Below are 86843 nucleotides of genomic sequence, written 5' to 3'. Positions count from 1 at the left end.
GGATGGAGCGCGCACATCATCGAGCAACGCATCGACAACAAGATCATCCGGCCGAGCGCGAATTACACCGGTCCGGAGAATTTGAAGTTCGTCCCGATAAATAAGCGAAAATAGCGGACTGCGCGATCGGATTTCACGATGAGGAAATCCACCCCGCGCGGCAAACGCCATCCAACCCCAATGTTTTTGAAAGGTTTTTTTCGATGAACAAACTTCTGATCGCTGCAATCGCCGGCACGCTGGCTACGACGAGCGTCTTCGTCAGCGCCGACGCCTTCGCTGCGACCGCGACCGATGCAAGCAAGGCCAAAACCACGGCCAAGCGTCCCGCTCCGGCGCGCCGCCTGATCAAGCGCAGTCCCAAGGCCGAAGCGGCCGCGGCGGCCAAGGTTGATCCGATTCCCGAAGGTGCAGTGAAGTGGTCGTGCAAGGACGGCAACGCTTTCTACCTGAAAGGCGACATGAAGCGTGACGCAATCGTCACCGTGAACTGGGCCAAGAAGGATTACAAGCTGCCGCGTCAGGACACGACGACCGGTGCGGATCGTTTCCACGATTCGGCATCGGGCATGGATCTCGTCGTGATCCCGACCAAAGCAATGCTGTTCTCGGACAAGGACTCGTCGCGCCTCGCCGACGAGTGCATGACGCCCGAAATGGCAGCGGGCGGCGCAGCGCCGACCCAATCGAACGCGCTGATCAAGAACGCGGAGTAAGTTAGCTCGGCACTTAAATCAGGAATCCCTCGATGTCCGCACCGATTTCCAATGTCCGGCCCGAGCCGGACAAGGTACTCGTCGAAATAGTCGACTACGTGCTCGACTACAGTGTCGACAGCACGCTTGCGCTCGAAACGGCGCGCAACTGCCTGATCGACACGCTCGGCTGCGGACTCGAAGCCCTTTCGTACCCCGCCTGCACCAAGCTGCTGGGACCGATCGTGCCGGGCACGATCGTCCCCAACGGTGCGAAGGTGCCAGGCACCCGGTTTCAACTCGACCCGGTTCAGGCCGCCTTCAACATCGGCGCAATGATCCGCTGGCTCGATTTCAACGATACGTGGCTCGCCGCCGAATGGGGTCATCCGTCGGATAACCTCGGCGGCATCCTCGCCACGGCGGACTGGCTTTCGCGCAACGCGATCGCGTCAGGCAAGAAGCCGCTCGTCATGAAAGACGTTTTGATCGCGATGGTCAAGGCGCACGAAATTCAAGGCTGCATCGCGCTCGAGAATTCGTTCAACAAGGTCGGTCTCGATCACGTTTTGCTCGTCAAGGCGGCCTCCACCGCGGTCGTCGGGCAGATGATCGGCCTCACGCGCGACGAACTCGTCAACGCGGTGTCGCTCGCCTTCGTCGATGGTCACGCGTTGCGCACGTATCGCCACGCGCCGAACACGGGCTCGCGCAAGTCGTGGGCAGCGGGCGATGCAACCTCGCGCGCCGTGCGCCTCGCGCTGATCGCGAAGACCGGCGAGATGGGTTATCCGTCGGTTTTGACCGCTGAAACATGGGGCTTTTACGACGTGCTCTTCAAGGGCAACGCGTTCGCGTTCCAGCGTCCGTACGGCTCGTATGTGATGGAGAACGTGCTGTTCAAAATTTCGTTTCCCGCGGAATTCCATGCGCAAACGGCCGTCGAAGCGGCAATGACGCTGCACGGCGAACTCGAGCAAGCCGGCAAATCCGTCGATGACATCCGCAAGATCACGATTCGCACGCACGAAGCCGCGCTGCGCATCATCGACAAGAAGGGGCCGCTCGACAACCCCGCGGACCGCGATCACTGCATTCAGTACATGGTCGCGGTGCCGCTGATTCACGGCCGCCTCACCGCGGCCGATTACGAAGATTCCGTCGCGCAGGACCCGCGCATCGACGTGCTGCGCGCGAAGATGGAATGCGTGGAAGACCCGCAGTTCACGAAGGACTATTTCGATCCGGACAAGCGCTCGATCCCGAATGCATTGACCGTCGAATTCAACGACGGATCGAAGCTCGCCGAAGTCGAAGTGGACTATCCGATCGGTCACAAGCGTCGTCGCGCGGACGGCATACCGCTGCTCGTCGAGAAGTTCAGGACGAATCTGGCGCGCCGTTTCCCGCAGAAGCAGCAGCAAGCGATCCTCGCGGTATCGCTCGATCAGGCAACGCTCGAAGCGATGCCGGTCAATGAATATGTCGATCTGTACGTGATTTAAGCAGCGCAATTTCCTCGTCTTAGTCCAAGGAAAATAACCATGGCCCACAATCTCCACAACACGCTCAAGGAATTCGACAGCGGTTCCGGCAAAGGCAAGTTCTACTCGCTGCCGCAACTCGGCGACGCGCTGAAGGTCAAGATTCAGCGTCTGCCGGTTTCGATTCGTCTGGTGCTCGAATCGGTGCTGCGCAACTACGACGGCAAGAAGATTTCCGAAGAACACATCGAACAGCTTGCGAACTGGAAGCCGAATGCCGCTCGCGTCGATGAAATTCCGTTCGTCGTCGCGCGTGTCGTGCTGCAGGACTTCACCGGCGTGCCGCTGCTCGCCGACATCGCCGCGATGCGCGGCGTCGCGAAGCGCGCGGGCAAGGATCCGAAAGCGATCGAGCCGCTCGTACCGGTGGATCTCGTCGTCGATCACTCGGTGCAGATCGATCACTTCCGCGAGCCGAACGCGCTCGATCTGAACATGAAGCTGGAATTTCAGCGCAACAACGAGCGCTACCAGTTCATGAAGTGGGGCATGCAGGCGTTCGACACGTTCAAGGTCGTGCCGCCCGGCATCGGTATCGTGCACCAGGTGAACCTCGAATACCTCGCGCGCGGCGTGCATCAGAAGGACGGCGTCTACTATCCGGACACGCTCGTCGGCACCGACTCGCACACGACGATGATCAACGGCATCGGCGTGGTCGGCTGGGGCGTGGGCGGCATCGAAGCGGAAGCGGGCATGCTCGGCCAGCCGGTGTATTTCCTGACGCCGGACGTCGTCGGCGTGGAGCTGAAGGGCAAGCTGCGCGAAGGCTGCACGGCGACCGACCTCGTGCTGACCATCACCGAAATGCTGCGCAAGGAGAAGGTCGTCGGCAAGTTCGTCGAGTTCTTCGGCGAAGGCACGGCGTCGATCGGCGTGCCGGATCGCGCGACCATCGGCAACATGGCGCCCGAGTACGGCGCGACCATGGGCTTCTTCCCCGTCGATGAAAAGACCATCGACTACTTCAAGGGCACGGGCCGCACCGACGCCGAAATCGCCGCGTTCGAGCAGTATTTCAAGGCGCAGAAGCTGTGGGGCGTGCCGAAGGCCGGCGAAATCGACTACACCAAGACGCTCACGCTCGATCTGGGCACGGTCGCGCCGTCGCTGGCTGGTCCGAAGCGTCCGCAAGACCGCATCGAAATCGGCAATGTGAAGAGCACGTTCATCGACCTGTTCTCGAAGCCGGTGGGCGAAAACGGCTTCAACAAGAAGGCCGCCGAGCTCGAAGCGAACTACACGACGGCCGACGGCGTGAATCTCAAGAACGGCGACGTGCTGATCGCCGCGATCACGTCGTGCACGAACACGTCGAACCCGAGCGTGCTGCTCGCCGCCGGCTTGCTGGCGAAGAAGGCCGTCGAAGCGGGTCTGACGGTCGCGCCGCACATCAAGACGTCGCTCGCGCCGGGATCCCGCATCGTCACCGAATATCTGACGAAGACGGGCCTCCTGCCCTATCTCGACAAGCTCGGCTTCACGCTCGCCGCGTACGGTTGCACGACGTGTATCGGCAATGCGGGCGATCTGACGCCCGAACTGAACGATGCCATCACGAAGAACGACGTCGTCGCCGCAGCCGTGCTGTCGGGCAACCGCAACTTCGAGGCGCGCATTCACCCGAACATCCGCGCGAACTTCCTGGCCTCGCCGCCGCTGGTCGTCGCCTACGCGATCGCTGGCAACATCACGCGCGATCTGATGACCGAGCCGGTCGGCAAGGGCACGGACGGCCGCGACATCTATCTCGGCGACATCTGGCCGACGAGCGACGAAGTTCATGCGCTGCTCAAGTTCGCGCTCGACGCGAAGGCGTTCCGCGAGAACTACTCTCAGCTCACGAAGGAAGGCGACCTGTGGAGCAAGATCGCGGGCGAAAGCGGCCAGGTCTATGACTGGCCGAAGTCGACGTACATCGCCGAGCCGCCGTTCTTCGGCAGCGAATTCTCGATGAAGCCAGCCGATTCGATTCCCGCGGTCAAGGGCGCGCGCGCGCTCGGCATCTTCGGCGATTCCGTGACGACCGACCACATCAGCCCGGCGGGTTCGATCAAGGAAACCTCGCCGGCGGGCGTGTGGCTGAAGGCGAACGGCGTGCAGAAGGCCGACTTCAACAGCTACGGCTCGCGTCGCGGCAATCACGACGTGATGATGCGCGGCACCTTCGCGAACGTCCGCATCAAGAATTTGATGATCCCGGCGAAGGCCGACGGCACGCGCGTCGAGGGCGGCCTGACGATTCATCAGCCGAGCGGCGAGCAACTGTCCATCTACGACGCAGCGATGAAGTACATCGCCGCCAATACGCCGACCATCGTGTTCGCGGGCGAAGAGTACGGCACGGGTTCGTCGCGCGACTGGGCGGCGAAAGGCACGCAACTGCTCGGCGTAAAGGCCGTGGTCGCGCGCAGCTTCGAGCGTATCCATCGCTCGAACCTCGTCGGCATGGGCGTGCTGCCGCTGCAGTTCAAGGGCTCGGACAGCGTGCAGTCGCTGAACATCACCGGCGAAGAGACGTACGACATCGAAGGTCTCGGCGACGACTTCAAGCCGCAACAGGAAGTCACGCTCGTGATCCATCGCAAGGACGGCAAGGACGATCGCGTGCAGGTGCTGCTGCGTATCGATACGCCGATCGAAGTCGACTACTACAAGCACGGCGGAATTCTGCCGTTCGTGCTGCGCTCGCTGCTCGCGGCGTAAAAGGCTCAAGCAGTTTTGCAGGTGACCGCGCTCGAAAGAGCGCGGGAACATTGGACCCGGCCACGGCCGGGTTTTTTTTCGCCCTTCTTTGGCTCCCTACGCTTTGGAGATCGCGATGCGCGGCCACGTCGTCCGGCGGGCGAACAACGCGCGCACCATCTCCCTCAGGCGACGCGCGCCCGCCCGCGTCGAATCGGACGACATCGAGAACCAGCTGGCGTCCGTCGTCCCGCTGACCCAGATCGTCGTGTAAGGCTTCAGTTCGACGGACGCGCCCGCGTCCAGCCAGTAATCGTCGGCGCCGCCTTCGATGGTCAGCCAGATTTGCCCGCGCGTCACGCGCAGCGTTTGTGGCCGATCGATCACCCAGCGCGTAGGCGCATCGCGCCCGTCGAGTTCGAAAGTCCGGATTTCACGCATGATGCCGCTCCTTCAGATCGCGTAACTGAAAGGCCGCCCGACAGAGATGCAAGAGCAGCCGTTGATCCTATTATTCGACCGATTGCGAACAGCTTGAATGAACACTTGTGAACAGTTTGACCGAAACTGTTAAGCCGAATTGCCCGAACAGTTCGCATCGATCTGACACTTTAAAAACACTCTAGCTAGCCATTCGGCCAGTCTTGACGCGGGTTTTCGGATGCGTTCGAATGGCAAGACGACACTGGCGAACAGCGAACTCGAACTGTTCACAGCAAATCACTGAACAGTTTCAGACATCATGAATGCACTTCCGCTTCACATCGACAGCGGCACCGGCGTGCCGCTGACCGAACAGATCGTCAGTCAGATCGAAGCGATGATCCGCTCGCGCCGCGTGCTCGCGGGCGCGAAGCTGCCGTCGATTCGTCAGCTTGCCGCCGAGCAGCGCATCAGCCGCTTTCCGGTGATCGAGGCTTACGACCGTCTCGCGTCGCGCGGGCTCGTTCAGCCGAAGCACGGCTCCGGGTTCTATGTGGCGAATCACGTCGATGAACGCGACAGCAACGCGGGCAATTGCGATCCGCGTCTGGCCGAAGAGGAATCGAACCAGATCCTCCAGCAGTTCAACTATCCCGGCGAGACGCTGAAGTTGTCGAGCGGCTTCATTCCCGAGGCATGGCGCGATGTGGACGGCCTGACGCAGGCGATCCGTCAGGCGTCGCGCACCGACGTATCGAGCGTGATCGATTACGCGATTCCCCACGGCGACACCGATTTGCGTCAGCAAGTCACGATGCGGATCAACGCGCTCGGCATCGACGCCGATCTTCCCAACGTGATGATCACGAACGGCGCGAGCCAGGCGCTCGATCTCGTCGTGCGCTACATGCTGAAGCCGGGCGATACGGTCTTCGTCGAGGATCCCGGTTACTACAATCTCTTCGGGCTCCTGAAGCTGCAGGGCGTGCGGCTCGTCGGCGTGCCGCGGCTCGCGAACGGACCCGATATCGACGTCGCGGAAGAACTGCTGAAGCAGCATCAGCCGAAGCTCTTCTTCATCAACACCGTGTTCCAGAATCCGACTGCGACGAACGTCGCGCCGCAAGTCGCGTTCAAGCTGCTGCAACTCGCGACCCAGCACGGCTTTTCCATCGTCGAGGACGATATCTACGCCGACTTCCAGGCCGTGCCGACGCAACGGCTGGCATCGCTCGATCAGCTCGATCGCGTGATCTATGTGGGCGGCTTGTCGAAGACCTTGTCGTCGTCGCTGCGCATCGGCTATCTCGCGGCGAATCGCGAGCTCGTGAAGAATCTCGTCGACGTAAAGGTGCTGACGAGTCTCGGCGGCACGCGCTTCGCCGAAAGCGTCGCGGCGGGCCTGCTGGAGCGCGGCACGTATCGCAAGTATCTGGAGCGCTTGCGCAAGCGCGTGCGCGATTCGCTGTCGAGCGCGGTGCAAACGCTCGAAGGCTATGGATGGGACGTGTTCGACGAGCCGAGCGGCGGCAACTTCGTATGGGCGAAAGTGCCCGGCATCGACGATTCATCCGTGCTCGTCGACGAAGCCGTGAAGTTCGGCGTCACGCTCGCGCCGGGCAGCTATTACCGCCCGAACGGCGAGGCGTGTGCGTGGGTGCGCATCAATTCGGCCTATGCGGGCGACCGGCGCGCGGCGCGCTTCTTCGAGTACATGACGGAAACCGCGGCCGCGCGCGCTTAACGACGTTCGCTGAAGAAACGTTCGAGCGCGTCCGTCGCGTCCTTGTCTTTCGCAAGCCGCGCGTAAAGTCCGGCCGCGCCTTCGTAGATGCGATGCTCCGCGAACTCGTCGCCGACGAACTCCGCGATCTCTTCCATCTCCGCGACCCAGCGATAGGCCTTCGGCGGCATGCGCGGCACATTGCCCGCGAGCCACGCGGCAAGCGCGGGCTGGCTCGCCGCGAGTTCGCTGAGAAGCGCATCGCCCGCGCCGTTGCGCATCGCGGCGAGCGCCATCGCCGAGCCGAGCGCCGTCAGCCCTTTCGTGATGCCCGCATACGACATCTTGAGCGCGGATGCGGCGCCGTTCGGGCCGTCGAGCACGCGCACGACGAGACCGTGATCGGCGAGTAGCTGAGTGCGCTTTGCATGCGGTCCCGACATGTAGAACTTCGGCGCCGATGGCTGACCGATGATCGATGCATCGACGAACGGCGTGCGCGTCGGTTCGAGCGCGCGCTCGATCTGGCCGACGGTAGCGGGATTGATCGCATTGCAGTCGATGTAGACGGGCTGCGCGCTCGCGCGTTCGAACAGAGGAGCGAGGCGCTGCGCGGTATCGACAGCGACCGAGGGCGGCACGATCGACAGAATGAAGTCGCACGCCACGAGATCGTCGAGGCTTGCATCTTCCATGCTGGCTTCGCGCGCACGCGCTGCGCTCGCCGCGCTGCGTCCTTCGAGCGATGTCAGCACGCGCGCACCGCCTTGCGTCAAGGTACGGCCAATGGCCGATCCCATGCTGCCTGCGCCGAGAATTGCGATCGTGGGTTGTTTCGATTGCGTCACTTGCTGGCTCCTGTAGCTTTGTTCGATGACGATTCATACCGCGCTCATTCGTCATCCGAACTATCGGATCATCAAGGAAAGCGGCCCGTCGAAGGGCCGCCGTCCAACTAACCTACCGACTCGCGAATCAACGATGCTCCGTCACGAACTTCGTGACGAGATACGCTTCCATCGCTTCACTGCCGCCTTCCGAGCCGTAGCCCGAATCCTTGACCCCGCCGAACGGCGTCTCCGGCAATGCGAGGCCGTGGTGATTGATCGAGAGCATGCCGCTTTCGATATCGTCCGACACCGCCGCTGACGTCGCCGCAGAGCTCGTGTAAGCGTAAGCGGCAAGCCCATAAGGCAGGCGATTGGCCTCGGCGATCACTTCGTCATACGACTTGAACGATGCGATCGGCGCGATCGGGCCAAACGGCTCTTCGGTCATGATGCGCGCGGAGAGCGGCACATCGGTCAGCACGGTCGGCGCGAAGAAGTAGCCTTCGCGGCCGATGCGCTCGCCGCCCGTCAACACCTTCGCGCCGTGCTCGCGCGCATCGGCGACGAGGCGTTCCATCGCTTCGAGGCGGCGGCCGTTCGCGAGCGGACCCATCTGAACGCCATCGTCGAGACCGTTGCCCACTTTCACCGCGCTCGCGGTGGCGACGAAGTGCTGCACGAACTCGTCATACGCGGATTCTTCGACGAGAAAGCGCGTCGGCGAGATGCAGACCTGACCCGCGTTGCGGAATTTCGCCGATGCGAGCATCTTCGCGGCGCGGGGGATGTCGGCGTCTTTGAACACGATGGCCGGCGCGTGGCCACCTAGTTCCATCGTCACGCGCTTCATGTGCTCGCCCGCGAGCGACGCAAGCAGCTTGCCGACCGGCGTCGAACCGGTGAACGAAATCTTGCGGATCGCGGGATGCGCGATCAGATACTTCGAGACATCGGCGGGCACGCCGAAGACGAGATTCAGCACGCCGGCGGGCAGGCCCGCATCGGCATATGCCTGCACGAGCGCCGCGCAGCTTGCGGGCGTTTCCTCGGGGCCTTTGAGCACGACCGAGCAACCCGACGCGAGCGCGGCCGATACCTTGCGCACCGCCTGATTGATAGGGAAATTCCACGGCGTGAACGCGGCGACCGGACCGACCGGCTCACGCGTCACGATCTGGCGCACGGTATCCGTTCGCGACGGAATCACGCGGCCATACGTGCGGCGCCCTTCTTCCGCGAACCATTCGATGATGTCCGCTGCCGACAGCGTTTCGATGCGCGCCTCGCCGAACGGCTTGCCCTGCTCCATCGTCATGATGGCGGCGATCTGTTCCGCACGCTCGCGAATGTTCTGCGCCGCGCGACGCATCAGCTTGCTGCGCTCGTAGGGCGAAACCTTGCGCCATTCCTTGAAACCGCGCGCGGCGGCGTCGGCGGCGAGCGAAAGCTCGGCTTCGCCCGCGAGCGCGAGACGGCCGATCTCCGCTTCGTTCGCCGGATTGATGACGGCCGTGTCGCGCGAACCGTCGCGCCACGCGCCGTCGATATAAAGCCGGGTATTTGGATAAGCCGGAAGGTCGGAACGAGTGTTGCTCATGCATGTCTCCTTGAGAGTGGCGTGGCCAATGTTGCTTGCGCCGGACCATATGACGCAGACGGCCATGGTATCGCGGCCACGTAAAATCTGCTGACGCGCGCTACGTTCAATCGATAGTTGCAGATCGAATTACATGACACGACGGTGACCCGTATGTTCGACCAATGCCTTTATTTCAACACCACCGCACTCGCGCGCGCACTCGAACGCGAATGGGCCAAAGCGTTCAAGCCGTTCGGACTCACGCCGTCGCAGGCGTTCATGTTGCGCGCGGTTGTCGAGCATCCCGGGCAGCTTCAAGGCACGCTTGCCGATGCACTCGCGATCACGCGCCCCACTGCCACGCGCACGCTCGACGGACTGGCGAAACTGGGGCTCGTCGAGCGCTGGTCCACTGAACGCGATGGCCGCGAATCCGCCATTCATCCGACCGATTCCGCGGTCGCGATGATGAAGCGCATCGGCGCGGTCAGCGCGGAGGTCACGCGGCGCATGAAGCGCAAGCTCGGCAACGCGCGTTTCGACGACACGGTGTCGAGCGTGAGGCATATACGCACGACGCTCGAATGACAAACGCCCGCGATCGATGATCGGCGGGCGCGTGCAGGGACTTTGTCGAAGGTGACGCTTACATCGGCGGCGCGACGCCATCCTTCTCCACGACGATGCGTTGCGCCGCGAAGTCCGGACCAGCCGGAGTCGCGACGACGAACACTTTCTTTCCGGGCTTCAGGTCATCGTGCGTCGCGGGGGCGAACGTCACAACGGGCACGTTCTCCGGTACGGTCACCGAGTTCGCGCCGCCCTTGTACGAGAGCTTCAGATCGCGGCCGCTCGTGCCTTGCACGACCTGATCGACGTTCGCGTTGGTCATCGAGCTCTTCGGTCCGAGATCCCATTCATAGTGGCCTTCGCCTGTGCCGCGCGCGGCTTCCGGGAACACGAGTACTTCGGTCGCGGTGAGCTTGCCGTCGGTGCCGGTGGTCGCAGCCGTGCCGACGAACGAGCCCGGCTTGATGTCCTGCAGCTTGATGTTCTTCAGCGCGGTGACGGGCGTATCTGCCTTGACGGCGATCTTCACGGTGTCGCCGCTGCGTCGATGAACGGTCAGCGTATCGCCCGACAGCGACACGATATCGCCGCGAATGCGCGCGGGTTTCGCGGCGGGCGTCTGAGCAAGAGCCGCGGATGCGAGTGCGAGCGTCACGATGCTGACGCCAAGTTTGAGTCGAATCGACATGCAATCTCCTTCTGGTGATGAAAGCAAAGGCTTCAGGAACCGCCGAACCAGTTGTAGCCCTGGTTCTCCCAATAGCCGCCGGGATAATCGTTCGTCACAGTGATCGCGACGATGTGCTTCGGATTCTTGTAACCGAGCTTGGTCGGCATGCGCAGCTTCATCGGGAAGCCGTACTTCGCCGGCAAAATCTGGCCGTCGTAGGTGAGCGTGAGCAGCGTCTGCGCGTGCAGCGCGGTCGGCATGTCGATGCTCGTCGAGTAGTTGTCGGCGCAATGAAAGGCCACGTATTTCGCGCTCGTATCGGCGCCTGCACGCGCGAGGATTTGCGCGAATCGCACGCCGCCCCACTTGCCGATCGCACTCCAGCCTTCGATACAGATATGCCGTGTCACCTGGCTTCCCTGCGGCATCGCGTGCAGTTCGTCGAGCGTCCACACACGCTTGCCCTTGACGAGGCCGCCTATCTCCAGCTTGTATGTCGATGGATCGACTTCGGGCACTTCATCGATGTCATAGAACGCGTTGAACGGAAACGGCCGCGTGATCATCGAGTCGGGATAAGTCGGCGCGAGCTGGTTCGGGTCGAATAGCAACGCCTGCATGTCGTCGTTGAAGGATGAAATGCGGCGCAGCATCGCGTTGACCGATTTGTCGTCGGTGATGTTGCAGCCCGACAGCATCGCGAGGCCGCCCAGCGAAAGAATGCGCTTGCCGAACAAACGGCGCGCCGGCGCCTTCAGTTCCTTCGCGGCATCCTTGATGATGAGTTCAGCGTCGGGTCTCGATTTGAATAGCTTGAGCGACATGTGTTAGCGACCTCGGATCATCAGCACGAGCGAGCGCGGCACGAGCGCGACCATCGCGACGTGCACGACGAAGAACGCCACGAGAAAACTCATGCCGAAGAAATGCACGATGCGAGCGTTGTCGTAACCGCCCATCAACGTGCGAAGCAAGGGAAACTGCACCGATTTCCACACCGCGAGTCCCGACAGGATCACGATCGCGATGTCCACGATCACCGCGAGATACGCGAACTTCTGCACCGCGTTGTAATGCGTGAGATCGTCGTGACCGAGCTTGCCGCGTAGCGCGGCGAAGGCGTCGGTGAAAATGCTCTTGATGGAGAGCGGAAACATGCGGCGGCGCAGGCGTCCGGTGAAGAGATTCATCGCGACGTACACGATGAAATTCGCGACCAGCAGCCACATCGCCGCGAAATGCCATTGCAGCGCGCCGCCGAGCCAGCCGCCGAGCGTGATCGCGGACGAGAAGGTCAGCGATTTGAAAATCGGCGATGCGTTGTAGATCTGCCAGCCGCTCGTCACCATGATCAACACGGCGAACGCGTTGAGCCAGTGCGTGATGCGCAGCCATAACGGTTGGATTTGCACGTCGTCGAGCCTCGCGAGTCGTTGAGATTTCGAGGGCATGGTAGCGACGCGCCGCTGATCGATCGATGACCTCTCGATGACTTTTTTGTCATCTTTGCGAGCGTCGCGCGCGCTCTGGCTAGAATGTCGGCAATCCATCGAATGCAGTGCGAGCATGACCATCCTCGTTATCGAAGACGACCGCAAGACAGGCGACTACCTGAAGAAAGGGCTCATCGAGTCCGGCTATCAGGTCGAGCTCGTTCGCAACGGCACGGACGGTCTGCACCAGGCGCTCGCGAATTCCTACGAACTGATCGTGCTCGACGTGATGCTGCCGGGCATCGACGGCTGGCAGGTGATGTCGGCCTTGCGCGCGAAACGTGACTTGCCTGTCATTTTTCTCACCGCACGCGATCACGTGACGGACCGCATTCACGGACTCGAACTCGGCGCGGACGATTATCTCGTCAAGCCCTTCTCTTTCACCGAACTCGTCTTGCGCATTCGCACGCTGCTCAGACGCGGCGTGATGCGCGAATCCGATACGTTCCAGATCGCGGATCTTCATGTGGATGTGCTGCGTCGCAAGGTGACGCGCAAGGGCATCGACATCGTGCTCACGAACAAGGAATTCGCGCTGCTGCATCTCTTTTGCAAGCATCAGGGCGAGGCGCTGTCGCGCACCCTGATCGCATCGGAAGTGTGGGACATGAACTTCGACAGCGACACCAATGTCGTCGACGTCGCGGTGAAGCGGCTGCGCGCGAAGATCGACAATCCATTCGATCTGAAGCTCATTCATACGGTGCGCAGCATCGGCTATTCGTTCGGGGAGAATCCTTGAACCGGCCATCGCGCTCGCTTGCGGTACGTATCGCGTTGTCGTTTGCGGTGATCGTGTGCATCGTCGTCGGCATGATCGGCGCATCGCTCTATCACGCGACGAATCGCGCGCTGTCCACGCGCGCGGATTACCAGCTGATCGCGCGCGTCGAGCATTTCCGCTCGCTTCTGCACGATCTCTACACGATCAAGGAAATCGAAGCGCGACCTCGGCTCTTCGAAACGATGCTAGGCGATCGTCAGGACGTCATCCTCTTCCGACGCGCGGGCTCGGGGCCTTTCATCTACGTCAATCCGGAGAAGATGCCGTTGCCGCCGCTCGATGTCGTGCCTGTGACGCGCGCCATCGGACTCGATGACCTGTACGAAGGCTCGCGCGCGGACGGCGTGCGGATGCGCTGGGTCGGCGCGCAGGCGCGCATCGGCGAGAACGGCGAGGTCGTCGAGATCATCGCCGCGCATGTGATGACGCAGGAAGCGATCGTGTTGTCGGCGTATCTGAAGCGCGTATGGATCAACGTGATCGGCGCGGTGCTCGTGACGTTGCTGCTCGCTTACTGGGTCACGAGCCGCGGACTCATGCCGCTCAAACTGATGGCCGATAAAGCCGCCGAAATCACGCCGAACCGATTGTCCGCGCGGCTCGACGTCGCCCATGCGCCCGCCGAATTGCAAAGCCTCGCGGCGTCGTTCAATGCGATGCTCGACCGGCTCGAACACGGCTACGAGCGTCTGGTGCAGTTCTCCGCCGATCTCGCGCATGAACTGCGCACGCCGATCGGCGTGTTGGTCGGTCAAACGCAGGTCACGCTCGCGCACGAGCGCAGCGTCGCGGAGTATCGCAGCGTGCTCGAATCGAATCTGGAAGAACTGGAGCGCCTCGCGCGCATCGCGCAGAACATTCTCTTTCTCGCGCAGGCGGATCATGAGCAGCAACAGATCGAACGGGAGCGGCTCGATATCCGCGAAGAGCTCGAGACGATCGGCGCTTACTTCGAAGGCATCGCCGATGAACGCCGCATCACGTTCGATATCCAGGCCGAAGGCGAAATGCTTGCGAATGCAATCATGTGCCGCAGGGCGATCGGCAATGTCGTCGTGAATGCGGTGCGTTATGCGACGGCGGGCACCGTGGTCCGGCTGCGCGGTTACGCGGATGAACAAGGCGCGAGCATCGTCGTGGGCAATCGCGGCGCGCACATCGAAAAGGAAGAGCTCGCGAAGCTGTTCGACCGCTTTTATCGCGGCGACGCGGCGCGCAGCGAGTTCACGGAATCGAGTGGACTCGGCTTGTCGATCGTTCAGGCGATCATGCGGCTGCATGGCGGCGTCGCATCCGCCGAATCCACGCCGGACGGGTGGATCGAATTCACCTTGCGCTTCCCTGCTGCGGAGCATCGCCGCACAACCACGCCCTGAATTCCGGTCGCATCAGATAGTCGACGCACCATGCCCGCACCTTGCCGACGCCATCCGAACGATGCGCGAGGAAGAGCCGCGTCGCGTGCTTCTGCTCCTGAATCGACTTACTGACGAGCCCGGCGTCGCCGAATGCCGCGCGGATATGCGTGGGCACATAGCCGATCGCGACATTGCGCGCGATGATTCTCACGGCCATCGAAAAGTCGGGAACGAAGATCGGCTTCTGCCCTTCCAGAAGCCACGCATGCATCGGATCGAAATCGATCGACGTGTCCTTGATGCAGACCGCCGGATACTTCCGCAACTCCGCGCTTTGCAGAATATGCGGCGCATCCGCGAGCGGATGATCGGCGCCCACGAGAAAGTCCCACGCGAGATGGCCGAGCGCGACGCTCGTGATGCCGTCGGTCTTCGGCACGAAATGCGGCGCGCCGACGACGATATCCGCCTTGCTTGCATAGAGCGCGTCCCAGCAGCCGTTGTACACCTCCTGCTGGATCGTGACGCGCGTCGTCGGATACGCATCTTCCAGATCGCACAAGAACTGGATGATCGCGTCGCGCGGCACGATGTTGTTGACGGCCACGGTGAGCTCGGGCTCGATGCCCCCCTGAACGATGGCGAGATTGCATTTGAGCGCCTGCAGATCGTCGAGAATCGCCTTGCTGTGCGCGATGAAGTATTCGCCCGCCTCGGTGAGCCGGATATAGCAACCGCGGCGCTCGAACAGCTTCGCGCCGAACGATTCCTCGAGCTTCCTGACGGTGTAACTGATCGCCGACGGAACCTTGTTCAGCCGTTCCGCGGCCGCCGTGATGCTTTGATACTGCGCAACCAACCGGACTATCCGAATGCTTTCGTCCGAAGTGAACATCGAGCCTGCTTCCACATGAGTATTTGTCCTGCCACATGAGCGAAGCGCGCGATGAACACCGTGCGCTTCGCTCACATCGTTGCGTCAGTGCCCGCTGGGCTTGACAGTGCCGCTCGCCTGCGCGAACCGGCTCAGGATCATGTAGCCGATGCACGCAACGAGAATCGAATCGAGTGAGGGAATCGACGTGACCGTGAACATGCCGTTCACCGTCGCGAAACCCGTGAGCGATCCGAGAATCCACGCGACGAAGGTCATGATCTTGATCTGCGGTTCGCGCGCTGGGGCGGCAGCATCATACCCGTTGCGCCGATACATCACGAAGTCCGCGATATAGATGCCCGCGACGGGCGGCGTCGCGATGCCGAGGAACAGCAGGAACGGAATGAACCACGACATGATGTTCATGCTGCCGACGATCGCCGCCAGCACGCCGAGCGCAACGGTGATCTGCCACTTCGGAAAGCGCGTGATGAGCGTCGATGTGACGAGCGTGCCCTGGAACATGTTGCCCGCGTTGCCCGTGACCGTCGCGAAGATCAGCAGCAAGGCGGCCGGCAAGGTCGCGCCGAACACGGCCATCGCGGTGAGCAGCGAGCTCTTGCCCGTGAGCACGCTCGGCGTCGCGCCCGCCCAGTACAGCAGCGGATAGGCGATCAGGAACGTGAGCAGCGCGCCGCCGACCGCGTGTTTGCGGTTATGCGTGAAGCTGCCGAAGTCGGGCAAGGTCGCGACCAGCACGATGATCGTGCCGACGACCGTCGATACCGCGACGCCCATCGGCATGCCGGCGATCGCATCGACGGCAGGCGCCTGGCCATTGAGCGCGACGCGCACGATATAGCACATCATCAACGCGATGACCGGCACGGCGAACTGCGCCACCTTGCCGAGCACTTCGAAGCCGAACGCGGTGGACGCGACGAAGATCACGCAGCCGATCGCGACGAGCAGCGGCGCGGGCACGTTCACGCCATGTTGCGCGAGCAGGTCGGCGACCGAGTGGCCGAACATGTTGGCCGTCACCGCGATCCATCCGAACAGGCTGACCGCGAGCAGCACGTTGATGGCGATCGCGCCTTTCTCGCCGAACGGATACTTCACGATGCCGTAGGTCGGCAGCCGTGCTTTCTCGCCGACCGAGATCGTGATCGACGCGAGAATCGCGAGGATCAGGCTGCCGATCCCGACGACCTTGATCAGATCGCCGTTCGACATCTGATTGCCGAGACTCGACGACGACAGCAACACCGGCGTGACGGCGATGCCGAGCAGGATCATCGCGATGCGATAGCCCGGCGCAGTGCCGGGCGAAGCGCTGACCCGGCTTTCTTTCGATTGACTCATGACAGTTCCTTTGCTGATGCCGATTTCATTCAGGGCGTGTAGTGGTGGCCGGTGTATTCGCGCCATCCGCCGGATGCCGTGATCTCCTTCTGTCCTTCGACGAGCCACGGTTCGGCGAGGACGCCGAGCACTTCGCTGCCGTCCGCGAGCACGACCTTGCCGATCGAAAGACCCGCCGGTTCGCTGAGCAAGAGCGCGCCGAGATTGGCCATCGGCAATTCCCAGACTTCCAGCGATACGGCCACGCCGCCGCTCTTCACGCGCAACATGCCGGGATGACGATCGTTGATGGTCCAGATGCGATAGCACGCGTCCGTGCGATCCTCGCGCACGAATTCGCCCTTCGCCGCCAGCATGTTGTGGTTCAGCCCGAGGCCGCGCATCAGCGTCCCGTTCACGGCGAGCAGTATCTTGTCGTTCATGTGTGTCCTTCTCCTTGTTGATGTCGGGGGCGTATGCGCGTTACGGCGTGATCCACGTACCCGTGCGCCGTTCGAGCGCGGGCCTGATCGCCGCCGGACTCGTGATGAGCCCTTCGCCCGCGTGGCCGTCCGGTTCGATGTGCGACACGAAGCGCAGAATCGCCTCCACTTTCGGCAGCATGCTGCCCGCGCCGAACTGACCCTGCGCGATCAGCTCGCGCGCTTCGCTCACGCTCATCGTGTCGAGCCAGCGCTGCTCGGGCGTGCCGAAGTTCACCGCGACCTGTTCGACGCCGGTCGGAATCAGCAGCAGATCCGCTTTCAGTTGCTGCGCGAGCAGCGCCGATGCGAGGTCCTTGTCGATGACCGCCTCGACGCCGGACAGCTTGCCGTTCTTGCGCACCACCGGAATGCCGCCGCCGCCGCACGCGATCACCACGCAGCCTTGCGCGAGCAGGCTCGCGATGACATCGCGCTCGATGATTTCAAGCGGCTCCGGCGACGGCACCGTGCGCCGCCAGCCGCGTCCCGCGTCTTCCATCAAGGTCCAGCCGAGCTCTTCCTGGCGCTTCTTCGCGGTCGCTTCGTCGAAGAATGCGCCGACCGGCTTGGCCGGCTTCTCGAACGCGGGATCGTCGGCGCTGACGCGCGTCTGCGTCACGAGCGCAACGACGCGCCGTTCGATGCCGCGACGGTGCAGCTCGTTGGTCAGCGCCTTCTGGAACATGTAGCCGATCGCGCCTTGCGTATCGCCCACCGCGTAGTCGAGCGGCACGGGCGCGACTTCCTGAGACGCGAGCTCGGAACGCCGCAAGATGAAGCGGACTTGCGGCCCGTTGCCGTGCGTGAGCACGACGTTCCATCCCGCCGCGATCATGTCGGCGATATGTGTCGCGCTCTCCGTCACCGCTTCGTATTGATCGGGAATGCTCAGATGACGATCGTCGCGAATCAGCGCGTTGCCGCCCACGGCGACGACTGCCAGAGGTTTTCGAACTGTCATGATGCTTGTCCGCTGTGTTGTTTGACGGTCTGGGCGAGCGCGCGAATGGCTTCGACGAAGCACTCCATCGGCGCGGTCGTGATGCCTGCGCCGATCTGCCCGACGCCTGCTTGCTTGTGAGCGATGCCCGTATTGATGACGGGCAGGATGCCGCGGTCGGCCACCTTGCGCGCATCGATGCCCGCGGCGGTCGGCGCGAAGTTGAGCGCGGGCAGCGTGAACGCCGGATTGCCGCCGAGCGTGATGGCCTGCATGCGGCGGCTGTTCGCGGTTGCATCGGCGGGCGTGCCGCCGACGAACTTCACGATCGCGGGCGACGACGCCATCGCGAAACCGCCCACGCCGGCCGTTTCGGTGATCGCGCTGTCGCCGAGATCGGCGGCTGCGTCATCGACGCCATAGCCCGGAAAGAACAGACCTTCGACCGGATTCGCCTTCGCCTGGAACCAGCGGTCGCCGGTGCCCGACAGACGGATGCCGAAGTTCACGCCGTTGCGCGCCATCACCGAGACCATCGAGCTGAAGGGCACGTTGGCGCACGCGTCCATCATGGCCTTGCACGCGGCCATCGAGATGTTGAGGAAGAAGTGATCGTTGGCGATGATCGCCGCGCTCGCTTCGCGAATCTGCGCGAGCGGCAGTTGCGTGCCGAGCAGCGCGGGCACGATGCGCTTGATGAAGAGGCCCGTCGCCGCGCTGTTGCGGTTGTGGACTTCATCGCCCATATGCAGCGCCTGCGCCATCAGCGGCTTCAGCTCGATCTCGCCGGACACCGCGAGCGCGGCGTTCAGCGCGGGCGCGAGCGTCGCTTTCATCCAGCGCAGACGGTCGAGCACTTCCGTGCTGTTCGCGCCGAAGCGCAGCACCTTGCCGAGACCTTCGTTCAGATTGCTGTACGTGCGATGCCCGTTCGCCTTGTTCTCGACGACGAAAAGCGGCATCGACGGACTGATGATGCCCGCCATCGGACCGACGGCCTGATGGTGGTGACACGGCTCGAGATCGACCTTGCCGTCGAGAATCAGGCGTTCGGCGGCGGCGTGATCGGCGGCCCAGCCTTCGAGCATCACCGCGCCGATGATCGCGCCCTTCACCGGCCCGCACATGTTCTCCCACGCGATCGGCGGACCGGAGTGGAGAATCAGCTTGCGCGCGCCCATAGCGCTGATTGCTTCGGATGCCGTAGCGATGTCTTTCAACACCGGCTGCGCTTCGAGATAACGCGCGAATGCAATGTCGTTCGCCTGCTCGACGAGCGGATGACGCATCAGCCACGCGAGATCGAGGCCCGCGGCGACATCGCCGAGAGCGGGCGGCTGCCAGTTGACGTGACTGACTTCGCCGCCCGCGAGACGCAGGTTGTCGGCGAAGCTCGTGAGCCCGCAGTTCACCACTTTCAGTGGCTGACCAAACAATCGGTTCATTCTTTTGCTCCTTTTTACGCGTGGCGTCGCGCCTGCAGACGCGCGACGCGGCTCGCCCACAGCGCGGCCTCGGCGTTGCATCCGGCGACGAGAACGCCTGCCTCGCGCAATGCGTCGATCTGACGGCTTCTGACTTGCGGATCGGATTCCGTGCCGCACACATGCGCGATCAACAGCGGCGCGTTTTCGCGCGGCAATTGCGCCAGCAATGCGATGAGCCCTTGCGCCGGTTCGTCCGCCGCGCCGTAACCGAGCACGAGATCGAACAGCACGACGGCAGTTGCGGGATCGAGCATCTCGGCGCGCACGCGTTCGTCGCGCAGGGTCGGGTCGATCATCGGATGCGGACGGCCGCGCGTGAAATCGTCGTCGCCCATGTCGACGATCGTGTGGCCCTCGCTCTTCCAGATATCCGCGAGCTTCGCGTTGCCTTTCACCGGCGTGTTCGAGCTCGCCATGAAACCTTCCGCCTTGCAGAGCAGTTGGCTCTCGTAGCAGAACGTGCCGCCCGCGAACACGCCGCGAATGAACTTGCGGCCCGCGCCGAGCGTTTCGCTCCGCTTGACGAGCGTCGCTTCGTCGTTGGCTTCCACGCGCGCGACGCTCGCCGGCAGCGGCGCGCCGTTCAGCAACGCGACGGCGAACTGCGCGGCATCGGCGAGCGTGTGCGCGGGCGTGAGGCCCGGTGCGCGCATCTCGTCTTCGGAAGCGCCGAGAAAATTCACGACGACGGGCTTGCCCGCCTTGCGCGCGCTCTCCAGAATGCGCTCCGCGACCGCGCGTGCGGGCGGCTTGGAGATCAGCACGATCACGCGCGTGTCGGGATCTTCGGCGAGCGCGTCGAGGCCGAATTGCATCGAAATGCCGCCGATGTCCTCATGCAGATCGTGTCCGCCCGTGCCGAGCGCCTGCGAAATGCCCGCGCCGAGCTGGTCGATACGGCAGGTGACTTCCTGCAGCCCCGTGCCCGATGCGCCCACGACGCCGATGCCGCCGCGCCGCACCACGTTGGCGAAGCCGAGCGGCATGCCGTTGACGATGGCCGTGCCGCAGTCGGGGCCCATGACGATGAGGCGCTTTTCGCGCGCGAGCGTCTTGATGGCCTTTTCGTGCGCCATGCTGACGTTGTCGCTGAAGAGCATGACGTTCATGCCGAGCTGCAGCGCCTTGATGGCTTCGGCGGCCGCGTAATCGCCCGGCACCGAGATGAGCGCGAGGTTCGACGCGGGTTCGTCGTCGCAGACCATCGCGAGACTGGTGGCCTTGAGCGCTTCGCGCGTCTGCGTGTCGGATGTCGACGCGCGCGCGCTCAGGCGTTCGCGAGCGAGACCGAGCGCTTCTTCGCAAGCGGCTTCGTCGCCGCGCACCGCGATGACGAGATCGTTCGGGCTTGCTTTCACGTCGTCGCCGAGTCCGGCGTCGGCGAGCTGCACGAGATTGGCCGGCGTACCCATGACGACGGACGCCTGCTCGACGCCCGGCAGCTTGCCGATATGCGCCGAAATCTGCATCAGGGAAACCGAATCCTGATACAGATTTTTGAATATTTCGATTTTGATGGCCATTGCACCTCTCCGTTCTTTAAATGCGATTCGCGGTTTCTTGAAAACAGAATCGCAAATGCTTCAAGCCGATTCCGGGAATAATGATTTCGCTTCGCGCATTCGAATCGTTTCTCGCCATGCGCGCATGCCGTGCAAAATGCCGCCGAGACAATCCACGCCGGACGACGCGCCCCAGCGCATCACGGCATCGGCGGCATGTTCGATATCCGCGCTTTCGTCCGCCGCCGATGCAATCGCGATAAATCGATCGACCGGTTCGTTGAAATGTCCGTCGAGCGCGAGTTGCAGGTAATGGCGGCTGATATCGTTCGTGCGATGCAGATTCGCGCGCAGCTCGGTCGACAAGACATGCCGGTGCGCGTCGATTTGCGGATCGCCGCGCGCGGCCCAAATCGCCGCGAGATAGCCGAGCAGATAATCGTCGCCGTCGGGCGTGAGACCGCCGCCGAGGCCGACGAGCGCGTGAACCGTGGCAGCGAGCGTGGCGGGGTCATCGTGTGGACTCAGCCTGACGGCGCGCGCGTGCGCTGGCCAGCCCGGCAGCCACTGCAGCGCGCCTGCCACGGCGTGCCGCGCGCAGTGCGCCGCAAGCCGCGCCGCGACGCGCTCATGCCGCGCCGACAACGCATCCGGCGACATCCGCACGCCGGTTCCGCTTTGCAGCGCGGGCTGCCAGCACGCCGCGGCGGTCAGATCGGCCTGCCACGTCGCGCCGGTCAGACGGCCATTGGAAAACGGGACGCGCTCGCCAGGCCGCGCATGGTCGCGCCAGTCCCAATCGGGCGGCGCGCTCACGCGCGCGCCGCGCGACAGGTTCTCGCACGCGGCATCGACGAGCGTGAACCAGTCGCCCGTCTGCGCGACGAGATTGAGCGCGTGCCTGAAACTGCTGTGCACCGCGAAATCCCCGGTGCGCGACAAGCCCGGCCGCGCCAGATAGCCGATGCTCAGGCCGCGTAGCGTGATCGGGCTCATGCGCAGGCTCAGCGCGCCTTAGCCGCGCAGCGCTTCGATGACCGCGCCGGCGTCGCTGACCCAGCCGAAGATCGCGCCTTGCGCCTTGATCATCTCGAGCGCGTACTTCTGGAACTCGGGGAAGTACGAACCGACGCAATCCTGCGGCACGATGCATTCGAAGCCGCGATCGTTGGCCTCGCGCACGGTCGTCGTCACGCACACTTCGGTCGTCACGCCGCACACGATCAGCGTGCGGATATCGTGATTCTTCAGGATGAGATGCAGGTCGGTTTCATAGAACGCGCCCTTGCCCGGCTTGTCGATGACCGGCTCGCCCGCGACCGGATACAGTTCCGGAATCAGGTCGTGGCCCTTCTCGCCACGCACGAGGATGCGGCCCATCGGACCGTCGGAGCCGATGAAAGTCTTGCCGCCGCGCGTGAGTTTGGCCGGCGGGCAATCCGTCAGGTCGGCGCGATGGCCTTCCCGCGTATGAATGACGAGCATGCCGGCGTCGCGCGCCGCGGCCAGCACGCGCTTGCACGGTTCGATCGCGGTGCGCACGAACGACACGTCGTTGCCCAGCGCTTCGCCGAATCCGCCGGGTTCGACGAAATCGCGTTGCATGTCGATCATGACGAGCGCCGTGTGTTTCGGCTCGAAAGCCAGATCGAAAGGTTCGGCGCGGAAATGTTTTTGCGTCACGGCATACTCCTCTTCTTCGTTGAATTAAATGGATCGGTTCGATTGGTTTAAGCACACGAACTCATAAGGAATTCGAAATAATTGAATTCTCCGTTCGCGCGATTATTCGATTCTTAATGCCACTGAAAATCAGTGCGGTTCAAATTCGACAGAACTTCGAACTGATTATAGGCAGCGCGAATTGGAACACGATGAAATGATTGAACGCCGAGGATCAAATTTCTCGAAGCTCAATAATGAGCGCCCAGAGCGTCAATACTGGCGCGGCTTTAGACAGTCTTTTGCAACTGAGTCGGAATGTCGCGTGAGTCGCGTGATATTCGAAAATAAAAACGGCCACTGTCGAGTGGCCGTTTTTATCGTCCGGAGCGTGATGCGCGTTTTACGCCACGGGCACGCTCAAAGCTTCGCGCTTCGCGAGCAAGCCGTGAATCTGCGCGACGACCGCAGCGCCTTCGCCGACCGCCGCCGCGACGCGTTTCGTCGAACTCGAGCGCACGTCGCCGATAGCGAACACGCCCGGCACGCTGGTTTCCAGCGCCATGACGCCTTCGGTGCGCCCTTCGTGGGCCTCCGGTCCAGTCAGCACGAAGCCTTTCCCGTCGACGTTCACGTTGCAGTTGCGCAACCAGTCGGTATTCGGGTCCGCGCCGGTGAAGAGGAACAGATGCCGCGACTCGATCGTGAGCGGCCCATCCGGCGACTTGCAATTGACCGCGGTGAGCGCGCGGCCGTCGCCGTCGAGCGAGGTGATCTGCGTATGCGTTCGCACCGTGACGTTCGGCAGCGAGCCGATGCGCTCGACCAGATAGTGCGACATGCTCGACGACAGCCCCGCGCCGCGAATCAGCACATGGACGTGCTTCGCATGCGTCGCGAGATAGACGACGGCCTGTCCCGCCGAATTGCCGCCGCCGACGAGCACGACTTCCGCGTTCTTGCAGAGCTTCGCCTCGACCGGCGACGCCCAGTAATACGTGCCGTGCCCTTCATACCGATCCAGCCCCGCGATGTCCGGCCGCCGATACGCCGCACCCGAAGCGATCACGACCGTCTGCGTCGTCACGCGCGTGCCGTTCTGTAGTTCGATCTGGATCGGATTGCAGTCGCAATGCAGCGCCTTGATCTTCGTCGGAATCGCGATATGCGCGCCGAACTTCTGCGCCTGCACGAACGCGCGCCCGGCGAGCGCCTGACCCGAGATGCCGGTCGGAAAGCCGAGATAGTTCTCGATGCGCGAGCTCGCGCCCGCCTGCCCGCCCGGCGCGCGGCAATCGAACACCGCGACCGACAGACCTTCCGACGCCGCGTACACCGCCGTCGCGAGACCGGCCGGACCCGCGCCGACGACGGCGACATCGTAGACATGCGCGGGATCGAACTCCGGCAGCCAGCCGAGCTGCGTCGCGACCTGATTTTCATCGGGCGCGCGCAACACGGTGCCGTCCGGGCAGATGACGAGCGGGAAATCGGCCGTCGATGCCGAAATGCGTTCGAGCAGCGAGATCGCATCGGGGTCGGTGCAGGCGTCGATCACCGTGTGCGGATAACCATTCCGGCGCAGGAAGCCTTGCAGCGACACGAGACGGCCGTCGTCGGACGGGCCGAGCAGCACCGGTCCGCTGCCCTTTTCGATGAGGCCGACGCGCCGCAGGATCAGCGCGCGCATGATGCGCTCGCCCAGTTCCGCTTCGGCGACGAGCAGCGCCCGCAGACGCTCCGGCGGAATCACGATGCCATCCACTTCGCCGACCGCCATGCCGTCGACGAGACACGGCTTGCCCGAGAGTTGCGCCACTTCCGCGAGAAAATGCCCCTCGCCGTGCTCGCGCACGATGTGCTCGATGCCGAGCGCATCGCGCCGCGTCACGCGCACCGCGCCCTTCAGGACGATCACCATGCCGCGCCCGGTTTCGCCGACGCGGAAAATCCACTCGCCCGCGCGATAGTGCGCCGGCGTGCCGAAGCGGCTCATGCGCTCGATCTCGTTATCGGTCAGGCGCGGGAACATCTGGTGCACGCGGCTTTCGAGCGGCGAGAAGGGCGCGTTGTCGTCGCTCGTCGAGGATGCGGCGGCGGGCGTCGGCACCACGTTCGGATTCGGACTCTCCATCGGCTCGCGCGCGCTCCATGCGACGACATTCGGCATGTCCTGAGAGGACTCGTTGAACGGCGTGGTACTCATGCGCGATCTCCGTGTGGAAAACCAGCTTCATGCAGGGATGCGGTGCCCGCGGGCGATGCCGACGCCGATCCCGATACCGACGACTTGACGGGCCACGGGCACATCGCCGCCATTTCCGCGACTTCCTCGGGCGACGACGCCGCGAGCTCGCCGAACTCGGTCAGCGTCGCGACGTGAAAACCGGCGAGCCGCCACGCGTCGAGCCCGCCCGTGAGCGGCACGACGTCGCGAAAACCCGCGTTACGCATGGTCTTCGCCATCCACGCAGCCGACACTTCGTTCGGACACGAGCAATAGATGACGACCTTGCGCGACTTGTCGTAGCTCTCGATGATCTTCGCGAGATCGCGTTCGTCGGCGAACATCGAGCCGGGAATCGCTTCGGGATCGAGCATGCGTTTTTCGGGCGAACGGATGTCGAAGATTACGGGCAGCGGCTCGTCGTTCATGAGCGCATACAGCTCGTCCACGCTGATGCGCGCTTTTTCCAGCGTCGCCATGAGCGCGCGGCGGCGCCACCAGCGGTACGTGACGTAGATCGCGAGCAGCACCGCGACGACCGCCACCGCCTGCCGCCCGAGCTGCGAGATCATCGCGAAGACCATCTCCAACTGCGCCGCGAAGATGACGCCGACCGTCAGCCCGACCGCGCCCCACAGCGCGATGCCCGCGCCGTCGTGCGCGATGAAGCTGCGCAGCTTCACGCCCATCGCGCCCGCGAGCGGCACGGAGACGAGCGAAAGACCGGGGATGAACTTCGCGACGAGCAGGATGCGTACGCCCCAGCGCCCGAAGAAGCGTTCGGTCTTCTTCACGCAGGTATCGCGCGAAAGCGAGAGCTTGCAGATGGTCTTGAGCGTTTTGTCGCCATACTTGCGCCCGCCCTGGAACCAGACGAGATCGCCGAGCACGCCGCCCGCCACCGCGACGCACAGCACGCCCACGAGCGGCGGCCAGAATGCGCCGCCGTCGACCGCCATCAGCGCGATGGATGCGCCGACGACGATCATCGTCGGCATGGCGGGCACGGGCAGCCCGAGCGCCGAGCCCATCACGTTGACGAACACGATCGCCGGGCCGAATCGATCGACTAGCTGATGCAACAACATGGGAATCTCCCGCGCGGGAATGGTCTGTTCACGGGACGACGGGACGCGCGCCGCGAACGGCGCTGCGAAGGCGCACGGAGCACGTTAGGCACGCAAGGCACGAAAGCGAGAGAGATACGAGCGCTTGCGGCCGCTCGTGGTTCAACGCGATACGCGCGGCGCCGGGCCGACGTTCGTCACATTTAAGAGATAAGTGTAGCCCGGAAACGCGATCGTAAGCATGACAGGCGCGCGGGACGCGGGCATCGCGCGCGCGATGCCCGGAGAGTGGGATTCAGGCGAGGTCGTCGGCGATATAGGCGCGGATCACGTCGGCGAAATTTTTATCGCCCGACAGGCCGAGTTGCTCCGCGCGCGCCGTATTCCACGCGCCCGGCCAGCTGCACACGATCTTCTCGATGCGTTCGTCGCGCTGCCAGTCGATGCGCTGCACTACTTCGTCGCCCGCCACTTCGCGCAGCGCCGCGACCATCTCGTTCACGCTGACCGACAGCCCCGGCAGATTGATGACTGGCCGCAAGCCGAGCTTTTCGCGCTCGATTTCGCAGCCGGCGATCAGCGCCTCGACCGCGCTTTTCGGCGACAGCAGCCACAGACGCGTTTCGCCATCGACGGGACACGTCGAACGCTCGCCGTTCAGCGGCTCGCGGATGATGCCGCTCGCGAACGACGACGCCGCCGCGTTGGGCTTGCCGGGGCGCACGCTGATCGTCGGCAGGCGCAGCACGCGGCCATCGACGAAACCGCGCCGCGCGTAATCGGAGAGCAGCAGCTCGGCGATCGCCTTTTGCGTTCCGTACGACGATTGCGGATTCAGCGCGGTGTCGTCCTGCACGACGTCGGGCAGCGCGCCGCCGTACACAGCGACCGAACTCGTGAACACGACGCGCGGCTTGTGGCCCGCCGCGCGGCACACTTCGAGCAGCGCGCGCGACGCGTCGAGGTTGATCTTCATGCCGAGATCGAAATCCGCTTCGGCCTGGCCGCTCACGATCGCAGCGAGATGGAAGATGGCTTCCGTCCCCGTGTCGACGTGGCGTTGCAGCACCGCCGGGTCGGAGATGTCGCCAGTTTCGGCGCGCACGCGTTTGTCGTTCAGCAGGCTGTCGTCTTGCGGACGCGCTACGTCGAGCAGCACCAGTTCCGTGATCGGCTTGCCATTGAGCTCGTTGCGCGCGAGCAGCCGCTTTGCGAGTCGCTGACCGATGAAGCCCGCGCCGCCCGTGATGAGTATCTTCATGTGGTCGCTTCCGTTTTTACAGATAAGGTTTGAGCCAGCCGAGACCTTCCGACGTGCCGGCCTTCGGTTTGTATTCGCAGCCGATGAAGCCCTCGTAGCCAAGCGAATCGATCAGTTCGAAGAGATACGGATAGTTCAATTCGCCGATGCCCGGTTCGTGGCGCTCCGGCACGCCCGCAATCTGGATATGGCCGATGCCCGCATTCGGGCGCTTCATGTCGCGCTTAAGCTTCATCGCGATGTCGCCTTCCACGATCTGGCAGTGATAGATGTCGAATTGCACCTTTAAATTCGGCGCATTGATCTCATCGCAGATTTGCTGTGCTTCGTCTTGGCGGTTCAGGAAGAAACCGGGTATGTCGCGGGTGTTGATCGGCTCGATCACGATCGTTATGCCCGCTTTCTGCGCTTCTTTTGCCGCGTATTCGAGGTTCTTCAGATACACCGCGCGATGTTGCTCTCTGTTCTGATCTTTCGCGATCAGGCCGGCCATGACGTGCAGTTTCTCGTTGCCCAGCACGGCGGTGTATTCGAGTCCCTTTGCGACGCTCTGCTTGAACTCTTCCTCGCGGCCCGGTAACGAGGCGATGCCGCGTTCGCCCTTCGCCCAGTCGCCCGGCGGGGCGTTGAACAACGCCTGCGTCAAGCCATTGTCCGTTAAGCGCTGCTTGATCTCGTTCGCTTCGAAGTCGTAAGGGAACAGGAATTCCACCGCCTTGAAACCATCCTTCGCCGCTGCGGCGAAGCGGTCCAGGAAAGCGTGCTCGGGGTACATCATCGTCAGGTTTGCTGCGAATCTTGGCATTTGCTTGTGCTCCGTCTGTTCCGGTTTCGAATGCGCTTGCTTCTATGGAATCCTGTGTTCGAGTCGGTCTATTGGCGTTGCCCCTGTGCGGGGCGGCACTTACTTTCTTTGCTGCTGCAAAGAAAGTAAGCAAAGAAAGCAGCTTTTCAGGCCCGCGGTCACACGCAATTTGGGTAGTACTCTCGTCCACCGTGGCACTCGCCTAAAGAGTGCCCCTCATAGGCCCCATCGGGCCTGGCTCGCGCACGGTCCGACCAGCTAGTCCGTTTCGCGCGCTGGTTCAGCACGAAATGGCTCCAGCCCGCTTCGCGGCCGATCGGTCAGTCGGCTCTGTGTTACCAGCGCGCGCCGAACGTCTTCTTCAATTCCTCTATCGCTTCTTCCGCCAACGGCTCCGGACGCGGCATCGTCGATAGATACAGCCGCGCCGTCTCCTCCAACTCCTCCAACGCATAGCTCGCGTGCGACACGGACTTCTCCCACACCACCGGCCCCAACCGCTCCAGCAACACCGCCCTCACCCGCGACGCCAACGCCGCCACTTCCTCCGCCACCGACTCGTCGCCCGGTCGGCGGTACGCTATCAGCGGAACATGGCCCACCTTCATCACGTAGTACGGCGTGATCGGCGGCAATACATCGTCGTTCTTCCACACGCCCGCCAACGTCAGCGCCACCAGATGCGTCGAATGCGTATGCACCACGCCGCGCGCGTTCGCATCGTTTTCGTAAATCCGGCGATGCAGCGCCAACGTCTTCGACGGACGTCCGCCCGATACGTGATTGCCTCGCGCATCCACCTTCGCAATGTCGTTCGGATCGAGGCGGCCCAGGCACGCATCCGTCGGCGTGATCAGCCAGCCATCGTCGAGCCGCGCGCTGATGTTGCCCGCGCTGCCCACCGTATATCGGCGCTCGTACAGACTTCCGCCCGTCACGCAGATCTCTTCGCGAATAGCGTTCTCGTTCGATGCCATCACAGTGCCTTCAACGCCTTTTCAAAGAAATCGGTCGTGCCGAAATTGCCGGACTTGAGCGCCAGGCCCAGCGCCCCGCTTCCATCCGCGCCGATCGATTGCGTCGCCGGCACGCCCGGATCGATCTGCGGCCCGATGCGCAACGAACGCACGTCTAGCGCCTGCACCACCGCGCCCGACGTTTCGCCGCCCGCCACGACGAATTTGGCGCAGCCGTCATCGCGCAATGTCCGCGCTATCGACGCAAGCGCGTCTTCCACCAGATGCCCCGCCTTCTCGACGCCCAGTTCCTTCTGCACCGCCTTCACTTCTTCCGGCGATGACGTCGCGTAAATCAGCACCGGCTCGTCATGCTGGCGCGCGAATTCGACCGCGCTCTGCACGACCGGCTCGCCGCGCGACAACGCCATCGGATCGACGCGAAACGCCGGCTTCGATTCGCGCCAGTGCGCAACCTGCGCGTTCGTCGCCTTCGATGCACTCCCCGCCAGCACCACCGCTTTGCCCTCGATCGTCGGCAAATCGGCGGCGTGCTCCGCGTGCGCCAGCAGATTCGCCGCGCGGAAATTCTGCGGCAATCCAAGCGCGATGCCCGAGCCGCCCGTAATCAGCTTCAGATCGCGGCATGCGTCGCCGAGCACGTACAAGTCCGCGTCCGAAACGGCATCCGCGATCGCGAGGCGCACGCCGTCCTTCTTCAATTCATCCATGCGCGCGCGGATCGCGTCCGCCCCCTTCGCAATCGTGTCGTAACGAATGAGCCCGACCTTCGATTTCGTCTGACGCTGCAAGACGCGCACGAGGTTCGGATCGGTCATCGGCGTGAGCGGATGATTCTCCATGCCCGATTCGTTCAGCAACACATCGCCGACGAACAGGTTGCCGCGAAAAATCGTGCGGCCATTCTCGGGAAACGCCGGGCACGCAATCGTGAAATCGTCCTTCAGCGCGTCGAGCAACGCGTCCGCGACCGGGCCGATGTTGCCCTTGTCGGTCGAATCGAACGTCGAGCAATACTTGAAGAAGAACTGGCGGCAGCCCTGCGCACGCAGCCATTCGAGCGCATCGAGCGACTGGCGCATGGCGTCGTCGGCGGGAATCGTGCGCGACTTCAGCGCGACGACGATCGCGTCCGCCTCGATCCGCGCGCTCGCTTCCGGCACGCCGATGGTCTGCACCGTGCGCATGCCGCCGCGCACGAGCATGTTGGCGAGATCGGTCGCGCCGGTGAAATCGTCGGCGATACAGCCGAGCAGTGCCTGCGCCGCTTGCGTCATTGCTTCGCTCCCTTCGGAATGTCGATGCCCGGAAAAATCTTGATGACCGCGGAATCGTCCTCGCCGCCGTGTCCGGCCGTGGACGCCATCATGAACATCTGATGCGCCGCCGCCGACAGCGGCAACGGAAATTTCGACGTGCGCGCCGTGTCGAGCACGAGGCCCAAGTCCTTCACGAAAATATCGACGGCGGAAAGCGGTGTGTAATCGCCCGAAAGAATGTGCGGCACGCGATTCTCGAACATCCACGAATTGCCCGCGCTGTGGGTGATGACGTCGTAAAGCGCATCCGGATCGACGCCTTCGCGCAGGCCGAGCGCCATCGCTTCGGCCGCCGCCGCGATATGCACGCCCGCCAGCAACTGATTGATGATCTTCACCTTCGAGCCCGCGCCGTGGGCGTCGCCGAGCCGATAGACCTTGCCCGCGATCGCGTCGAGTACGTCCTCGCAGGCGGCGTAGGCGTCGGCGGGGCCGGAGGTCATCATCGTCATTTCGCCGGAGCTGGCTTTCGCCGCGCCGCCGGACAAGGGCGCGTCGAGCATGTGCACGCCCTTCTCGCCGATGCGCTTGCCGAGATCGGCGGCGAATTGCGGCGATACCGTCGCGCACGCGAGCACGACGCCGCCGGGTTTCATCGCTTCGACCGCGCCGGTTTCGCCGAACAGCACGGCTTCGGTCTGCGCCGCATTGACGACGACCGTCAGCACGACCGCGCACTTGCCGCCCAACTCGGCCGGCGACGCGCACGCGATGCCGCCTTCGGCCGCGAACGCATCGAGCACCGGCTGGCGCACGTCGCACGCATGCACGGCGAAGCCCGCCCGCAGCAACGAGCGCGCGACGCCCATGCCCATTGCGCCCAAACCGATCACTCCGACGTTTCGTGTCATCGCAAATTCCTTAACAGATGCCCGCTTCCGCCAGTCGGCGCGCGGCGTTGATGAGATGCGTCTGCGCGGCGTGGCGCGCGGCGTCGGGCTCGCGCGCGCGGATCGCCTCGACGATCGCCGCGTGCTCCTCGCGCACCTGACGCATGAAGTCCTCGCGCAGCGCCTCGTTGCCGCGCGTAACGAGCGTGCCCGCTTCCAGGTACTGGTTCAGAAACGTGAGGGTTTTCAGGAAGTACGGATTGCCGGTCGCGTTGGCGATTTCCCGATGGAACGCGACGTCCTCGGCGACGCCGTCGCGGCCATCGCGCACGGCTTCATCGATGGATGCGAGCGCGTCATCGATGGCGGCGAGTTGTTCGTCGGTACGCCGCTGCGCGGCTTCGGATGCCACTTCGGCCTCGATCGCCCGGCGCAGCGCGAGAATCTGCACGACCGCGCCGGGCTCGACCGCCTGCGCATAATCGATGCGCAACGGCCGAATCCCCGCGCGCTCGACGATGAATACGCCGCTGCCCTGACGCGGCTCGACCATGCCTTCGTTCTTCAGCCGCGAGATGGCTTCGCGAATGACCGTGCGGCTCACGCCGAATTCCTGCGCGAGCACCGCTTCGGTCGGCAGCTTGCCGGTCGCGGCGAAACTGCCCTTCTCGATCAGCTTTTGCAATTGTTGCGCGACGGTGTCGCTCAACGCGCGCGGCGGAATTTTCTCGAACATGCGACTCGATGCGCCTCGTCAGGTCATCGGGTCATCATACAAATTTTTACGATGGAAGTGGACCGAGGAATAACCCTCGGTCGTGGCTTACTGCGCGAGCGGCTCGTCGATGAGCGCGAGCGCGTCACGAATTTCGGAGACGTCGCCGGGGCGCACGAGGCGCGCGACTTCCTTGCCGCCGAGCATGAAGACGAGCGTCGGCCAGAGCTTTACGCGAAACGAACGTCCGAGCGGGCGGCCGCTGCCATCCTCGATCTTGATGTGCTGCACCGCGCGATGATCCTGAAATGCCTGCGCGATCAACGGTTGCGCGGCACGGCAGAAACCGCACCAGTCGGTGCCGAACTCGACGACCGTCGGGCCGGTGAGCGCGTCGATTTCCGTGCGATCCGGTGCGGTCTTCGCGTATTCGATGTTCATGCTCATGGCGTGCTTCCTTGTCTTTTGTTGTCGATGAAGCCAGCAGAAAACTTGCCCGATCTTACTGGCCGAAACCCGTCAGCCCGATGAGCGCGCCGCCCGCGAGCAGCCACAGCGGATGCAGCTTCGTCCGGTACGAGACGAGCGCGACGAGCGCCGTGATGGCCGCGAGCGTCCAGGTTCCATCGGATGCCTCGGCGATCAGCAACGCGCTCGCCGCGACGAGCCCGGCCGTGATCGGCACGAGCCCGAGCTGGATGAAGCGCCGCCACGGGCGATCCTTGAAGCGCTCCCACGCGTGCATCGCGGCGATCGTCACGAGCGACGACGGCCCGAACTTCGCGATCGACGTCACCAGCACGCCGGGCCAGCCGGCGACATGCCAGCCGATCAGCGTGACGACCATCATGTTCGGGCCCGGCGCGGCCTGCGCGAGCGCGAAGAGCGCGGAGAAATCGGCCTTCGACATCCATTCGTGAACCTGCACGACCTGACGCTGCATTTCCGGCAGGATCGAATTGCCGCCGCCGAACGCGAGCAGCGAGAGCTGACTGAAGATCGCCGCGAGCGAAAGCAGATCGTTTTTCATCGGCGGACTTTCCACGCGATCAGCACCGAAATCGGCGTGAAGACGAGCATCGTCGGCAGGAGCGGCGTGCGCAGGATCGCTATCGACGCGAACATCAGAAGCGCGACGATCGCCGCTTCCGGCTTCCGGCGCAACGGCCACATGATCTTCGCCGCCATCGCGATGAGCAGGCCCGCCGCGGCCGCCGCGAGCCCCGCGAACAGATGCGCGATGCGCGGGTCCTGATGCGTGCGCTGATAGATCACGCCGAGCCCGATCACGATGAGCGACGGTCCGACAAGCAGGCCCAGCAAGCCCGCGAGCGCGCCCGGCACGCCGCGAAAGCGCATGCCGATTGCCACCGACAGATTGATCACGTTGCCGCCCGGCAGGAACTGACAGAGGCCGAGGAGATCGGTGAACGCGTCGGCGTCGAGCCATTTGCGGCGCTCGACGATCTCGCGCCGCGCGAGCGGCAGCGCGCCGCCGAACGCCGTCAGCCCGAGCGTCAGAAAGCCGATGAAGATTTCGGCGACCGTCGGCCGTGGCGCGTGGCCGTCGCGGGACATGACGCTCACGCGCGTGCCCGGCGCGCTTCGTAGGCTTTCAGATGCGCGTACGCGACCGCCAGCGCCGACAGCCCGGCGATTTGCGTGCGCCGCCGCGACAGCAGATCGCCGACGATGTGATCCGCCTCGATCGGCGCGCCGTTCTCGAGATCGCGCAGCATCGATGCGGTCATCGGCGAGCCGCGCTCCGAGAAAAACGCCCGCGCGCGCGTGACGACCGCCTCGCCCGGTGCGTGCGCGTTGTCGCCGGCGATGCCGCAGCATTCGTCGAAGAGCTGGAACAGCAGCGCCTCGCCGCCCGGCGCCGCGAGAATATCGCCGATGGGCGCGCGCATCAGGCAGGTGCCGGTCGCGAGCGTGGCGAGGAACACCCACTTGTCCCACATCGACTGAAGGATGTCTTCGCTCACGTTTAAATCGAAGCCTGCGCCGTCGAGTTGCGCGGCGATTGCGTCGATGCGCGCCGAGCGGCCGCCCGTGCGCTCGCCGATAGTCATCGAATGCATGTTGTTCAGATGCACGATCTCGCCTTCGGCGTCGAGCGTCGCGGCGATCACGCATTGGCCGCCGAGCACGTTCGCGGGATCGAAGCGCGCGTCGAGCGCGTCGAGATGGCCCATGCCGTTCAGGAGCGGCAGGATCGCGGTATCGGGACCGACGGCGGGCGCGAAGGAATCGATCGCGCCTTGCAGGTCGTAGGCCTTGCAGCTCAGGAGCACGAGATCGTAAGGGCCGTCGATGTCTTTCGCGAGCACCATCGGCGGACAGGCGAACGCGAGATCGCCTTCCGGGCTCTTCACTTTCAGGCCGCACTGACGCAGCCGCTCGGCGCGGCGCTCGCGCACGAGAAAGGTCACGTCGCGGCCCGCTTCGAGCAGCCGTGCACCGAAATATCCGCCGATGGCCCCCGCGCCCACTACCAGAATCCGCATGTCTCGCTCCTTTTCGCTGTATGAATCGTTCACGCCTGCCAGACGCCATAGCCCGCTTCGCGCAAGCCGATCGCCAGTTCCACTTCCATGTCGCGCGCGCCGTCGTAGGGCATCGGGTTGTACATCTCATACAGTTGCGGCAGGAGCCGCAGTCCGTATTCGCGGACATAGCGATTCGACTGGATGCCGGCCTTGTGCTTGTCGAAGCGCACGTCGGGATCGATGCCCGTCATGCCCACGTAGACGAACGGCATGCCGATCACGTAATCCGGATTCGCGCGACGGAAACGCGCTTCGTTCCAGACCGTTCCGGACAGTTCGACGACGTAGACGGAGTAATGATGGCTGCGCGCGCGCCGGGCGGGCGGCATGTTTCGGATGGCCTTCGCGGCGTGCTCGTTGCGGGCGTCCATTCTATGACGGCGATGCTTTTGGCGCTCGATCGGACGGCGCGGCCCCTGCCGGATGCGTCTCAAAGTGGTAAATTCGGGCGGTCTGCGCTCGCGCAAAACGATCGGACATCGGCGCGGCCCATCGCGCCGCCGGTCGGAACCGGAGACGATCTCTCTCGCGCGGGCGCCGCCCCATCGACACGTTTTCATCCCGAAGCCGCGCGCCACGAGCCGCGCGACGCTTCGGTCATTCGGAGATCAAGCAATGAGCAAGCAAGCTATCGGCGTGGTAGGCCTCGCCGTCATGGGCCGCAACCTGGCCTTGAACATCGAGAGCCGCGGCCACGCCGTTTCGGTATTCAACCGCAGCCGCGCCAAAACCGACGAACTGATTGCCGAACATCCCGACAAGAAGCTCGTGCCGACCTACACGCTCGAAGAGTTCGTCGAGTCGCTCGAAAAGCCGCGCCGCATTCTGATGATGGTGAAGGCCGGCGCCGGCACCGACGAGACCATCGCTTCGCTGCGTCCGCTGCTGGAAAAGGGCGACATTCTCATCGACGGCGGCAACACGCATTTCACCGACACGATCCGCCGCAATCAGGATCTCGCGAAGTCGGGGCTGCATTTCATCGGCACGGGCGTGTCGGGCGGCGAGGAAGGCGCGCTCAAAGGCCCGTCGATCATGCCGGGCGGACAGAAGGAAGCGTACGAACTCGTCGCGCCGATCCTCACGGAAATCGCCGCGAAGGCGCCGGACGGCGAGCCGTGCGTCGCGTACATGGGCCCGGACGGCGCGGGCCATTTCGTGAAGATGGTGCACAACGGCATCGAATACGGCGACATGCAGTTGATCGCCGAGAGCTATGACGTGCTCAAGCGCGTCGCCGGTCTGTCGAACGAAGAGCTGGGCAAGGTGTATGTGGAGTGGAATCAGGGCGAACTGGATAGTTACCTGATCGAAATCACGTCGAAGATTTTCTCGAAGAAGGACGAGGAAACCGGCAAGGATCTCGTCGATGTGATTCTCGACCGCGCCGCGCAAAAGGGCACGGGCAAGTGGACGAGCCAGAACGCGCTGGACCTCGGCGCGCCGCTGCCTTTGATTACGGAAGCGGTGTTTGCGCGCGTGCTGTCGTCGCTGAAGACGCAGCGTGTGGCGGCGAGCAAGGTGCTGGCAGGCCCGACGCCGAAGTTCGACGGCGATCGCGCGGCGTTCGTCGAGTCGGTGCGGCGTGCGTTGTATCTGTCGAAGATCGTCTCGTATGCGCAAGGTTTTGCGCAGTTGCGCGCGGCGTCGGAAGAGTACAAGTGGGATCTGCATTACGGCGAGATCGCGAAGATTTTCCGGGCGGGCTGCATCATCCGCGCGCGCTTTTTGCAGAAGATCACCGATGCTTATGCTGCGAAGCCCGACCTCGCGAATCTGTTGCTCGATCCGTATTTCAGCGATATCGCGGCGAAGTATCAGGAAGCGCTGCGCGATGTCGTCGTGGCGGCCGTGAAGGCGGGGATTCCGGTGCCGGCGTTCTCGTCGGCGATTGCTTACTTCGATGCGTATCGGTCGGAGAGGTTGCCCGCGAACCTGGTGCAGGCGCAGCGCGATTTCTTCGGCGCGCATACGTTCGAACGCACGGATAAGGAAGGGAGTTTTCACGCGAATTGGGCGTGAGGATCTGACTGAACAGATCGAGAGCATGAGACGCGGCTTCCTTTGGAAGCCGCGTTTTTTCTTGCAGCCAAGCTGCGAAACCTTCGATTCGCAATCGAGCGTTTGGCGCGCATTTCGGCTGAAGGCGAAGAAAGTGGGTATTCGACTAATTCTTCAGCCCCACCCACTCCCCATTCCGCCCCCCACTCCTCAAAACCGCCTCCACGAACCGCAACCCGGCGACCCCATCCTCGACGGTCGTCAGCCAGTCATCCCCCTGCGTCGTCCCGCTCGCGATACACGCCGCCGCATCCGTATAAACCTGCGCGAACGCTTCCAGATACCCTTCCGGATGTCCCGCCGGCACGCGCGTCGCGTGCAGCGCTTCAGGACTTTGCACGCGCCCGCGCGTGATGCGCTCGGACGCGCCGCCTATCGGCGTGAACCACAATTCGTTCGGCTTCTGCTGATCGAACGCAATGCCCGCCTTCGTCCCATACACGCGCAATCGCAACGCGTTCTCCTCGCCGGCCGCGACCTGACTCGCCCACAACATGCCACGCGCGCCGTTCTCGTAGCGCAACATCGCCTGCACATGATCGTCGACACGACGATTCGGCACGAACGTCGTCACATCGGCGGCAAGCTCGGATGGCCGCATCCCCGTCACGTATTCCGCAAGCTGATACGCGTGCGTGCCGATATCGCCGAGACATCCCGCCGGTCCAGCGAGCGCGGGATCGGTGCGCCATACGGCCTGCCGGTTCGCCTGCGTCTCGACAGGAAGAGACAGCCAGTCCTGCGCATACTCGACCTGCACCACGCGAATGTCGCCGAGCAAGCCGCGCTGCACCATTCCGCGCGCATGCCGCACGAGCGGATAACCCGTGTAGGTATAAGTCACCGCGAACACGCGATCCTTCTCGCGCGCGAGCTTCGCCAGCGCCTCGCCTTCATCGAGCGAAACGGCGAGCGGCTTGTCGCAAATCACATGAATGCCCGCTTCGAGAAAAGCGGTCGCGATCGGCGCATGCAGATGATTCGGCGTGACGATCGCGACCGCCTCGATGCCGTCCGAGCGTCCAGCCTCGATGCGCGCCATCTCGCGAAAATCGTCGTAGCTGCGCGCGAGCCCGATCGCCGCGGCGCTCGATGCCGCGCGCCGCGCATCCGACGACAACGCGCCCGCGACGAGTTCATAGCGATCGTCGAGCCGCGCCGCAATGCGATGCACCGCGCCGATGAACGCGCCCTCGCCGCCGCCGACCATCCCCAACCGCACGCGATTCATCGCTTGTCTCCGGAATCGATGCCGAGCACGCCGCGCATCTGCTCGCGGCTCGCGCCGCTGCCCGCGAAGTCATCGAAGGCGCGCTCGGCCACGCGGATGATGTGATCGCGGATGAACACCGCGCCTTCGCGCGCGCCGTCTTCCGGATGCTTCAGCGCGCATTCCCATTCGAGCACGGCCCAGCCGCCGAAATCGTATTGCGCCATCTTCGAGAAGATCGCCTTGAAGTCGATCTGGCCATCGCCCAGCGAACGGAAGCGTCCGGCGCGATCGACCCATCCGGAATAGCCGCCGTACACGCCCTGTTTCCCGTTCGGCCGGAACTCGGCGTCCTTTACGTGAAACGCCTTGATGCGCGCGTGATAGATGTCGATGAACGCAAGGTAGTCGAGCTGCTGCAACATGAAGTGGCTCGGATCGAACAGGATGTTCGCGCGCGGATGATCGTCCACCGCCGCGAGAAAACGCTCGAACGTCACGCCGTCATGCAGGTCTTCGCCAGGATGAAGCTCGTAACACACGTCGATGCCCGCGCGATCGAACTCGTCGAGAATCGGACGCCAGCGGTTCGCAAGCTCTTCGAACGCGGCTTCGACGAGACCCGCCGGACGCTGCGGCCACGGATACACATACGGCCACGCGAGCGCGCCCGAAAACGTCACGTGCGCGTTCAAGCCGAGACGCTTCGACGCCGCCGCCGCGAGCTTCATTTGCGCGATCGCCCATTCGGTCCGCGCGGCCGGATCGCCCCGCACATGCGGCGCGGCGAAGCCATCGAACAGCGTGTCGTATGCGGGATGCACGGCGACCAGTTGTCCTTGCAGATGCGTCGACAACTCGGTGATCGCGACGCCCGCATCGTCGACGGTGCGGCGAATCTCATCGCAATACGCATCGCTCGATGCGGCCTTCTCCAGATCGATCAGACGCGGATCGGCAGGCACCTGTATGCCCTTGTAACCGAGCGACGCCGCCCACGACGCGAGATTCGCGAGCGTATCGAACGGCGCCTGATCGCCCATGAACTGTGCGAGAAATATCGCCGGGCCTTTGATGGTTTTCATCTTTCGCCTCCACAAAAAGAAGGCCGGATGAACGGCCTTCGCGCGTCAGAACGGCGAGTTCGGGAAATAGAACTGCTTGGCGTTGTCCTTCGTGATGAGCACCGACGGGATGATCGTCGTCGGCGGCAGCTTGTCGCCCTTCAGGCGCGCGTCGGCGGTCAGCTTGATCGCGTCGTAGATGAACTTCGGCGAATACGAGACATCGGCCGGCACGCGCGCATCGCCGTCCATGATGCGCTTCACCGCTTCCTTCGATCCCGCGCCGCCGAACACGATCTTGATGTCCGTGCGCTTCGCCTGATCGATCGCCTTCAGCACGCCGACCATCATGTCGTCATCCGCGGCCCACACGGCGTCGATATGCTTGAAGCGCGTGAGATAGTCCTGCATTACCTTGAACGCATCGTCGCGATTCCAGTTGGCGTATTTCGCATCGAGAATCTTGATGTCGGGATATTGCTTCAGCACGCCTTCGAAGGCGTTCCAGCGCTCGTTGTCGAGTGTCGTCGGAATGCCGCGCAGCGCGACGATATCGCCCTTGCCGTTCAACTGCTTCGCGAGAAACTCGGCGGGAATCTTGCCGAAAGCGGTGTTGTCGCCGGCGACGTACGCGTCCTGCGCGCTCGTGTCGGTCAGGCCGCGATCGACCACCGTCACATACACGCCTTTCTTCTTGACCTGCGCGACCGGTTGCGTGAGCGACGCCGATTCCTGCGGGAAGATCACGAGCGCATTGATCTTGTTGACCGTGACCAAATCCTGCAACTGGTTCGCCTGCTCGGGCGCGGTGCTCGCCGTCTTCACGATCACCTTCAGGTCGGGATGCGCCTTTTCCAGTTCCTTCTTCGCTTCGTTGGCCCACCACACGATGCCGCCCGTGAAGCCGTGATCGGCGGTCGGAATGGCGACGCCCAGCACGACCTTGTCGGCGGCGAATGCGGACGACGATGCAGCGGCGAACGCGCTCGCCGTCAACGTGAGCGCGCCGAGCGCGCGAAGCATTTTCTTCATGACGATGTCTCCTGTTTTATGACTATCAACGACGACCGCGCTGCAGGAATGCTACGAGGATGATGACGGCGCCCTGCACCGCCGCATTCAGATACACGCTGATGATGCTCGTGAGATTCAAAATGTTGTTGATGACCGAAAGCAGAATCGCGCCGATGACCGTGCCGATCACGCGCCCTTCGCCGCCCTTCAGCGCCGTGCCGCCGACCACGACGGACGCGATCGCTTCGAGTTCCCACAGGAGGCCCGTCGTCGGCGTGGCGGAGCCTAAGCGCGGCACATACAGAATCGTCGCGACGGCCACGCATAAGCCGAGCAGCACATACGTGACGATCTTCACACGATCCACGCGAATCGCCGCATAACGCGCGACCTGTTCGTTCGATCCGATTGCCTGCACATGACGCCCGTACACCGTGCGATTGAGCACGAGCGCACCGCCCGCCGCCACGATCGCGAACACCCAGATCGGCACCGGAACATGCAGCAGACTCGCGTAATAAACCGGCCCGTAAAGATCGACGAGCGAGTTGTCGAGCGTGAGCGCGCCGCCATCCGCGAGCCATGTGAGCAGCGCGCGAAATATGCCGAGCGTGCCGAGCGTGACGATGAACGGCTCGATGCGCCCTTTCGTCACGAGCACGCCATGCGCGAAGCCGAACAGCGCGCCGAGCACGAGCGCGAGCACGATGCCGAGCGCGATGATCAGAAGCGGCGGCACCGCGTGGCCGTGAAAGCCCTGCATCAGCGCGTTCATCATGTAGATCATGCTGCCCGCGATGAGCGCGGCCATCGAACCGACCGACAGATCGATTCCGCCCGAGATGATGACGAAGGTCATCCCCACCGCGATGATGCCAATGAACGACGTGCGCGTGAGCACGTTCATCGCGTTGTCGACGGTGGCGAAATCGCCGTTGAGCAAGGTGCCGCCGATACACAGCGCGATCAGCCCGATGAGCGGCCCGACGCCGAACATGAAGCGCGCGACGGTGGAGAGACGGCTCTCGCTTTCGGTGTCTTCAGTGTGTGCCGGTCGCATGCGCGATCAACCTCTCTTCGGTCAAAAGATCCATGCCGAGTGTCGCGACGAGTTCGCCCGCGCGCATCACCGCGACGCGATGACACAAGCCGATCAGCTCGATCAGTTCGGACGAGATCACGATCACCGCGCGGCCTTCCGCGGCCAGCCGATGAATCAGGAAATAGATATCGCGTTTCGCGCCGACATCGACGCCGCGCGTGGGTTCGTCGAGCACGATCACGCGCGGATCGGGATTCAGGAACTTCGCGAGCGCGAGCTTCTGCTGATTGCCGCCCGACAGCATGCGCGCGCGTATCGACGCGTTGCCGGTGCGTATGCCGAAGTCCTTCACCGCCGCGTTCAGGGCTTCGCGTTCCGCGCGCGTATCGATGAGCGGATGCGCGTAGCGCTCCAGCGTCATCATCGTGAGATTGTCTTTCAGCGCCATGTCGACGTGAAGGCCGCGCCCCTTTCTGTCTTCGCTCAGATAAGTGAGGCCTTGCTGCATCGCTTCGCGCGGGCCTTTGAGCTTGACCGTTTTTCCGTCGATGACGACGCGCCCCGCACAGAGCGGACGCAGGCCGACGAGCGCTTCGAACAGCTCCGTGCGCCCCGCGCCGACGAGTCCCGCGAAGCCGAACACTTCGCCCTTGCGCACCGAAAAGCCGATGCCGTCGGCCCAGCCCGGCACCGATGCGCCTTCGACTTCGAACGCGACCGGCGCGTCGTCGGACAACGGCGGCTTGTCGGGGAACATGTCGGAGACTTCGCGGCCGACCATCAGATTGGCCATCTGCTGACGCGTCAGCTCGTCGGTCGGCGCGCGCGCGACGAAGCGGCCATCGCGCATCACGATCACTTCGTCGGTCACGCGTTCCACTTCGTCGAGCTTGTGCGAGATATAGACGATGGTCGTGCCCGCTTCCTTCAGACGCGCCATCAGGCCGAAGAGACGCTGCGTCTCCGATGGCGTCAACGTCGCGGTCGGTTCGTCCATGATGAGCAGGCGCGCGCTGCGCAACATCGCCTTCGCGATCTCGACGAGCTGCTTCTCCGCGACGATCAGATCGCGCACCTTCGTATCGGGATTCTTGTGCAGGCCGACGTCGTTCAACGCGGCGCGGGCATCGTCGCGCATCGCGGCTTCATCGAGGAAGAAGCCTTTCTTCAGCTCGTGCCCGAGGAACATGTTCTGCGTGATGCTCAAATGATCCGCGAGATTCAATTCCTGATGGATCAGCACGATGCCGGCATGTTCGGCATCGCGCGAACTCGTGAAGTCGCGCGCGCGTTCATCGACGAAAAGCTCGCCCGCGTTCGCACGCTCGTAGCCCGCGAGAATCTTCATCAGCGTGGACTTGCCCGCGCCGTTCTCGCCGAGCAATCCGTAGATGCGGCCCGGCGCGAGATCGAAGCTGACGCCGTGCAGCACGCGCACCGGCCCGAACTGCTTTTCGATGCCCTGAAAGCGCACGGCGAGGCTCATCGTCACGCGCTCCTTCTTTGAATCAGCCGATGCGGCAGCAGCACGCCCGGCACATCCGCGCGCGGGTCGCGCAGGCGCTTGAGCAGCAGGTCGGCTGCGGTTTCGCCGAGCAGTTGCATCGGCTGCGAAACGGTCGTGAGCGGCGGATCGACATGCGCGGCAACGGCGATATCGTCGAAGCCGACGACAGCGACATCGTCGGGCACTGAAAAGCCCGCGCCGCGAAAGCCGTTCATCACGCCGATGGCGAGCGTGTCCGACACGGCGAAGGCGGCCGTCGGACGCGAATCGCCCAACGATGCGAGTTGCGCGGCCGCGCGCTCGCCCGCGTCGTAATCGAGGCTGTCGAGTTCGATCAGCCACTCCGCGCGCGGCTCGATGCCGGCTTCGATCAACGCATCGCGATAGCCCGCGAGCCGCTGTCGTCCATACAGATAACCCTGACCCGAGTTGATGAGCGCAATGCGCCGATGCCCCTTCGCCGTCAGATAACGCACGACATCGCCCGCGGCGAGATGATTGTCGATGCCGACGTACGGCACGCCCGCCGCCGGATCGAACTCGCAGCACGCGACCCACGGCAGCGTCGACGCTTCTTCGGCGAGCGCTTTTTGCACGGCGGCGGGATCGAGACAGATGGCGCCATCGGCGCGGCGGCCGCGCAGCAGATCGAAATAGCTTCGCTCGCGCAACGGGTCCGCGCCGGTATCGCACAGCAGCATGAAGTAGCCGTTCTGACGCGCGACGCTGTCGATGCCGCGCACGATCGCCGCATAGAACGGATTGCCGAAGTCGGGGACCATCGTGAGGAGCAGGCGGCTTTCGGCCGTGCGCAGATTGCGCGCCAGCTCGTTGATGCGATAGCCGCTCGTCGCGACCGCTTCGAGCACTTTTTCGCGCGTCGTCTCGCGAACGTTCGTGTGTCCGTTGAGCACGCGCGATACGGTCGCGACCGACACGCCCGCGCGTTCAGCGACGTCGGCAATCGATACTTCTTCGCGGGGTCGAACCGTATCTGACATCGCTTTGCCGCGCGTCGCGATCGAGATGTAATGGATTACATTATTTGATCTTACGGGTCGCGAAGGCAACAGCAATCGACTAGGGAAAAACGCTTAAGGGCGGGCATGTCGATCTCGTGTCATGTTGCTCGTCGTTAGGTGTGAGCGTACCGAAGACGCTCGATAAATACACCAACTTCAAGGAGCGATCCACATGCGATTCATGATGCTGATGATTCCGCGCGGCTACGAAAGCGCCGAACCGGGCACGATGCCGAGCGCCGAAGCCGTCGCCGCGATGATGAAATACAACGAGGAATTGCAGAAGGCCGGCGTGCTGCTCGCGCTCGACGGACTGCATCCGCCGTCGATGGGCGCGCGCGTCACGTTCGAAGGCGGCAAGCCGCGCGTCATCGACGGACCGTTCGCCGAAGCGAAGGAAGTGCTCGGCGGCTACTGGATGGTCCAGGTGAAGTCGCGCGAGGAAGCGATCGAATGGGCGAAGCGTTGCCCCGGATCGGATACGGAGATGATCGAAGTGCGGCAGGTCATGGAGATGGACGATTTCCCGCCGGACGTGCAGCAAGCCGCGGCGGGTTTCGATGACATGCAGAAGAACGCGAAGCGCTGACGCGAACGCCTACGCGATCGCTTCCAGCGCGAGCGCGATGCCCTGCCCGCCGCCGATGCACAGCGTCACGATCGCGCGCTTCACGCCGTCGCGGCGCATCGCGTGGGCGAGGCGCGTCGTCAGCACGGCGCCCGTCGCGCCGATCGGATGACCGTGCGCGATCGCGCCGCCTTCGACGTTGACGATGTCGTCGGGCACGCCGAGCGTTCGCGCCACCGCGATCGGCACCGCCGCGAACGCTTCGTTGATCTCGAAGCGCTCGACATCGCCGAGCGTCCATCCCGCGCGCTGCAACGCCTGCTGCACGGCGGGCACCGGACCGAGCCCGAACATCCCCGGCTCGACGGCCGCGACGCCGAACGCCGCCAGGCGCACGAACGGTTCGATGCCGCGCGCGTCCGCTTCGTTGCGGCTCGTCACGATCATCGCCGATGCGCCGCTGTTCAGCCCCGGCGCATTGCCGGCCGTAATCGTGCCGTTGGGACGGAATGCCGGACGCAATTTCGCCAGCGCCGCGAAATTCGTGTCGGGACGCGGCTGCTCATCGCGCGCAAACGCAACGGTTTCCTTGCCCGCCTTCACATCGACGCCGACGATTTCCGCATCGAACGCGCCGTCCTTCTGCGCCGCCGCAAACGACTGCTGCGAGCGCTCGGCCCAGCGATCCTGCGCCTCGCGCGTGATATCGAACTTCGACACGAGATCTTCCGTGTGCCAGCCCGAATGCTCGCCCGAGAACGCATCGACGAGACCGTCGCGCAGCAGGCTGTCGTAGATCTGCGCGTTGCCCATGCGATAACCGCGACGACCGCCATCGAGCAGATACGGCGCGCGGTCCATGTTCTCCATGCCGCCCGCGATGGCAAGACGCGAGACGCCCGCCGCGATTTCCGTCGCCGCCGTCGCCACGGCCTGCGCGCCGGAGCCGCACACGCGATTGACCGTCAGCGCGGGCACGGAAACCGGCACGCCGCCGCCGACCGACGCCTGTCGCGCCGGATTCATGCGGTTGCCCGCCTGAATGACGTTGCCGAACACGACCGAATCCACCGATGACGGATCGAGCGCCGAACCCGCGCGCCGCAACGTTTCCGCGATGACGGCCGCGCCCAGATCGACGGCCGGCGTGTCCTTCAGCGAGCCGCCGAACGCGCCGATCGCCGTACGCACCGGATGACACAACACGATGTCCTGCGCAAACATGGCGAGCCTCCGATCAGCGCGGAATGCCGGTGAGGTAGATGGGGGCGTCGGTCGACAGCGATTGCTTGACCGCGCGCCCGGTGTCATCGACGAGCACTTCTTCCTGATTCTTCTCCACCGCCGCGAGCACTTCGCGCACGACATGTTCCGGCGTCGATTTCGGCGCGGTGACTTGCGCGGTCATGTCGGTATCGATGTAACCGGGATGCGCCGCCACGACGAGCGTGCCCTGCTCGCGCAATTCCTCGCGCAGGGCGTTCGTAGCCGCCCACGCCGCCGCCTTCGAGATGTGATACGCGCCACCCGCCGGCAACGAGACCCAGCTCAGCACCGAAAGAACGTTGATGACCGCGCCGCCGCCGTTCTTCTTCAGCACGGGCGCGAATGCCTGCGTGAGCGCGATGGGGCCGAACGTGTTGATTTCGAGCAGATCGCGAATGCCTTGCGTCGATGCCGGATCGACGAGCAAGCCGCGCGTCGTCACGCCCGCGTTGTTGACGATCACTTGGACGTCGGTGTAGGTCGCCGCTGCTTCCGCGATGTCGGCGGCGTTCGTCACGTCGAGGCGGATCGCTTCGACGCCCGGAATGTCGACGCTCTTCGGATCGCGCGCGGCCGCATAAACCTTCGCCGCGCCCGCTTCGATCAACGACTTCGCAAATTGCTTGCCGAGCCCGCGATTGGCGCCGGTGACGAGTACCACTTTTCCTTTGACCTGCATGATCTGCTCCGCTTTATTGTGCACATGCACTAATGCCGATGAATAAAAGGCTCGCACGCGGCGAGCCAGCGCTTGATCAACTCACTCCATCGTCGTCAATTCGAACAGCGACTGGCGCAATGCCTTCGCGCGTTTCTCGCCGAACTTCGTTTCGAATTCCGCCTGCGCCGCGCGCCATTGCGCCGCTGCCTTCACGAGCGTTTCCTTGCCGGTTGCCGTGAGACGCAAGCCGACGGCGCGCGAACTCGCCGATTCCTGCGCCGCTTCGACGAGACCGTCGCGCTGCAAGGGCTTGAGCGCACGCACGAGCGTCGTGCGGTCCATCACCATCGAATCGGCGAGTTCGAGCATCTGCACGCCGGGCTTGCGCCCGATCGCCGCGAGAATCGTGAACTGCGCCGCCGTGATGCCCGCTACGCTCAAATGCCGCTCGTACATTTGCGACACATAACGCGCCGCCTGACGGATCGCAAAACAGTTGCAGTCGAGAGGAGAAGAGTTGGAAGTCATGCCACGCAGAATATTTGTGCATATGCACTTTGTCAAGCGGCGGGATTCAATCGGCCCGATAGCAGCGTCTCGCGGATGGTCGGGAATCGTCGCGCGCGGCGCGTCGGCGAAACGCCCGAAGCCGCCATGGGGTTGAGATCGCGGCGTATCGGGCCTATGCCGAAATCCGCATCGGACGCGCGACTAAACACCAAGACGCGCCGAAATTGGCTCCCTACATTTCGCTTGTCCGATGCCAGGGCGTTCCATTCGATTTCGATTTGCCAGATCAAAAAGGAGAGGGAAAACCATGCGCTTCCGTACCAGACCTTTGGCATGGCTCGTGGCGTGCGCCGCGGCCACGCTCGGCGCCGTGCCTTTTGCCGCGAGCGCCGACGAACTTCCGGTGAAAGTGGGTTTCGCCGCGCCGCTGACCGGCGCGAACGCGGGTTACGGGAAGGATCTCCAGAACGGCGTGCAGCTCGCGCTCGATGAAGCCAACGCGAAAAAGATCACGATCGGTGGCAAGACGGCCAAGTTCGAGATCCGCGCGGAAGACGATCAGGCCGATCCGCGCGTCGGCGTGCAGGCGGCGCAGAAGCTCGTCGACGATGGCGTGGTCGTCGTCGTCGGACACTTCAATTCGGGCACGACGCTGCCCGCATCGCCGATCTACAACAACGCCGGCATCCCGACGATCGATCCCGCCGCGACCAATCCGACCATCACGACGCGCGGCCTCGCGAACATGTTCACGGTGATTTCCAGCGACGCGCAGAACGCGGGCAACGCCGGCGTCTACGCGGTGACGACGACCAAGGCGAAGCGCATCGCGATCATCGACGATCGCACGGCCTTCGGTCAGGGCGAGGCCGACGAGTTCGAGAAGGCGGTGAAGGCGAAAGGCGGCACGATCGTTACGCGCGAATACAGCGACAATCAGACCGTCGATTTCAGCGCGCAACTGACGCGCATCAAGTCGACCAACGCGGATCTGATCTTCTTCGGCGGCCTCGACCGGCAGGCGGCGGCGGTCGTCAAGCGGATGAAGCAGCTCGGCATGAACGCGCAGTTCGTGGGCGGCGGCGGCGTGATGGACGCGGATTTCCTCAAGCTCGCCGGCGACGCCGCCGAGGGCGCGCAGGCGTGGGAATACGGCAGCCCGCTCGACAAGCTGCCCGAAGGCAAGGCATTCAGCGAGAAGTTCCAGAAGCGCTTCGGCGTCGCGATCCTGTCGTATGCGCCGTTCGGCTACGACGCCGCGTGGGCCGCGATCAACGCGATGCAGAAAGCCAATTCCATCGATCCGAACGTGTACCGGCCGGTGCTGAAGACCAACAAGTTCGACGGCATCACGGGGCCGATCGCGTTCGACGACAACGGCGCGTTGAAGAACGCATCGTCGACGCTGTATCAGGTGAAGAACGGGCAGTGGGAATCGGTCGTGACGAAGCACGGCATGTGATCGAAACGCTTCGCGCGGCCGCCCGCGCGAAGCGTTTCAATGCGTGGGCGAATCGCTCGGGCGCGGCAACGTCGCGATGAAACGTTCGAGATGCTCGTTGCATTCGATGACCGCTGAAAGACGCACTTCTCTCATCTGCCGGTCGTGCTCGTTGATCACCGCAGTGAGCCGCGGCACCGCAGTCGCGGGAAGGCGCCAGTCGCCGACCGTCAGGCCGCGGTCGAGCAACGCGAGCACGTCGCCCTGCACTTCATCGAGCGTCGCGCGGTCCAGAATGCCGAAGCCCGCCTCGGTCAAGAGTCCAGACAGCAGCACGGCCTGCGCGATGCACTGCGCCTCGATCAGACTCGCCCGGCCACGCTTGACCGATTCGAGTGCGATCCGGCATTGAAGGATGACTTTGTCCGCCTCGACGCGCGGCATCGGCAGCCAGTAGATTCTGGCGTTCCGGTCTCGCGACGGTTTCGGGAGCCTTCGTATTTTCGTGTTCGACATCGTCTCGACTCCTCGTGGCGTTCAATCGACAAGCAGAAGACAAGCCAGCGAAACGAAACACAGAAGCGCGCTGAGACAGAAGAACCGGTCGGATTTCGCCAGCGGTCCGCGCGGCGTCTGCGGCAAGGGCGCGTCGTCCCGGATGATTCTCAAGACCGCGACGTACTCCACGATCGAACAGCACAGCATGACCGCCGCTGCGAGCAGGAAAGCAACAACCAGAATGTTGATCGACATAACTTCATGCACCCCCGATAGTGGTCGCAATGGTCCGGCGCGCCATGTCAAGAAGTGAAACGCGATTCACGCGCACATGACGTCCGACTGTTCCGGTCAGCGCATCATTCGCGCTTGTCGCGGAACATGAAACGCATCCTAGCCGCTCGAATCTTTCACGGCGCTATCGCGCGTGCTACGCATATCTAAGTATTGTCACCGAGCGCACACATCGATCATTCTTCGCGTGCGCGCAGGATATAGCCGAGACCGCGCAACGTCATGATCTGCGCGTTCGTTTCGGCCAGCCGCTTGCGCAAGCGATGAATATAGATGTCGATGGCATCGGCGCTGGCGACATCGTCGAGACTGAAGATGCATTCCATCAGCATCGACTTCGACACGGTCTTGTCCTGCCGCAGGATCAGCGCTTCGAGAATCGCGTGCTCGCGACGTCGCAGCGAAATGGGCGCGCCCCGATAGCTGAACTCGCGCGTGGCGAATGCATACCGGAGATCGCCGCACATCAGCGCGACGGCTTTCTGCGCGCTCTGACGACGCACCAGAGCCTTGATGCGGGCCACCAGTTCACGCGCATCGAAAGGCTTGACGACGAAATCGTCCGCGCCCGCTGCGAAGCATTCCACCTTGTCCTCGATCGATCCGTGCGCGGTCAGCATCAGTACGGGCACGGTGTCGCCGCGGCGCCGCAGCCGTCCGAGCAGTTCCTTGCCGCTCATCGCGGGCAGGCGCATGTCCAGCAACACGACATCGTAGGTGCATTGATTGAGGATCGACGTGGCGCATTCCGCGTTCGGCACATGATCGACGATGAAAGAATCCGCCTTCAACAGACTCACGATCCAGTGCGCCAGCTCGGCGTTGTCTTCGACGAGCAGCAGCTTCATCGGATGTCCCCGCCGGACCATGCGGGCAGCCTGACCGACACGGACAATCCTGCACGCGCGTAGCCCGCCCCGAGCGTGACGGTGCCGCCGTGGCGCAGCGCGATCTCCCGCACGATCGGCAGCCCGAGCCCGGTGCCATCGGTAAAAGCAGACGCGCGATAGAAGCGCTCGAACACATGCGCGCGTGCCTCGGCGGAAAGCCCCGGACCGTTGTCGACCACCTGCAACAGAACCTGCTCGTGCGAACGCCTGACGATCACGGTGACGCGCCCGCCCGGCTGCGTGTAGCGAATGGCGTTGTCGACGAGGTTCGACACGAGCGCGGACAGCAGCGCCGCGTTGCCCGCCACCATCGTGCCCGGTTCGGTTTCTGCGCCAAGGTCGATATCACGCCGCTGCGCCAGCACGATCAGTTCTTCGAGCACGGACTCGACGACATCCGTCATGTCCGTCATCGTTCGTATGGGTTCGGGCGTGGACTCTGCCTGCGCGAGCATCAGCAGTTGCTTCGTTACGGCTTTCATCTTTTTCATGCTCCGGCCCGCGCTCTTGAGCGCGATCTCGCATGCGCGCTCGCCGCCGCAGTTCAGGCAAGCGTATTGGATCTGAGTGTCGAGAAGCGTGAGCGGCGTGCTGAGCTGATGCGCCGCATCGGACACGAAATCGCGCTGTGTCCGCGCGTGATGCCTGACTTGCGCGATGCATTGATTGAGGGCGTCGACGATCGGCCGGAGTTCGCGTGGCAAAGCTTGCGCGCGCATCGGATCGATTTCCAGCGGCGAGCGCCCGGCGAGGTCGTCCTTGAGGCGCATCAGCGGACGGAGCGCGGCCGCGAGACCGAGCGGAACGAGCGCGGCGACCAGCGCGAGCATCACGCATGCGCGCAGCAACTGCGGGCGCCATAGCTGATCGCGCATGGCATGCCGCGAAGCCCGCGTCTTGGCGACGATGACCCGCGCCGCCACCGCCTTGCCGTCATCGAACAGAAAACGCGGATAAGAGATGGCGCGAACCTTCGTACCCTCGAACTCGGCGTCGAAATAAACGGGATGTGAGCTTTCGCGCTCGGGCATCGGAAGCTCCGGCCTGCCGCCGAGCAATCGGCCGCGTTCGGCGACGACCTTGTAATACACGCGATCCCGATATGGCGACTCGAACATTTCGAGGGCCGCTGGCACGATCTTGACGGTGAGTTCGCGATCGGACCACTCGATGCCATCGCCGATGGTCCGTGCGGAGGCAAGGAGCGCCGCGTCCTCCATCATGTCCGCCGTGCGGCACGCGGAATCGTAAGAAGCGATCGATGTAATCAGCACGAAAAGGGCGAGCGGCGCGAGCAGCCAAAGAAGCAGGCGTATGCGCAGGCTCGTCCGTCCGCATCTCGCGAACCGCGCGCGCGCCGGCCGCAGCGGACGTTTCAGATTGTCGGCAGACGTGGCTTCGCCGGATTGCCAGTGTCGGTTGATTTCACGCCCGGGCATAGGCACTCGCGCTCGGGCCGTATGAAGCGAAGGATCTGAGTCGCACCCAGGCATCTCCGTCTGTTCGCAGGCGGCGGCTGTCGCAGCCTGTCATCTTTTGTGTGCGGATTGTAGTGGGTCGAATCCTTCGCAGTTCTTTCGCAGATTCCTATTCTGAATACGGAGTTTCCATGAGTCGAAGAAACTCAAACATCGGCCGTTTAGGAATAGTTCTACGTTCTGCAGAATGTGCTTAACCCATAACCCGCAGCGGATCAAAGATTGCGACGAAGATTTTCACGCGTGTGCGCCGCCTCATCGGCAAGCCATTGCGCGAACTGCTGCAACGCGGGCGACGGCGCGGGCCGCTCCGGATACACGAGGTAGTACGCCGCGCCGCTCGGCACGCACAGCGAAAACGGCGCGATGACGCGCCTGGCGCGCAGGTCTTCTTCGATCAGCGAGAGGTCGCCGATCGTCACGCCCAAACCCTGCATCGCCGACGAAATCGCCAGATCGAGCGTGTCGAAATGCTGCGCTTTCGTCGACGGCAGGCCGGCGTAACCGTAAGCGCCGAGCCACAGTAGCCAGTCGCGGCGGTCGCGCGTGGGATGCAGCAGCGTTTTCCCGGCGAGATCGTCGGGTGTTGGCGAGGCGTTCTTCTTAGGCTTCCACAATTCAGGCGCGCAAACCGGCGTCAGCACTTCATCGAAAAGATGATGCACGCTCGCGCCCTTCCCCGACGGCGCCGCGCCGAAGACGATCGCTGCGTCGAACTGCTCCGCGCTGAATTCGACGCCATGCGCCACCGACGCCGTCACTTCCACGACCAGTTCGGGCCGCTCGTTCTGCAGGCGGATCACGCGCGGCAGCACCCAGCGCATCGCGCAGGTCGGGCACTTCACGCGCAGAATGCCGGATTGCGCGCCGCCTTTCGCGAGGGCATCGTCGATCTGTCCGAACGCCTGCTGCAACGGCGCGACCAGCAACGCGCCGTGATGCGTGAGCGCGAGCCCGCGCGCCTGCCGCGTGAAAAGCGCATAACCGAGATGCGCCTCCAGCCCGGCGATCTGACGGCTGACCGCGCCCTGCGTCACGTTCAGCACCTCGGCCGCGCGCGTGAAATTCAGTTTCTGCGCCACCACCAGAAAGGTTTTGAGCACGTCGAGGGAAGGCAGGGGTTTCATCGGGTTTTTGACATGTAGCCATGATCTGCAAGCATGGCTAGTATGACAAAGTTTCGATTGTCCGCGCTTTATTGCTGCGGTTGAATCGACGGCAGATTTTCGTCGAACCGCAATTCCGGAGACATCCGCCGTGCAAAGCGCCTGCATTCCCGAGTCGAAGCTGCCGAACGTCGGCACGACCATTTTTACCGTCATCGGCCAGTTGGCCGACGAGCATCACGCGCTCAACCTGTCGCAAGGCGCGCCGAACTTCGCGTGCGATTCGAAGCTCATCGAAGGCGTCGAGCGAGCCATGCGGGCAGGACATAACCAGTACTCGCCGATGTCCGGCGTGCTCGCGCTTCGCGAAGCCATCGCCGTGAAAACGCAGAAGCTCTACGGCGCAACCTACGATCCGGGCACGGAAGTCACCGTCGTCGCGAGCGCGAGCGAAGGCCTGTACGCGACGATCAGCGCGCTCGTGCATCCCGGCGACGAAGTGATTTACTTCGAACCATCGTTCGACAGTTACGCGCCGATCGTGCAGTTGCAGGGCGCGAAGCCCGTCGCGATCAAGCTCTCGCCGCAGGATTTCCGCATCGACTGGGACGAGGTCGCCGCCGCGATCACGCCGAAGACGCGCATGATCCTCGTCAACACGCCGCACAACCCGACGGGCAGCGCGTTCACATCCGCCGACGTCGAGCGGCTCGCGGCGCTCACGCGCGACACGAAGATCATCGTGCTGTCGGACGAAGTCTACGAGCACGTCGTCTTCGACGGCGCGCTGCATCACGGCATGGCGCGTTATCCGGCGCTGGCCGAGCGCAGCGTCATCGTGTCGTCGTTCGGCAAGTCGTATCACGTAACGGGCTGGCGCGTCGGCTACTGTCTCGCGCCCGCCGCGCTGACGGCGGAAATCCGCAAGATTCATCAGTTCATGACCTTCTCCGCCGATACGCCGATGCAAATGGCCTTCGCCGAAGCGCTCGCGGATGAATCGAGCTATCTGAATCTCGGGCCGTTCTATCAGCACAAGCGCGATCTGCTCGCAGAATCGCTGAAAGCATCGCGCTTCGAGTTGTTGCCGAGTGCGGGCAGCTTCTTCATGCTGGCGCGTTACGACGCGATTTCCGATCAAGGCGACAGCGATTTCGTGCTGCGCCTGATTCGCGAAGCGCGCGTCGCGACGATTCCGCTGTCGGCGTTCTATACCGACGGCACCGACAACCGCGTGATCCGTCTTTCGTTCGCGAAGGACGACGACACGCTCATCGAAGGCGCGCGCCGCCTTTGCTCGATCTGACGATTTCCTGGAGACCAACACGATGAAACTGAACCACATCGCCAGCGCGCTGTTCCTCGCATGCACGTTCACGAGCGGCGCCGCGCTTGCCGCCGATACGCTGCGCTTCGGCCTCGAAGCGCAATATCCGCCGTTCGAATCGAAATCGTCGACGGGCGAGCTGCAAGGGCTCGACATCGACGTCGGCAATGCCGTGTGCGCCGCCGCGAAAATGCAGTGCAAATGGGTCGAGACCTCGTTCGACGGCCTGATCCCCGCGCTGCAGGGCCGCAAGTTCGACGCGATCAACTCGGCGATGAACGCGACCGAGCAGCGCCGCCAGGCGATCGATTTCACGACGGTCGTGTATCGCGTGCCGACGCAGCTCATCGCGAAGAAGGGCAGCGGCATCGAGCCGACGTCGGCATCGCTGAAGGGCAAGAGCGTCGGCGTGCTGCAAGGCTCGATTCAGGAGACGTTCGCGAAGGCGCACTGGGAAAACGACGGCGTGAAGGTCGTGCCGTATCAGGATCAGAACCAGGTCTACGCCGATCTGAAGTCCGGCCGTCTCGACGCGACGCTCGTGCTCGCGCCCGCGGGACAGAGCGGCTTCCTGTCGAAGCCGGACGGCGAAGGCTTCGCGTTCGCCGGTGCGCCCGTGCGCGACGACAAAATTCTCGGCAGCGGCATCGCCTATGGCATCCGCAAGGGCGACGATGCGCTCAAGACCAAGCTCAACGCGGCGATCGAGAAGGTCAAGGCGGACGGCACCATCGACAAGTACGCAAAGAAGTATCTGGGCGATATCGATATTTCGGCGAAGTAAGCAGCTTTTTTTGAGCGCAGGCACACTGGCGGCTTGATCTTTTCCGGCCGCCAGCCGCGTCTTGCAAGCTGGCGGCCGCAAGCATGGAAGCCGCATGAGCACGCCGACGACGCCCAAACCCGCCGCCGCACCGTCACCCTCACCGTCCGCGCCGCCGCCGCTCGAAGGCGGCAAGCTCGTTCTCGCCACCTTCGCGGTGGCGCTCGCGACGTTCATGAACGTGCTGGATTCGTCGATCGCCAATGTCGCGATCCCGACGATCTCCGGCAATCTCGGCGTGTCCGTCAACGAGGGCACGTGGGTCATCACCGTGTTCGCGGCGTCGAACGCCGTCTCCATTCCGCTGACCGGCTGGCTCACGCAGCGGCTCGGGCAGGTGCGTCTTTTCGTCGGCGCGATCCTGATGTTCGTGCTGTCGTCGTGGCTGTGCGGGCTCGCGCCGAATCTGCCGGTGCTGCTCTTCGCGCGCGTGTTGCAGGGCGCGGTGGCCGGGCCGCTGATTCCGCTGTCGCAGGCGATCCTGCTCGGCTCGTATCCGAAAGAGAAGGCGTCGATGGCGCTCTCGCTGTGGGCGATGACCGCGACCGTCGGCCCGATCGCCGGTCCCGCGCTCGGCGGCTGGATCACGGACAGCTATTCGTGGTCGTGGATCTTCTATATCAACATTCCGGTGGGCATCTTCGCGGCGGGCGTGACGTGGATCATCTACCGCGACCGCGAATCGCCGACGCGCAAGGCGCCGATCGACGTGATCGGTCTCCTGCTGCTCGTCTCGTGGGTCGCTTCGCTGCAGATCATGCTCGACAAGGGCCGCGATCTCGACTGGTTCTCGTCGCCGCTGATCGTCGTGCTGGCGATCGTCGCGGTGATCGCGTTCGCGTTCTTCGTCGTGTGGGAGCTGACCGACAAGAATCCCGTCGTCGATTTGCGGCTTTTTGCCGGGCGCAATTTCTTCGGCGGCACGGTGGCGATTTCGGTCGCGTACGGCGTGTTCTTCGGCAATCTCGTGTTGCTGCCGCAATGGATGCAGCAGTATCTGAATTACCGGTCGATCGACGCCGGGCTCGTCACCGCGCCGCTCGGCATTTTCGCCGTGATCCTCGCGCCGATCATGGGCAAGGTGCTGCCGCGCAGCGACGCGCGCATCATCGCGACGGCGGCGTTCGTCGGCTTCGCGTTCGTGTTCTGGCTGCGCTCGAAGTACGTGATCGAGATCGATACGTGGCATCTCGTCTTGCCGACGCTGCTGCAAGGCATTCCGATGGCGATGTTCTTCGTGCCGCTCACGGCGATCGTGCTATCGGGCTTGCCGCCGTCGAAGATTCCCGCGGCGGCGGGGCTGTCGAATTTCGCGCGGGTGTTTTGCGGCGCGGTAGGAACGTCGCTCGCGGGCAATGCGTGGGACAACCGCATCGCGCTGCATCACGAGCGGCTCACCGAGCAGGCGAATGTCTACAATCCGGCGTTTTTGCAGTCGCTCGGGCTATCGCAATCGACGCTCGACGTGAGTGAAGCGCAGGCGCGCGGCATGTTCAATTTCACCGTCAACTCGCAAGCCGCGATGATGGGACTCAACGATATCTTTCTGATCTCGGCGGTGATCTTCATTCTGATCATTCCGCTGATCTGGATTACGAAGGTGGCGAAGGGCGGGGGTGGCGGGGCGGCGTCGGGGGCGCATTGAATGATGCTCGCGCCCCGGGTGCTATTCGGGCAGAAAGCCCTCCTCCAGCACTGACGACATCGGCCATGGACAGCTTGCGGGAAACGTATCGACTTCGATACGGGTTTCATTCGCCGCCTGTTCCCGCGCATCGCCCCACATATCGGCGATCCAGTCCTCCTCGGTAAGCATGGGCTTGAGACTCGGCGTTCTCTTCAATCGACGTCCGATTGCCTCCCGCTGCACCCGAATCGTGGTTTGCCAGCTTGCGCCACGCCGCTCCGGCTGAAACTGCCACTTCAGCAAATGCGCCAGCAAGATCGCCATCCTGCTTGCAAATTCCCGCTGTTCACTCTTCCCCACGTCCTCGATTTCCTCAGCGATATGCTCGATATCGATGGACGCAAATTTCCCCGCACGCAGCAGCGCCGCCTGTTCCCAGGCCCACGCCACCACGTCCTTCTCATAAGGCGTTCCCATCGGCTGACTCCCGTTCTCTTCATCGTTCCCGGTGTCGCCGATATTAGTTTGCATTCCTTTGTTCATCCAGATCGTCCGTTTGGCCAACGCTCGTCACTTCAGCCCCAGTTCGACGCGCGAACCCGCGCCCTTGTCCTTGATGTCGTCCGCGTTCAACTTCGGCGCGACGACGAAAATCCGTTTGCTGTCGATTTTCCCGTCGAAATATTCCTGCACCGCCTGCGCGCGACGCTGCGCCAGATCGCGCAACGATCCTTCGTCGACCGGTGCGTTCTTCGTGAGCGCGGCTTTCATGTCGTCATCGGGCACCGACTTCGTCATGCCGATGAAGTTCGTCGGCTTCTTGAAATCGGCCGACTTGTACGCCTTCGTCAGATACTTGTCGTAGTCCGCGTCCGTCACCTTGATCGCGTTCCAGTCGACGTTCTCGCCATTGCTCGACATGTCGCGCACCTTCGCGCGCTTCACCTGTTGATCGAGCCACGCGGAACGCAACGCCGGCTCGTCCGTCTTCGGATCGACGCGGCCCGTCACGTCCAAGCGCACCGACGGCTTGTCCGCCAGCGCCTTCGCGATCGTATCGAGCTTCTTCTGCGCGGCATCGTTCAGCGTGGCCGAGCCCGCATCGAATTCGATGTAGTTGAGATCCTCGCCGCCGCCGCCGCTGAACGCATGCGCGAGCAGCGTGAACGGCGCGGTCACCGCCTTCTGCACCAGATTCACGATAGCCTGCCACACGAGCCCACCGATCGAAAACTCGGGATTGTCCAGCGAGCCGGAAATCGGAATATTGACATCGATCTCGCCGCGCGAATTCTTCAGCAGCGACACCGCGAGCCGCACCGGCAGCTTCGTCGCCGTCGGATTGTCGACGTGATCGCCGAACGTCAACTGATCGATGAACAAGTGATTGTTCGCCGTGAGCTTGTTGTCGGCGAGCATGTAATGCAGATCGACGTTGAGCTTGCCCTTCGTGATCGGATAACCCGCGTACTTCGACGAATACGGCGTCAGATTCGTCAGCTCGACGCCATGCGCGCTCGCGGTCAGATCGAGCGCGGGTTTCTCGATGAGCGGATTCACTTGCCCCTTGATCGACACCGGCCCGTTCGCCGCGAGTTTCGCCGACACGTCGACGGGCGCGGACGTGGTCGAATGCGTGCCGAACGCGCCGATCGTCCCGTTGATCGCAACGAGATTCGCAGTGTAGTTCGGCTTGATGAAGTTATCGGTGTAAGTGACGCGGCCGTCCTGCAGCACGAGCTGGCCGAAGCGCATGTTGACCGGCGGCCCCGACGGCTTCGCCGCCGTCTTCACCGGCACCGTCGCGCTCGCAGCGGCCGGCGCGGACGCGCCCTCTTCCTTCGCACGGTCGCGCGTCACCGATTGCGGGCCGTTGTCGCCGGCCACGACGCTCTTGAGGTTCAACCTGCCCTGCGCGTCGAGCAGCACCCGACCGTAGAACTTGGCGAAGGTCACGCGCGCCGCTTCGACATCGGTGCCGCGCTCGCTGTAGTCCGCCTTCACGTTCGAGAGCGAGAGCAGCTTCCAGCCGGCGAAGCGGTCGGAGGTCGCCTTGTCGAGCATGCGTACGTCCGTCAGCGACACGTCGCCCTTATAGGACGCCGCGAGCGTCTTGCCGCTGCCCGACATCGCGACGTCGCCGTTCGCGTTCAGATACGCGCTCGTCACGTCGATGTTGAGCATGTCGCCGAAATACGGCTCGAACGCGGAGGCGTCGACCTGATCGCCCTTGACGTGCAACGCGAGCTTGAGCGGCGACACCGTGACGTTGCCGCCAATCGCGAGCGCCCCCTTGCCGTTCAGCGTCAGCTTGCCGTCGACGGCGAGCGGTTTCGTCAAATCGTCGCCGAACTGCCTGACGTTGAGCGCGAGCGGCGCGACGCGCAGCTTGACCGGCTTCGTCGTGGTTTCATCGGTGATATTCGCCGATGCATCGGCGAGCGCGATCTCGCCGATCCGATACCGCCACGCCGGCCCCGCCGCCTGCGCCTTCTGGATCCTGCGCGTCGCCGACTGCTCGGGCGCGGCTTCGTGCGGCGCGGCGAGCGCGGCCAGATCGATGCTGCCGTCCTTGCGGCGCGTCGCATCGAGCGCGAGGCCGTTCAATTGCACGCTGTCGAGCGTCGCGTTGCGCGCGGACACATCGACCTTGGCGATCTTCGCCGTCGCCGACGCCAGCTTGATCGGCGCGCCGCCGCCCGCGTCGGGCGCGAGCGTGAGCGCATCGACCTTCACATCGCCCGCGCCGATTTGCACGCCGCCATCCGCCTTGCTCCAGTCGACCGACACCGGCAGATTCGCGCCGAGCGTGCCGCTCGTCACGCGCGCGGCCACCATGTTCGCCAGATACGGCTGCAACGGCGGCAGCGCCAACGCGCTCAGCGCGAGCTTTGCGTCCGCCGTTTTCGTGGCGAGCGTCACGTTGCCCGATGCATCGAGCGCGCCGCCCTTGTCGAATGCCGTCTTGAGCGTGTATTTCGCGGGCGTTTTGGCAAGCGTCGAGAAATCGTCGAGCGTCACGGCGAAGCCGGTCAACGCGGCCTCAACACGCTGTTTGAGCAACTGGTCGTCGAGCGCGATCCGGCCGTCTTCAATCGCGAGGTGGCGAATCGCCAGATCGAGCGGCGGCGCTTCCTTCTTGACTTCCTCCGCTGAAGGCTTCGGCGCGGGACCGGCCAGCTTCTGCACGTTCAGTTGACCCGTCGAATCGCGCGCGAGATGGACATCCGGATTGGACAGCGTCACTTCGTCGAGGTGATAGACATCGCGCAGCGGCTCGGCATTCGCGATCTTCACGTGCAGCGCGCGGGCCGCGACGAGCGGCGCGCTCGCCTTGTCCGTCACCGCGAGATCGGCGAGCTCGGCGGTGCCGTCGATGCGGATCGTCGGGGTATCGCCCGAGATCGCGAAGCGCACGTTGAGATCGGTCGAGAGCTTGCCGCTCTTCACCGCGACCGGCACCGACGCCGGCGCGTAAGACGCCATCTGCGGCACGTCGAGGCCGTCGAGCGTGAGCGCGATTTCCGATTCGCGCGACTGCGCAAACGGCTTCGTGCGACCCTTCACGACGAGCGGCGAGCCGTCGATGCGGGCCTGCAACAGCGGCGTCACGAAGATATCGGTGGCGGACGGCAGCGTCGCGATGAACGGAATGCCGAGCGCGAAACGGTCGACGACGTGCTTCGTTCTCAGAAGCCTGTCATCGAACGTGATCTGGCCGTTTTCGAGCTGAATGTTCGATACCGAGAAGCGCGCAGGCTTGTCCGAAGGCGGCGACGATGGCTTCGCGAACTTCGCGATCAGATCGGAGAAATTGAAATGCTCGCCGTCGAAACGCACGACGCTGATACGCGGCGAATCGATCTTCAGTTCGTTGACGACCGGCGCGAGTTTGAACACCGACGCCCACGACGTACGCACGACGAGCCTCGACACATCGACAAAACCGGCCGCCGCGCCCGGCGCCTTCGCGAGATTCGCGGGCGATTCGCCGATATGGACGTCATCGGCTTCCAAATCGAGCGTGTACGGATTGAGCCAAATACGCCTGATGCTGACGGGCCGGTCGAGCTGCTTTGCGAGCTGTTGCTCGGCGATATGTCGGATAACCGGCGGCGCGACGAAGAACCCGAGCACGCCGATAACGAGTATCGCGATCAGCAAGCCGATGAAAAAGCGCCGCGTGCGCCGCGCGTGAACGACGCCGCGCAGCGTCTGCCCGGCGGAGGCGAGAGAAGACTTCGTGATGCTCGACATTCGATGCGCGACGACGAGCCGCCGTCCCCGGAAAGATGATGTTCGAGTATACGACGATGCGACCCGCAAACGTTCGCCAAAGCGTGCGTCAAACGCATGAAGGCCGCGAAAAAATCGCGGCCTTCATGTTCGATTCAACTGTTTGCGCGCAGCGGAATCACTGCCGTTCGACTGACGGCGGCGCCCACGAGCCGTCGCTCGCCTGCGGCTTGGGCGCATAAAGACGCATCGTGAGCTGGAACTGGCCTTCGGGCGCGGGCAGCCAATTCGCTGTCTGCGCGCGGCCCGGCGACTTCGCCGACACGATCACGTCGATGGAGCCATCGCGATTCTTCTTCAGCCGGTCGCGATCGGAAAGCGAGAGCCGCGGCAGTTTCGCATCCGAGAGCGCCCCGTCCTTCGTGTAGGCGGTCAGGGTCCAGAAGCCGCGCACCGGCGGCAGTTGCTCGGGCTCGAAGTGCAGCGTGTACGCGTTCGCGCCGTCGAGTGCGTGGCCTTCGCTGTCCACGTGCGTCACCGGCTTCACTTCGCCTTCCTTCGTGCTCGTCGCGGTCTGCCGGCGCGCAAGATAGGCGCGCAACGTGTAATCCGTACCGTAGACGCCGACGCCATCGCCGAACCAGGTCCAACCGTTCTTCGTGATCGCGTTGGGCGGCGTCGTCTCGAGCCGCTCGCGTGCATCGGCGAGACCGGAATCGAGCAGCGGTGCGTCGGTCTTCTTGAACTGCACCGGCTCGCCCGGCTTCACGCCGAGATCGGCGAGCTGGCTGATCGCGTGACTGTCGTCGGTGGCGGCGGGATTGTCGTCGAGCGAGCGGGCGAGGCGCGCGAAGAACGCGTTCGCATCGAGCGCTTCGGCCTGCGCGCCCGGCGCGATCGTCGCCAGCGCGGATGGCAGCGGCGGCACCGCAGGTTGCTTCGCGCCGTTCGCGGGCCACGCGCCGGAGACGACCGGCGTCGGATCGGCGGCGGAGCCTTTCGCGGGCGTCAGCGTGTCGATTCGCATCGCGGTCTGCAGCTTGCGCGCTTCGCGCACGTCGCGCGCGCCGTTCACGCGCACGCGCACCGAAAGCCACACGTAACGTGTGCGCGTTTCGACGCGCGTCGCGTTCGCGGGCAGCGTGCCGGTCCAGCCAGCGGGCACGAACGCGATGAGCTGCATCTTCGGATAGGGCGTCGTGTCGGCGCTGGAATAGAGCGCGTTGGTCCACGCATCGAACGCGCGGGCGTCGAGATAGCGGCCGCGCGGCGCGGCGGGCAGCGTGACGATCACCGGATCGGCGGACACATCGAGCCATGCCGACGATTCGAGCGTGTCGACGCTCGCCCAGCCCGGCGCGCCGGCGGGCGGCAGCGCGCTCGCGTGACGGAAGGTGTTGAGCGGCGTCTGGCCGGGCTGCCCGGCGCGGCCGCTGGCGCGTTCGCGCGCGATATCCGACGCGACGAGCGGAAAGCCGAAGGTATAGGCATCGGCGACCTGATTCTTCACCCAGCCCGTGCTGGTCGCCTTGGCTTCGGGCTGCTTGGTCGCACAGCCCGAAAGGACCGCCATGCCGGCGAGACTCACGCTCATCCAGATTGCGGTGTTGAGCGGAAACGTCCAGCGTCGCTTGTTCTTCATTCGAATGGAAATCCAGTTCTTCTTTCGATTTGGGTTCTCGCACGCATCTTCGTAGGAGCGATGCGCGGCACGCCCGGAAGCGTATCGGCGCCGCTGCCACTCCCCGCGCGGCGCGCCACGAGCGTTATCTCGAAATTCGGGTTTTAACTTATCCGCTGACGATAGGCAAGATTAAGTCAGCAAAAGCGCTGCGGCATGCCGAAGAATGCACCAGATGCCGGTCAAAAGCACTGAATGGCGCGCTTTTCGTCCTTCGAATACGGTCTTCTCGTAGCATTTCGCGCTCCCGCGCGGCGGGACTCGACATTGCACGACGCGCTTCATTCAGGCCTTGACCTTCCAGTCATTGGAAGGTCGATACTGTTCCTTATGTGGGATCTTCGCGATCCCGGCCAGAACGGAGCGTTTCGATATGTCCACAGCAGCATCCGACCATCCGCGGACCGCGGAGTTGTCCGTCAGCGGGATGACGTGCGCGTCGTGCGTCGCGCGCGTCGAGAAAGTGCTTAAACGCGTGCCGGGCGTCGAAAGCGTCGCGGTCAATCTCGCGACCGAGAAGGCGACCGTGCACGCGAGCGCCGCCGTCACCGACGATCAGCTCGTCGCCGCCGTCGCCAAAGCCGGCTACGAGGCCGCGCCGATCCTGCCCGACGCCGCGCCGGAGCTCGCCGTTTCCTCCGGATTCGATCGCGAGCTCGCGGCCGTGCTCGCGTCCGCCGTGCTCACCGTGCCGCTGCTCGCGCCGATGTTCGGCCTCACGCTCGACCCGTGGCTGCAACTCGCGCTCGCGAGCGTCGTGCAGTTCGGCTTCGGCGCGCGTTTCTATGCGGGCGGCTATCGCGCGGTGCGGGCGTTCGCGGGCAACATGGATCTGCTCGTCGCGCTCGGCACGTCGGCGGCGTGGGGCTTGTCCGTCTGGCAAATGTTCGCGCACGGCGGCATGACGGAGCATCTGTTCTTCGAGGCGTCGGCGGTCGTCATCACGCTGGTGCGCTTCGGCAAATGGCTGGAAGCGCGCGCCAAGCGCCAGACCGCCGACGCGATCCGCGCGCTCAACGCGCTGCGGCCCGACAAGGCCCGCGTGCGCGACCGCGACGATCCGGCGCGCGAACGCGAAGTGCCGCTCGCTCACGTGCGTATCGGCGATATCGCCATCGTGCGGCCGGGCGAGCGCGTGCCGGTGGACGGCATCGTGCGCGAGGGCCGCACGCACATCGACGAATCGCTGATTACCGGCGAAAGCCTGCCGGTCGCGAAGGAACCCGGCGCGCGCACGACCGGCGGCTCGATCAACGGCGAAGGCGTGATCGCGATCGAAACCACGGCGATCGGCGCGGAAACGACGCTCGCGCGCATCATCCGGCTGGTCGAATCGGCGCAGGCGGAGAAGGCGCCGATCCAGCGGCTCGTCGATCGCGTATCGGCGGTGTTCGTGCCGGCAATTCTCGCGATCGCGCTCGTCACGCTCATCGGCTGGCTGCTGCACGGCGCCGATGCCGAAACGGCGCTGCTGAACGCGGTCGCGGTGCTCGTGATCGCGTGCCCGTGCGCGCTCGGCCTCGCGACGCCGACCGCGATCATGGCCGGGACCGGCGTCGCGGCGCGTCAGGGCATTCTCATCAAGGACGCGCAGGCGCTCGAACAGGCGCACGCGATCAAGATCGTCGCATTCGACAAGACCGGCACGCTGACGGTCGGCAAGCCGGGCCTCGTCGCGTTCGATGCCGCGCCGGGGCAGGATCGGAGCGCAGCGCTCGGACTCGCCGCCGCCGTGCAGCGCATGAGCGAGCATCCGCTGGCGAAGGCCGTCGCCGCCGCCGCGAGCCACGCACCGCGCTTCGAGGCGAGCGCGGCGCGCGCGGTCGCCGGACGGGGCGTGGAGGCGAACGTCGGCGCGCGGCGCATCGCGATCGGCAGTGCGCGCTGGGTCGCGGAACTGGGTTTTGACGTGCCGCCGACGCTCGCCGCGCGCGCTCGCGAACTCGAAGCGCAAGGGAACACGATCTCGTGGCTGATCGATCTCGACGGAGAAGTCCTCGCGCTGCTCGCGTTCGGCGATACCGTCAAGCCGACCGCGCGCGATGCAATCGAACGTCTTGCGCGCATGGGCGTGAAGAGCGCGCTCGTCACCGGCGACAACGAAGGCAGCGCGCAAGCCGTCGCGCGCGCGTTGGGTATCGCGCCGGAACGCGTGTTCGCGCAGACCTTGCCCGACGACAAGGCGCGCGTCGTCGCGCAACTCAAGGCGTCGAACGAAGGCATCGTGGCGATGGCCGGCGACGGCATCAACGATGCGCCCGCGCTCGCCGCCGCCGATATCGGCATCGCGATGGCGAGCGGCACCGACGTCGCGATCGAGGCGGCCGCCATCACGCTGATGCGCGGCGATCCGGCGCTCGTCGCGGACGCGATCGATATTTCGCGGCGCACGTATCGCAAGATTCAGCAGAATCTGTTCTGGGCGTTCGTCTACAACCTGATCGGCATTCCGCTCGCGGCGTTCGGCCTGCTCGATCCGATGTTCGCGGGCGCGGCGATGGCGTTTTCGAGCGTGAGCGTCGTCACGAACGCGCTCTTGCTGCGGACGTGGCGCGCTCAGGCCGGCGCGGCCGCTGACGAAGCGCGCGCCGGCAAGCCGATCACGCGGCCCGCGTAACGCGCGTCCTTCGGCGCGACCGCAGGTTCGGCGGCGATGCGCGCGGCGATGTCATCATCGAACGATGCGGATTTCGGCGCGCCGCTCGAATCGATGTGCATCAGCATCTGCTCGCACGCGCAAACGGCCTCCGTCGCGTCGCCTTCGAACATCTCCATATAGAGATGCACGCGCTTTTTGTCATGCGCGATCACGCGCCACTCGACGCGCACCGGCGCGCCCTCCTTGATCTCGCGCAGATACGTGACATGCGCTTCGAGCGTGTAGAGCGTGCGCTGGCGTGCGCGGCGGCCCGCGTCGTCGAGACCGATGCGGTCCATGAAGGCATCGGTCGCGAGGCTGTAGATCAGCATGTAGAACGCGTCGCGCAGATGGCCGTTGTAGTCGACCCATTCGGGTTTGACGGTGTCGCGATAGGTCATCGTGGTGCCTTGCGGTTCCGTTAGTCTTCGATCCCGTGACGCGCTTTCGCCTGCGCGATCGCCTCGATCACGCTCGCGATGCAGTCGTCGCGATAACGCTCCAGTTCCTTGATGCCGCGTCCGTTCGTCTGATTCGACGTACCGTCGACGACGCGGTCGATGAGTTCGTCGGTCAGTTTCGGCGCGACGAGTTTGGTCCACGGCAATTCGAGCGCGGGGCCGAACTGCTGCATGAAGTGTCGCATGCCCGCTTCGCCGCCCGCCAGCGTGTAGGTCAGGAACGTGCCCATGAACGACCAGCGGATGCCCGCGCCGTAGCGGATGGCGTCGTCGATTTCGCCGGTTGTCGCGACGCCGTCGTTGACGAGATGCAGCGCCTCGCGCCAAAGCGCTTCGAGCAGCCGGTCCGCGATGAAGCCGGGCACTTCCTTCCTCACGCGCAAGGGCCGCATGCCGATGGACGCGTAGAAGCGCATCGCGGCTTCGATCGCTTCGCCGGATGTCGCTTCGCCGCCGAGCACTTCGACGAGCGGCAGCAGATACACCGGATTGAACGGATGCCCGACGACGCAGCGCTGCGGATTCACGGCGCGCGCGTAGAAGTCGGTCGGCAGAAGGCCGGACGTCGACGACGCGATGATCGCATCGGGCTTCGCCGCGCGGCTCGCGCGTTCGTGCAGCGCGAGCTTGAGTTCCTCGCGTTCGGGCGCGCTTTCCTGGATGAAGTCGGCATGGGCGACGCATTCCTCGACGGTATCGACGAAGCGCAATCGTTGTTGCGACGCGCCCGGCGCCAGTCCGACGCGCTCGAGCGCCGGCCACGCGTTCGCGACCTTCGCGCGCAGTTGCGCTTCGGCGCCGGGCGCGGGATCCCACGCGGTGACGTCGAGTCCTGCTCCGAGGGCGCGCGCCACCCAGCCGCTGCCGATCACACCCGCGCCGAGCGCGGCGAATTGCTTGACTTGCATGTCTTCGTGTCCTTGTCGGTTCAGGCGAATTGTTCCGCGATGCGTTTTTCCAGCAGGCGTTCGCCGCGCGCCGGGAGGCCGAGCTTCTTGCGGCCTTCCGCGGGCGTGAGCGCGCGTGCGCCGAGCCGCTCGATGATTTCCACCGCGCGCTGGACGAGCGCGCCGTTGGTCGCGTGCACGCCGCGATCGAGCCACAGGTTGTCTTCGAGACCGACGCGCACGTGTCCGCCGAGGAGCATCGCTTGCGCGACCATCGGCATCTGCATGCGGCCGATGCCGAAGCCGGCCCAATGCGCGCCGGGCGGGAGGTTATCGACCATGGCTTTCATCGTGCCGGTGTCGGGCGGTGCGCCCCACGGAATACCCATGCACAGTTGAAAGAGCGGCGGGTTGTCGAGCAGGCCTTCTTTCAGAAGTTGATTGGCGAACCACAGATGGCCCGTGTCGAAAATTTCCAGTTCGGGCTTCACGCCGAGTTCCTGGATGCGTTTGGCGCCGGCGCGCAGTTGCGCGGGCGTCGATACGTAGATGTAGTCGCCGTCGCCGAAATTGAGCGTGCCGCAGTCGAGCGTGCAGATTTCGGGCAGCAGTTCTTCGACGTGCGCGAGGCGCGTGAGGCCGCCGACGAGGTCGGTGCCTTTGCCGAAGCGCATCGGGTCTTCGCCGGCGCCGATCTCGAGGTCGCCGCCCATGCCTGCGGTGAGGTTGATGATCACGTCCGTGTCCGATGAGCGGATGCGGTCTACCACTTCGCGGTATAGCGCGGGGTCGCGGCTGCCTCTTCCTGTCTTCGGGTCGCGAACGTGGCAGTGGGCGACGGTGGCGCCCGCGCGGGCCGCTTCTATCGCTGCTTCGGCTATTTGCTTCGGGGTGACTGGGATGGAGGGGTGCTTGCCGGTCGTGTCGCCAGCGCCGGTTACTGCGCAGGTCACTATCACTTCGTAGTTCATTTTCGATGTCCTTTAGGGTTCCTGTATTTTTTCTTCGGCTTTCGTTAAGTCCTGATTTCGCGTCGGTCTATTAGCACTGCCCCTGTGCGGGGCGGCACTCACTTTCTTTGCTGCTGCCGCTTCGCCGGATCCCGTATTCGTGTCGGTCTATTAGCACTGCCCCTGTGCGGGGCGGCACTCACTTTCTTTGCTGCTGCAAAGAAAGTAAGCAAAGAAAGCAGCTCCTGATACGCCCGCGGTCACACGCAATTTGGGTAGTCCTCTCGTCGTTCGTGGGCTGCCTAAAGAGTGCCCTCATAGGCCCCATCGAGCTTGGCTCGCGCACGGTCTGCCACATCGCACCACACAACAAACTGGTTCAGCACCAAATAGCTCCAGCCCGCTTCGCGGCCGACCGGTCAAGCGGGTCCGCGCGTGCTTCGCTACTAACGTCTCAATCTCGCTGCACTTGCCGCACGTTGGTTTCCCTTGCATACCGGGCGGCAGCGCGTAGCGCTGTGCCGGAGCCATTTCGTGCTGAACCAGTGTCCTCAGCGTTTTCGGGCGGCAGACCGTGCGCGATCCAAGCCCGATTAGGTGTTTGAGGGCACTCATTAGGCGAGTGCCGCCTGTGACGAGAGGACTACCCAAATTGCGTGTGACCGCGGGCCTGAAAAGCTGCTTTCTTTGGTTACTTTCTTTGCAGCAGCAAAGAAAGTGACTGCCGCCCCGCACAGGGGCAATGCTAATAGACCGACGCGATAACGGGATCCGGCAACAACAACGAGACCCGGCAACAACAACAACAACAACAAAAAAAACCTCAAAGCCCAAGGTATTGCCGAACCGCCGGCAGCCCATCCTTACCATCAAGAGTCTTCACGCCTGCGAGCCAGGCATCCAGCACCTGGGGGTTCTGCTTGAGATAGGCCTTGGCCGCCTCCTGAGGCCGCTCTTTGTTCATCACCGGCTGCATGAGCCGATTCTCGAGATCCGTCGTAAAGCGCAAATTGGAAACGAACTTCCCCGCATTGGGACAACGCGTCAGAAAATCCGTATTCGTCAGCGTATAAACGCGCGCTTCTCCGTAGTTCGGCCCGAACACGTCATCCCCGCCGGAGAGGTAATTGATCTTCATCTGGATGTTCATCGGATGCGGCTCCCAGCCAAGAAACACCACCGGCTTCTTCTCGCGGATCGCCCGCTCGACCGTCACCAGCATCCCCGCCTCGCTCGACTGCACGAGCTTGAACCCGCCCAACCCGAACTGATTCGTGTCGATCATCTTCTGAATCTTCGCGTTCGCACTGCTGCCAGGCTCGATGCCGTATATCGTGCCGCCCAGTTCGTCGCGATGCTTCGCGATATCCGCGAACGTCTTGATGCCCGCGTCATACGCATAGCTCGGCACGGCGAGCGTCGCCTTCGCGCCCGACAGATTCGGCGGCTCCAGCTTCTCGATGCTCTTCGCCTCCAGAAACGGCTCGACCGCCTTCTGCTGCACCGGCCACCAGTAGCCAAGCGACACGTCGATCTGCTTGCTCTTCAGCCCCGCGAGCGAAATCGGCACCGAGGCGACCGTCGTCCGCGGCGCATAACCGAGCCCCTCGAAGACGACCGACGCAAGCGCCGTCGTCGACGTGATATCGGTCCAGCCGATATCGACGAAGCGCACCGTGCGGCAACTCGCGTCCTCCGCGCGCGCACTCTGAGCGACGGCGAACGCCGCGCACGCGCCGGCGAAAAACAGTGTGGGAATCAGGCGTTGTCTCATTGCGAGGCTTCCGTTGAGGGTTGAACCGATGCGCCAGTTCGAATGCCGGCGTGCATACAAAGTACCGCCGCATAAAAGCGCCCGAACGCCCGCGTGCGACCGCGAGTTGACTGCTTGCGACCTGCGTCGCTTGCCGCTTCGCGCACGCGCCTTCGCATCCGCGTCTCGGCAACATTGAAAGCAAATTGAAATCATGACTTCCTGCTCATATTCGAAAACTTCGCACCATGGCGTAAACACGCATTGGAATGAAAAAACGTCGCGAATTCAGTAGTTTTTCCGCTGTTCGGTATCCGAAGCATGGCCGTCGCCGTTGCGCAAGATCAATCTTTGCCGAAACGCCACGGTCTCTGTGGTTGGTCGCACATAGCGCCGACTTCCGGCCGGGTAATGTGCGGGAAAGAGATAGCTTGTCTCGGCAGTGACGCGGCTTCAGGAAATGCGATGGAGTTAGCCGCGAAGCTCGCCGATTACATAGCCGTTCGACACACGTCGCCCAAAACCAAGGTGCCTGGATAATGGACCGTCAAGACGCCATCCGAGAGAGCGCGCGGCTCTACGCGCGCGAACCGCTTTACCTGCCTTCCGCCGAACAGATATCCGCATCGCGCATGACGGCCTTCACGCAGGCCCTCGAAAAGGCAACCGGCGAGCGCTTCGCCGATTATTCGGAATTGCATGCTTACTCAGTGCGCGAATATCGCCAATTCTGGAAATGCTTTCTCGAATCGGCGCGCGGGCTCGAATGGTCGGGATCCGATGAACCGGTCTGCATCGGCAACCAATGCGAAACGGCACGGTTCTTTCCCAACATCGAACTGAATTACGCAGAAAATCTGCTCGGCAAACGCATCGCGCCCGACGACGCTCCCGCGATCACCTCCTGCTTCGCCGACGGACGCCGCATAAGCTATACGCGCGGCGAGTTGCGCGAGCGCGTCGTGCGCCTCGCGCAGACGCTCTCCGAGCTCGGCCTGAAGGAAGGCGATCGCGTGGTGGCGATCATGCGCAACGACTGCGACGCGATCACCGCTGCGCTCGCCGTGACCGCGCTCGGCGCAACGCTTTCGACAGCCGCGCCGGAAAACGGCGTGCAGGCGATTCTCGACCGCTTCGCCCCGCTCGATCCGAAGTTCATGTTCGCGCACACGATGCAGCGTCCGTTCGACACCGGCGGCTCGCTCTCGGGCCACGTCGCGGCGGTGGCCGCGCAACTGCCGACGCTCACGGACATCGTCTGTCTCGAAGATACCGAACTGCCCAGCACGGTGACGCAGCGTCAGCACGAGTTGCGCTCGCTGATCGCGCGCGGCGACGCGATGCGTTTCGACTGGAAGCGCTTCCCGTTCAACCATCCGCTCTTCATCATGTTTTCGTCGGGCACGACCGGCAAGCCGAAATGCATCGTGCACGGCGCGGGCGGCACGCTGCTCGAACACGTGAAGGAGCATCGCCTGCACAGCGATTTCGGTCCCGGCGACAAGCTCTTTTTCCACACGAGCTGCTCGTGGATGATGTGGAACTGGCAGATGTCGGTGCTCGCGTCGGGCGTGGAGATCGTCACTTACGATGGTCCCGTCGCCGCCGTCGACACGCTCTGGCGTCTCGTCGCGAACGAGCGCGTGACGGTCTTCGGGACGAGTCCCGCCTATCTGAAGATGAGCGAGGATGCGGGCATCGAGCCGGCCGGACAGTTCGATCTCTCGGCACTACGCGCGATGATGTCCACCGGCGCCGTGCTCTACGACTCGCAGTTCGAATGGGTGTACCAGCACGTCAAGCAGTTGCAGTTGCAATCGATTTCAGGCGGCACGGACATCATCGGCTGCTTCGTGCTCGGCAACCCTAATCTGCCCGTCTATGCGGGCGAAGCACAATGCCGGAGCCTCGGCCTCGACGTGCAGGCGTTCGATCAGGGCGCGAGCACGATCATGCCGGGCGAGCTCGTCTGCACGAATCCGTTTCCGTCGCGACCGCTCGGCTTCTTCGGCGACGACGACGGCTCGCGCTTTCACAAGGCGTATTTCGCGGCGAACGAAGGCGTGTGGACGCACGGCGACGTCATCGAGTTCTCGCCGCAAGGCTCGGCGCGTCTGCACGGCCGCAGCGACGGCGTGCTCAACGTGCGCGGCATCAACGTGAGTCCGGGCGAAATCTACCGCATCCTGAGCGAGATTCACGAGATCCGTCATGCGATGGTCGTCGCCCAGACCGGCGCGAACGCGGGCGATGCGGGCCAGCGCATCGTGCTCTTGCTCGTGCTGCGGCCCGGTGCGCAACTGAATGCGGCGCTCGCCGCGCGCGTGCGCCGCGATCTCACGCGACAAGGCTCCGCCGCGCTCGTGCCCGATGTGATCGTGCAGGTCGACGGCTTGCCCGTCACGCACAACAACAAGCCGTCGGAAGCGGCCGCGCGCGATGCCGTCAACGGCCTGCCCGCGCGCAACGTGTCGTCGCTCGCCAATCCCGAGTGTCTCGATCAGATTCGCGAGCATCCGTCGCTTACGCGCGTGAAGCGCGATCTGCCCGCGCCGGGCGATTCGATCGGATCCATCGAGGCGTATCTGTGCGCGCTCTGGGAACAGCATTTCAGCTTCTCGCCGATCGGCCGCGACGACAACTTCTTCGAACTCGGCGGCCACTCGCTGCTCGCCGCGCGGATGCTCGCCGACGTGCAGCGCGCGACCGGCCGTGCATTGCCGCTATCGACGATGATCGTCGCGCCGACCGTCGCGCGCCTCGCCGCCGTCCTCGCCTCCGAACCGGGCGCGCGCACCGCGGACTCGACGCTCGTGCAAATGCGCGCGGGCGTCGGCCGGCCGATCTTCATGGTGCACAGCATCACCGGCTCGGTGATGGAGTGCCTGACGCTCGCGGGCATGGTGCAGAACGAGCGGCCCGTGTACGGCCTGCAGGCGCTCGGCCTCGACGGCGATGAAGCGCCGCAGCACAGCGTCGAAGAGATGGCGCGCGGCTACGTGCTGCGCATCCGCGAAGTGCAGCCGAGCGGTCCTTATGCGCTCGTCGGCTATTCGTTCGGCGGGCTGGTCGCGTTCGAGATCGCGCAACAGCTCGTCGCGGCGGGCGAGAAGATCGAGATGCTCTGTCTGCTCGACACGTACATTCACACGCATTGTCTGCCCTTCACGCTGTGGACGCGGTATCAGGCGGGCGTGCTCGTCGAACGTCTGCGCGAGTTGCGCTCGCTCAACGCCGGCGCGCGCCTCGGCTTCGTGCGCGGCAAGGCGGCGGCGATGACCAACCGCGTGCGCGGGCGCATGGGCAGGCCGACGACGCACCGGCAATCCGACGACGTCGCCGATCTTCCGCCTGTGCTGCGGCGCGTGCGCGAATCGATGAGCGCCGCGATGGCGACCTACAAGCCGCGACGTTATGACGGCGGCCCGATCGTCTACGTGCGCGCGACGATGCTCGACGACTCGCGCAGCGATCCGCTGCCGGTCTGGCAACGCGTCGCGAAGCACGGCGTGCGCGTGATGCCGGTCCTCGGCAGGCACACCGATCTCGTGGTGGAGCCGCACCTGAGCACGGTCGCCGCGACGCTCACGAACGCGCTCGCGAGCGCCTGAACCGCATCTTCGAGCAGTGCAATCCGGCCGCCCTTCGGGGCACGCCGGATTGCGCGCGTTTTTTGCGCGCGCTAGGGTGGACGGCTTCTCTCATCGACGAGCCTTGCCAATCGATCCGATGTCCGCGCCCCACGATTTCCATTTCCTGCTGCTGCCCGAGTTCTCGTCGATCGGATTCATGTCCGCGATCGAGCCGCTGCGCGTCGCCAATCGCTTCGCGGGCGATCTGTATCGCTGGCACATTCTCAGCTTGGACGGCGGTCCGGTCGCCGCGAGCAACGGCATCACGCTCAACGCCGAAAGCGCGTTCGATCAGGTGAACGACGCGCGCACCGTGTTCGTCGTGTCGGGATTCGAGCCGCTCTCGCGCTACACGCGCGCGATCGGCGACTGGCTGCGGCGCCTCGATCGCGCGGGCGCGACGCTCGGCGGCATCGACACCGGCAGCTTCATCCTCGCGGAAGCCGGGCTGCTCGCGGGCACGCGCGCGACGCTGCACTGGGAAGCGGCCGCTGCATTCACCGAGCGTTATCCGGCGATCGCGACGAGTCAGGAACTGTTCGAGATCGACACGCGGCGCATCACATGCGCGGGCGGCACGGCATCGATCGATCTGATGCTCGACGTGATCGCGCGCGAACACGGCGCGGAGTTGGCGGCGCAAGTGTCGGAGCAGTTCGTGCTCGGGCGCATCCGGCAGCGCTCGGATCATCAGCGGATGCAGATCGCCGCGCGTTACGGCATCCACAATCGCAAGCTGATTCAGGTGATCGAGCTGATGGAGCAGCATATGGAAGAGCCGCTGTCGCCCGATGCGCTCGCCGAATCCATCGGCGTGACGCGGCGTCAGCTGGAGCGGCTCTTCTGTGCATCGCTGAAGGACACGCCGACGCACTTCTATCTCGGCCTGCGTCTCGTGCGTGCGCGCGAGCTGCTTCACCAGACCGACATGTCGATTCTCGCGGTGTGCGTCGCGTGCGGCTTCGAATCGCCGTCGCATTTTTCGCGCACGTATCGCGCGCGCTTTCAGACGAGCCCGCGGCAGGATCGAAGCGCATTGCGCGCCGTCCCGTCCGCGCGGCTCGCGGCGGCTTAGAACGAGTGACGCATGCCTACGCGCACGTCGGCCTGCGTATTCGACGACGACGGCGTGAAGCTGTAGCCGATGACTGCATCGATGGGACCGGACGCGCGCAGATAGTCGCCCGAGATATACACGTCGGTACGTTTCGAAAGCAGATAGTGCAGCCCGAGCGAGCCCTGATTCCAGTGATTGCCTTCGAAGCGCGTGTGCTGATAGCCGCCGTAGAGATTCAGGTCCGGCCTGAAGCTGTATGACGCGCCGCCTTCGTACACCTGCATGTGCGAGGTCTGGCCGAGGCCCTTGATCGTCGTGTAGGTGAAGTTGCCCGATAACATCAGGTTGCCGATGGTCCATGCCGCGCCCACGGCGAACGCGCCTTGCTTGTCGACGGGAAACGAGGTCGAGCTATAGAGATCGGTGACGGCCCCCGTCGCCGGATCGACCGATACCGTCGGCTGGCCGAGGAAGGTGCGCGCGCCGATCATCGCGTACGGATCGAACGCGTAGATGCCGTTCGGATTGTTGAGTTGCGTATAGGCCGCGCCGACGTTGAAGGTGTTCGCCGCATAGTGCGCGCCGACGCTCCACGCGCTGTTGCGATGGAAGTCGCCCGCCTGATTGCCGAACGAATACATGCCGCCGAAGGTGAAGCCGCCGATGTCGTTCGACAGGAACTTGATCGAGTTCGGCAGACGGTCGCCGTTCATGCGGTCGAAGTCGCCCTGGTGAATGGCGTAGCCGCTCGCCCACGCCGAGATGTTGTAGAGGTAGACGAACTCTTCGGTCATATCGAGCTGATTGCCGAGCGAGACGGTGCCCCACTGGTTCTTGAGGCCTACGTAGGCTTGCCGTCCGAATTGCGCGCCGCCGAAGCCGAGCTGGCCATTGCCGAGATGAAAGCCCGATTCGAGCACGAAGACCGCCTGCAATCCGCCGCCGAGATCTTCGGTGCCGCGAAATCCGATGCGGTTGCCATAGGAGATGCCGTCGTCGAACTTCACGACATGCGAGCCGCCCGTGTTGCTGACCCAGGTGACGCCCGCATCGAGAATACCGTAGAGCGTCACGCTGCTTTGCGCGTGCGCCGTCATCGGCATGTTCGCCGCGCCCGCTGCGAACGCGAGGCCTGCGATCCTTGCGGCATGTCTTTTTCTCATGTGCTGGTCCTTTGCTCGTCTCGATGTGTATTGCGTTGGAATAGGCGATGAAGCATCGCGTCGACGTCGTAAAAATAAAGGTCCATATATGCGCCGGCTCGACCCGGTGCGACGCAAATCTGTCTAGTTGCGACTACTGCAACATCGTGTTTCGCGTCAATAGAACGAATTCGTTTTCGGACATGCCCGATATGCGCGGCAGGGCTCGGCTCGCATACTTCGGAATCTGTAAAAAACCCGCATTACTCAAGCCTTGTTTCGGATTCGAACGACATGACTACCCGCTGCCTGAGCATCCATCAGACCGACGCACCCGAAGTCCTGACCAATCACAAGCACTACGCCGCCCGCATGGGCTACGAGCACGCGAGCATTTCGATGGCGGGCATGCCGTGCCCGTCCCAGCGTTTGTTGCTCAAGTACGAAGCGATCCTGCATCACTTGCGCCGGATGCCCGAGATGGCGCTGCTCGTCTGCATGAGCGAAGACTGCATCGTGCTCAACATGCTCCCGGTCGAGCCCATCGCAGAAGGCAGGCAGCACGCGCTCATGGCGGTTTCCGGCAACGACGACGGACGTCAGACGGCCGTGCAGATCTGGCGTAATACGGTCGAGGTGCGCAACCTCATCGTGTGGTGCATCGGGGAATGCAAGATCGGCAAAGCGCCGCAAAACGACATCGCGATGCTTGCAGGGCTCGACTACATCGAGCCGCACGGTGAACGCGGCGGCATCATGGCTACGATGCACTGCGGTCCGCGCTACGATCCCATCTGGACGCAGTACCCCAACCTCTGGACCATCGTGCTCGGCGAGGAAGCGATCTACGGTTTCATCCCGGCGAGCTTTCGCAACGCGCTCGCCGAACACATCAACGACTGTCAGCAGAAGGGCGTGCCGCTGTTCCAGCTTCCGGCGCAAAGCGAAACGCCGCATGAAGAGTTCAGCGTCTATAACCCCGGCAAGTCCATCGCCTTCATCACGTACTACACGCCCAACGTGCGTGCGTACGGCGCGATCGCCGAGCAGAACATGCGGCGCTATTGCGAGCGCCACGGCTATACGCTTTACGTCTATCGGCAGACGCCCGCCGAAGGCGTGCCCGGCGCGACCGGCACCTGGCTCAAGCCGTGGTTCCTGCGCAAGCATCTGCCGCATCACGACTGGGCGATCTGGGTCGATGCCGACATCCTCTTCTTCGATCAGCGCAAGCCGATCGATCCGCTGCTGGACGGGCGCGACATTCTCGCGGCGCACGATATCGGGCCGTGGATCATCAATGCCGGCGTGCTCGGCTTTCGCCGCAAGCCCGCGGTCCTCGCGTTCGTCGACGAAATCCACGAGCATGTCAGCGCCGCGCCCGACAAATCGAGCACCTATGCGAACGGCGGCGATCAGACCATCATCGCGAATCTGCTGACGGACCGTCTCGGCTGGAAGCTCGAACACGGCCTCGACTGCCTGAGCATCAATACGCCGTGGTACTTGCACCAGGCGGACAGCCTGATGCTCCACTTCATGGCGATCCAGACGCCGATGCGCGCCGTCGTGATGGCCGCACAGGAACGCGCGAGCATTCAGCTCGGCTGATCCCTCACTTCACGCCGAGCGCGGTCTGAACGGCTTCCAGGCCGTTTCCGCCGCTCGCCGTGGTCACGCCGTCCAGCCACGATTTCAGCAGCTCCGGATGACGCTTCAGCGCATCCGTGGCCGCTGCATCGACATTCGTTTTCTTCTCCAGCACATCCGTGATGACGCCGTTCTCCAGATCGACGTTGAACGCCATCTGTTTGAACAGCCTGCTCACGTTGGGGCATTGCTGCTCGTAGCCGCTGCGCGCCACCGTGTTCACCGTCGCGCCGCCATAGTTGGGGCCGAAGTATTTGTCGCCGCCATCGAGATAGGCGAGCTTGAACTTCGTGTTCATCAGATGCGGCTCCCACGCGAGAAAGACGATCCACTTCTTGTCGCGCACCGCCCGCTCCACTTGCGTGAGCATCGCGGTTTCGCTCGATTCGACCAGCTTCCAGTCGCCGAGACCGAAGGCCTTGTCATCGACCATGCGCTTGATGTTCTGATTCGCCGGCGCGCCCGGTTCGATGCCGTAGATGCGGTTATCGAACTTGTCGGCGTTCTTCGCGAGGTCCGCGAACGAATGCACGCCCGCCGCCGCCACATAGTCCGGCACCGCGAGCGTGAACTTCGCATTGGAGAGATTCGGACGCACGACGTCGATCGATTTCTCTTCGAAGAACGGCTTCACGAGCGGCGCCTGCGCGGGCATCCAGTTGCCGAGAAACACGTCGATCTGCCCTTTCTTCATGCCCTGATACGTGATCGGCACCGACAGGTTCGCGACGTTCTGCCGATAGCCGAGCGCCTTGAGCACGATGCCGCTCATCGCATTGGTCGCGTCGATATCGGTCCAGCCCGGCCCCGCCATGCGGACCTGCGTGCAGGACTGCGGCTCGGCGGCAAACGCATGCGAAGCCACGCAAGCCAGCGCGGCGGCGAAGAGCGCGTGGATGAAGCCCTTTTTCATGGTGCATTCCTGTCGTGTGTTGTGGGGATGCGATCGATGCGTCAGTGCTCGACGGCGGGAAAACGCGCCATCGCTTCGAGATCGTCCAGATCGATGTGATTGCGCATGTAGCGCTGGCTCGCATCGACGTGAGGCTGCCAGTCCCATGACTGAATCGTGCCCTGCGTCGTCGCCGCGAAATGGAAATGGCGGCGGCGCTGACTCTTCAGCACGTCCCGATGCAGCGCATCGAGATTCCAGCGGCGCGCGATCTCCGCGCGGAATTCGGCCACGCGCGCGGCGTGACGCTCATCGCTTGCGAGATTCTCGCGCTCGAACGGATCGGCTTCTACATCGTAAAGCTGATCCGGATCCACGCTCGAATGAATGAACTTGAAGCGCCCGCGCCGGATCATCACGATGGGCGCAATCGCGCCTTCCGCGAGATATTCGCCGATGGCTTCGTCGTGCCCGCCGGTCTCGCGCAAGTGCGGCACGAGGCTTTGACCGTCGATGCTGTCAGGCCACGCTTGCGGCGCTTGTCCGCGCGCGAATTCGACGAGCGTCGGCAGCACATCGAGATGCGAGACCGAATCCTTCACGCGATGCGCGCCAAACCGCTTCGGCGCGTGCACGATGAGCGGCACGCGGCAGCCGCCTTCGAAGAACGTCATCTTGTACCAGAGGCCGCGCTCGCCGAGCATCTCCCCGTGATCCGACGTGACGACGATGATCGTATCGTCGGCGAGACCGGCCTCGTCGAGCGCTTCGAGGATCGATGCGAACTGGTCGTCGACATACGACACCGCGCCGTAGTACGCGCGCCGCGCATTGCGGATTTGCCGGTCCGTCGGCGGCGTGCGATCCGCTTCGTACACATGGCGCAGGCGCTTCGAATGCGGATCGCAGGCATCGAGCGAATCGCGATACGAAGGCATGTCGATGTCTTCATCGCGATACGCGTCCCAGTACTTGCGCGGAATCGCATACGGATCGTGCGGATGCGTGAGCGATGCGACCATCATGAACGGACGCGCGTCCTTGCCCGCGTTGCGCTCGCGCGCGATGTCGAAGAGCTTTTGACGCGTGGTGAAGGTCACTTCGTCGTCGAAGTCGAGTTGATTGGTACGCACGCATGGGCCCGCGTCTATCACGGAGCTCATGTTGTGATACCACGTCGGGCGCGCATCGGCGTTCTGCCAGTCGGGCGTCCAGCCGAAATCGGCGGGATAGATATCGGTCGTGAGACGTTCCTCGAAGCCGTGCAACTGATCCGCGCCGCAGAAATGCATCTTGCCGGAGAGAATCGTGCGATAGCCTTCGGCGCGCAGATAGTGCGCGAAGGTCAGCGTTTCGGACGGGAATTCGGCGGCATTGTCGAATGCGCCGATGTTCGAAGGCAGCTTGCCCGCGAGAAGCGAAAAACGCGAAGGCGCGCACAGCGGACTCGCGCAATACGCGGATTCGAACACGACGCCTTCGCGCGCGAGCGCATCGATGCGCGGCGTCTTCGTCACGCGATTGCCGTATGCGGCGAGTGCGAAGGGCGTGAGCTGATCGGCCATCAGTACAAGGATATTTTGTTTCGTCTCAAGCATGACTGCGTGCCTCGAATAGAATCGTTGATTGAGCGTTGGGTGTCACTATTGCCGTTCAAATCGCGGCTGTGAAGACAGCAAAACGTTATGCGTTCATAAGGGGGAGTTATGCCGCGGCCGGACCGCCTGCCACCGATGCAGGCGTTACTGATGTTCGAATCCGCCGCGCGGCACGCGAGCTTCACGGCTGCCGCGCGCGAACTCGGCTCGACGCAGCCCGCGGTGAGCCAGCGCGTCGTGCAGCTGGAGGAATCGCTCGGGGCGGCGCTGTTCGAGCGCGGGCATCGCGGGGTCACGCTCACGGACGACGGCGCGCGTCTTTTCGATGCGGTGCGTCGGGGACTCGACGTGATTCGCGCGGCGACGTCGGACATTCGCTCGCGTCACGCGCAACGCACGCTCACGCTGTCGACGGATTTCGGCTTCGCCACATACTGGCTGATGCCGCGCCTGCCGCAATTCAAGGCGCTGATGCCCGATGTCGACGTGAAGATCATCACGTCGCAGAGCTTGCCGAGCGCATCGGGCGATCATGCCGATGTGGTCATCGTCTTCGGCGACACGCATGCCGAATGGAGCGGTCAGAGCGCCGTGAAGCTCTTCGCCGAACGCGTGATGCCGGTGTGCAGCCCGGCGCTGATCGCGGGAAGAAGCGCGCCCGTATCGCCCGCCGATCTATCCGGGCTGCCGCTCTTGCATCTCGAACCGACGCTGCCCGAGCGCTGGCTTTCATGGAGCGCGTGGTTCGAAGCGCACGGCCTTGCCGCGCCGCCGACGCAGGGCGGCTTCACGTTCAACAGCTACGCGCTCGTCGCGCACGCCGCGGTGATGGGCCAGGGCGTCGCGCTCGGCTGGGCGCCGCTCATCGACGAACTGATCGCGACGGGCCAGCTCGTCGCGCTCTGCGATGCGCCGCTCGTCACCGATCGGGGCTACGTGCTCGTGACGCCGCGCGAGCCGTCGGCGGCGGTGCGGGCGTTCAGCGAGTGGCTGCTGGACGAATGCGACGTCGTCGGCTGACGCTTTCGTACTATTTGCGCGGCGGTTCGCTTCTATCCGGAAGGCGCGCGCGTTTGCTCTACTAGCGCGTACGCTCGCCGCATTTCGCGGCGCTGCAACCATTCGAATGTGGAGCACGCATGGCAGCCGATTCCCGCTTTGATCAACTCGTGCTTACCGTTTCGTGCCCGAGCGCGGCGGGGCAGGTCGCCGCGATCGTCGGCTTTCTGGAGCGGCATCACGGCTATATCGACGAACTCACCGTCTTCGACGACGATCTCTCCGAGCGCTTTTTCGTGCGTTGCGTGTTTCATGGCGCGCGGCCCGAGGAGGCGCTCGATCTCGCGATGCTGAAGCGCGAATTCGAGCCTATCGCCGAGCGCTTTGCGATGTCGTGGGCGATGCACGATCTCGCCGTGCGGCCGAAGGTGCTGCTGATGGTGTCGAAGCTCGAGCACTGTCTTGCGGATTTGCTGTTCCGCTGGCGCATGGGCGAGTTGAAGATGGATATCGTCGGCATCGGGTCGAATCATACGGATCTGGCGCATCTGGCGGAGCAGCATGGCTTGCCGTTCCATCATCTGCCGATTACCGCCGATACCAAGCCGCAGCAGGAAGCGCGCTTGCTCGATCTGTTCGATACGTCAGGCGCGGAGTTGATGGTGCTTGCGCGGTATATGCAGATTCTTTCAGGCGAGACGAGCCGCAAGCTGGCGGGGCGTGCGATCAATATCCATCACTCGTTCTTGCCTGGGTTCAAGGGGGCGAAGCCTTATCACCAGGCGCATGCGCGTGGGGTCAAGCTGATTGGCGCGACCGCGCATTTCGTCACCGACGATCTCGATGAAGGACCGATCATCGAGCAGGAAGTTGAGCGCGTCGATCATTCTTATGGGCCGGAGCGGTTGTTGGCGACAGGGCGGGATGTGGAGTGCCTTGCGCTTGCACGCGCGGTTAAAGCGTTTATTGAGCGGCGGGTTTTTATTAATGGCGAGCGGACTGTGGTTTTGCGGTGAGGTTTTTGCGCTCCGGGTTAGCTTGCTTTGCTGTTTTCGCTGGATTCCATATTCGCTTGGCTAGGGTTTCGCCGGATCCCGTTTTCGTGGCGGTCTATTAGCACTGCCCCTGTGCGGGGCGGCAGTCACTTTCTTTGCTGCTGCAAAGAAAGTAACCAAAGAAAGCAGCTCGTCACCGCCCGCGGTCACACGCAGTTTGGGTAGTTCTCTCGTTCCAGGTGGCACTCGCCTAAAGAGTGCCCTCATCACAATAACGGGGCTTGGATCGCGCACGGTCTGACGCGCTAGTTTTCCAAGGACACTGGTTCAGCACGAAAGAGCTTCGGCACAGCGCTACGCGCTGCCGCCGGGTCCGCAAGGGAAACCATCGGTTTGCGCGCGCAGTGCGATAAAGATGTTAGTAGCGAAGCACGCGCATTCCCGATTGACCGGTCGGCCGCGGAGCGGGCTGGAGCTATTTGGTGCTGAACCAGTTTGGTGTGTGGTGCGATGACACAGACCGTGCGCGAGCCAAGCCCGATGGGGCCTATGAGGGCACTCTTTAGGCAGCCCACGATGGACGAGAGGACTACCCAAATTGCGTGTGACCGCGGGCGTATCAGTAGCTGCTTTCTTTGCTTACTTTCTTTGCAGCAGCAAAGAAAGTGAGTGCCGCCCCGCACAGGGGCAGTGCGAATAGACCGACACGAATACGGGATCCGGCGAAATCAAAAGCCAAAAGCAAAACCCCCCAAAAAAAAAGCGCCGCAGGCATAACCCACGACGCTCAGCGTTTGCCCAAACGCCCAAAGACCCAAAAAACCCAACGAAAAAAATTACTTAGTCCAGGACTCCACCCGATCCCCATGCGCGCTGATCCACGCATCCGCCGCCGCCTGCGGCTTCTCTCCATTTTGCGTCGCCAGCATCACGCTATCGATCTCACCCGGCTTCCACTGAAACTTCTTGAGGAATGCCACCACCTGCGGCGCCTTCTTCTCCAGCTCCGGATTGATCACGTTATCGACGTGCTCCGACTCACCGAACACCTTCTTCGGATCCTCGAGGAACTTGAGCTTGTACTTCGCGAACATCCAGTGCGGCTTCCAGCCCGTCACGATGATCGGCTTATTGGCCGCTTCGGAACGCGCCAGTTCCGCCGTCATCGCCGAACCCGAACTCGGCAGCAGCTTGTAGTCGAGGTTATAAGCCTTGATCGCTTCGCTCGTCTTCTGCATCACGCCCGCGCCCGCATCGATGCCCACGATGCGCGAATCGAATTCCGCCTTCTTCGCCTCGAGATCGCTCAAGCTGTTGACGTCGACGTTCTCCGGCACGATCAAGCCGATTTTCGCGTCCTGAAAGTTCGGACCGAGATTCACGACCTTCGACTTGAAGTTGTTCCAGTACGCGCCATGCGTGACCGGCAGCCACGCCGACAGCGTCGCGTCGAGATCGCCGCGCGCCACGCCCTGCCACATCACGCCCGCGGCCACCGGCACCAGTTGCACCGGATAACCCAGCTTCTTCTCGATCACGCGCGCCGCCACGTTCGACGTCGCCACGCTATCGTCCCAGCCCTCGACATAACCGATTTTGATCGTCGGCTTATCCGCGGCGTTTGCCATCAGGCTCGATGCAAGGGCGGCGCTCATCGCCCCCAAAACGAGCATTCTTCTCATCGGTTTCATTTGGTTTCCCCTTAGCGGCCCCACGCCGTGTAGCGAACAGAATCACCAGCCAGAATTGACGCGTAGCGCACTTTTCCGACACTCAGTTGTCAAGAAACGACGCGCCCCTCAGGGCTTACTTGTCGACGACGAGATCGCTCATAGGCTTGCTGCAGCACAGCAGCACCATGCCCTGATCGATCTCGCGCTGACGTATGCCGCCCGCATGCTTCATGCTCACTTCGCCCGACACGAGCTTGACCTTGCACGTCCCGCACATGCCCTGCGTACACGACGATGGCAAGCGCACGCCCGCCTTCTTCGCCGCATCGAGCACATGTTCGTTGCTGCCGCATTCGATGTCGCGCCGGCTCTTCGCGAAGCTCACCTTGAACTTCGTATCGACGACGGGCGCGGCTTCAACAGGCGCTTCGATGATCTCGACGGGCTCTGTCGGCGCGGGCGCAAAGCCGACCGCGTCCTCGCGCGCTTCGACGAAATCCGTCTGCGTCGCAAGGGCCTCGGCGACATGCGCCGTCGTCAGTTCAGCCGCGACTTCCTCGACGACGCCGAACGAGAAGCTCTCCTCGTGATAATGCTTGCGATCGAAACCACCTGCATCGAGCAGATCGCGCACCGCCTTCATATACGGCGCCGGGCCGCACGTGAAGACTTCGCGCTCGAGAAAGTCCGGCGCGATCAGCTTCAGGAGCGGCAGCGTGAGAAAGCCCGTCACGCCCGGCCAGTTCGTGCGCGTGCCGACTCGCTCGCACACGAACGCCGTGCGGAAGTTCTTGTGATTCGACGCGATGAGATCGAGCTCGCGCGCAAAGATGATGTCATCCGGCGTGCGCGCGCTATGCACGAACACGATGTCGGCATCGTCGCCGAGTTCGTGATGCGCGCGGCTCATCGACATGAGCGGCGTAATGCCCGAACCCGCCGACAAGAACAAATACTTGCGTGCCGGATGACGCGCGCACGTGAATTCGCCCGATGGCCCGAGCACGCGCACCGTCGATCCCGCGACGAGGTTATCGTGCAGCCAGTTCGACACCGGTCCGCCCGGCACGCGCTTCACCGTGATGGAGATCGTGTGCGGGCGCGTCGGCGCGGACGAGATCGTATAGCAGCGATTGATCTGCTCGCCGTTGATCTCGAGCTCCAGCGTGATGAACTGCCCCGGCTCGAAGACGAACGTGCGCTCACCCGGCGCCTTGAAGAAAAAGCTCTTGACGTCGTGCGTTTCCTGCCGGACGTGACAGCAGACGAGCGTCTCGTCCGTGTCGCAATTCCAGCGCACGGGCAGCGTCCCCCAGAACTTCGGCTGGGTCACGCGGCTGTCGGTCGGCTCGAAAGTAGCCTGATCGCGCATCATGTTCTACTCCTGCTACGAGGCTGTCAGCGCATGAAGGAAACGACTTTCTCACCGAGCGACGCATCGACGCCGTGCTCGGGCGTATCGGCGTAATCGGCAAGACGTCCGATGTACCACTCGCAAAACTTCTCGACGAGACCTTCCGTGAACGGCGAGTACGGACCCGGTTCGTAGGCGTTGCTCGCGACGCCGAGTTGCGAGTACTCGACGAGCGTGCGGTCCTGATCGTTCGTCGCGCGCCACACGGCGGTGAGATTGTCGACGTCGTAATCGATGCCTTCGCGCGCGTCCTTGTGCACGAGCCACTTCGTGCGGACGAGCGTTTCCCCCGATGCAAGCGGAATCACGCAGAACGTCACGATGTGATCGCTCATGAAGTGATGCCACGAGTTCGGCTGCGTCCAGAACGACAAGCCGCCCAGGTCCGCGCGCTCGAAGCCGCCGAGCAGTTTCTTCGATGCGACTTTCGCATCGAGCGTCTGCGATTCGCCATCGCGATCGAGCGGCAAACGTTGCGTGCGAAAGCCCGTCACGAGATCGGCGAGGCGTTCGATCTCCGCGGACGGCAGGCACATCGCTTCCCATTGCTTCGTGCGCTCTTCGACGGTCTTCTCGAACGCCGCCATGCCTTCTTCGTTCGCGGGCGAGCGCTGATAGCCGAAGCCGTATTCGTAAAGCGAAATGGTCAGCTCTGGATGATTCGCGACGCAGTGATAGCACTCGCGATTGTTCTCCATCGTGAGCTTCCAGTTGCCCTTCTCGACAATATCGATGCTCGCCGCGATCTTGCAATCCTTCAGACCGTGCGGCGCGAGATACGGCTCCATCGCTTCGCGCATCACGGCGAAATCGGCGGGCGGTTCATCGGCGAGACAGACGAAGATGAGGCCCGCGAGATTCTGGACATGCACCTTCTTCAGGCTGTGCTTGCAGCGGTCGAACTGGTCGCCCATGTGCTCGGCGAACATCAGATCGCCGGAGAGGTTGTAGGTCCAGCTGTGATACGGGCACACGATATTGCCGAGCGAGCCCTTCTCCTGATTGCACAGGCGCGCGCCGCGATGCCGGCACACGTTGTAGAAGGCGCGTATTTCCATATCGTCGTCGCGCACGATCAGGATCGAATCGTTGCCGATCTCGATCGTCGTGTAATCGCCCGGCTCGGGAATGTCCGGCTCGACGGCGACCTGAATCCAGGTCTTGCGGAAGATGGCATCGAGGTCGAGCGCGTGAATCTCTTCGCTCGTGTAGAACGGCGCCTCGAGCGTGTGGCCCTTTTTGCGGCGTTCGATCATTGCGCGAACGTCTGCCGAAACTTTCATCGTGTGCACCTGTATGTGGGTCGATGTGGGTCGAGAAATCAGTAATCGACGAGTTGATGCTCGCGCAAATACGCCAGAATCACTTGTGCTTTTTCGACGGAACTCCCTTCAATTACGACGCTTCCGCCGCGGCTTTCGGTCGTTGTCGCGCCGAGCATGCGCGCGTGGCCCGAACGCCTTTCCGGCGCGGCGAGTTTCTTGGGCTTGGCCGTCACCGGGCCGATGCGCCACGCCGTGCTTTCCTTGTCGACGGGCGCGCTCGCGGCGACCGGCGCGACGTGGCCTTCGCGCATGCGCGCATAGGCATAGCGCGGCGCGGCGTTGGCCAATGGATGCACGGCGACGAGCGCGGGCAGCGGCGCGCGCACGCGTCGGCGCAAGCCCTTCGGCATGAACTGGCGCACTTCGACGCCTTCCTTCGTCACGCTGACATCGACCGCCGCGCCGACGAGCGGAACGTTCAGCGCATCCGCGAGCTTGTACGGCAGCGTGCCGCTGTCGTAAGCGCCTTCGGCGCGCGTGCCGGTGAACACGAGCTCGTAGCCCGCAAGCCTTTGCGCGAGGGCCGCACACGCATCGCCTTGCGTGTTGAGCACTTCGACTTTCGACGCGCCGAGCGCGAGATATTCCTGCAACGCCGGATTAGCCGGATCACCCGCGTGCAACACGTCGAGTTGCGCGCCGTGCGTCTTCGCGATGCCGATGGCGATGGTCAGCGCGGCGGCGTCGTTGCGGCTGTAGCGCGCCGCGCCGCTGACGGGATGACGTCCGGTAGAGACGAGAACGGCGATCTTCATGCAGCGACTCCTTCGGCGATGTGCGCGGTCTGCGCGATCGATCCGCCGCCGGCACGCGCGGCGCGTGCGGCGGCGGCGGCATCGGTCAGTGCCTTGATCGTTTCCTGCGTGTCCGCGACGATCGTCAGATTCGCGCGCTTCGCGATCGGCGCACTGGCGTCGAGATTCACGGCGATGACGTGGCGGCAATCCTTGATGCCCTGCAAGTGCTGCACCGCGCCCGAAATGCCGAACGCGATATACACGCTCGCCTCGACCGTCTTGCCGGTCGCGCCGATCTGCTTGTCGCGCGTGAACTTGCCATCGTCGACGGCGACGCGGCTCGCGCCGATCGCCGCGCCCAGCGTGCCCGCGAGCGCTTCGAACGCGGCGATGTCCGACACGCCGTTGCCCGCCGACACGATGAAGTCCGCTTCCTCCAGCGCGACCTGCGCCGCGTCCATCTCTTCGATGCCGAGATCGACGTAAGCGCTCGCTTTCGCCGCCGGCACGATGCCTTGCGGATTCATCGCCTCGCCCGCGCCGACGAAGGGCAGCTTCGCATCGACGGCATGAGCTGCAAGCAAAACCATGTCGGGCAATGCACGCGATGCAAGCGCGCGACCCGCCTGTGCATACGACGCGACATGCGCTGCATCGATTTCGACGACCTGCGTCGCGATGGACGCATCGGCGCGTGCGGCGTAGCGGCGGCCGAGATCGCCGTCGCCGGTTGCGTTGTCGGGCATGAAGATATGCGCCGGTCGGAACGCAGCGACGCAGGCGGTCAACGCGCGCACTTCTTCGTCGGGCGCGTAGTTGCGGCGATCGAACTCCGGCAGCGCGACGTAGCGATCCGCGCCGAGCACGGCGGCATCGTCCTTGAACTCGCCGAACGCGATCAGCACGACTTCGGTCTGATCGTCCGCGAGCAAGGCGGCGGCCGCGAGCGCCTGGCGCGCGTGATCGTCGAGCGCGCCGCGATCCGTGTGCGCCGCGACGAGCAGCGAACGCGTCGCGGGCTTCGTCGTGCGGCGCGGCTTCGTCGCTTCCTTGTGGCCGCCGTGCGTGAAGTTCAGCACGACGCCATTGCCGATTTCGCCGAGCGTGATGCGCTTCAGTCCATCGGCCGTGATGACGAAGGGACGGCGCGGATCGATTCGTTTGATGTCGTTGTTCATCGCTTCACTCCAAGGCCGCAGCGACGAGTTCCGCCACGTCGAGCACTTCGGGACGAGGACCGACCACGCCTTCCAGCATCGCGGTGCATTGCGGGCAACCGACCGCGACGACTTCCGCGCCGACCGACT

General features: G+C 63.7%; 77 protein-coding genes (1 of these 77 running past the window's edge). 19 read left to right on the top strand and 58 right to left on the bottom strand.

The annotated features are described in order from the left end of the window. Nucleotides 1-203: 203 nt before the first annotated feature. From NCS67_RS20785 to acnA, 3 genes are read left to right on the top strand one after another with little or no spacing between them, the layout of a single operon-like run. Nucleotides 204-716 (top strand): hypothetical protein, encoded by a 513-nt coding sequence (locus NCS67_RS20785; RefSeq protein WP_008354065.1) that lies wholly within the window; start codon nucleotides 204-206, stop codon nucleotides 714-716. Between the two features lie 32 nt (nucleotides 717-748). Further along, entirely contained in the window at nucleotides 749-2200 is a 1452-nt protein-coding gene (locus NCS67_RS20780; protein WP_250436354.1) for a bifunctional 2-methylcitrate dehydratase/aconitate hydratase, read from the top strand. Between the two features lie 39 nt (nucleotides 2201-2239). Further along, a complete protein-coding gene (gene acnA / locus NCS67_RS20775) occupies nucleotides 2240-4945 on the top strand; it encodes an aconitate hydratase AcnA (protein WP_008354067.1) in 2706 nt (901 codons plus the stop codon). Nucleotides 4946-5041: 96 nt separating this feature from the next. On the opposite strand, the gene NCS67_RS20770 is transcribed toward acnA, so the two are convergent. Continuing rightward, nucleotides 5042-5365, bottom strand: coding sequence for a DUF2917 domain-containing protein (locus NCS67_RS20770; protein ID WP_008354068.1), 324 nt, complete (start codon nucleotides 5363-5365; stop codon nucleotides 5042-5044). A gap of 301 nt (nucleotides 5366-5666) precedes the next feature. Between NCS67_RS20770 and NCS67_RS20765 the strand changes: the two genes are divergently transcribed. Beyond that, the gene (locus NCS67_RS20765; protein WP_250436353.1) at nucleotides 5667-7091 is read left to right on the top strand and encodes an aminotransferase-like domain-containing protein; all 1425 of its coding nucleotides are present in this window, start codon (nucleotides 5667-5669) and stop codon (nucleotides 7089-7091) included. Here the strand turns inward: NCS67_RS20765 and NCS67_RS32030 are convergent. Together NCS67_RS32030 and NCS67_RS20755 are read right to left on the bottom strand one after the other, a co-directional pair. Further along, nucleotides 7088-7918: an NAD(P)-dependent oxidoreductase gene (locus NCS67_RS32030; RefSeq protein ID WP_175982955.1), complete on the bottom strand. Its 831-nt coding sequence runs from the start codon at nucleotides 7916-7918 to the stop codon at nucleotides 7088-7090. The genes NCS67_RS20765 and NCS67_RS32030 overlap by 4 nt on opposite strands. 127 nt (nucleotides 7919-8045) lie before the next feature. Then, nucleotides 8046-9497: an NAD-dependent succinate-semialdehyde dehydrogenase gene (locus NCS67_RS20755; protein WP_250436352.1), complete on the bottom strand. Its 1452-nt coding sequence runs from the start codon at nucleotides 9495-9497 to the stop codon at nucleotides 8046-8048. A gap of 153 nt (nucleotides 9498-9650) precedes the next feature. Here NCS67_RS20755 and NCS67_RS20750 point away from each other — a divergent pair, with 153 nt between their 5' ends. Continuing rightward, complete coding sequence (locus NCS67_RS20750) at nucleotides 9651-10067, top strand: MarR family winged helix-turn-helix transcriptional regulator (RefSeq protein WP_250436351.1); 417 nt, start codon at nucleotides 9651-9653, stop codon at nucleotides 10065-10067. Nucleotides 10068-10125: 58 nt separating this feature from the next. Here the strand turns inward: NCS67_RS20750 and NCS67_RS20745 are convergent, their stop codons facing one another. From NCS67_RS20745 to NCS67_RS20735, 3 genes are read right to left on the bottom strand one after another with little or no spacing between them, the layout of a single operon-like run. Beyond that, a complete protein-coding gene (locus NCS67_RS20745) occupies nucleotides 10126-10737 on the bottom strand; it encodes a hypothetical protein (RefSeq protein WP_250436349.1) in 612 nt (203 codons plus the stop codon). A 32-nt stretch (nucleotides 10738-10769) separates the two neighbouring features. Continuing rightward, entirely contained in the window at nucleotides 10770-11543 is a 774-nt protein-coding gene (locus NCS67_RS20740; protein WP_250436348.1) for a molybdopterin-dependent oxidoreductase, read from the bottom strand. A gap of 3 nt (nucleotides 11544-11546) precedes the next feature. Then, on the bottom strand, nucleotides 11547-12170 hold the full coding sequence (locus NCS67_RS20735; protein ID WP_250436347.1) for a cytochrome b/b6 domain-containing protein: 624 nt from the start codon (nucleotides 12168-12170) through the stop codon (nucleotides 11547-11549). Between the two features lie 115 nt (nucleotides 12171-12285). Between NCS67_RS20735 and NCS67_RS20730 the strand changes: the two genes are divergently transcribed. Together NCS67_RS20730 and NCS67_RS20725 are read left to right on the top strand one after the other, a co-directional pair. Beyond that, complete coding sequence (locus tag NCS67_RS20730; protein ID WP_175982952.1) at nucleotides 12286-12957, top strand: heavy metal response regulator transcription factor; 672 nt, start codon at nucleotides 12286-12288, stop codon at nucleotides 12955-12957. Beyond that, nucleotides 12954-14375: a heavy metal sensor histidine kinase gene (locus NCS67_RS20725; protein WP_250436346.1), complete on the top strand. Its 1422-nt coding sequence runs from the start codon at nucleotides 12954-12956 to the stop codon at nucleotides 14373-14375. The genes NCS67_RS20730 and NCS67_RS20725 overlap by 4 nt, the downstream gene beginning before the upstream one ends. Here NCS67_RS20725 and NCS67_RS20720 read toward each other — a convergent pair. The 21 genes from NCS67_RS20720 to NCS67_RS20620 all read right to left on the bottom strand — a co-directional run bounded on the left by NCS67_RS20720 (nucleotide 14326) and on the right by NCS67_RS20620 (nucleotide 34736). Continuing rightward, complete coding sequence (locus tag NCS67_RS20720) at nucleotides 14326-15252, bottom strand: LysR substrate-binding domain-containing protein (RefSeq protein WP_008354080.1); 927 nt, start codon at nucleotides 15250-15252, stop codon at nucleotides 14326-14328. The two genes, NCS67_RS20725 and NCS67_RS20720, sit on opposite strands and share 50 nt — an antisense overlap. A gap of 84 nt (nucleotides 15253-15336) precedes the next feature. Continuing rightward, entirely contained in the window at nucleotides 15337-16599 is a 1263-nt protein-coding gene (locus NCS67_RS20715; protein ID WP_008354081.1) for a cytosine permease, read from the bottom strand. 29 nt (nucleotides 16600-16628) lie between these two features. Then, nucleotides 16629-17021, bottom strand: a complete 393-nt coding sequence (locus tag NCS67_RS20710) for an allophanate hydrolase-related protein (protein ID WP_008354082.1) — start codon at nucleotides 17019-17021, stop codon at nucleotides 16629-16631. A gap of 40 nt (nucleotides 17022-17061) precedes the next feature. Next, nucleotides 17062-18024, bottom strand: coding sequence for a carbamate kinase (locus NCS67_RS20705; RefSeq protein ID WP_250436345.1), 963 nt, complete (start codon nucleotides 18022-18024; stop codon nucleotides 17062-17064). After that, nucleotides 18021-19448, bottom strand: coding sequence for a YlbE family protein (locus NCS67_RS20700; protein WP_250436344.1), 1428 nt, complete (start codon nucleotides 19446-19448; stop codon nucleotides 18021-18023). Before NCS67_RS20700 ends, NCS67_RS20705 begins: the two co-directional genes overlap by 4 nt. A 14-nt stretch (nucleotides 19449-19462) precedes the next feature. Continuing rightward, nucleotides 19463-21013, bottom strand: a complete 1551-nt coding sequence (gene fdrA, locus NCS67_RS20695) for an acyl-CoA synthetase FdrA (protein ID WP_250436343.1) — start codon at nucleotides 21011-21013, stop codon at nucleotides 19463-19465. A gap of 60 nt (nucleotides 21014-21073) precedes the next feature. After that, entirely contained in the window at nucleotides 21074-21988 is a 915-nt protein-coding gene (locus NCS67_RS20690) for an oxamate carbamoyltransferase subunit AllH family protein (protein ID WP_250436342.1), read from the bottom strand. A gap of 18 nt (nucleotides 21989-22006) precedes the next feature. Then, nucleotides 22007-22675 carry a cysteine hydrolase family protein gene (locus tag NCS67_RS20685; protein ID WP_250436340.1) on the bottom strand — a complete coding sequence of 223 codons (669 nt, stop codon included), beginning with the start codon at nucleotides 22673-22675 and terminating at the stop codon, nucleotides 22007-22009. Between the two features lie 382 nt (nucleotides 22676-23057). Then, on the bottom strand, nucleotides 23058-24824 hold the full coding sequence (locus tag NCS67_RS20680; RefSeq protein WP_372492631.1) for an FAD-dependent oxidoreductase: 1767 nt from the start codon (nucleotides 24822-24824) through the stop codon (nucleotides 23058-23060). A 32-nt stretch (nucleotides 24825-24856) separates the two neighbouring features. Continuing rightward, on the bottom strand, nucleotides 24857-25969 hold the full coding sequence (locus tag NCS67_RS20675; RefSeq protein WP_008354090.1) for a DedA family protein/thiosulfate sulfurtransferase GlpE: 1113 nt from the start codon (nucleotides 25967-25969) through the stop codon (nucleotides 24857-24859). Nucleotides 25970-26243: 274 nt separating this feature from the next. After that, on the bottom strand, nucleotides 26244-27209 hold the full coding sequence (denD, locus tag NCS67_RS20670) for a D-erythronate dehydrogenase (protein ID WP_008354091.1): 966 nt from the start codon (nucleotides 27207-27209) through the stop codon (nucleotides 26244-26246). 16 nt (nucleotides 27210-27225) lie between these two features. Continuing rightward, nucleotides 27226-28014 carry a 2-oxo-tetronate isomerase gene (gene otnI, locus NCS67_RS20665; RefSeq protein ID WP_008354092.1) on the bottom strand — a complete coding sequence of 263 codons (789 nt, stop codon included), beginning with the start codon at nucleotides 28012-28014 and terminating at the stop codon, nucleotides 27226-27228. A gap of 335 nt (nucleotides 28015-28349) precedes the next feature. After that, complete coding sequence (otnC, locus tag NCS67_RS20660; protein ID WP_250436338.1) at nucleotides 28350-28991, bottom strand: 3-oxo-tetronate 4-phosphate decarboxylase; 642 nt, start codon at nucleotides 28989-28991, stop codon at nucleotides 28350-28352. After that, nucleotides 28991-30268, bottom strand: a complete 1278-nt coding sequence (gene otnK / locus NCS67_RS20655) for a 3-oxo-tetronate kinase (protein ID WP_250436335.1) — start codon at nucleotides 30266-30268, stop codon at nucleotides 28991-28993. Before otnK ends, otnC begins: the two co-directional genes overlap by 1 nt. After that, entirely contained in the window at nucleotides 30265-31161 is an 897-nt protein-coding gene (gene ltnD / locus NCS67_RS20650; protein ID WP_008354095.1) for an L-threonate dehydrogenase, read from the bottom strand. The genes otnK and ltnD overlap by 4 nt, the downstream gene beginning before the upstream one ends. Before the next feature lie 10 nt (nucleotides 31162-31171). Beyond that, the gene (locus tag NCS67_RS20645) at nucleotides 31172-31876 is read right to left on the bottom strand and encodes a FadR/GntR family transcriptional regulator (RefSeq protein WP_008354096.1); all 705 of its coding nucleotides are present in this window, start codon (nucleotides 31874-31876) and stop codon (nucleotides 31172-31174) included. Between the two features lie 87 nt (nucleotides 31877-31963). After that, nucleotides 31964-32302 carry a thioredoxin family protein gene (locus NCS67_RS20640; RefSeq protein WP_008354098.1) on the bottom strand — a complete coding sequence of 113 codons (339 nt, stop codon included), beginning with the start codon at nucleotides 32300-32302 and terminating at the stop codon, nucleotides 31964-31966. 55 nt (nucleotides 32303-32357) lie between these two features. Then, the gene (locus tag NCS67_RS20635; RefSeq protein WP_175982943.1) at nucleotides 32358-32885 is read right to left on the bottom strand and encodes a chromate transporter; all 528 of its coding nucleotides are present in this window, start codon (nucleotides 32883-32885) and stop codon (nucleotides 32358-32360) included. Beyond that, nucleotides 32882-33433, bottom strand: coding sequence for a chromate transporter (locus NCS67_RS20630; RefSeq protein ID WP_250436372.1), 552 nt, complete (start codon nucleotides 33431-33433; stop codon nucleotides 32882-32884). Before NCS67_RS20630 ends, NCS67_RS20635 begins: the two co-directional genes overlap by 4 nt. A gap of 5 nt (nucleotides 33434-33438) precedes the next feature. After that, nucleotides 33439-34365 (bottom strand): 2-dehydropantoate 2-reductase, encoded by a 927-nt coding sequence (panE, locus tag NCS67_RS20625; protein WP_008354101.1) that lies wholly within the window; start codon nucleotides 34363-34365, stop codon nucleotides 33439-33441. Between the two features lie 29 nt (nucleotides 34366-34394). Further along, nucleotides 34395-34736: a hypothetical protein gene (locus tag NCS67_RS20620; protein WP_033536684.1), complete on the bottom strand. Its 342-nt coding sequence runs from the start codon at nucleotides 34734-34736 to the stop codon at nucleotides 34395-34397. A 286-nt stretch (nucleotides 34737-35022) separates the two neighbouring features. Between NCS67_RS20620 and gnd the strand changes: the two genes are divergently transcribed. Then, nucleotides 35023-36429 (top strand): NADP-dependent phosphogluconate dehydrogenase, encoded by a 1407-nt coding sequence (gene gnd / locus NCS67_RS20615; RefSeq protein WP_008354103.1) that lies wholly within the window; start codon nucleotides 35023-35025, stop codon nucleotides 36427-36429. A 145-nt stretch (nucleotides 36430-36574) separates the two neighbouring features. On the opposite strand, the gene NCS67_RS20610 is transcribed toward gnd, so the two are convergent. The 6 genes from NCS67_RS20610 to NCS67_RS20585 are packed head-to-tail and all read right to left on the bottom strand — an operon-like array spanning nucleotide 36575 to nucleotide 43306. Beyond that, on the bottom strand, nucleotides 36575-37699 hold the full coding sequence (locus tag NCS67_RS20610) for a Gfo/Idh/MocA family protein (protein WP_008354104.1): 1125 nt from the start codon (nucleotides 37697-37699) through the stop codon (nucleotides 36575-36577). Beyond that, nucleotides 37696-38763, bottom strand: a complete 1068-nt coding sequence (locus NCS67_RS20605; RefSeq protein WP_250436333.1) for a sugar phosphate isomerase/epimerase family protein — start codon at nucleotides 38761-38763, stop codon at nucleotides 37696-37698. The genes NCS67_RS20610 and NCS67_RS20605 overlap by 4 nt, the downstream gene beginning before the upstream one ends. A gap of 45 nt (nucleotides 38764-38808) precedes the next feature. Further along, on the bottom strand, nucleotides 38809-39774 hold the full coding sequence (locus NCS67_RS20600; protein ID WP_175982940.1) for a substrate-binding domain-containing protein: 966 nt from the start codon (nucleotides 39772-39774) through the stop codon (nucleotides 38809-38811). 25 nt (nucleotides 39775-39799) lie between these two features. Beyond that, nucleotides 39800-40816: an ABC transporter permease gene (locus NCS67_RS20595; RefSeq protein WP_008354108.1), complete on the bottom strand. Its 1017-nt coding sequence runs from the start codon at nucleotides 40814-40816 to the stop codon at nucleotides 39800-39802. Next, complete coding sequence (locus NCS67_RS20590; RefSeq protein WP_250436332.1) at nucleotides 40797-42284, bottom strand: sugar ABC transporter ATP-binding protein; 1488 nt, start codon at nucleotides 42282-42284, stop codon at nucleotides 40797-40799. Before NCS67_RS20590 ends, NCS67_RS20595 begins: the two co-directional genes overlap by 20 nt. Before the next feature lie 2 nt (nucleotides 42285-42286). Further along, on the bottom strand, nucleotides 42287-43306 hold the full coding sequence (locus NCS67_RS20585; RefSeq protein WP_250436331.1) for a LacI family DNA-binding transcriptional regulator: 1020 nt from the start codon (nucleotides 43304-43306) through the stop codon (nucleotides 42287-42289). A 193-nt stretch (nucleotides 43307-43499) separates the two neighbouring features. Between NCS67_RS20585 and NCS67_RS20580 the strand changes: the two genes are divergently transcribed. After that, nucleotides 43500-43916, top strand: a complete 417-nt coding sequence (locus NCS67_RS20580; protein WP_008354111.1) for a YciI family protein — start codon at nucleotides 43500-43502, stop codon at nucleotides 43914-43916. A 9-nt stretch (nucleotides 43917-43925) separates the two neighbouring features. On the opposite strand, the gene NCS67_RS20575 is transcribed toward NCS67_RS20580, so the two are convergent. From NCS67_RS20575 to NCS67_RS20560, 4 genes are all read right to left on the bottom strand, one after another. Then, on the bottom strand, nucleotides 43926-45119 hold the full coding sequence (locus tag NCS67_RS20575; RefSeq protein ID WP_175982936.1) for a thiolase family protein: 1194 nt from the start codon (nucleotides 45117-45119) through the stop codon (nucleotides 43926-43928). 13 nt (nucleotides 45120-45132) lie between these two features. Further along, the gene (locus NCS67_RS20570) at nucleotides 45133-45840 is read right to left on the bottom strand and encodes an SDR family oxidoreductase (RefSeq protein ID WP_033536683.1); all 708 of its coding nucleotides are present in this window, start codon (nucleotides 45838-45840) and stop codon (nucleotides 45133-45135) included. A gap of 81 nt (nucleotides 45841-45921) precedes the next feature. After that, nucleotides 45922-46350 carry a MarR family winged helix-turn-helix transcriptional regulator gene (locus tag NCS67_RS20565; protein ID WP_033536665.1) on the bottom strand — a complete coding sequence of 143 codons (429 nt, stop codon included), beginning with the start codon at nucleotides 46348-46350 and terminating at the stop codon, nucleotides 45922-45924. A gap of 32 nt (nucleotides 46351-46382) precedes the next feature. Further along, entirely contained in the window at nucleotides 46383-46667 is a 285-nt protein-coding gene (locus NCS67_RS20560; RefSeq protein ID WP_175982935.1) for a hypothetical protein, read from the bottom strand. Between NCS67_RS20560 and NCS67_RS20555 the strand changes: the two genes are divergently transcribed. Beyond that, nucleotides 46640-47794 (top strand): branched-chain amino acid ABC transporter substrate-binding protein, encoded by a 1155-nt coding sequence (locus tag NCS67_RS20555; protein ID WP_008354116.1) that lies wholly within the window; start codon nucleotides 46640-46642, stop codon nucleotides 47792-47794. The two genes, NCS67_RS20560 and NCS67_RS20555, sit on opposite strands and share 28 nt — an antisense overlap. 36 nt (nucleotides 47795-47830) lie before the next feature. Here NCS67_RS20555 and NCS67_RS20550 read toward each other — a convergent pair whose 3' ends face one another. The 5 genes from NCS67_RS20550 to NCS67_RS20530 form a co-directional block, all read right to left on the bottom strand. Continuing rightward, entirely contained in the window at nucleotides 47831-48289 is a 459-nt protein-coding gene (locus NCS67_RS20550) for a hypothetical protein (protein ID WP_051079078.1), read from the bottom strand. Between the two features lie 21 nt (nucleotides 48290-48310). Then, nucleotides 48311-48526 (bottom strand): hypothetical protein, encoded by a 216-nt coding sequence (locus NCS67_RS20545; protein WP_008354118.1) that lies wholly within the window; start codon nucleotides 48524-48526, stop codon nucleotides 48311-48313. A gap of 215 nt (nucleotides 48527-48741) precedes the next feature. Continuing rightward, nucleotides 48742-49413 (bottom strand): response regulator, encoded by a 672-nt coding sequence (locus NCS67_RS20540; RefSeq protein ID WP_008354119.1) that lies wholly within the window; start codon nucleotides 49411-49413, stop codon nucleotides 48742-48744. Then, nucleotides 49410-50894 carry a sensor histidine kinase gene (locus NCS67_RS20535; RefSeq protein WP_250436330.1) on the bottom strand — a complete coding sequence of 495 codons (1485 nt, stop codon included), beginning with the start codon at nucleotides 50892-50894 and terminating at the stop codon, nucleotides 49410-49412. The genes NCS67_RS20540 and NCS67_RS20535 overlap by 4 nt, the downstream gene beginning before the upstream one ends. Before the next feature lie 254 nt (nucleotides 50895-51148). Continuing rightward, nucleotides 51149-52060, bottom strand: a complete 912-nt coding sequence (locus NCS67_RS20530; RefSeq protein ID WP_034473137.1) for a LysR substrate-binding domain-containing protein — start codon at nucleotides 52058-52060, stop codon at nucleotides 51149-51151. 130 nt (nucleotides 52061-52190) lie between these two features. On the opposite strand from NCS67_RS20530, the gene NCS67_RS20525 reads away from it, so the two are divergent. The 3 genes from NCS67_RS20525 to NCS67_RS20515 all read left to right on the top strand — a co-directional run bounded on the left by NCS67_RS20525 (nucleotide 52191) and on the right by NCS67_RS20515 (nucleotide 55834). Then, nucleotides 52191-53345: a methionine aminotransferase gene (locus tag NCS67_RS20525; RefSeq protein ID WP_008354122.1), complete on the top strand. Its 1155-nt coding sequence runs from the start codon at nucleotides 52191-52193 to the stop codon at nucleotides 53343-53345. Between the two features lie 22 nt (nucleotides 53346-53367). Then, entirely contained in the window at nucleotides 53368-54150 is a 783-nt protein-coding gene (locus tag NCS67_RS20520; RefSeq protein WP_008354124.1) for an ABC transporter substrate-binding protein, read from the top strand. Between the two features lie 94 nt (nucleotides 54151-54244). Continuing rightward, on the top strand, nucleotides 54245-55834 hold the full coding sequence (locus NCS67_RS20515) for a DHA2 family efflux MFS transporter permease subunit (protein ID WP_008354125.1): 1590 nt from the start codon (nucleotides 54245-54247) through the stop codon (nucleotides 55832-55834). A gap of 21 nt (nucleotides 55835-55855) precedes the next feature. Here NCS67_RS20515 and NCS67_RS20510 read toward each other — a convergent pair whose 3' ends face one another. From NCS67_RS20510 to NCS67_RS20500, 3 genes are all read right to left on the bottom strand, one after another. After that, on the bottom strand, nucleotides 55856-56293 hold the full coding sequence (locus NCS67_RS20510) for a DUF29 domain-containing protein (protein ID WP_175982964.1): 438 nt from the start codon (nucleotides 56291-56293) through the stop codon (nucleotides 55856-55858). A 93-nt stretch (nucleotides 56294-56386) separates the two neighbouring features. Next, the gene (locus NCS67_RS20505; RefSeq protein ID WP_250436329.1) at nucleotides 56387-60073 is read right to left on the bottom strand and encodes a DUF748 domain-containing protein; all 3687 of its coding nucleotides are present in this window, start codon (nucleotides 60071-60073) and stop codon (nucleotides 56387-56389) included. A 157-nt stretch (nucleotides 60074-60230) separates the two neighbouring features. Further along, nucleotides 60231-61694 (bottom strand): DUF1254 domain-containing protein, encoded by a 1464-nt coding sequence (locus NCS67_RS20500; RefSeq protein WP_250436328.1) that lies wholly within the window; start codon nucleotides 61692-61694, stop codon nucleotides 60231-60233. Nucleotides 61695-62106: 412 nt separating this feature from the next. Between NCS67_RS20500 and NCS67_RS20495 the strand changes: the two genes are divergently transcribed. Next, nucleotides 62107-64350, top strand: coding sequence for a heavy metal translocating P-type ATPase (locus NCS67_RS20495; protein WP_250436327.1), 2244 nt, complete (start codon nucleotides 62107-62109; stop codon nucleotides 64348-64350). Here the strand turns inward: NCS67_RS20495 and NCS67_RS20490 are convergent. The 4 genes from NCS67_RS20490 to NCS67_RS20475 form a co-directional block, all read right to left on the bottom strand. Beyond that, nucleotides 64290-64772 carry a thioesterase family protein gene (locus tag NCS67_RS20490; protein ID WP_175982930.1) on the bottom strand — a complete coding sequence of 161 codons (483 nt, stop codon included), beginning with the start codon at nucleotides 64770-64772 and terminating at the stop codon, nucleotides 64290-64292. The two genes, NCS67_RS20495 and NCS67_RS20490, sit on opposite strands and share 61 nt — an antisense overlap. Before the next feature lie 20 nt (nucleotides 64773-64792). Then, complete coding sequence (locus NCS67_RS20485) at nucleotides 64793-65740, bottom strand: L-carnitine dehydrogenase (RefSeq protein WP_250436325.1); 948 nt, start codon at nucleotides 65738-65740, stop codon at nucleotides 64793-64795. Between the two features lie 20 nt (nucleotides 65741-65760). Beyond that, a complete protein-coding gene (gene cdhC / locus NCS67_RS20480) occupies nucleotides 65761-66690 on the bottom strand; it encodes a 3-dehydrocarnitine:acetyl-CoA trimethylamine transferase CdhC (RefSeq protein ID WP_008354133.1) in 930 nt (309 codons plus the stop codon). 802 nt (nucleotides 66691-67492) lie between these two features. Then, nucleotides 67493-68443, bottom strand: coding sequence for a choline ABC transporter substrate-binding protein (locus NCS67_RS20475; RefSeq protein ID WP_008354134.1), 951 nt, complete (start codon nucleotides 68441-68443; stop codon nucleotides 67493-67495). 518 nt (nucleotides 68444-68961) lie between these two features. Here NCS67_RS20475 and NCS67_RS20470 point away from each other — a divergent pair. Next, complete coding sequence (locus tag NCS67_RS20470; protein ID WP_250436324.1) at nucleotides 68962-72033, top strand: acetoacetate--CoA ligase; 3072 nt, start codon at nucleotides 68962-68964, stop codon at nucleotides 72031-72033. Nucleotides 72034-72151: 118 nt separating this feature from the next. Continuing rightward, nucleotides 72152-73129 (top strand): GlxA family transcriptional regulator, encoded by a 978-nt coding sequence (locus NCS67_RS20465; RefSeq protein ID WP_008354136.1) that lies wholly within the window; start codon nucleotides 72152-72154, stop codon nucleotides 73127-73129. Here the strand turns inward: NCS67_RS20465 and NCS67_RS20460 are convergent. Then, nucleotides 73126-74274 (bottom strand): porin, encoded by a 1149-nt coding sequence (locus NCS67_RS20460; protein ID WP_008354137.1) that lies wholly within the window; start codon nucleotides 74272-74274, stop codon nucleotides 73126-73128. The two genes, NCS67_RS20465 and NCS67_RS20460, sit on opposite strands and share 4 nt — an antisense overlap. A gap of 273 nt (nucleotides 74275-74547) precedes the next feature. Here NCS67_RS20460 and NCS67_RS20455 point away from each other — a divergent pair, with 273 nt between their 5' ends. Next, entirely contained in the window at nucleotides 74548-75864 is a 1317-nt protein-coding gene (locus tag NCS67_RS20455; protein ID WP_250436323.1) for a glycosyltransferase family protein, read from the top strand. Between the two features lie 4 nt (nucleotides 75865-75868). Here the strand turns inward: NCS67_RS20455 and NCS67_RS20450 are convergent, their stop codons facing one another. Continuing rightward, nucleotides 75869-76816 carry a choline ABC transporter substrate-binding protein gene (locus NCS67_RS20450; RefSeq protein WP_008354139.1) on the bottom strand — a complete coding sequence of 316 codons (948 nt, stop codon included), beginning with the start codon at nucleotides 76814-76816 and terminating at the stop codon, nucleotides 75869-75871. A gap of 41 nt (nucleotides 76817-76857) precedes the next feature. Continuing rightward, on the bottom strand, nucleotides 76858-78393 hold the full coding sequence (gene betC / locus NCS67_RS20445; RefSeq protein WP_008354141.1) for a choline-sulfatase: 1536 nt from the start codon (nucleotides 78391-78393) through the stop codon (nucleotides 76858-76860). 108 nt (nucleotides 78394-78501) lie between these two features. Here betC and NCS67_RS20440 point away from each other — a divergent pair, with 108 nt between their 5' ends. After that, the gene (locus tag NCS67_RS20440; RefSeq protein ID WP_250436322.1) at nucleotides 78502-79413 is read left to right on the top strand and encodes a choline sulfate utilization transcriptional regulator; all 912 of its coding nucleotides are present in this window, start codon (nucleotides 78502-78504) and stop codon (nucleotides 79411-79413) included. Between the two features lie 119 nt (nucleotides 79414-79532). Continuing rightward, nucleotides 79533-80408 carry a formyltetrahydrofolate deformylase gene (gene purU / locus NCS67_RS20435; RefSeq protein ID WP_250436321.1) on the top strand — a complete coding sequence of 292 codons (876 nt, stop codon included), beginning with the start codon at nucleotides 79533-79535 and terminating at the stop codon, nucleotides 80406-80408. A gap of 815 nt (nucleotides 80409-81223) precedes the next feature. Here purU and NCS67_RS20430 read toward each other — a convergent pair. From NCS67_RS20430 to NCS67_RS20405, 6 genes are all read right to left on the bottom strand, one after another. Then, the gene (locus NCS67_RS20430; protein ID WP_409014143.1) at nucleotides 81224-82060 is read right to left on the bottom strand and encodes a glycine betaine ABC transporter substrate-binding protein; all 837 of its coding nucleotides are present in this window, start codon (nucleotides 82058-82060) and stop codon (nucleotides 81224-81226) included. A gap of 133 nt (nucleotides 82061-82193) precedes the next feature. Further along, a complete protein-coding gene (locus NCS67_RS20425) occupies nucleotides 82194-83435 on the bottom strand; it encodes an FAD-binding oxidoreductase (RefSeq protein ID WP_502801867.1) in 1242 nt (413 codons plus the stop codon). 23 nt (nucleotides 83436-83458) lie between these two features. After that, a complete protein-coding gene (locus NCS67_RS20420; RefSeq protein ID WP_175982385.1) occupies nucleotides 83459-84757 on the bottom strand; it encodes an aromatic ring-hydroxylating oxygenase subunit alpha in 1299 nt (432 codons plus the stop codon). Between the two features lie 38 nt (nucleotides 84758-84795). Beyond that, on the bottom strand, nucleotides 84796-85554 hold the full coding sequence (locus NCS67_RS20415; protein WP_250436320.1) for an adenine nucleotide alpha hydrolase family protein: 759 nt from the start codon (nucleotides 85552-85554) through the stop codon (nucleotides 84796-84798). Continuing rightward, nucleotides 85551-86714, bottom strand: coding sequence for an electron transfer flavoprotein subunit alpha/FixB family protein (locus NCS67_RS20410; RefSeq protein ID WP_008354149.1), 1164 nt, complete (start codon nucleotides 86712-86714; stop codon nucleotides 85551-85553). Before NCS67_RS20410 ends, NCS67_RS20415 begins: the two co-directional genes overlap by 4 nt. 4 nt (nucleotides 86715-86718) lie before the next feature. Then, nucleotides 86719-86843, bottom strand: partial view of a (Fe-S)-binding protein gene (locus tag NCS67_RS20405; protein ID WP_175982382.1) — the 3' portion only. The gene runs 1792 nt beyond the window's last position; only the last 125 of its 1917 coding nucleotides appear in the window; the start codon falls outside the window, past its right edge; the stop codon is at nucleotides 86719-86721.

This window comes from Caballeronia sp. ATUFL_F2_KS9A (assembly GCF_023630765.1).
Classification (GTDB): domain Bacteria; phylum Pseudomonadota; class Gammaproteobacteria; order Burkholderiales; family Burkholderiaceae; genus Caballeronia; species Caballeronia zhejiangensis.
This window is presented reverse-complemented; position numbering and strand designations above follow the sequence as displayed.

Coding starts and splice junctions, on each gene's coding strand:
- NCS67_RS20785 (WP_008354065.1), top strand. CDS start 204: ATGAACAAACTTCTGATCGCTGCAATCGCCGGCACGCTGGCTACGACG.
- NCS67_RS20780 (WP_250436354.1), top strand. CDS start 749: ATGTCCGCACCGATTTCCAATGTCCGGCCCGAGCCGGACAAGGTACTC.
- acnA (WP_008354067.1), top strand. CDS start 2,240: ATGGCCCACAATCTCCACAACACGCTCAAGGAATTCGACAGCGGTTCC.
- NCS67_RS20770 (WP_008354068.1), bottom strand. CDS start 5,365: ATGCGTGAAATCCGGACTTTCGAACTCGACGGGCGCGATGCGCCTACG.
- NCS67_RS20765 (WP_250436353.1), top strand. CDS start 5,667: ATGAATGCACTTCCGCTTCACATCGACAGCGGCACCGGCGTGCCGCTG.
- NCS67_RS20755 (WP_250436352.1), bottom strand. CDS start 9,497: ATGAGCAACACTCGTTCCGACCTTCCGGCTTATCCAAATACCCGGCTT.
- NCS67_RS20750 (WP_250436351.1), top strand. CDS start 9,651: ATGTTCGACCAATGCCTTTATTTCAACACCACCGCACTCGCGCGCGCA.
- NCS67_RS20745 (WP_250436349.1), bottom strand. CDS start 10,737: ATGTCGATTCGACTCAAACTTGGCGTCAGCATCGTGACGCTCGCACTC.
- NCS67_RS20740 (WP_250436348.1), bottom strand. CDS start 11,543: ATGTCGCTCAAGCTATTCAAATCGAGACCCGACGCTGAACTCATCATC.
- NCS67_RS20735 (WP_250436347.1), bottom strand. CDS start 12,170: ATGCCCTCGAAATCTCAACGACTCGCGAGGCTCGACGACGTGCAAATC.
- NCS67_RS20730 (WP_175982952.1), top strand. CDS start 12,286: ATGACCATCCTCGTTATCGAAGACGACCGCAAGACAGGCGACTACCTG.
- NCS67_RS20720 (WP_008354080.1), bottom strand. CDS start 15,252: ATGTTCACTTCGGACGAAAGCATTCGGATAGTCCGGTTGGTTGCGCAG.
- NCS67_RS20715 (WP_008354081.1), bottom strand. CDS start 16,599: ATGAGTCAATCGAAAGAAAGCCGGGTCAGCGCTTCGCCCGGCACTGCG.
- NCS67_RS20710 (WP_008354082.1), bottom strand. CDS start 17,021: ATGAACGACAAGATACTGCTCGCCGTGAACGGGACGCTGATGCGCGGC.
- NCS67_RS20705 (WP_250436345.1), bottom strand. CDS start 18,024: ATGACAGTTCGAAAACCTCTGGCAGTCGTCGCCGTGGGCGGCAACGCG.
- NCS67_RS20700 (WP_250436344.1), bottom strand. CDS start 19,448: ATGAACCGATTGTTTGGTCAGCCACTGAAAGTGGTGAACTGCGGGCTC.
- fdrA (WP_250436343.1), bottom strand. CDS start 21,013: ATGGCCATCAAAATCGAAATATTCAAAAATCTGTATCAGGATTCGGTT.
- NCS67_RS20690 (WP_250436342.1), bottom strand. CDS start 21,988: ATGAGCCCGATCACGCTACGCGGCCTGAGCATCGGCTATCTGGCGCGG.
- NCS67_RS20680 (WP_372492631.1), bottom strand. CDS start 24,824: ATGCCGAATGTCGTCGCATGGAGCGCGCGCGAGCCGATGGAGAGTCCG.
- NCS67_RS20675 (WP_008354090.1), bottom strand. CDS start 25,969: ATGTTGTTGCATCAGCTAGTCGATCGATTCGGCCCGGCGATCGTGTTC.
- denD (WP_008354091.1), bottom strand. CDS start 27,209: ATGAAGATACTCATCACGGGCGGCGCGGGCTTCATCGGTCAGCGACTC.
- otnI (WP_008354092.1), bottom strand. CDS start 28,014: ATGCCAAGATTCGCAGCAAACCTGACGATGATGTACCCCGAGCACGCT.
- otnC (WP_250436338.1), bottom strand. CDS start 28,991: ATGGCATCGAACGAGAACGCTATTCGCGAAGAGATCTGCGTGACGGGC.
- otnK (WP_250436335.1), bottom strand. CDS start 30,268: ATGACGCAAGCGGCGCAGGCACTGCTCGGCTGTATCGCCGACGATTTC.
- ltnD (WP_008354095.1), bottom strand. CDS start 31,161: ATGACACGAAACGTCGGAGTGATCGGTTTGGGCGCAATGGGCATGGGC.
- NCS67_RS20645 (WP_008354096.1), bottom strand. CDS start 31,876: ATGTTCGAGAAAATTCCGCCGCGCGCGTTGAGCGACACCGTCGCGCAA.
- NCS67_RS20640 (WP_008354098.1), bottom strand. CDS start 32,302: ATGAGCATGAACATCGAATACGCGAAGACCGCACCGGATCGCACGGAA.
- NCS67_RS20635 (WP_175982943.1), bottom strand. CDS start 32,885: ATGAAAAACGATCTGCTTTCGCTCGCGGCGATCTTCAGTCAGCTCTCG.
- NCS67_RS20630 (WP_250436372.1), bottom strand. CDS start 33,433: ATGTCCCGCGACGGCCACGCGCCACGGCCGACGGTCGCCGAAATCTTC.
- panE (WP_008354101.1), bottom strand. CDS start 34,365: ATGCGGATTCTGGTAGTGGGCGCGGGGGCCATCGGCGGATATTTCGGT.
- NCS67_RS20620 (WP_033536684.1), bottom strand. CDS start 34,736: ATGCCGCCCGCCCGGCGCGCGCGCAGCCATCATTACTCCGTCTACGTC.
- gnd (WP_008354103.1), top strand. CDS start 35,023: ATGAGCAAGCAAGCTATCGGCGTGGTAGGCCTCGCCGTCATGGGCCGC.
- NCS67_RS20610 (WP_008354104.1), bottom strand. CDS start 37,699: ATGAATCGCGTGCGGTTGGGGATGGTCGGCGGCGGCGAGGGCGCGTTC.
- NCS67_RS20605 (WP_250436333.1), bottom strand. CDS start 38,763: ATGAAAACCATCAAAGGCCCGGCGATATTTCTCGCACAGTTCATGGGC.
- NCS67_RS20600 (WP_175982940.1), bottom strand. CDS start 39,774: ATGAAGAAAATGCTTCGCGCGCTCGGCGCGCTCACGTTGACGGCGAGC.
- NCS67_RS20595 (WP_008354108.1), bottom strand. CDS start 40,816: ATGCGACCGGCACACACTGAAGACACCGAAAGCGAGAGCCGTCTCTCC.
- NCS67_RS20590 (WP_250436332.1), bottom strand. CDS start 42,284: ATGAGCCTCGCCGTGCGCTTTCAGGGCATCGAAAAGCAGTTCGGGCCG.
- NCS67_RS20585 (WP_250436331.1), bottom strand. CDS start 43,306: ATGTCAGATACGGTTCGACCCCGCGAAGAAGTATCGATTGCCGACGTC.
- NCS67_RS20580 (WP_008354111.1), top strand. CDS start 43,500: ATGCGATTCATGATGCTGATGATTCCGCGCGGCTACGAAAGCGCCGAA.
- NCS67_RS20575 (WP_175982936.1), bottom strand. CDS start 45,119: ATGTTTGCGCAGGACATCGTGTTGTGTCATCCGGTGCGTACGGCGATC.
- NCS67_RS20570 (WP_033536683.1), bottom strand. CDS start 45,840: ATGCAGGTCAAAGGAAAAGTGGTACTCGTCACCGGCGCCAATCGCGGG.
- NCS67_RS20565 (WP_033536665.1), bottom strand. CDS start 46,350: ATGACTTCCAACTCTTCTCCTCTCGACTGCAACTGTTTTGCGATCCGT.
- NCS67_RS20555 (WP_008354116.1), top strand. CDS start 46,640: ATGCGCTTCCGTACCAGACCTTTGGCATGGCTCGTGGCGTGCGCCGCG.
- NCS67_RS20560 (WP_175982935.1), bottom strand. CDS start 46,667: ATGCCAAAGGTCTGGTACGGAAGCGCATGGTTTTCCCTCTCCTTTTTG.
- NCS67_RS20550 (WP_051079078.1), bottom strand. CDS start 48,289: ATGTCGAACACGAAAATACGAAGGCTCCCGAAACCGTCGCGAGACCGG.
- NCS67_RS20545 (WP_008354118.1), bottom strand. CDS start 48,526: ATGTCGATCAACATTCTGGTTGTTGCTTTCCTGCTCGCAGCGGCGGTC.
- NCS67_RS20540 (WP_008354119.1), bottom strand. CDS start 49,413: ATGAAGCTGCTGCTCGTCGAAGACAACGCCGAGCTGGCGCACTGGATC.
- NCS67_RS20535 (WP_250436330.1), bottom strand. CDS start 50,894: ATGCCCGGGCGTGAAATCAACCGACACTGGCAATCCGGCGAAGCCACG.
- NCS67_RS20530 (WP_034473137.1), bottom strand. CDS start 52,060: ATGAAACCCCTGCCTTCCCTCGACGTGCTCAAAACCTTTCTGGTGGTG.
- NCS67_RS20520 (WP_008354124.1), top strand. CDS start 53,368: ATGAAACTGAACCACATCGCCAGCGCGCTGTTCCTCGCATGCACGTTC.
- NCS67_RS20515 (WP_008354125.1), top strand. CDS start 54,245: ATGAGCACGCCGACGACGCCCAAACCCGCCGCCGCACCGTCACCCTCA.
- NCS67_RS20510 (WP_175982964.1), bottom strand. CDS start 56,293: ATGGGAACGCCTTATGAGAAGGACGTGGTGGCGTGGGCCTGGGAACAG.
- NCS67_RS20505 (WP_250436329.1), bottom strand. CDS start 60,073: ATGTCGAGCATCACGAAGTCTTCTCTCGCCTCCGCCGGGCAGACGCTG.
- NCS67_RS20500 (WP_250436328.1), bottom strand. CDS start 61,694: ATGAAGAACAAGCGACGCTGGACGTTTCCGCTCAACACCGCAATCTGG.
- NCS67_RS20495 (WP_250436327.1), top strand. CDS start 62,107: ATGTCCACAGCAGCATCCGACCATCCGCGGACCGCGGAGTTGTCCGTC.
- NCS67_RS20490 (WP_175982930.1), bottom strand. CDS start 64,772: ATGACCTATCGCGACACCGTCAAACCCGAATGGGTCGACTACAACGGC.
- NCS67_RS20485 (WP_250436325.1), bottom strand. CDS start 65,740: ATGCAAGTCAAGCAATTCGCCGCGCTCGGCGCGGGTGTGATCGGCAGC.
- cdhC (WP_008354133.1), bottom strand. CDS start 66,690: ATGAACTACGAAGTGATAGTGACCTGCGCAGTAACCGGCGCTGGCGAC.
- NCS67_RS20475 (WP_008354134.1), bottom strand. CDS start 68,443: ATGAGACAACGCCTGATTCCCACACTGTTTTTCGCCGGCGCGTGCGCG.
- NCS67_RS20470 (WP_250436324.1), top strand. CDS start 68,962: ATGGACCGTCAAGACGCCATCCGAGAGAGCGCGCGGCTCTACGCGCGC.
- NCS67_RS20465 (WP_008354136.1), top strand. CDS start 72,152: ATGTCCGCGCCCCACGATTTCCATTTCCTGCTGCTGCCCGAGTTCTCG.
- NCS67_RS20460 (WP_008354137.1), bottom strand. CDS start 74,274: ATGAGAAAAAGACATGCCGCAAGGATCGCAGGCCTCGCGTTCGCAGCG.
- NCS67_RS20455 (WP_250436323.1), top strand. CDS start 74,548: ATGACTACCCGCTGCCTGAGCATCCATCAGACCGACGCACCCGAAGTC.
- NCS67_RS20450 (WP_008354139.1), bottom strand. CDS start 76,816: ATGAAAAAGGGCTTCATCCACGCGCTCTTCGCCGCCGCGCTGGCTTGC.
- betC (WP_008354141.1), bottom strand. CDS start 78,393: ATGCTTGAGACGAAACAAAATATCCTTGTACTGATGGCCGATCAGCTC.
- NCS67_RS20440 (WP_250436322.1), top strand. CDS start 78,502: ATGCCGCGGCCGGACCGCCTGCCACCGATGCAGGCGTTACTGATGTTC.
- purU (WP_250436321.1), top strand. CDS start 79,533: ATGGCAGCCGATTCCCGCTTTGATCAACTCGTGCTTACCGTTTCGTGC.
- NCS67_RS20430 (WP_409014143.1), bottom strand. CDS start 82,060: ATGCTCGTTTTGGGGGCGATGAGCGCCGCCCTTGCATCGAGCCTGATG.
- NCS67_RS20425 (WP_502801867.1), bottom strand. CDS start 83,435: ATGATGCGCGATCAGGCTACTTTCGAGCCGACCGACAGCCGCGTGACC.
- NCS67_RS20420 (WP_175982385.1), bottom strand. CDS start 84,757: ATGAAAGTTTCGGCAGACGTTCGCGCAATGATCGAACGCCGCAAAAAG.
- NCS67_RS20415 (WP_250436320.1), bottom strand. CDS start 85,554: ATGAAGATCGCCGTTCTCGTCTCTACCGGACGTCATCCCGTCAGCGGC.
- NCS67_RS20410 (WP_008354149.1), bottom strand. CDS start 86,714: ATGAACAACGACATCAAACGAATCGATCCGCGCCGTCCCTTCGTCATC.